This is a genomic window from Streptomyces sp. NPDC050703 (assembly GCF_040654435.1).
Taxonomy (GTDB): domain Bacteria; phylum Actinomycetota; class Actinomycetes; order Streptomycetales; family Streptomycetaceae; genus Streptomyces.
The window spans coordinates 1-115,343 of record NZ_JBFAHX010000023.1; the positions used below are offsets into that span (position 1 = coordinate 1).

General features: G+C 72.7%; 93 protein-coding genes, 1 tRNA gene and 1 other RNA gene (1 of these 95 running past the window's edge). 33 read left to right on the forward strand and 62 right to left on the reverse strand.

Translation table 11 applies throughout. The features are described 5' to 3' along the window. Positions 1 to 96: 96 nt before the first annotated feature. Both rph and AB0I16_RS21505 read right to left on the reverse strand, forming a co-directional pair. Positions 97 to 828 (reverse strand): ribonuclease PH, encoded by a 732-nt coding sequence (gene rph, locus AB0I16_RS21500; protein WP_363251059.1) that lies wholly within the window; start codon positions 826 to 828, stop codon positions 97 to 99. Positions 829 to 1,192: 364 nt separating this feature from the next. Next, complete coding sequence (locus tag AB0I16_RS21505) at positions 1,193 to 1,534, reverse strand: PTS glucose/sucrose transporter subunit IIB (RefSeq protein WP_363251060.1); 342 nt, start codon at positions 1,532 to 1,534, stop codon at positions 1,193 to 1,195. 164 nt (positions 1,535 to 1,698) lie between these two features. On the opposite strand from AB0I16_RS21505, the gene AB0I16_RS21510 reads away from it, so the two are divergent. Next, positions 1,699 to 3,012: a PTS transporter subunit EIIC gene (locus AB0I16_RS21510; RefSeq protein WP_363251061.1), complete on the forward strand. Its 1,314-nt coding sequence runs from the start codon at positions 1,699 to 1,701 to the stop codon at positions 3,010 to 3,012. Positions 3,013 to 3,294: 282 nt separating this feature from the next. Next, complete coding sequence (locus AB0I16_RS21515; protein WP_363251062.1) at positions 3,295 to 4,542, forward strand: PTS transporter subunit EIIC; 1,248 nt, start codon at positions 3,295 to 3,297, stop codon at positions 4,540 to 4,542. Between the two features lie 151 nt (positions 4,543 to 4,693). Here the strand turns inward: AB0I16_RS21515 and AB0I16_RS21520 are convergent, their stop codons facing one another. Beyond that, complete coding sequence (locus AB0I16_RS21520; protein WP_363251063.1) at positions 4,694 to 5,446, reverse strand: MBL fold metallo-hydrolase; 753 nt, start codon at positions 5,444 to 5,446, stop codon at positions 4,694 to 4,696. Positions 5,447 to 5,714: 268 nt separating this feature from the next. On the opposite strand from AB0I16_RS21520, the gene AB0I16_RS21525 reads away from it, so the two are divergent. Continuing rightward, positions 5,715 to 6,176, forward strand: coding sequence for a type II toxin-antitoxin system PemK/MazF family toxin (locus AB0I16_RS21525; protein WP_363251064.1), 462 nt, complete (start codon positions 5,715 to 5,717; stop codon positions 6,174 to 6,176). 357 nt (positions 6,177 to 6,533) lie between these two features. Here AB0I16_RS21525 and AB0I16_RS21530 read toward each other — a convergent pair whose 3' ends face one another. The 7 genes from AB0I16_RS21530 to clpS all read right to left on the reverse strand — a co-directional run bounded on the left by AB0I16_RS21530 (position 6,534) and on the right by clpS (position 11,555). After that, positions 6,534 to 7,496 (reverse strand): cysteine synthase, encoded by a 963-nt coding sequence (locus tag AB0I16_RS21530; protein ID WP_363251065.1) that lies wholly within the window; start codon positions 7,494 to 7,496, stop codon positions 6,534 to 6,536. Between the two features lie 12 nt (positions 7,497 to 7,508). After that, on the reverse strand, positions 7,509 to 7,787 hold the full coding sequence (locus tag AB0I16_RS21535) for a MoaD/ThiS family protein (RefSeq protein WP_363251066.1): 279 nt from the start codon (positions 7,785 to 7,787) through the stop codon (positions 7,509 to 7,511). Between the two features lie 160 nt (positions 7,788 to 7,947). Further along, entirely contained in the window at positions 7,948 to 8,052 is a 105-nt protein-coding gene (locus AB0I16_RS21540) for a putative leader peptide (RefSeq protein WP_363251067.1), read from the reverse strand. A 110-nt stretch (positions 8,053 to 8,162) separates the two neighbouring features. Then, on the reverse strand, positions 8,163 to 8,585 hold the full coding sequence (locus tag AB0I16_RS21545; RefSeq protein ID WP_363251068.1) for a M67 family metallopeptidase: 423 nt from the start codon (positions 8,583 to 8,585) through the stop codon (positions 8,163 to 8,165). 113 nt (positions 8,586 to 8,698) lie between these two features. Next, complete coding sequence (locus AB0I16_RS21550; protein ID WP_363251069.1) at positions 8,699 to 10,195, reverse strand: amino acid permease; 1,497 nt, start codon at positions 10,193 to 10,195, stop codon at positions 8,699 to 8,701. Between the two features lie 369 nt (positions 10,196 to 10,564). Beyond that, on the reverse strand, positions 10,565 to 11,161 hold the full coding sequence (locus AB0I16_RS21555; RefSeq protein ID WP_363251070.1) for a DUF2017 domain-containing protein: 597 nt from the start codon (positions 11,159 to 11,161) through the stop codon (positions 10,565 to 10,567). A gap of 76 nt (positions 11,162 to 11,237) precedes the next feature. Continuing rightward, entirely contained in the window at positions 11,238 to 11,555 is a 318-nt protein-coding gene (clpS, locus tag AB0I16_RS21560) for an ATP-dependent Clp protease adapter ClpS (RefSeq protein ID WP_363251161.1), read from the reverse strand. A 131-nt stretch (positions 11,556 to 11,686) separates the two neighbouring features. On the opposite strand from clpS, the gene AB0I16_RS21565 reads away from it, so the two are divergent. Beyond that, positions 11,687 to 13,015, forward strand: coding sequence for a nicotinate phosphoribosyltransferase (locus AB0I16_RS21565; protein ID WP_363251071.1), 1,329 nt, complete (start codon positions 11,687 to 11,689; stop codon positions 13,013 to 13,015). A gap of 66 nt (positions 13,016 to 13,081) precedes the next feature. Continuing rightward, a complete protein-coding gene (locus tag AB0I16_RS21570; protein WP_363251072.1) occupies positions 13,082 to 13,666 on the forward strand; it encodes an isochorismatase family protein in 585 nt (194 codons plus the stop codon). A gap of 54 nt (positions 13,667 to 13,720) precedes the next feature. Here the strand turns inward: AB0I16_RS21570 and AB0I16_RS21575 are convergent, their stop codons facing one another. Then, positions 13,721 to 14,050 (reverse strand): hypothetical protein, encoded by a 330-nt coding sequence (locus AB0I16_RS21575; protein ID WP_363251073.1) that lies wholly within the window; start codon positions 14,048 to 14,050, stop codon positions 13,721 to 13,723. 111 nt (positions 14,051 to 14,161) lie between these two features. Then, positions 14,162 to 16,582 (reverse strand): immune inhibitor A domain-containing protein, encoded by a 2,421-nt coding sequence (locus AB0I16_RS21580; RefSeq protein ID WP_363251074.1) that lies wholly within the window; start codon positions 16,580 to 16,582, stop codon positions 14,162 to 14,164. 488 nt (positions 16,583 to 17,070) lie between these two features. Between AB0I16_RS21580 and AB0I16_RS21585 the strand changes: the two genes are divergently transcribed. Continuing rightward, the gene (locus AB0I16_RS21585) at positions 17,071 to 17,352 is read left to right on the forward strand and encodes a hypothetical protein (protein WP_363251075.1); all 282 of its coding nucleotides are present in this window, start codon (positions 17,071 to 17,073) and stop codon (positions 17,350 to 17,352) included. 42 nt (positions 17,353 to 17,394) lie between these two features. Here the strand turns inward: AB0I16_RS21585 and AB0I16_RS21590 are convergent, their stop codons facing one another. Beyond that, positions 17,395 to 18,093: an RDD family protein gene (locus tag AB0I16_RS21590; protein ID WP_363251076.1), complete on the reverse strand. Its 699-nt coding sequence runs from the start codon at positions 18,091 to 18,093 to the stop codon at positions 17,395 to 17,397. Positions 18,094 to 18,237: 144 nt separating this feature from the next. Next, positions 18,238 to 19,704, reverse strand: coding sequence for an RDD family protein (locus AB0I16_RS21595; protein ID WP_363251077.1), 1,467 nt, complete (start codon positions 19,702 to 19,704; stop codon positions 18,238 to 18,240). A 268-nt stretch (positions 19,705 to 19,972) separates the two neighbouring features. On the opposite strand from AB0I16_RS21595, the gene AB0I16_RS21600 reads away from it, so the two are divergent. Then, complete coding sequence (locus tag AB0I16_RS21600) at positions 19,973 to 20,449, forward strand: SsgA family sporulation/cell division regulator (RefSeq protein WP_363251078.1); 477 nt, start codon at positions 19,973 to 19,975, stop codon at positions 20,447 to 20,449. A 37-nt stretch (positions 20,450 to 20,486) separates the two neighbouring features. Here AB0I16_RS21600 and AB0I16_RS21605 read toward each other — a convergent pair whose 3' ends face one another. Further along, positions 20,487 to 21,857, reverse strand: coding sequence for an FAD-linked oxidase C-terminal domain-containing protein (locus tag AB0I16_RS21605; RefSeq protein WP_363251079.1), 1,371 nt, complete (start codon positions 21,855 to 21,857; stop codon positions 20,487 to 20,489). A 97-nt stretch (positions 21,858 to 21,954) separates the two neighbouring features. On the opposite strand from AB0I16_RS21605, the gene AB0I16_RS21610 reads away from it, so the two are divergent. Beyond that, positions 21,955 to 23,406: a tetratricopeptide repeat protein gene (locus AB0I16_RS21610; RefSeq protein WP_363251080.1), complete on the forward strand. Its 1,452-nt coding sequence runs from the start codon at positions 21,955 to 21,957 to the stop codon at positions 23,404 to 23,406. Between the two features lie 202 nt (positions 23,407 to 23,608). Here the strand turns inward: AB0I16_RS21610 and hppD are convergent, their stop codons facing one another. Next, positions 23,609 to 24,757 (reverse strand): 4-hydroxyphenylpyruvate dioxygenase, encoded by a 1,149-nt coding sequence (gene hppD, locus AB0I16_RS21615; RefSeq protein ID WP_363251081.1) that lies wholly within the window; start codon positions 24,755 to 24,757, stop codon positions 23,609 to 23,611. Between the two features lie 121 nt (positions 24,758 to 24,878). Between hppD and AB0I16_RS21620 the strand changes: the two genes are divergently transcribed. Continuing rightward, entirely contained in the window at positions 24,879 to 25,352 is a 474-nt protein-coding gene (locus tag AB0I16_RS21620; protein ID WP_363251082.1) for an Lrp/AsnC family transcriptional regulator, read from the forward strand. Positions 25,353 to 25,403: 51 nt separating this feature from the next. After that, positions 25,404 to 25,994, forward strand: coding sequence for a winged helix-turn-helix domain-containing protein (locus AB0I16_RS21625; RefSeq protein ID WP_363251083.1), 591 nt, complete (start codon positions 25,404 to 25,406; stop codon positions 25,992 to 25,994). A 148-nt stretch (positions 25,995 to 26,142) separates the two neighbouring features. Here the strand turns inward: AB0I16_RS21625 and AB0I16_RS21630 are convergent, their stop codons facing one another. The 6 genes from AB0I16_RS21630 to AB0I16_RS21655 form a co-directional block, all read right to left on the reverse strand. Further along, positions 26,143 to 26,952: a S16 family serine protease gene (locus AB0I16_RS21630; protein ID WP_363251084.1), complete on the reverse strand. Its 810-nt coding sequence runs from the start codon at positions 26,950 to 26,952 to the stop codon at positions 26,143 to 26,145. Positions 26,953 to 27,284: 332 nt separating this feature from the next. After that, the gene (locus AB0I16_RS21635; RefSeq protein WP_363251085.1) at positions 27,285 to 27,926 is read right to left on the reverse strand and encodes a helix-turn-helix domain-containing protein; all 642 of its coding nucleotides are present in this window, start codon (positions 27,924 to 27,926) and stop codon (positions 27,285 to 27,287) included. A 280-nt stretch (positions 27,927 to 28,206) separates the two neighbouring features. Further along, positions 28,207 to 30,006, reverse strand: coding sequence for a DEAD/DEAH box helicase (locus AB0I16_RS21640; RefSeq protein WP_363251086.1), 1,800 nt, complete (start codon positions 30,004 to 30,006; stop codon positions 28,207 to 28,209). Positions 30,007 to 30,165: 159 nt separating this feature from the next. After that, positions 30,166 to 31,650 (reverse strand): MFS transporter, encoded by a 1,485-nt coding sequence (locus AB0I16_RS21645; protein ID WP_363251087.1) that lies wholly within the window; start codon positions 31,648 to 31,650, stop codon positions 30,166 to 30,168. Between the two features lie 91 nt (positions 31,651 to 31,741). After that, positions 31,742 to 32,014: a DUF397 domain-containing protein gene (locus AB0I16_RS21650; protein ID WP_363251088.1), complete on the reverse strand. Its 273-nt coding sequence runs from the start codon at positions 32,012 to 32,014 to the stop codon at positions 31,742 to 31,744. Then, complete coding sequence (locus tag AB0I16_RS21655; protein ID WP_363251089.1) at positions 32,011 to 32,862, reverse strand: helix-turn-helix transcriptional regulator; 852 nt, start codon at positions 32,860 to 32,862, stop codon at positions 32,011 to 32,013. The genes AB0I16_RS21650 and AB0I16_RS21655 overlap by 4 nt, the downstream gene beginning before the upstream one ends. A 155-nt stretch (positions 32,863 to 33,017) precedes the next feature. Between AB0I16_RS21655 and AB0I16_RS21660 the strand changes: the two genes are divergently transcribed. After that, positions 33,018 to 33,464, forward strand: a complete 447-nt coding sequence (locus tag AB0I16_RS21660) for an ATP-binding protein (protein ID WP_363251090.1) — start codon at positions 33,018 to 33,020, stop codon at positions 33,462 to 33,464. Between the two features lies 1 nt (position 33,465). Here AB0I16_RS21660 and AB0I16_RS21665 read toward each other — a convergent pair whose 3' ends face one another. Then, entirely contained in the window at positions 33,466 to 34,008 is a 543-nt protein-coding gene (locus AB0I16_RS21665) for a DinB family protein (RefSeq protein ID WP_363251091.1), read from the reverse strand. 218 nt (positions 34,009 to 34,226) lie between these two features. On the opposite strand from AB0I16_RS21665, the gene AB0I16_RS21670 reads away from it, so the two are divergent. After that, positions 34,227 to 34,298, forward strand: a tRNA-Cys gene (locus AB0I16_RS21670). 41 nt (positions 34,299 to 34,339) lie between these two features. Here AB0I16_RS21670 and AB0I16_RS21675 read toward each other — a convergent pair. The 7 genes from AB0I16_RS21675 to AB0I16_RS21705 all read right to left on the reverse strand — a co-directional run bounded on the left by AB0I16_RS21675 (position 34,340) and on the right by AB0I16_RS21705 (position 43,447). Continuing rightward, positions 34,340 to 34,915, reverse strand: coding sequence for an AAA family ATPase (locus tag AB0I16_RS21675; RefSeq protein WP_363251092.1), 576 nt, complete (start codon positions 34,913 to 34,915; stop codon positions 34,340 to 34,342). A gap of 41 nt (positions 34,916 to 34,956) precedes the next feature. Then, on the reverse strand, positions 34,957 to 37,251 hold the full coding sequence (locus tag AB0I16_RS21680; RefSeq protein ID WP_363251093.1) for a molybdopterin cofactor-binding domain-containing protein: 2,295 nt from the start codon (positions 37,249 to 37,251) through the stop codon (positions 34,957 to 34,959). Then, entirely contained in the window at positions 37,248 to 39,452 is a 2,205-nt protein-coding gene (locus tag AB0I16_RS21685) for a (2Fe-2S)-binding protein (protein ID WP_363251094.1), read from the reverse strand. Before AB0I16_RS21685 ends, AB0I16_RS21680 begins: the two co-directional genes overlap by 4 nt. Next, positions 39,449 to 40,354, reverse strand: a complete 906-nt coding sequence (locus AB0I16_RS21690) for an FAD binding domain-containing protein (protein ID WP_363251095.1) — start codon at positions 40,352 to 40,354, stop codon at positions 39,449 to 39,451. Before AB0I16_RS21690 ends, AB0I16_RS21685 begins: the two co-directional genes overlap by 4 nt. Before the next feature lie 346 nt (positions 40,355 to 40,700). Beyond that, a complete protein-coding gene (locus AB0I16_RS21695; protein ID WP_363251097.1) occupies positions 40,701 to 42,350 on the reverse strand; it encodes a beta-N-acetylhexosaminidase in 1,650 nt (549 codons plus the stop codon). Between the two features lie 109 nt (positions 42,351 to 42,459). Then, complete coding sequence (locus AB0I16_RS21700; RefSeq protein WP_076685902.1) at positions 42,460 to 42,756, reverse strand: DUF3039 domain-containing protein; 297 nt, start codon at positions 42,754 to 42,756, stop codon at positions 42,460 to 42,462. An 88-nt stretch (positions 42,757 to 42,844) separates the two neighbouring features. Further along, positions 42,845 to 43,447 (reverse strand): YqgE/AlgH family protein, encoded by a 603-nt coding sequence (locus AB0I16_RS21705; RefSeq protein WP_363251098.1) that lies wholly within the window; start codon positions 43,445 to 43,447, stop codon positions 42,845 to 42,847. Positions 43,448 to 43,691: 244 nt separating this feature from the next. Here AB0I16_RS21705 and murA point away from each other — a divergent pair, with 244 nt between their 5' ends. Further along, positions 43,692 to 45,038, forward strand: coding sequence for a UDP-N-acetylglucosamine 1-carboxyvinyltransferase (gene murA, locus AB0I16_RS21710; RefSeq protein WP_363251099.1), 1,347 nt, complete (start codon positions 43,692 to 43,694; stop codon positions 45,036 to 45,038). Between the two features lie 81 nt (positions 45,039 to 45,119). On the opposite strand, the gene AB0I16_RS21715 is transcribed toward murA, so the two are convergent. The 9 genes from AB0I16_RS21715 to AB0I16_RS21755 all read right to left on the reverse strand — a co-directional run bounded on the left by AB0I16_RS21715 (position 45,120) and on the right by AB0I16_RS21755 (position 55,457). Then, complete coding sequence (locus AB0I16_RS21715) at positions 45,120 to 45,401, reverse strand: HU family DNA-binding protein (RefSeq protein WP_016645140.1); 282 nt, start codon at positions 45,399 to 45,401, stop codon at positions 45,120 to 45,122. Positions 45,402 to 45,701: 300 nt separating this feature from the next. After that, positions 45,702 to 47,132 (reverse strand): NAD-dependent malic enzyme, encoded by a 1,431-nt coding sequence (locus AB0I16_RS21720; protein WP_363251100.1) that lies wholly within the window; start codon positions 47,130 to 47,132, stop codon positions 45,702 to 45,704. A 371-nt stretch (positions 47,133 to 47,503) separates the two neighbouring features. After that, entirely contained in the window at positions 47,504 to 49,867 is a 2,364-nt protein-coding gene (locus AB0I16_RS21725; protein WP_363251162.1) for a UvrD-helicase domain-containing protein, read from the reverse strand. A gap of 109 nt (positions 49,868 to 49,976) precedes the next feature. After that, complete coding sequence (locus tag AB0I16_RS21730) at positions 49,977 to 50,774, reverse strand: zf-HC2 domain-containing protein (RefSeq protein WP_363251101.1); 798 nt, start codon at positions 50,772 to 50,774, stop codon at positions 49,977 to 49,979. Next, entirely contained in the window at positions 50,771 to 51,346 is a 576-nt protein-coding gene (locus AB0I16_RS21735) for a sigma-70 family RNA polymerase sigma factor (protein WP_363251102.1), read from the reverse strand. Before AB0I16_RS21735 ends, AB0I16_RS21730 begins: the two co-directional genes overlap by 4 nt. Positions 51,347 to 51,439: 93 nt before the next feature. Continuing rightward, the gene (locus tag AB0I16_RS21740) at positions 51,440 to 52,027 is read right to left on the reverse strand and encodes a CGNR zinc finger domain-containing protein (protein ID WP_363251103.1); all 588 of its coding nucleotides are present in this window, start codon (positions 52,025 to 52,027) and stop codon (positions 51,440 to 51,442) included. 125 nt (positions 52,028 to 52,152) lie between these two features. Beyond that, entirely contained in the window at positions 52,153 to 53,322 is a 1,170-nt protein-coding gene (locus AB0I16_RS21745) for a uroporphyrinogen-III synthase (protein ID WP_363251104.1), read from the reverse strand. 112 nt (positions 53,323 to 53,434) lie between these two features. After that, positions 53,435 to 54,781, reverse strand: a complete 1,347-nt coding sequence (locus AB0I16_RS21750; protein ID WP_363251163.1) for a nitrate/nitrite transporter — start codon at positions 54,779 to 54,781, stop codon at positions 53,435 to 53,437. Positions 54,782 to 54,920: 139 nt separating this feature from the next. After that, positions 54,921 to 55,457, reverse strand: a complete 537-nt coding sequence (locus tag AB0I16_RS21755; RefSeq protein WP_363251105.1) for a MarR family transcriptional regulator — start codon at positions 55,455 to 55,457, stop codon at positions 54,921 to 54,923. A 134-nt stretch (positions 55,458 to 55,591) separates the two neighbouring features. Here AB0I16_RS21755 and AB0I16_RS21760 point away from each other — a divergent pair, with 134 nt between their 5' ends. Continuing rightward, entirely contained in the window at positions 55,592 to 56,557 is a 966-nt protein-coding gene (locus tag AB0I16_RS21760) for an EamA family transporter (protein WP_363251106.1), read from the forward strand. Here AB0I16_RS21760 and AB0I16_RS21765 read toward each other — a convergent pair. The 6 genes from AB0I16_RS21765 to AB0I16_RS21790 form a co-directional block, all read right to left on the reverse strand. Further along, a complete protein-coding gene (locus AB0I16_RS21765; RefSeq protein ID WP_363251107.1) occupies positions 56,544 to 57,230 on the reverse strand; it encodes a hypothetical protein in 687 nt (228 codons plus the stop codon). The two genes, AB0I16_RS21760 and AB0I16_RS21765, sit on opposite strands and share 14 nt — an antisense overlap. A 511-nt stretch (positions 57,231 to 57,741) precedes the next feature. After that, entirely contained in the window at positions 57,742 to 58,386 is a 645-nt protein-coding gene (locus AB0I16_RS21770; protein WP_363251108.1) for a hypothetical protein, read from the reverse strand. 397 nt (positions 58,387 to 58,783) lie between these two features. Continuing rightward, a complete protein-coding gene (locus AB0I16_RS21775; protein WP_363251109.1) occupies positions 58,784 to 60,049 on the reverse strand; it encodes an acyltransferase in 1,266 nt (421 codons plus the stop codon). Then, positions 60,046 to 62,121 carry a glycosyltransferase gene (locus tag AB0I16_RS21780; protein ID WP_363251164.1) on the reverse strand — a complete coding sequence of 692 codons (2,076 nt, stop codon included), beginning with the start codon at positions 62,119 to 62,121 and terminating at the stop codon, positions 60,046 to 60,048. Before AB0I16_RS21780 ends, AB0I16_RS21775 begins: the two co-directional genes overlap by 4 nt. A gap of 284 nt (positions 62,122 to 62,405) precedes the next feature. Continuing rightward, complete coding sequence (locus AB0I16_RS21785) at positions 62,406 to 63,170, reverse strand: hypothetical protein (RefSeq protein WP_363251110.1); 765 nt, start codon at positions 63,168 to 63,170, stop codon at positions 62,406 to 62,408. A 156-nt stretch (positions 63,171 to 63,326) separates the two neighbouring features. Then, positions 63,327 to 64,322: a LysR family transcriptional regulator gene (locus tag AB0I16_RS21790; protein ID WP_363251111.1), complete on the reverse strand. Its 996-nt coding sequence runs from the start codon at positions 64,320 to 64,322 to the stop codon at positions 63,327 to 63,329. A gap of 84 nt (positions 64,323 to 64,406) precedes the next feature. Between AB0I16_RS21790 and AB0I16_RS21795 the strand changes: the two genes are divergently transcribed. Then, the gene (locus AB0I16_RS21795; RefSeq protein WP_363251112.1) at positions 64,407 to 65,699 is read left to right on the forward strand and encodes an MFS transporter; all 1,293 of its coding nucleotides are present in this window, start codon (positions 64,407 to 64,409) and stop codon (positions 65,697 to 65,699) included. Here AB0I16_RS21795 and dacB read toward each other — a convergent pair. The 6 genes from dacB to ftsE form a co-directional block, all read right to left on the reverse strand. Further along, on the reverse strand, positions 65,623 to 67,215 hold the full coding sequence (gene dacB, locus AB0I16_RS21800; protein WP_363251113.1) for a D-alanyl-D-alanine carboxypeptidase/D-alanyl-D-alanine-endopeptidase: 1,593 nt from the start codon (positions 67,213 to 67,215) through the stop codon (positions 65,623 to 65,625). The genes AB0I16_RS21795 and dacB overlap by 77 nt on opposite strands. A 152-nt stretch (positions 67,216 to 67,367) precedes the next feature. Further along, positions 67,368 to 67,737: a transfer-messenger RNA gene (gene ssrA, locus AB0I16_RS21805) on the reverse strand. A 174-nt stretch (positions 67,738 to 67,911) separates the two neighbouring features. Next, on the reverse strand, positions 67,912 to 68,433 hold the full coding sequence (gene smpB, locus AB0I16_RS21810; RefSeq protein WP_363251114.1) for an SsrA-binding protein SmpB: 522 nt from the start codon (positions 68,431 to 68,433) through the stop codon (positions 67,912 to 67,914). An 18-nt stretch (positions 68,434 to 68,451) separates the two neighbouring features. Next, positions 68,452 to 69,639, reverse strand: coding sequence for a S41 family peptidase (locus tag AB0I16_RS21815; RefSeq protein ID WP_363251115.1), 1,188 nt, complete (start codon positions 69,637 to 69,639; stop codon positions 68,452 to 68,454). A 78-nt stretch (positions 69,640 to 69,717) separates the two neighbouring features. Next, positions 69,718 to 70,635: a permease-like cell division protein FtsX gene (gene ftsX, locus AB0I16_RS21820; protein ID WP_062781429.1), complete on the reverse strand. Its 918-nt coding sequence runs from the start codon at positions 70,633 to 70,635 to the stop codon at positions 69,718 to 69,720. A gap of 88 nt (positions 70,636 to 70,723) precedes the next feature. Beyond that, entirely contained in the window at positions 70,724 to 71,413 is a 690-nt protein-coding gene (gene ftsE, locus AB0I16_RS21825) for a cell division ATP-binding protein FtsE (protein ID WP_358584549.1), read from the reverse strand. Positions 71,414 to 71,688: 275 nt separating this feature from the next. Here ftsE and AB0I16_RS21830 point away from each other — a divergent pair, with 275 nt between their 5' ends. Further along, the gene (locus tag AB0I16_RS21830; RefSeq protein WP_363251116.1) at positions 71,689 to 71,880 is read left to right on the forward strand and encodes a hypothetical protein; all 192 of its coding nucleotides are present in this window, start codon (positions 71,689 to 71,691) and stop codon (positions 71,878 to 71,880) included. Positions 71,881 to 72,034: 154 nt separating this feature from the next. Here AB0I16_RS21830 and AB0I16_RS21835 read toward each other — a convergent pair whose 3' ends face one another. The 4 genes from AB0I16_RS21835 to AB0I16_RS21850 form a co-directional block, all read right to left on the reverse strand. Continuing rightward, positions 72,035 to 72,787, reverse strand: coding sequence for a hypothetical protein (locus AB0I16_RS21835; protein WP_363251117.1), 753 nt, complete (start codon positions 72,785 to 72,787; stop codon positions 72,035 to 72,037). 280 nt (positions 72,788 to 73,067) lie between these two features. Then, complete coding sequence (gene prfB, locus AB0I16_RS21840) at positions 73,068 to 74,174, reverse strand: peptide chain release factor 2 (RefSeq protein ID WP_363251118.1); 1,107 nt, start codon at positions 74,172 to 74,174, stop codon at positions 73,068 to 73,070. Positions 74,175 to 74,307: 133 nt separating this feature from the next. Then, positions 74,308 to 75,543 carry a serine/threonine-protein kinase gene (locus AB0I16_RS21845; RefSeq protein ID WP_363251119.1) on the reverse strand — a complete coding sequence of 412 codons (1,236 nt, stop codon included), beginning with the start codon at positions 75,541 to 75,543 and terminating at the stop codon, positions 74,308 to 74,310. Positions 75,544 to 75,680: 137 nt separating this feature from the next. Further along, a complete protein-coding gene (locus AB0I16_RS21850; RefSeq protein ID WP_363251121.1) occupies positions 75,681 to 77,384 on the reverse strand; it encodes a protein kinase in 1,704 nt (567 codons plus the stop codon). A 380-nt stretch (positions 77,385 to 77,764) separates the two neighbouring features. On the opposite strand from AB0I16_RS21850, the gene AB0I16_RS21855 reads away from it, so the two are divergent. The 6 genes from AB0I16_RS21855 (at position 77,765) to AB0I16_RS21880 (ending at position 89,092) form a co-directional block, all read left to right on the forward strand. Further along, on the forward strand, positions 77,765 to 81,208 hold the full coding sequence (locus AB0I16_RS21855) for an FHA domain-containing protein (protein WP_363251122.1): 3,444 nt from the start codon (positions 77,765 to 77,767) through the stop codon (positions 81,206 to 81,208). Positions 81,209 to 81,453: 245 nt separating this feature from the next. Next, positions 81,454 to 82,842: an ABC transporter substrate-binding protein gene (locus AB0I16_RS21860; RefSeq protein ID WP_363251123.1), complete on the forward strand. Its 1,389-nt coding sequence runs from the start codon at positions 81,454 to 81,456 to the stop codon at positions 82,840 to 82,842. Positions 82,843 to 82,911: 69 nt separating this feature from the next. Beyond that, positions 82,912 to 84,192: a sugar ABC transporter permease gene (locus tag AB0I16_RS21865; RefSeq protein ID WP_363251165.1), complete on the forward strand. Its 1,281-nt coding sequence runs from the start codon at positions 82,912 to 82,914 to the stop codon at positions 84,190 to 84,192. Next, the gene (locus AB0I16_RS21870; protein ID WP_363251124.1) at positions 84,189 to 85,070 is read left to right on the forward strand and encodes a carbohydrate ABC transporter permease; all 882 of its coding nucleotides are present in this window, start codon (positions 84,189 to 84,191) and stop codon (positions 85,068 to 85,070) included. Before AB0I16_RS21865 ends, AB0I16_RS21870 begins: the two co-directional genes overlap by 4 nt. Positions 85,071 to 85,196: 126 nt before the next feature. After that, entirely contained in the window at positions 85,197 to 86,237 is a 1,041-nt protein-coding gene (locus AB0I16_RS21875) for a hypothetical protein (protein WP_363251125.1), read from the forward strand. Further along, complete coding sequence (locus AB0I16_RS21880) at positions 86,234 to 89,092, forward strand: stealth conserved region 3 domain-containing protein (protein ID WP_363251126.1); 2,859 nt, start codon at positions 86,234 to 86,236, stop codon at positions 89,090 to 89,092. The genes AB0I16_RS21875 and AB0I16_RS21880 overlap by 4 nt, the downstream gene beginning before the upstream one ends. On the opposite strand, the gene AB0I16_RS21885 is transcribed toward AB0I16_RS21880, so the two are convergent. Further along, on the reverse strand, positions 89,076 to 91,172 hold the full coding sequence (locus AB0I16_RS21885; protein WP_363251127.1) for a CDP-glycerol:glycerophosphate glycerophosphotransferase: 2,097 nt from the start codon (positions 91,170 to 91,172) through the stop codon (positions 89,076 to 89,078). The genes AB0I16_RS21880 and AB0I16_RS21885 overlap by 17 nt on opposite strands. Positions 91,173 to 91,320: 148 nt before the next feature. On the opposite strand from AB0I16_RS21885, the gene AB0I16_RS21890 reads away from it, so the two are divergent. From AB0I16_RS21890 to AB0I16_RS21915, 6 genes are all read left to right on the forward strand, one after another. Further along, a complete protein-coding gene (locus AB0I16_RS21890) occupies positions 91,321 to 94,932 on the forward strand; it encodes a CDP-glycerol glycerophosphotransferase family protein (protein WP_363251128.1) in 3,612 nt (1,203 codons plus the stop codon). Then, positions 94,929 to 96,452: a hypothetical protein gene (locus AB0I16_RS21895; RefSeq protein WP_363251129.1), complete on the forward strand. Its 1,524-nt coding sequence runs from the start codon at positions 94,929 to 94,931 to the stop codon at positions 96,450 to 96,452. Before AB0I16_RS21890 ends, AB0I16_RS21895 begins: the two co-directional genes overlap by 4 nt. Before the next feature lie 121 nt (positions 96,453 to 96,573). Further along, entirely contained in the window at positions 96,574 to 98,235 is a 1,662-nt protein-coding gene (locus AB0I16_RS21900; protein ID WP_363251130.1) for a glycosyltransferase, read from the forward strand. Positions 98,236 to 98,350: 115 nt separating this feature from the next. Beyond that, a complete protein-coding gene (galE, locus tag AB0I16_RS21905) occupies positions 98,351 to 99,346 on the forward strand; it encodes a UDP-glucose 4-epimerase GalE (protein ID WP_363251131.1) in 996 nt (331 codons plus the stop codon). Between the two features lie 1,493 nt (positions 99,347 to 100,839). Beyond that, positions 100,840 to 101,604: an ABC transporter ATP-binding protein gene (locus AB0I16_RS21910; protein ID WP_363251132.1), complete on the forward strand. Its 765-nt coding sequence runs from the start codon at positions 100,840 to 100,842 to the stop codon at positions 101,602 to 101,604. After that, positions 101,601 to 104,171 carry an FtsX-like permease family protein gene (locus AB0I16_RS21915; protein WP_363251133.1) on the forward strand — a complete coding sequence of 857 codons (2,571 nt, stop codon included), beginning with the start codon at positions 101,601 to 101,603 and terminating at the stop codon, positions 104,169 to 104,171. Before AB0I16_RS21910 ends, AB0I16_RS21915 begins: the two co-directional genes overlap by 4 nt. A gap of 17 nt (positions 104,172 to 104,188) precedes the next feature. Here the strand turns inward: AB0I16_RS21915 and AB0I16_RS21920 are convergent, their stop codons facing one another. Together AB0I16_RS21920 and AB0I16_RS21925 are read right to left on the reverse strand one after the other, a co-directional pair. Next, positions 104,189 to 104,833 carry a response regulator transcription factor gene (locus AB0I16_RS21920; RefSeq protein ID WP_363251134.1) on the reverse strand — a complete coding sequence of 215 codons (645 nt, stop codon included), beginning with the start codon at positions 104,831 to 104,833 and terminating at the stop codon, positions 104,189 to 104,191. Beyond that, positions 104,821 to 106,023: a sensor domain-containing protein gene (locus AB0I16_RS21925; RefSeq protein ID WP_363251135.1), complete on the reverse strand. Its 1,203-nt coding sequence runs from the start codon at positions 106,021 to 106,023 to the stop codon at positions 104,821 to 104,823. Before AB0I16_RS21925 ends, AB0I16_RS21920 begins: the two co-directional genes overlap by 13 nt. Positions 106,024 to 106,206: 183 nt before the next feature. Here AB0I16_RS21925 and AB0I16_RS21930 point away from each other — a divergent pair, with 183 nt between their 5' ends. After that, complete coding sequence (locus AB0I16_RS21930; RefSeq protein WP_363251136.1) at positions 106,207 to 106,374, forward strand: hypothetical protein; 168 nt, start codon at positions 106,207 to 106,209, stop codon at positions 106,372 to 106,374. A gap of 29 nt (positions 106,375 to 106,403) precedes the next feature. On the opposite strand, the gene AB0I16_RS21935 is transcribed toward AB0I16_RS21930, so the two are convergent. Continuing rightward, positions 106,404 to 107,024: a TetR/AcrR family transcriptional regulator gene (locus tag AB0I16_RS21935; RefSeq protein WP_363251137.1), complete on the reverse strand. Its 621-nt coding sequence runs from the start codon at positions 107,022 to 107,024 to the stop codon at positions 106,404 to 106,406. 133 nt (positions 107,025 to 107,157) lie between these two features. On the opposite strand from AB0I16_RS21935, the gene AB0I16_RS21940 reads away from it, so the two are divergent. From AB0I16_RS21940 to AB0I16_RS21955, 4 genes are all read left to right on the forward strand, one after another. Next, on the forward strand, positions 107,158 to 108,075 hold the full coding sequence (locus AB0I16_RS21940; protein ID WP_363251138.1) for an ABC transporter permease: 918 nt from the start codon (positions 107,158 to 107,160) through the stop codon (positions 108,073 to 108,075). Then, positions 108,068 to 108,862, forward strand: coding sequence for an ABC transporter ATP-binding protein (locus AB0I16_RS21945; RefSeq protein WP_363251139.1), 795 nt, complete (start codon positions 108,068 to 108,070; stop codon positions 108,860 to 108,862). Before AB0I16_RS21940 ends, AB0I16_RS21945 begins: the two co-directional genes overlap by 8 nt. 71 nt (positions 108,863 to 108,933) lie before the next feature. Next, complete coding sequence (locus tag AB0I16_RS21950; protein WP_363251140.1) at positions 108,934 to 111,135, forward strand: CDP-glycerol glycerophosphotransferase family protein; 2,202 nt, start codon at positions 108,934 to 108,936, stop codon at positions 111,133 to 111,135. Continuing rightward, positions 111,132 to 112,808 carry a glycosyltransferase family 2 protein gene (locus AB0I16_RS21955; protein WP_363251141.1) on the forward strand — a complete coding sequence of 559 codons (1,677 nt, stop codon included), beginning with the start codon at positions 111,132 to 111,134 and terminating at the stop codon, positions 112,806 to 112,808. The genes AB0I16_RS21950 and AB0I16_RS21955 overlap by 4 nt, the downstream gene beginning before the upstream one ends. A gap of 15 nt (positions 112,809 to 112,823) precedes the next feature. On the opposite strand, the gene AB0I16_RS21960 is transcribed toward AB0I16_RS21955, so the two are convergent. From AB0I16_RS21960 to AB0I16_RS21970, 3 genes are all read right to left on the reverse strand, one after another. Then, positions 112,824 to 113,351, reverse strand: a complete 528-nt coding sequence (locus AB0I16_RS21960; protein WP_363251142.1) for a GtrA family protein — start codon at positions 113,349 to 113,351, stop codon at positions 112,824 to 112,826. Further along, positions 113,348 to 114,214 carry a polyprenol monophosphomannose synthase gene (locus AB0I16_RS21965; protein ID WP_363251143.1) on the reverse strand — a complete coding sequence of 289 codons (867 nt, stop codon included), beginning with the start codon at positions 114,212 to 114,214 and terminating at the stop codon, positions 113,348 to 113,350. The genes AB0I16_RS21960 and AB0I16_RS21965 overlap by 4 nt, the downstream gene beginning before the upstream one ends. 352 nt (positions 114,215 to 114,566) lie before the next feature. Beyond that, on the reverse strand, positions 114,567 to 115,343 hold the 3' portion of the coding sequence (locus tag AB0I16_RS21970; RefSeq protein ID WP_363251144.1) for an NAD-glutamate dehydrogenase. 4,170 nt of this gene lie beyond the right edge of the window; 777 of the gene's 4,947 nt are visible here — the last part of the coding sequence; its start codon lies beyond the right edge, outside the window; its stop codon occupies positions 114,567 to 114,569.

Below are 115,343 nucleotides of genomic sequence, written 5' to 3' on the forward strand. Positions count from 1 at the left end.
CCGTGTGTGGTGTGGAGCCTAGACACCTCCACCACACCGGAGGTCTTCGCCATGATCAAGACCCAGCCCTGTTAACAACGCTCGTGATCAATACAGCTAGAGCGTGCCTTCGAGGGCCGCGCGCTGGTGGGCGGCGAGGTCGTCGCAGCCGGCGACGGCGAGGTCGAGGAGGGCGTTCAGTTCCTTGCGGTCGAAGGGCTCGGCCTCTGCGGTGCCCTGGACCTCGACGAAGCGGCCGTCGCCGGTGCAGACGACGTTCATGTCGGTGTCGGCGCGGACGTCTTCCTCGTAGCAGAGGTCGAGGAGCGGTTCGCCGCCGACGATGCCGACGGAGACGGCGCTGACGGTGCCGGTGAGGGGCTTGCGGCCGGGCTTGACGAGCTTCTTGCCCTGGGCCCAGGTGACGGCGTCGGCGAGGGCGACGTAGGCGCCGGTGATGGCGGCGGTGCGGGTGCCGCCGTCGGCCTGGAGGACGTCGCAGTCGAGGACGACGGTGTTCTCGCCGAGGGCCTTGTAGTCGATGACGGCGCGCAGGGACCTGCCGATGAGGCGGCTGATCTCGTGGGTGCGGCCGCCGATCTTGCCGCGGACGGCTTCGCGGTCGCCGCGGGTGTTGGTGGAGCGGGGCAGCATCGAGTACTCGGCGGTGACCCAGCCCTCGCCGCTGCCCTTGCGCCAGCGGGGGACGCCCTCGGTGACGGAGGCGGTGCAGAAGACCTTCGTGTCGCCGAAGGAGACGAGGACGGAGCCCTCGGCGTGCTTGCTCCAGCCGCGTTCGATGGTGATCGGGCGGAGTTGTTCGGGGGTGCGGCCGTCGATTCGAGACATGCGTTGAGCCTAGCCTTTCAGCGGTTCACGGGGTGCCGTCCGCCGTGGCTTCGCCCCTGGGCCCCGGGGTGCCCCGGCCGCTCTCCGTCTCCTCTTGCCGCCGTCCCTCGTTGCTGTCCCCGCTCGCGCTGCGCGCTCGTCCTCAATCGCCGGACCGGCTCCGTCTTCGCGCCACGCGCTCGTCCTCGCTCACGGACGGGCTCCATCCTCGCGCCGCGTCACACGTCCTCGCTCACCGGGACGGCTCCGGCTTCGCGCCCCGCGGTCGTGCTCGATCGTGGGAACCGCTTCGTTCTCGCGGGGTGCGAGAGGCCCCCGCCGCGGGGTGCGGTGGGGGCCTGTCGGGGGATGTGGGGTCAGGCCCTCACATCATGTCCTCGATGTCGGCGGCGATCGGGTCCGCGTCCGTGCCGATGACGACCTGGATCGCGGTGCCCATCTTGACGACGCCGTGGGCGCCGGCGGCCTTCAGGGCGGCGTCGTCGACCAGGTCGGCGTCCTTGACCTCGGTGCGGAGGCGGGTGATGCAGCCCTCGACCTCTTCGATGTTGTCGATGCCGCCGAGCCCGGCAACGATCTTCTCAGCCTTGGTGGCCATGGTGTTTCTCCCTGAGTTGCTTGTGGCGTGGTCCGGGGTTCGCCCGGGAGCGCAGCCAGAGGACGCGGCCTCGACGCACCGTAGGTCCGCCTCGTCACGGTAACGCACGGTTGGACCATCTTCGCGGGCGGTTGTGGCAGTCGTGCCCAATGATGACGGTCATGGTGTCGGCCCACTCCGGGGTCGGCACACCCACCGTTCCGTGACTGGTCTACACCAGTTTTCCACGGCCGCCAACGACCGCCAAACCTGGCCCGTCCGGGAGGACGCCGATGAGTTCCGACGCCGCCGCGGCGCCACGGAAGAAGTGGTGGAACGGCCTGTTCCAGGGCCTGCAGAAGATGGGCCGGAGTCTGCAGCTGCCCATCGCGGTCCTGCCGGCCGCCGGCATCCTCAACCGGCTCGGCCAGCCGGACGTCTTCGGCGACGACGGCCTGGGCTGGACGAACGTCGCCAAGGTCTTCGCGGCGGCGGGCGGTTCGCTCCTCGACTCCTCGCTCGGGCTGCCGCTGCTGTTCTGCATCGGCGTCGCGATCGGCATGGCGAAGAAGGCGGACGGCTCGACGGCGCTCGCGGCCGTCACCGGTTTCCTCGTCTACTTCGCGGTGCTCCGCGCCTTCCCCGACGACTGCCCCAAGGACACGACGTTCGGCGGCGCCGGAATGTGGGGCGGGGTCTGCGTCGCGGAGGACGGCACGGTCGCGCAGGCCGCGTACCAGAATCCGGGGGTGTTCGGCGGCATCGTGATGGGGCTGCTCGCCGCGTGGTTCTGGCAGCGCTTCCACCGCGTGAAGCTGGTGGACTGGCTCGGCTTCTTCAACGGCCGCCGCCTCGTGCCGATCATCATGGCCTTCGTCGGCCTGGTCTTCGCCGGGCTCTGCGTCTGGGTCTGGCCGCCGATCGGTGACGCGCTGACCAGCTTCTCCAAGTGGCTGGTGGACCTGGGGTGGCTGGGTTCGGGCATCTTCGGTGTCGCCAACCGCGCGCTGCTGACGGTCGGGCTGCACCAGTTCCTCAATACGTTCGTGTGGTTCCAGTTCGGGGACTACACGAAGCCGGACGGCACGGTCGTGCACGGTGACATCAACCGCTTCCTCGCGGGCGACCCGACGGCGGGGCAGTTCACCTCGGGCTTCTTCCCGATCATGATGTTCGCGCTGCCCGCCGCGGCCCTCGCGATCACGCACTGCGCGCGCCCTGAGCGGCGCAAGGTGGTCGGCGGCCTGATGCTCTCGGTGGGCCTGACGTCGTTCGTCACGGGGATCACCGAGCCGATCGAGTACTCGTTCCTCTTCATCGCCCCCCTCTTGTACGCGATCCACGCGGTGCTGACGGGCGTCTCGATGGCGGTGACGTGGGCGCTGGGCGTGAAGGACGGCTTCAGCTTCTCGGCGGGGCTGATCGACTACGTCATCAACTGGAGCCTGGCGACCAAACCCTGGTTGATCATCCCGATCGGGCTCTGCTTCGCGGTCGTCTACTACTTCCTCTTCCGGCTGGTCATCATCAAGTTCGACCTGCACACCCCGGGCCGGGAACCGGAAGAGGAGTCGGAGGCGGAGGACCGGGCGCAGACCAAGGCCTGAGCAGGCCCTCGGCCCCGTCCCTGCCCTGGCCATTCGGCCCGGCGTCCGACGGGGCGTGACAGCATGGGGCGGAGGCTCCCCGTCGTAAGCGGAAGGCCCTCGGACTTTAAGTCCGAGGGCCTTTGGCCTGGCATGTCGGGATATGGCCGACCCCACAGGAATCGCGGGTTCCTTACGTCACCTTCACCGTGCTACAACAGGTCTACACCAGTGAGTGGTGTAGACCACGGCGTGCTGTCCACCCCCAACTGTCCCCGACAGCGCCCGCACATGGAGGAAGTCATGAGTACGGCCACCGCCACGGCGGCGCCCGCGAAGAAGCGGGGCTCCGGCCTGTTCCAGGGCCTGCAGAAGGTGGGCCGCAGCCTGCAGCTGCCCATCGCCGTTTTGCCCGCCGCCGGCATCATGGTCAGGCTCGGGCAGGACGATGTCTTCGGCAAGGACGGCCTCGGCTGGGACAAGGTCGCCGCGGTCTTCAACAACGCCGGCGGCGCGATCACCGGCTCCCTGCCGATCCTCTTCTGCATCGGCGTCGCCATCGGCTTCGCCAAGAAGGCCGACGGCTCCACGGCGCTCGCCGCCGTCGTCGGCTTCCTCGTCTACAGCAAGGTGCTTGAGGCCTTCCCGGTCACCGAAGCGGTGGTCAAGAAGGGCGCGGACGATCCGGCGGTCTACAACAACCCCGGTGTCCTCGGCGGCATCATCATGGGTCTGCTCGCCGCGGTGCTGTGGCAGAAGTACCACCGCACCAAGCTGGTGGACTGGCTCGGCTTCTTCAACGGCCGCCGCCTCGTCCCGATCATCATGGCCTTCGTCGGCATCATCGTCGGCGTCTTCTTCGGCCTCGTCTGGGAGCCGATCGGCCACGGCATCGAGAACTTCGCCGAGTGGATGACCGGCCTCGGCGCCGGCGGCTCCGCGCTCTTCGGCGGCATCAACCGCGCGCTGATCCCGATCGGCATGCACCAGTTCGTCAACACCATCGCCTGGTTCCAGCTCGGTTCGTTCAACGACGGCGGCGAGATCGTCCACGGTGACATCGCCCGCTTCCTCGCCGGTGACCCGTCCGCCGGTATGTACATGTCGGGCTTCTTCCCGATCATGATGTTCGGCCTCCCGGCCGCCGCGATAGCCATCGCGCACTGCGCCCGCCCCGAGCGCCGCAAGGTCGTGATGGGCATGATGGTCTCGCTGGCGCTGACCTCGTTCGTCACCGGTGTGACGGAGCCGATCGAGTTCACCTTCATGTTCATCGCCCCGGTCCTGTACGTGCTGCACATCGTGCTCACGGCCGTCTCCATGGCGGTGACCTGGGCGCTCGGAGTGCACGCCGGCTTCAACTTCTCGGCCGGCTTCATCGACTACGCGCTCAACTGGAGTCTGGCGACCAAGCCCTGGCTGATCATCCCGATCGGCCTGGTCTTCGCGGCGCTGTACTACTTCGTCTTCCGGTTCGCGATCCTCAAGTTCAACCTCACCACCCCGGGCCGCGAGCCCGAGGAGGAGATCGAGGACCTCACGAAGGCGTAGCCCGCGCCGCGTCACGTCGCACCGCATGGGGAAGGCCCCGGAACCGGCTCGGTTCCGGGGCCTTCCCCATGCGTCGCATTACGTCGTATTGCGTCGTGATGCGTCGTGATGCGTCGTGTCGGGCGCCGTACCACTCCCGTACGGGAACGGATCAAACCTCGTACGTCGCGCCCGGCGCCGCGAGGGCCACCGGCCCCCCGTACGCCGCTCGGGCGTCGGCCAGGTTGACCTGGGGGTCCGTCCACGGGGGGATGTGGGTGAGTACGAGGCGGCCCGCGCCGGCGCGCCGCGCGCATTCGCCCGCTTCGCGGCCGTTCAGGTGGAGGTCGGGGATGTTCTCCTTGCCGTCGGTGAACGCCGCCTCGCACAGGAACAGATCCGTGCCGGTGGCCAGGTCGTCCAGGACGCCGCAGGTGCCGGTGTCCCCGGAGTACGTGAGGGACCTGCCGTCGTGCTCGACGCGGATGGCGTACGCCTCCACGGGGTGCCGCACCTTCTCGGTGCGGACCGAGAACGGGCCGATGTCGAACGAGGCGGGCTTGACCGTGTGGAAGTCGAAGACCTCGCTCATCGAGGAGGCGGAGGGCGTGTCGGCGTACGCGGTGGTGAGCCTCTGCTCGGTGCCCTCGGGGCCGTAGACCGGGATGGGGGCGCAGCGGCCGCCCTCGTGCCGGTAGTAGCGGGCCACGAAGTACGCGCACATGTCGATGCAGTGATCGGCGTGCAGATGGCTCAGGAAGATCGCGTCGAGGTCGTAGAGACCGATGTGGCGTTGCAGCTCGCCGAGGGCGCCGTTGCCCATGTCGAGCAGCAACCGGAAGCCGTCGGCCTCGACGAGGTAGCTCGAACAGGCCGAGTCCGCGGACGGAAACGACCCCGAGCAGCCGACGACGGTGAGCTTCATGAAGCTGGGACCTCCGCGCTGGCGTGGACTGACAAGGGGAGCTGGGGGGTGTGCGGTCCGTCGAGCGTAAGGCGCAAAAGCCCTGGTCGCTCCTCCGCCGTGGGCCGTTGTGGGCGAACTCACCTGCGGTGTCACCGGTTCGGGGGGCGTGTGGACGCAGTGGGGCGGCGTGAAGCGTGTGGTTCGGGGTGATGCCGCTCGTACGGGTGTCCCCGCAGGTGACCGGGGGGGCGGGCGGTACGTGGGGAGCGCCGGTACCGTCGGTGCCATGGACACGTCTTGGTGGCTCGCGCTGGCGGCCGTGGTGGTGCTCGCCGTGATCGCCACGGTGGTGGACGGCTGGGGGCGCGGCGCGCGGAAGCGGAGTGCCGGGCCGTCGGGTCCTTCCCGGCCGCCGCGGGGTCCGCGGGGACGGCTGCCCGCGCCGCGGCCCGCGGAGATCTGGTGGGCGCTGGTGCCCTACGAGGACGGTCCCGGCGCGAAGGACCGCCCTTGTCTGGTGCTCTCGGTCCGCGGCAAGCGGGCCCGCGTCGCGAAGATCACCAGCCGGTACCACGAGGAGCGGGCCGGGGTGATCCCGCTGCCGCCGGGTTCGGTGGGCGACGCGCAGGGCCGCGAGAGCTTCCTGGAGACCGACGAACTGCGGGACGTACCGCTGTGGGACTTCCGCCGCAGGGCCGGAACGGTGGACCCGGCACTGTGGGACCAGGTCAAGTACCTGGCCAGATAACACAGCACCGACCGACCCCGAGCCCCTCGGCCCGCCCGACGCCCACGCCGACACCGGACGGAGCCGCAAGTCTCAGCCCGCCCGGCATGCACGACAACACCGGACGGAGCCGCGAGTTTCAGCCCGTCCGGCGTTTGAGGACGAACCGGCGGAGCCGGTGATGCGACCGCCGGTCAGCACCGGCACCGGAAGCGCCGGACGAGACCGAGACGCCTCCCCCCGCCCGACGCTCACGACAACGCCGGACCGAGCCGAAGATTTCAGCCCGTCCGGCGTTTGAGGACGAACCGGCGGAGCCGGTGATGCGACCGCCGGTCAGCACCGGCGCCGGAAGCGCACCACCGTCCCCCCGGGCGGTCAAGCCCAGAGCTGGCCCTGCAGCGTCTCGATGGCCGCCTCGGTCGTCGGCGCGGTGTAGACGCCGGTCGAGAGGTACTTCCAGCCGCCGTCGGCGACGACGAAGACGATGTCCGCCGTCTCCCCCGCCTTGACCGCCTTCCGCCCGACGCCGATCGCGGCGTGCAGCGCCGCGCCCGTGGAGACGCCCGCGAAGATGCCCTCCTCCTGGAGGAGTTCACGGGTGCGGGTGACCGCGTCGGCCGAGCCGACGGAGAACCGGGTGGTGAGGACGGAGGCGTCGTACAGCTCGGGGACGAAGCCCTCGTCGAGGTTGCGCAGGCCGTAGACGAGGTCGTCGTAGCGCGGCTCGGCTGCGACGATCTTGATGTCGGGGTTCTGCTCGCGGAGGTACCTGCCGACGCCCATGAGGGTGCCGGTGGTGCCGAGGCCCGCGACGAAGTGCGTGACGGAGGGGAGGTCGGCGAAGATCTCCGGGCCCGTCGTCGTGTAGTGGGCGCCCGCGTTGTCCGGGTTGCCGTACTGGTAGAGCATCACCCAGTCCGGGTGCTCGGCCGACAGCTCCTTGGCCACGCGGACCGCGGTGTTGGAGCCGCCCGCCGCGGGGGACGAGATGATCTCGGCGCCCCACATGGCGAGCAGGTCGCGCCGCTCCTGGGAGGTGTTCTCCGGCATGACGCACACGATGCGGTAGCCCTTGAGCTTGGCCGCCATGGCGAGCGAGATGCCGGTGTTGCCGGAGGTCGGCTCCAGGATCGTGCAGCCGGGCGTCAACCGGCCGTCCTTCTCGGCCTGTTCGACCATGTGCAGGGCCGGCCGGTCCTTGATGGAGCCGGTCGGGTTGCGGTCCTCCAGCTTGGCCCAGATGCGGACGTCGTCGGACAGGTGGAGCTCCGCGAGCCGCGGCAGGCGTACGAGCGGCGTGTTGCCGACCGCGGCGAGCGGGGAGTCGTATCGAGGCATCCCTGATCGGGCCTAGACCATGCCGCCGGCGACGGCCGGCAGGATCGTGACGCTGTCGCCGTCGGAGAGCTTCGTGGAGATGCCGTCGAGGAAGCGGACGTCCTCGTCGTTGAGGTACACGTTCACGAAGCGCCGGAGCGCGCCGTCGTCGACGATGCGCGCGGCGATGCCCTCGTGCCGCGAGTCGAGGTCGGTGAGGAGCTCGGCGAGGGTGTCACCGCTGCCCTGCACGGCCTTCTGGCCGTCGGTGTAGGTGCGGAGGATGGTCGGGATGCGGACCTCGATGGCCATGCTGAGGGCTCCTGTCGGGAGTCGAGAAGCGGGAAGTCGAAAAGCGTGAAGCCGTGAAGCGTGAAGTTCGGGTGGCGGGCGTGCGCGTGCGGCGCTTGGCGCGGTGGCACGCGGGGTGCGGGCGCGCGGGGCGCGGCCCTCGGCCGTGCGGCGGAACGGTTCAGCGGGAACAGATCGCGCTGGCGAGGCGGCACAGGTCGACGTGCAGCCGCGCCACGAGCAGCAGGGCGCTCGGCGTCTCTTCGCTCACGTCATGGGGAACCATGCGGTCATCGTATCGATTCCCGGTCCGGGTACTGGAATGTGATCTCGCATCGCGGACGGTCCGTGTTCAGCATGCGGGCGCGCGCCGCCCGGAGGGGCCGTACGGCGGGCTCAGTACGCCTCGACCACCCGCACCTCTTCCTCGGTGACCTCGCCGTCCACGATGCGGTACGAGCGGAACTGGAAGGGGCCGGCGTCGTCGGTGTCCGCGGTGGAGACGAGGACGTAGTGGGCGCCCGGCTCGTTGGCGTACGTGATGTCGGTGCGGGAGGGGTACGCCTCGGTCGCGGTGTGCGAGTGGTAGACGATCACCGGCTCCTCGTCCCGGTCGTCCATCTCGCGGTACAGCTTGAGCAGGTCGCCCGAGTCGAACTCGTAGAACGTGGGCGAGCGTGCCGCGTTCAGCATCGGGATGAACCGTTCGGGTCGGCCGGTGCCCGCGGGACCCGCGACCACGCCGCACGCCTCGTCGGGGTGGTCCTGGCGCGCGTGCGCGACGATCTGGTCGTGGAGGGCCTGGGTGATGGTCAGCATGGGAGCCAGGATAAGCAGAGGGCCCGAACCGTACCGGAGTGTGGTACGGCCGGGCCCACATGCTGGACATCAGCCTCTGTGACCAGGTCAGTCACGACCATGCCGGCCGGGGGTCAGTCCTTGCTGACGGGACCGTCGGCGGAGGAGGCGGCCACGCCGGTCTTGCGCTTGTTGAACGCGGCGGCCTGCGGGTTGCGCTTCTTGAGGACCAGGTAGGAGACACCGAGGATCGCGCCCCAGAACGGGGCGGCGTACAGCGAGATCCGCGCGTCCTTGTCGACGCCCATCATCACGATGACCATGCCGATGAACAGCAGCGCGAACCAGCTGGTGTACGGGGCTCCGGGCGCCTTGAAGGTGGACTGCGGCAGCTCGCCGCGGTCGGCCTTGCGGCGGTAGCGGATCTGGCAGGCCAGGATCATGATCCAGGCCCACATGCCGGAGATGGTCGCGAAGGAGACGACGTAGTTGAACGCCTCACCCGGCCACTGGTAGTTGATCCAGACGCCGACCATCATGAACGCGGCGGACGCCGTGGTGCCGACGAGCGGCAGCCCGTTCTTCGTGAGCTTGGTGAAGAACTTCGGGCCCTGGCCGTTGAGCGCCAGGTCGCGCAGCATGCGGCCGGTGGAGTACATGCCGGAGTTGCAGGAGGAGAGCGCGGCGGTGAGGACCACGAAGTTCACGATCGCGGCGCCGACGCCGAGGCCCATCTTCTCGAAGGCGGCGACGAACGGCGAGACGCCGGGCTGGAAGTGCGTCCACGGGACGACCGACAGGATCATGATCAGCGCGCCGACGTAGAAGACGGCGATGCGCCACGGCACGGTGTTGATGGCCTTGGGCAGGACGGTCTTCGGGTCCTTGGACTCGCCCGCGGTGACGCCGACCAGCTCGACGGCGAGGAAGGCGAACATCACGATCTGGAGCGTCATCAGCGTGGAGCCGATGCCGTTCGGGAAGAAGCCGCCCTGGTTCCACAGGTGGGCCACGGTCGCGGTGTCACCGGCGTCGGAGAAGCCGATGGTGAGGATGCCGATGCAGATCAGGATCATGCCGATGATGGCGGTGACCTTGACCATCGAGAACCAGAACTCCAGCTCGCCGAAGAGCTTCACGGAGATGAGGTTCGCGCCGTACAGGATGACGGTGAAGATGAGCGCGTACGCCCATTGCGGAACGGAGCCGTGGGTCCAGTACTGCATGTACTGGGCCGCGGCGGTGACTTCCGTGATGCCGGTGACGACCCAGAAGAGCCAGTACGTCCAGCCGGTCACGAATCCGAAGAACGGGCCCATGAACTCGCGCGCGTACTCCGAGAAGGAGCCCGAGACGGGGCGGTACATGAGGAGCTCGCCGAGCGCCCGCATGATGAAGAAGATGACGAGGCCCGCGATGGCGTACGCCAGGATGAGGCTGGGGCCGGCCTTGTGGATGGCCTTGCCCGCGCCGAGGAAGAGGCCGGTGCCGATGGCACCGCCGATGGCGATCATCTGGATCTGCCGGGCCCCCAGACCGCGCTGGTAACCCTCGCCCTCGCCGGAAGCTCCCTGCACGACACCATTGCCGCCGTGCTCGTCGTGGTGCTCTTCGACCTGCACTGAGGTCATGGTGACGCCTTTCTCCATGCTGATCCGCGCCGCTTCCTGCGGTGTGCCGCGGATCAGGTCCTGATCCCCCCGGATATGGATGGAGTGCTACCGACGGTCTGCCGGCCCGAGCGCCCTCGACGACATGGGTGGCGTCGCCGAGCGGTCGTGAAGATTTATCACGGTGGCAACAGTGAGGGAATGAGCCACCTGTGGCACAGCCCACAAGGAAAAGCGGACAAACGCCACATAAGCCCGCGAAAGCGGGCAATGACGTGACGCGATCGTTATGCGGATTTGAGCATCCGCTGAGCGAACGGTCCGCCGCGTGAACGGAAGCTGTCCACTACAACAACTTTTGCTGCATTCTGCACCGAACTCGCGTCGGGACTAGTTCATCAACGTCCCGACCAGCGTCTCCTGCAATCCGCCCAGCCAGAGGTACGCCATCACCATCGGCTTGCGGGGGTCGGAGTCCGGCAGCCGGTACAGCAGCTCGGCGTCGTCCTCGTCGGCGACTTCCAGCCGCGTACCGATCGCGAGCCGGAGGTCATTGAGCGCGCCAAGCCAGTGCCGGGACTCCTCGACCGTCAGTTTCAGGACAGTTTCGCCCTCGCCCTCCGACATCGCCGCGTCGAGCGAACGGATCACCACGAGGGCGTCGTCGCGCTTCTTCGCCCGCAGGTCGTTCTCCGTGAAACGGCGGAACTCGGACGAATAGGCGCGCAGCTCATCCTCGTCCGCGGCCTCGCTGCCGGGCCCCCCGTACGCGTCGGGCAGCAGGCGCCGCATCACCGGATCGGCGGGCGGCTCGCTCGGACCCTCCGCGAACAGCTCGGCGAGGGGGTCGTCCGACGGCTCGCCGCCGGGCCCGGGGCCGATCAGCTCCAGGAGCTGCACGGCGAGGGAGCGGATGATCGAGATCTCGACCTCGTCAAGCGCGACGGCCGCGCCGCCCCCGGGGATCGGTTCGAAGTGTCCTGGCATCAGATGCGTCGCTGCTTCCGGTCCGTCCGCCGCCGACGGGTCCGCCCGTCCGCGGTCCTCCCCGCCCTCGCGGCCCTCACTTGCGGTCCTGCTGGAGCGTGGCCCACAGGCCGTATCCGTGCATGGCCTGCACGTCGCGCTCCATCTCCTCGCGCGTGCCGCTGGAGACCACCGCCCGGCCCTTGTGGTGCACGTCCATCATCAACTTGTCGGCCTTGTCCTTCGAGTACCCGAAGTACGTCTGGAAGACGTACGACACGTAGCTCATCAGGTTGACCGGGTCGTTGTGGACGAGCGTGATCCAGGGAACGTCCGGCTCGGGGACGATCCGCGCCTCTTCGTCCGATTCCGGACGGGTGATCTCCGCGGGCATGGCGCTGCTGGCGAAGCCCATCGTCGGAGGGGCGGTGGCGGGAGACGGGCAGGGCGTACTCACCTGCCCCATGCTGCCACCCCCGGGGGCCCCTCGCACAAACGGGCCCGGGAAATCGTCAAAGTGACGAGATGCGGGGTAGCATCGCTCGTATGAACACAGCGGACCTAGGGCTGCCGGTGGATGTTCCGTCGACCGCGCTCTTCACGGACCAGTACGAGCTGACGATGCTGCAGGCCGCGCTGAAGGCCGGCACGGGCGACCGGCGCTCGGTCTTCGAGGTCTTCACCCGCAGACTCCCGGAGGGACGGCGCTACGGCGTGGTGGCCGGAACCGGACGGGTGCTCGACGCCGTCGAGAACTTCCGCTTCGACGCCGGTGTGCTCGGCTTCCTGCGCGAGCGGGACATCGTCGACGAGACGACGCTGGCCTGGCTCGCCGGCTACCGCTTCACCGGCGACATCTGGGGCTACCCCGAGGGCGAGGTCTACTTCCCCGGCTCGCCGATCCTGCGGGTCGAGGGGTCCTTCGCGGAGTGCGTGCTCCTGGAGACCGTGATCCTCTCCATCCTCAACCACGACTCGGCGATCGCGGCCGCCGCCTCGCGGATGTCCTCGGCCGCCGGCGACCGCCCGCTGATCGAGATGGGCGCCCGCCGCACCCACGAGCTGGCCGCCGTCGCCGCCTCCCGCGCCGCCTACGTCGGCGGCTTCGCGACCACCTCCGACCTGGCCGCCGGGTTCCGCTACGGCATCCCGACCGTCGGCACGAGCGCCCACGCCTTCACCCTGCTGCACGACAACGAACGCGACGCCTTCCGCGCCCAGGTCGACTCGCTCGGCCGCGGCACCACCCTGCTCGTGGACACCTACGACGTGACCGAGGCCGTCCGGATGGCCGTCGAGGTCGCGGGGCCCGAGCTGGGCGCCGTGCGCATCGACTCCGGGGACCTGCTCCTCGTCGCCCACCGGGTGCGCCAGCAGCTCGACGACCTCGGGGCGACGGAGACGAAGATCGTCGTGACGTCCGACCTCGACGAGTACGCCATCGCCTCGCTCGCGGCGGCGCCCGTGGACGCGTACGGCGTCGGCACGCAGCTCGTCACGGGCTCCGGGCACCCCACGGCCTCGATGGTCTACAAGCTGGTGGCCCGCGCCCACTCGGCGGAGCCCGGCGCCCCGCTCGAACCCGTGGCGAAGAAGTCGCTGGGCGCCAAGAGCTCCATGGGTGGCCGGAAGTGGGCCGCGCGGCGCGAGGACGCGTACGGAGTGGCCGAGGCCGAGGTGATCGGCACCGGAGCCGTGCCGGCCGCGCTCGCCGGGCACCAGCTCCAGGTCGAGCTGGTCAAGGGCGGCGAGGTGCTCGCCCGTGAGCCGCTGGACGCGGTCCGCGACCGGCACACCGCCGCGCGCGCCCGGCTGCCCCTCTCGGCGACGCAGCTCTCGCGGGGCGAGGCGGTCATTCCCACCGAGTACGTCTGAGCCCCCCTTCCCGCGGGGCACACGCACTCTCTACGCTCGTAGTCACTCCAGCAGAAGGAATCCGCCATGCGCCGCGCACTGATCGTCGTAGACGTACAGAACGACTTCTGTGAGGGCGGCAGCCTCGCGGTCGCCGGTGGCGCCGACGTGGCCGCCGCCATCACCGAGCTGATCGGGCAGGCCCCGGCCTGCTACCGGCACGTGGTGGCCACCCGGGACCACCACATCGACCCGGGTGCGCACTTCTCCGACCACCCGGACTACGTCGACTCCTGGCCGCCGCACTGCGTGGCCGGTACGGAGGGGGTCGGCTTCCACCCGAACTTCGCCCCCGCCGTCGCCTCCGGCGCCATCGACGCCGTCTTCGACAAGGGGGCGCACTCCGCCGCCTACAGCGGCTTCGAGGGCGTCGACGAGAACGGCGTCTCCCTCGCGGAGTGGCTGCGGGCCCGGGAGATCACCGAGGTGGACGTGGTGGGCGTGGCCACGGACCACTGCGTGCGCGCCACGGCTGTGGACGCGGCCCGGGAGGGGTTCACGACGACCGTCCTCCTTGACCTGACCGCGGGGGTCACCCCGGCGACCACGGAAGCGGCCCTTGCCGAGCTGCGCGCCGCCGGGGTCGAGCTGACCGGGAAGCCGGTCGTCTGACCGCCTCGGGGCTCCGCCCCGGACCCCGCTCCTCAAACGCCGGAGGGGCTGATTTCATACCCCCGTCGGGCTGCCCAGGCCCTGCTGTCTCTTCAGCGCCCGCACCGGGTGCCACAGCTCCCGAACGTCGTCCGGGGCCGTGCGCCATATGAGGCCGTCCGGGTGGTGCAGGACCGCCGTGACCTCGTCGGGGGTCGGGGGCGCCGCGTTGCCCCGGAGGTAGACCGCCCGCAGGCCGAGGTTGCGGACCCGGGTCAGGGCCCTCGCGCGGTTGGCGGCGTGGACGATCACCCGGACCGTGCCGCCGCGCGGGGCCGGGCCCGGCAGGGTCAGCGCCACCACCACGCTGCCGTTCGGCAGCTTGCAGAAACCTCCTGCGGACATCCTCGGTCACACCCCTGTCAATAAGAGAACCACACGACGCACCTAAACACGATCGGCCGCCGCCCGCTAGAGGGCGACGGCCGATCATGGCTTGACCTGCGGAAACTCTAATTACTTCGTGGAGGGGCCCACCTGGACCGTGATCGTCGAGCCGTCCTTCGGCTGCTCAAGGATCTTGATCTGCGTGTTGGTGTCAGTGACCTTGACACTTCCGGTGGGGTTCTCCTTGTACCAGTAGGTGCCCTTGTGGTCGTCGAAGACCGAGACGCCCTTGCGCTTCAGGAGCTTCAGCGGCACGTCCGCGTTGTGGAGCGTGAACGAGTCGGTGCTGTACTTGCTGAACGGCGCGTCGTACGGCTGGATCTTGTTGCGGAGGAGCGTGCCGTCCTTCCACTTCATCGGCTTGGCGTGGGCGTCCACCGGAAGGATCAGACCCTGGCCCGGGTGGGCGCTGGTGTTGTTGTCCTTCTGCGAGGTGTCCCACTGCCAGATCATCAGGCCGGTCTGGTACGGGTAGTGCTCGACCCAGTCCGGACGGGTCTGCGAGAAGCCGAAGTTGTACGGGCCGACCTCAAGGGTCTTGTCGTACGACACGTACTGGCGGTTCTCGGCCAGGTAGTACTGGTCGTACTTCTTGGTGAAGGACTCGCCGATGCGCGAGAAGCCCTTCGCCGTCCAGCCGTTGTCGTCGCCCTCGGCGCCGTCCTCGAAGAGCTTCGTGCCGTCCGCGGTGACCGCGAGGGCGTCGGCCGCGAAGCCCTTGCCGCCCGCGCCGCCGTCCGTGGAGTAGCGGAAGCGGATGTCGATCTTCTTGCCCGCGTAGGCGTCGAGCGGGAAGACCAGCTTCTTGTACGCGCCGGAGACACCGGTCAGCGCGGGCTTGTCGCCGGCGTCGCGGGTGATCGGCTTGCCGTCGGCGGTGCCGTCCACCGGCGTCCAGTTGGCGCCGTTGTCCGTCGAGACCTCGGTGTAGAGGTAGTCGTAGTTGGCCTCGATGTCCCACCAGCCGCTCAGCGACAGCTCGGCCTTGGCCTTGCCGGTGAGGTCGACGGAGCGGGTCAGGGTGTTCTTGAGGTCGTCGCCCTGGTCGCTCCACCACTGCTTCGAGCCCTCGGCGGGCTTCACGACGGTGGTCTTGACGGACTTCTTCGGCAGGTCGACGACGAGCGCCTGGCGGTGCCGGGTGTTGTACTCGGAGACGCCCAGCTTGTGCTCGGACTCCGTCGCGGCCTTCGCCTTGGCGTAGTCGAGCCAGCCCAGCTGGAACTTGTCCCAGGCGGTCATGTCGCCCGGCATGTCACCGATGGCGTTCTTGCCGGTGCCGAGCCAGGAGCCGGCCGACATCAGCGACCAGAAGCCGACCGAGTTCTCGCCCTTGCCCGAGGTGTCGTACAGGTCGGGCAGGCCGAGGTCGTGGCCGTACTCGTGGGCGAAGACGCCGAGGCCGCCGTTCTCCGGCTGCATCGTGTAGTCGCCGACCCAGATGCCGGTGTCGGCGATCTGCGTGCCGCCGGCCTTGTTGTTGCCGGGGCCGGTCTTGCCCGCGTCGTTGCCGTAGGCGTACCAGCGGTGCGCCCACAGGGCGTTCTCGCCCTCGGCGCCGCCGCCGGCCGACTCGTCCTCGCCCGCGTGGACGATCTGGAAGTGGTCGATGTAGCCGTCGGGCTCGTTGAAGTCGCCGTCGTTGTCGAAGTCGTAGCGGTCCCAGAGGTCGTACTTGGCCAGGTCCGCCTTGATCTGCGCGTCCGTACGGCCCCGGGCCTTCTGGTCCTTGGCCCAGGCGGTCACGCCGTCCTTGACCGCGTCCCAGACGTTCGCGCAGTTGGTGTCGCCGCAGTAGTTCGAGCCGTAGCGGGCCTCGTTGTAGTCGACCTTGACCCAGTCGGAGACCTCGCCGTCGACCGAGTAGCGGCCGGAGGAGGTCTTCTCGTAGTAGGTCTTCAGCGAGTGCTTCTGCTTGCCCTTGCTGTCCTTGCCCTCACCGAAGTACAGGTCCTGGAAGTGCTTCCGGTTGTAGTCCTTCTGCCAGGCCGTGCTGTTGTCCTTCTTCGGGTCCGGCTTGGCTATCGTGTTGTGCAGCGGACCGGGCTTGCCGCCGTACTTCTTGACCGGCGCCTGCGGGCCCTCGGGGCCGTCCGGGTCATACATGGTCGTGTCGTCGACCTTGTCCCCGAACTCGACGAGGATCGTGAAGATCTTGTCGGTCTTCTCGCGGCCCAGCTCGACGTACTTCTTGTCGTCGAGCTTGACGACCTTCGAGGCGCCCTTCTTCTGCACCTTGGCGTCGCCCGCGACGACCTGCTGGAGGGCCGCCTTGCGCTGCTGGGCCTGCTGCTTGCTGAACGGGCCGTCGAGGTCGTGGTCGACGTGCGCCTTCGCGTCCGCCGGATCGCGGCGGTCGACGGCGGGCGCGCCGGAGGGGCTCCCGTCCCCCGGCGCAGCGGTGGCCGTGCTCGCCGAGTAGGTGGCGGCGGCAGCGGCCACCGCCACAGCCACCGCCGTGGCTCTGAACGTCCGTGTTCTCGTTGTCACTTGATCTGGTTCCTCCCCACGCGCCCGCGCGATTGGCGGACCGAAATCCCGGTCGGAGGAGGTCCGCGCGCGATGTACGCGTCACAAGTGACGACATTCGACCGGAAGTACGGGAGAAAAGACAGACCTTGACTTGAACAGGCCAAGTGCACTATGCAGGCCCGCGCATCCGGTATCCGGACAGGACACGCCCCTTACGCGCGAGGTCGACGGGCGCGTCGGCCCGTCCACCTGGTGGACGCCATGAACCCGTGCGCCCCCCATGCTCCGGCACCGTGGGTTAGGTCACGCTTACCGCCCGTTCCCGTCGGGCATGGAGCGTCATAGAGTCAATCGACGGTGCGTTACCGCGCGCGGCGGCACATCCCAAGTCGCCACCGTTGAGCCCCCTTTGATTCATACACAGCCGTACCCACACCCACCTTCCCCCCATGGTCACAAACCTGGGGGGAACCCTGCCGAGGACGGATCACGTCATGCCTCGTCCCATGCCACGTCCGACCACCGCACAGATCGCCTACGGTTCGCTGACCGTCGTCTTCTCCACCCTCGCCATGCTGCTGCTCTCCCGGACCGAATCGGGCCCCGGTGTCGCGGTGATAGCCGTGGCCGCGCTCGGCCTCGGCCTGCTGGTGGCGATGACGGTCCCGCAGCCCCGGCCCGCGGTGCCCGCCGTGCGCGCCGTGCCCGCGGCGTCGCCCGCCGAGCGGCGCACGCCCGCGCAGCGTGCCGTGCTCGCCGAGTCCGTGCGCGAACCGGCGGGCCCGTAGTCCACGAGCCCGCCGACGAAGGGCGCCACCGCATGAGCGGAGCTACGTACTGACCACCACCGTCTTCGCCGCCTTGTCGTGCAGGCCCTGCTTGTAGGGCTTGTCGAAGAAGCTCCAGCCGCCGCAGATCGCCGTCCAGACGCAGGCGCAGCAGAAGGCGAACGGCAGCCAGAGCACCGCTGACCTGGCCAGCGTCGTCTGCATGCTCGGCGTGGCGCCGTCGTTGAGGTTCGCGACGCGCATCCCGAGCCACTTCTTGCCGAGCGTCTGCCCGGTCCTGGAGATCATGTAGGTGTCGTAGGCGATGTAGAGCACGGCGGCCAGCAGCGACTGGCCGAACGAGCGGCCCGTGTTCACCTCGTCCGGGTCGATGTCGTACTCGGACGTGCCGAACGCCCAGGACAGCAGGCCCACGACGATGCCCACCAGGATCATGTCGATGATGCGGGCGAGCACACGCTTTCCGCTGTCGGCCAGGGGCGGCATCCCGGCGAGGGGGTCCTGGCCGCCGTAGCCTCCCGGCCCTCCACCGTAGGGCCCACCGTCCCCCGGCCCCGGAGGCGTACCCCCGTAAGGCGCGCCGCCGCCCGGTGGCGGCGTGTCGTACGGGGAGCCGCCGCCGGAGGGTGGCGGGGTGTCGTACGGGGAGCCGCCGCCGGGCGGGGGTTGGCGCGGCGGCTGTTTCCTGAACGGGTCGCTGTCGTCGCCCGGTGGCGGGTAGCGCGGCGGTTCGGTGCTCATGGCCCGAGTCGACCGCTTCGGCTCCCGCTCCGCATCCGGCGAGCGGCTGACCGGGTTACCCGACGTTCCGCGTACGGCCCGGCCGCGATCGGCGTACCCCGTCCACGCACGGACGGCGCGGGGCCGTGGCCGCCGCCTCCCGGGTCAGCCCGCCACGAACGTTCCTGCCGCCTTGTCGTGCCAGCACTGCCGCCACGGGCGGTCGAACAGGCACCACAGGACACCCACGACGCCGATGACCAGGACGCCCGGCACGCTGTACACCAGCCAGCGCCGCAGCGCCGCCCGGAAGGCCGGCGCCTCGTGCTCCTCGATGTCCCGCACCTCGATCCCGCACACCTTCTTGCCCAGGGTGCGGCCCCACTTGGCGGTGGGCAGCGCCTCGTACACGACGCCGAAGAGCAGCAGTACGGCGAGGACGATGCCGAGGTGGCCCGCGGTGGTGCCGTCGAGCAGCCAGACCGTGGTCTTCTCCCCCGACAGCTTCGCCGCGTCGATCTTGCCGTCGATGTGGTCCGCCGCGTCGGCGCCGAGCGGCAGCGCCGCCGCTCCGGTGACCGCGGCGAGGACGGCGGTGTCGATGAGCCGCGCCGCGAAGCGCCTGCCGAGCCCGGCGGGCCTGGCCGCGGCCTGGGCCCGCGCCGCCGCGAGGAACGGGTCCTCGGTCACCGGCTTCCACGGCAGGACCGGCTGTGCCTCGCCCGGCGCGGCAGCTCCCGAACCGGCGAGCTGGTGCACCTGCTGCGCCCAGGAGGCCGAGCCGCCGCCGGGCCCGGAGGTGACGGGCGCCGGGGCGCCGCCCTGCTGGGGTACGTGCGGCTGCGGGGCGACGGGGGCCGGCTGCGGGGCCGCCGCCTGGGGCGGTACGGAGGTCTGCGGGGCGACGGGAGCCGGTTGCGCGGCCTGCTGCTGCGGCGGCGCCGGCCGTGGCGGCGACGGCTGCGCGCCCCGCTGTCCCGAGCCGTCGCGGACGGCGCGGATCGCCATGGTGCCCTCGGCGCCCGGCGCGGGGGCGGGCGTGGCCCCGGCGGCCGGCCGTGCCGTTCCCGACGGGCGGCGGAACGTCACTGTGCCCTCGCCGGTGGGCGGCTTCGCGGCCTCGCCCGGCTCGGCGCCGGCCCCCGGAGCGCTCTCGTCCTCGCGGGGCCCCGGCTGCCCGGCGGGCTCCGGGATCTTCGGCGTCTCGGCGCGCGGCGCGGTCCCGCTCGGCACGCGCGGGTCGGGCTGCCCCTGCGCGCCCCACGCGACGCGGCGCTCCTGCTCGGTGCCGAGGCCGTCCTGCCGGGTGGCGTCGGCCTGCCAGGCGGACGCGGGCTCGGGCCGCGCGCCGTGCCGGACGGCCTCGGGGTCCTGTCCCGCGGGCCGTTCGGCGGGGGCCGCCGCGGGCTCCTCGTCGAAGAAGTGCGGGCCCGTCTCCTCGACGGGGGGCGCCACCGTGGCCGTCGCGCCGGGCGGGACCGGCAGGGGTTCGCCGTCGGACGGCGCGGGACGGCTCGTACCGGGCACCCAGGCGGCACCGTTCCAGTACCGGACATAGCCGGGAATGGACGGGTCGGGGTAGTAGCCTTCGCGGGGCCTGTCGTCGCCTGGGGCCGGAGTAGGGGCGCTCATGTCCGTCGTCCCGTATCTGCTCGGGGGTCTGTTGAGAGGTCCACATCTATCAGACCTCCGTATCCCCACGGGCGGCTCCGGTCCTACGGACCACTTTCCGGGCACGCTCCCCACACGGCCCCCACGGGCCCCGCACCCCCGCGCCGCCACCTCTCCACGCCCGTCCGGAGAAAAATCCGCGTACTCGCGTAACGCTTCGGCGATCCGGCGCTCTCCACTCGTACGGGTCCGCTCCAGGACCCCGTACCAGGAAAGGAAGCGCACCGACATGCACTCCGTGGTGGAACGCGAACTCGAACTCAAACTGGTCGTCTCGCCGGAGCGGGCCGTGCCCGTACCCGCCCGGCTGACCTACCGCACCGACGACCCCTGCGCCGTCCACATCGCCTTCCACATCGGCTCCGAGCGCCCGGTGCACTGGACGTTCGCCCGTGAACTGCTCGTGGAGGGCGTGTTCAGGGCGAGCGGCCAGGGTGACGTGCGGGTCTGGCCGGCGAAGGCGGACGGGCGCGGTGTCGTCATGATGGCGCTGACCTCGCCGGACGGCGACGCCCTCCTGGAGGCCCCGGCGGCCGCCGTCTCCGCCTGGCTGGAGCGCACCCTGCGGGTGGTCCCCCCGGGCTCTGAGGGCGAGCGGCTCGGCATCGACGGCGGCCTCGCCGAGCTGCTCGCTCCCACTTCGGGCCGCGCGGAGGAGCTGTGGCCGCGGGAGCAGTGGCCCTGGGACGGGTCCACGGACGGGTGAGCGGGCCCCGCCGCCACGGGGGCGGCGGGCGCCTTCCTCAGAAGAGCTTGCCGGGGTTGAGGAGCGAGTGGGGGTCGAAGGCCGCCTTGACGGCGCGCTGCATCTCCACTCCCACCGGGCCGATCTCGCGCGCCAGCCACTCCTTCTTCAGCACTCCGACGCCGTGCTCACCGGTGATCGTGCCGCCGAGTTCCAGGCCGAGGGCCATGATCTCGTCGAAGGACTCGCGGGCGCGCCTGCCCTCGTCGGGGTCGGCGGCGTCGAAGCAGACGGTGGGGTGGGTGTTTCCGTCGCCCGCGTGTGCGCAGACGCCGATGGTCAGGCCGTACTTCTCGCCGATGCGTTCGACCCCGTCGAGCATCTCGGCGAGCTTCGAGCGCGGCACGCACACGTCGTCGATCATCGTGGTGCCCTTGACGGCTTCGAGCGCCGTGAGCGACAGCCGCCGCGCCTGGAGAAGCAGTTCCGACTCGGCGGCGTCCTCCGCGGGGACCACCTGGGTGGCGCCCGCGGCCTCGCAGAGCGCGCCGACGGCGGCGAGGTCGGCCGCGGGGTCGGGGGTGTCGAAGGCGGCGAGCAGGAGCGCCTCGGTGGTCTCGGGCAGGCCCATGTGGGCCAGGGCGTTCACGGCCTTGACGGTCGTACGGTCCATCAGTTCGAGCAGGGAGGGCACGTGGCCGCCCTCCATGATCTTGCAGATGGCGTCGCAGGCCGCCTTGGTCGAGCCGAACTCGGCGGCGAGGACCAGCTGTTGCGGCGGCTGCGGCTTCAGGGCGAGGACGGCGCGGACGACGATGCCGAGGCTGCCCTCGGAGCCGACGAAGAGGCGCGTGAGGTCGTAGCCGGCGACGCCCTTGGCGGTGCGCCGTCCGGTGCTCATGAGGCGTCCGTCGGCGAGGACGACGTCGAGCCCGAGGACGTACTCGGCCGTGACCCCGTACTTGACGCAGCACAGGCCGCCGGACGCGGTGCCGATGTTCCCGCCGATGGTGCACGTCTCCCAGCTGGAGGGGTCCGGCGGGTAGTACAGGCCGTGCTCGGCGACGGCGCGGGAGAGCGTGGCGTTGACGACGCCCGGCTCGACCACCGCGGTCCGGTCGACGGGGCTGATCTCCAGGATGCGGTCCATCTTGACGAGGGACAGCACGATGCACCCGTCCGAGGCGTTGGCGGCGCCGGACAGGCCCGTGCGGGCGCCCTGGGGCACGACGGGGACGCGCAGCTCGGTGGCGGTGCGCATGACGTGCTGCACCTGTTCGACGGTGCGCGGCAGGACCACGGCGGCGGGGACGCCCGCCTCGCAGAAGCTCGCCATGTCGTGGGAGTACGCGGACGTGACGTCCGGGTCCGTGAGGACGGCCTCGGCGGGCAGGCCCTCCTGGAGGAGTGCGACGAGGTTGCGGCTCATGATCACAGCCTCGCACCCGGGGCCATCGGTGTGAACCCGTGTGCGACGCCGATCCGCGTGCCGGGATGTGCTCTTCGTATTGACGCACAGTGACGTCATGAAGCTCTCGATGAAGCATGTGCTCGCGGCCTCCGTCGCGGGGAGCCTCGTGCTCGGCGGCGTCCTGGTGCTCTCCTCGTCCGGCGACGACGATCCGGTCCGGCCCGCGCTCGGCCCCTCGGGGCGCGCGATGGCGGCCGTCGGGGCGGGCAGGCCCGCCGCGCTGCCGGATCTGACGGCGCTGATCCGGGAGCGCGAGGCGCATCTGCGGGCGCATCCCGGTGACGGGCACTCCTGGGCGGTGCTCGGCTCGGCCTATGTGGCACGGGGTGAGCGGACCGCCGACTTCCGGTACTACCCGCGGGCCGAGAAGGCGCTGCGGACCTCGCTTCAGGCCATGCCCGAGCGCAATCCGGAGGCGCTGACGGGCCTCGCCGCGCTCGCCAACGTCCGGCACGACTTCCGTGCCGCGCGCACCTTCGCCGAGCGGGCGGCGCGGCAGGCGCCGAAGCGGTGGACGGTGTATCCGGCGCTGATCGACGCCCACAGCGGCCTCGGGGACGTCAAGGCCGCCGACAAGGCCCTGGAGAAGCTGAAGGCCCTGGGTCCGCGCTCCGCCGTCAAGGCACGCGCCGGATGGTTCTACCGCGACCGCGGCTGGCGCGAGGACGCGAACTCCGCCCTCTCCACGGCCATGGCGCTCGCCGCCACCCCGGCGGAGCGGGCGGCGGCCTCGTACCGCCTCGGGCAGACGGCGTGGGAGCGGGGCGAGCCGCGGGTGGCCCTGCGGTACTACAAGGCCGCGCTCGCCGCCGACGCCGACCACCATCCCTCGCTCGCGGGCGAGGGGCGCGCGCTCGCGGCGCTCGGCCGTACCTCGCAGGCGCTGCGCGCCTACCGCTCGGCGCTCGCCAGGCAGCCGCTGCCGGAGTACGCCCTGGAGCTGGGTGAGCTGTACCAGTCGCTGAAGCTGCGGCCCGCGGCGCGGGCGCAGTACGCCGACCTGCGGGAGCGGGTGCGGCAGACGAGCAAGGGCGGCGTCAACGACCAGCGCGTCCTCGGCCTCTACGAGGCGGACCACGGGGACGCGGAGATCGCGGTGCAGCGGCTCACGGCGGAGTACGCGGTGCACCCCAACCCGGAGACGGCGGACGCGCTCGGCTGGGCGCTGCACCGCTCCGGGGACAGCGAGGCGGGCCTGAAGTACGTCACCAAGGCGATCAAGAAGGGCCCGCGCAGCGCTCTCTTCGCCTACCACCGGGGCGAGATCGAGCGGGAGCTCGGCGAGGACGGGGCGGCCCGCCGCCATCTCCGCGAGGCGCTGCTGATCAACCCCTACTTCTCGCCGCTGGCCGCGCCCGCCGCGAGGAGCGCCCTGAAGAGCCTCGGCGAGCCGGCGGAGGGCGGGCCCGAGCAGGTCTACGCCCCGCCCGGTGAGAAGCCCGCCCCGCTGCCGAAGCCGAAGCCCGAGCCGTCGAAGCGCCGGGCGGCCTCGGACGACTCCGCCTGACGCGGGGCCTCGCCGCCGGGCCGGTGTCAGGTGGCGGGCGGACCCCACGGGGCTTGGAGTGCGGCGCGCCGGCTCGGAGACCGTGGTGCCCTCGTCGTCGAGCACGGCGAAGAGCTGTTCCTGCCCGACCACCGGTGGCGCACCCGGTGACCCGGCGGACGGGCGGGGAATCCGCGCCTGTCCGCCGGACGTGCGGCGGTGCCTACAGGTTGCCCCGCCGCTCCTGCTCCCGCTCGATCGCCTCGAACAGGGCCTTGAAGTTGCCCTTGCCGAAGCCCATGGAGCCGTGCCGCTCGATCATCTCGAAGAAGACGGTCGGCCGGTCCTGGACGGGCTTGGTGAAGATCTGCAGCAGGTAGCCGTCCTCGTCGCGGTCGACGAGGATCTTCAGCTCGCGCAGGGTCTCGACGGGCACGCGGGTCTCACCGGCCCACTCGCCGAGCGTGTCGTAGTACGAGTCGGGGGTGTCGAGGAACTGGACGCCGGCCGCGCGCATCGTGCGCACGGACTCCACGATGTCGTTCGTGGCGAGCGCGATGTGCTGGACGCCGGCACCGCCGTAGAACTCCAGGTACTCGTCGATCTGCGACTTCTTCTTGGCGATGGCGGGCTCGTTGATCGGGAACTTCACCTTCAGCGTCCCGTCGGCCACCACCTTCGACATCAGCGCGCTGTACTCGGTCGCGATGTCGTCGCCCACGAACTCCTTCATGTTCGTGAAGCCCATGACCTTGTTGTAGAAGCCGACCCACTCGTTCATCTTGCCGAGCTCGACGTTGCCGACGCAGTGGTCGATCGCCTGGAAGGTCCGCTTGGCCGGGGGCTCGACGATCGGCTTGGCGGAGACGAAGCCGGGCAGGTACGGGCCGTCGTAGTCGGTGCGCTGCACCAGCGTGTGGCGGGTCTTGCCGTACGTGGCGATGGCGGCGAGGACGACCGTGCCGTTGTCGTCCTTCACCTCGTAGGGCTCGGTGATGCCGCGCGCGCCGTGCCCGACGGCGTAGTCGTACGCGGCACGCGCGTCCGGCACCTCGATCGCCAGGTCGACGACGCCGTCGCCGTGCTCGGCCACGTGCGAGGCGAGGAAGTGGCCCCAGTCGCTGGAGGGCTTGATGACGGAGGTGAGGACGAAGCGGGCGGCGCCGTTCGTGAGCACGTAGCTGGCGGTCTCGCGGCTGCCGTTCTCCGGTCCGGAGTAGGCCACGAGCTTCATGCCGAAGGCGGTGGAGTAGTAGTGCGCGGCCTGCTTGGCGTTGCCCACGGCGAAGACGACCGCGTCCATTCCCTTGACCGGGAAGGGATCGGCCTCGCGCGCGGTCATGGGGGTGGTGTGGGTGGTGGTCTCAGTCATGGCCCGAGGCTCCCGCCGATCCACAAGGTGCGCAATAGTTCGCGTTTTCAGTGGTCAGATTGCCCAGTGGGGGGCCAGGATGGCCGGGCTATCTGTACATGATGACCACCACGGAGGCCCCATGGCGATCGATCATCTGGACGGCAGGCTCATCGTGCTCCTCGCGCGTGAGCCCCGGATCGGGGTCCTTGAGGCCTCGCGCAGGCTCGGCGTCGCACGCGGCACGGTGCAGGCGCGCATGGACCGCCTCCAGTCCAACGGCGTCATCCGGGGCTTCGGCCCCGAGGTCGACCCCGCGGCCCTCGGCTACCCGGTCACGGCCTTCGCGACGCTGGAGATCAAGCAGGGCCAGGGGGCGGACGTGCGCGCCCATCTGGCCGGGGTCGCCGAGGTCCTCGAACTGCACACCATCACCGGCCACGGCGACATGCTCTGCCGCCTCGTGGCCCGGTCCAACGCCGACCTCCAGCGCGTGATCGACCGGGTCGTGGGCTTCGAGGGCATCGTCCGCGCCTCCACGGCCATCGTCATGGAGAACCCCGTCCCGCTGCGGATCATCCCGCTGGTGGAGCAGGCGTCCGAGGATCATCCATGAGTTACAAAGAAACCGTTGCAACGGAGTCTTTGCATCTCTAGGCTCACGGTCATGACGGAACAGCCCGCGCCCCGGAAGATCCACACGCTCAACCCCCGTTCCCTGCGCGGGCTCGCCCATCCCCTGCGGGTGCGGCTGCTCGCCTCCCTGCGGCTGGACGGGCCCGCCACCGCTTCCCAACTGGCCGACCGCCTGGGCGAGTCCAGCGGCGCCACCAGCTACCACCTGCGTCAGCTCGCCGCGCACGGCTTCGTCGAGGACGACCCCGAGCGCGGCAAAGGGCGGGAACGCTGGTGGCGCGCCAGCCACCAGGGCACCTACTTCGACGAGGCCCTGCACCACGACCCCGACCCCGCCGTCCGCGGCGCCGCCGACCTCTACCTCCACGAGCACGCGACACTGCACGCGCAGGAGCTGTCCACCTGGCTCGGCACGATGCGGGACTGGCCGAGGGAATGGACCGAGAGCGCCGACATGAGCGACTACACCCTGCAGCTGACGCCCGAGCTGACCGCCGAGCTGAACCAGAGGATGGAAGCCCTCATCGAGAGCTACCGCCCGCTGGCGGTGGACCCGGACACGCCGGACTCCGCCAAGGTCCGGCTGCACACGCACGTCTTCCCGACCCGCTCCACCGAGTGAGAGGACCCCGCCATGCACTCCGACATACACCTGCTGCTGCACCACGCCCGCTCCGCCGAGCTGCGGCGAGCGGCGCCGTTACGGACACGGCGCCCCCGGTTCCGTACGCGGCTGGGCTGGGCCATGGTCGAGACGGGCCTGCGGCTGGTCAGCAGCTCGGGACGTCGCCGCCCTGCTTCAGGGCTCGCAGTGCGTCGACCGTCCCCTTCAGCGTGGTGACGGGGACGAGCCGCAGGCCCTTCGGCTTCTCGGCCTCCGCGTCCGCGCACTCGTCCTTCGGGACCAGGAAGACCGTGGCCCCGTCGCGGCGGGCCGCCTGGGTCTTCAGGGCCACGCCGCCGACCGGGCCGACCTTGCCGGAGGCGGTGATCGTGCCGGTGCCCGCGATGTCGCGGCCGCCCGTCAGGTCGCCGCCGCTGCCGTCGCCGTCCAGCTTGTCGATGATGCCGAGCGACAGGAACAGGCCCGCGCTGGGCCCGCCGATCTTGCCGAGGTCGGCCTCGACCTCCGCCTTGCCGGTGTTCTCCACACCGTCCGCCCTGAGGTGGGCGAGGGCCGCCTTCGTGGCGTCGTCCTGCGACTTCCGCATGTCGCCGAGGTTGTGCTCCTCGACTTCCTTCACGTTGTCCCCGGTCGGGTAGACCGAGTCCTTCGGCATCACCGCGCGGTCCGTGCGGAACCATCCGTCGATCACGTCACCGAGCCGCACGTCCATCTGCGGGCCCGTGGCCACGATCGTCGTCATCCGCAGCGACCCCTCGGTCTTCCGGGTGGGCACCCCGGAGATGGTGAGCACCGGCTTCCCCTCGTGCTTGCCCAGGACGTTCGCCGTCCCGCCCGGCTGGGCCACGGCGAACGGCAGCGGCGCGAGCCCCGCCACAGCGAGCAGGGCCACCACGGGCAACGCGCAGACGGCGAGAGCCTGGGGACGCGTGAGACGAGAGAGGGAGAACAGCACGGAATCAATCTAACGCGTCACCCCCACCCCCCACGGAGCCCGCCCACCACCCATGAGAGCCCGCCCGCCGAAGTCCAAGCCCGCCCGCCGAAGTCCAAGCCCGCCCGCCGAGGTCCAAGCCCGCCCGCCGAAGATCAAGCCCGTCCGGCGAAGATCAAGCCTGTCCGGCGCTTGAGGACGAGCCAGGCGCAGCCGGCGACAACCAAGCCCGTCCGGCGCTTGAGGACGAGCCAGGCGCAGCCGGCGACAACCAAGCCCGTCCGGCGCTTGAGGACGAGCACGGCGCAGCCGGCGATGGGACCGAGCCAAGAGGAACCGCTCAGACCGCGCGGTCAGCGCAACGCGTCGGCGACCTCCCGCGCCGCGTCCACCACCCGCGGCCCCACCCGCTCCGGCACGGAGTCCGCCAGCATCACCACGCCCACGCTGCCCTCTATGCCCGTCACCCCGACCAGCGGCGCCGCGGCCCCGCTCGCGCCCGCTTCGAGCTCGCCGTGGGTGAGCGCGTACCCGGGGTCGGTGACCAGGTTCTGCCGGGCGGCGAGGATGGCGCGTCCGGCGGCGCCCCGGTCGAGGGGGTGCCGGAACCCCGTGCGGTAGGCGACGTGGTAGTCCGTCCACGTCGGCTCGACCACGGCGACCGCGAGGGCCTCCGTGCCGTCGACGAGGGTCAGGTGGGCCGTCGCCCCTATGTCCTCCGCGAGCGAGCGCAACGCGGGCAGCGCGGCCTCGCGCACCAGCGGGTGCACCTGGCGGCCGAGCCGCAGCACGCCGAGCCCGACGCGGGCCCGCCCGCCGAGGTCACGCCGGACGAGGGCATGCTGTTCGAGCGTGGCGAGCAGGCGGTACACCACGGTGCGGTTCACCCCGAGCTTGTTGGAGAGCTCGGTGACCGTGAGGCCATGGTCGGTGTCGGCCAGCAGCTTGAGGACGCGCAGTCCTCTGTCGAGCGTCTGGGAAGTCTCCGCGGTCACGACGCCCACTCCTTAAGTGAGGGACGGCGACCTCTTTACGCGGCGGTTGCGCCGCCGGTCCCGTGGGCGACGCGCGTCAGAGGCCGCCGGTCGGAACTCCGGCTGCGCTCCGCGGCGGCGCTGCCACGGGGCGTGTGCGTAGCCGGGACATTAGCGAGGCCGTCCCGCTCAGCGGAAGACTCCGTCCAGAATCCGGGCACGCGTACGCCCCTAGCGCCCACCATTGCCCCGTTACGCGGGGGGCACAGGAAAAACACCCCCGCCCCGTCCGGCACGCGCGTCACCGCATCCGCGTGGCCCACTCCTGCACCTTCTCGATGCGCTGCCGGAGCTGCCCCGCCGTGGCCTCCGCGCTCGGCGGCCCGCCGCAGGTGCGCCGCAGCTCGGTGTGGATCACGCCGTGCGGCTTCCCGCTCTGGTGGACGTACGCGCCGACCATCGTGTTCAGCTGCTTCCGCAGCCCGAGCAGCTCCTTGTGCGAGACCACGGGCCGCCGCTCGGCGGGCAGTTCCAGCAGGTCGGCCTCTTCGTCCGGCTTCTTCCTGCTGTGCGCGATCTGCCGGGCCTGCCGCTTCTGGAGCAGCATCTGCACCTGGTCGGGTTCGAGGAGCCCGGGGATGCCCAGGTAGTCCTGCTCCTCCTCGCTGCCGGGGTGCGCCTGCATGCCGAACTCGGCGCCGTCGAAGAGGACCCGGTCGAAGACGGCCTCGGACTCAAGGGCCTCGAAGGAGAACTGCTCCTGCTCGCCGGTGTCCTCGTCCTCCTGCTTGTTCGCCTCGTCCATCTCCTTCTCGGACTCGGCGTAGGGGTCCTCCTCCCCCTCCTTCTTCGGCTTGTCGAGCGCGTGGTCGCGCTCGACCTCCATCTCGTTGGCGAAGGTGAGCAGGTCGGGGACGGTCGGCAGGAAGACGGAGGCGGTCTCGCCGCGCCGCCTGGACCGCACGAAACGGCCGACGGCCTGCGCGAAGAAGAGCGGCGTGGAGATGGTGGTGGCGTACACACCGACGGCGAGGCGCGGCACGTCGACGCCCTCGGACACCATGCGGACGGCGACCATCCACCGGTCGGTGCCCTCGCTGAAGTCGTCGATGCGCTTCGAGGCGCCCGCGTCGTCGGACAGGACGACGGTCGCCTTCGTCCCCGTGATCTCCCGGATCAGCTTGGCGTAGGCGCGCGCGGAGTCCTGGTCGGAGGCGATGACGAGGCCGCCCGCGTCGGGGATGGCCTTCCTGACCTCGGTGAGCCGCTTGTCGGCGGCCTTGAGGACGTTCGGCATCCAGTCGCCGCGCGGGTCGAGCGCCGTGCGCCATGCCTGGCTGACGGCGTCCTTGGTCATGGGCTCGCCGAGCCGCGCGGCGATCTCGTCACCGGCCTTGGTGCGCCACCGCATGTTGCCGGAGTAGGAGAGGAAGATGACGGGCCGCACGACGCCGTCGCCGAGGGCGCTTCCGTAGCCGTAGGTGTAGTCGGCCGACGAGCGCCGGATGCCGTCGTTCCCCTCCTCGTACGTGACGAAGGGGATCGGGTTGGTGTCAGACCGGAACGGCGTACCGGTCAGCGCCAGGCGCCGCGTCGCCGGCTCGAACGCCTCCAGGCACGCCTCGCCCCAGGACTTCGAGTCACCGGCGTGGTGAATCTCATCGAGAATGACCAGCGTCTTGCGCTGCTCGGAGCGGTTGCGGTGCAGCATCGGCCGCACGCCGACACCGGCGTACGTGACGGCGACGCCGTGGTACTCCTTGCTGAGCGGGCCCGCGCTGTACTCCGGGTCCAGTTTGATGCCGATGCGGGCGGCGGCCTCCGCCCACTGCTTCTTCAGGTGCTCGGTGGGCGCGACCACGGTGACCTGCTGCACGACGTGGTGGTGCAGCAGCCAGGACGCGAGGGTGAGCGCGAACGTCGTCTTGCCGGCGCCGGGGGTGGCGACGGCGAGGAAGTCTCGCGGCTGCTCCTGGAGGTACCGCTCCATCGCCCCCTGCTGCCAGGCGCGCAGCTTGTTGGCGGTGCCCCAGGGGGCGCGGCCGGGGAAGGCGGGCGAGAGGTGGTGGGAGGAGTTGGCGGCGGCGCTGGTGGTAGTCACGGTCTCCGGGTTTTGACTTCTCGGGTACGTACGACAACCGGGCCACCCTACCGGTGCGGAGTCGGCGCCCCGCCGCCCCGGCGACGCCCTTCGGCCAGGGTGCGACAGGGGTCACACCGCGCCTCGGGGCCGCCGTGCCGGAGCGTCACACGAGGTCTCTCAGGGTGTCCGCGGCCCCTGCCCCGTACCCCCCGGTGTCCGCTCGCGCAGCCGTGTGCCGACCCAGGCTCCGACCAGGGCGACCGCCGCCATGGGCAGGAACACCGCCACGAACGCGGCCGGGTGCGAGCCCGTGACCCCGTCCGCCCCGTGGCCCGCGCCGACCGTGCCGCCGCCGAGGGCGGCGAAGGCCGCGCCGCCGACGGCGAGCAGCAGCACGTTCGAGAGGCCGTCGGAGATCTGGAGGGCCGCCGAGTTCGCGCCCGCGTCCTTCGGGGGCGAGAGCTTGAGCAGCAGCACGCTGGTGGAGGCGATGACCATGCCCATGCCGAAGCAGCCGAAGGCCCAGGCGACGGCGACCACCCACACCGGCACACCGTCGATGAGGACGGTGGGCGCGGCGAGGATGGACGCGGCCACCAGGAGCATCCCGGCGACCATGAGCCGCGCGCGGTAGGGCTCGACGCGGGGCCGCGACTGTACGTAGGAACCGAGCGCCCAGGTCGCCCCGCCCACGGCGAGCGAGAGCCCGGCCAGGGTCGGGCTCAGACCGCGCTGCGTGACGAGCATCAGCGGGACGAAGGACTCGGCGGCGATGAACGACCCTGCGGCGACGCCGCGCAGCAGCACCACGGAGGGCAGCCCGCGGGCCGCCCGGTACGTGCCGCGCGGCAGCAGTCCGAGCACGGCGGGCACGAGGACGACCGCCCCCGCCACGGCGGGCAGCACCGAGACCCATCGCAGGTCCTGGGCCGCGTACTGGAGGAGTGCCGCCCCCAGCGAGATGCCGAGCGCGAGGCGGATGCGGCGCCGGTCGAAGGGGACCACGGGCGCCTCGGGATCGAGGGGTCCGGCGGCCGTCCGCCGGATCGCGGGCAGCGCGAGGGCGAGCGGCGCGACGACGAGGACGGGGATGCCGACGAAGACCCACCGCCACCCGAGGTGTTCCGTGACGGTCCCCGCGATGAGCGGGCCGACGACGGACGGCACGACCCAGCTCGCCGCGAAGGCCGCCATGATCGACGGCCGCAGCCGCTCGGGGTAGGCGCGGCTGACGACCACGTACAGCGCGACGATGACGAGGCCGCCGCCGAGCCCCTGCACGGCGCGTCCCGCGATGAACAGCCACATCGTCCCCGCGGTCCCGCTCAGCAGCAGCCCCGCCGCGAACATCGAGATCCCGGCGGCGAGCGGCCCCAGCGGCCCGCTCCGGTCGGCCCACTGCCCGCTGAACACCATGCCGAAGAGGCTGGTGGTGAAGTACCCGGAGAACGCGAAGGCGTACAGCGAGACCCCGTCCAGCTCCCGCGCCGCCACCGGCATCGCCGTCCCCACGGCGGTCGCCTCGAAGGCGATGAGGAGGGCGACGGAGACGATGCCGATGCTCAGCGCGCGGTAGGGCTTGCGCAGGACACCGGTGTCTTCCGGGCTCGGCGGGGCCTCGGGTTCGGCGGTGACGGGGGTGCCGGGGGCGGTGTCGGTCATGGACGCCAGCGTAAGTGGCGTCCATGCCGTTCACCCCTGTCCGGGGCGGGGACCTCGGGGGTCCTTTGGTCCTAGGTCGGCCCCAGGCTCCTCAGCCGCGAGAGGCGTACGTGAGGAAGTCGGACCAGGCGGTGGGTGTGAGGGTGACGCAGGGCCCATCGGCGGCCTTGGAGTCCCGGACGTGGATGGTCCGGGGGGTGGCGGCTATCTCTACGCAGTCCCCGGACTCGTTGCTGTCACTGTGGCTACTCTTTTGCCAGCCGTGGGCGACCTCTAGGCAGTCCTCGCCGTTACTGCTGTCGCTGTAGCTGCTTTTGAACCAGTTCAGCCCAGTGTTGTTACCGGCCGAGGCATTCCGGATCATGTCTCTCCCAGCAGTTGCTCAATGAAAGCCCGCGACTCTCGTGGCGCAAGGGCCTGGGCCCGGATGATGCCATAGCGCAGTTCGAGGATACGGAGCTGCCTCGGGTCGGAGACAGGGCGGCCACCGAACTCGTCGTCAGTTCGTCCCATCGCTGTGCCGTCCCCGAACTTCAGCACCTGGATTCGACCGCCCGTACCGGGGTGTTCACCGCTTGACGTCGGCATCACTTGCACCTCGACGTTACGTAATTCGGTCACCTCCAACAGCCGTTCGAGTTGGCGGCGCAGGACCATTGTCCCTCCGATCGGCCGCCGCAGTGTCACCTCTTCCTGGACAAAGCTGAACTCCGGGACGGGCGAGCACTCGAAGACCGACCGTCGCGCCATACGAGCTGCAACCAGGCGCTCCAAGGCTTGGTCCGAATAGGCGGGGCGCCTCGTCCTGAACAGCGCTCGCGCGTACTCCTCGGTCTGCAACAAGCCGTGGATGTTGTGGTTGCTGTACATCCCCAGCTCCACCGCCCGCTCCTCCAGCTTCGCCAGTTCCCGCACCCGCTTCGGGTACCGCGCCTCCCGCATAGGTTTCTTCAGCGCCGAGACGAAACCCCCCGCCCCCACCACCTCATCCACCTTGTCCAGATACTCCGGCCGGGGAATCCGCGCCCCCCGCTCGATCTTCCGGACCAGGTCCTCCCCGTAGCCGATCAGTTCCGCGAACTCCGCGACGCGGAGGCCCGCCACTTCCCTCCGCAGTCTGAGCTGCTGGCCGACCATCTCCACGGCCGAGCTGATCTCGTCCTCGGGGTCGACGTCCCACCCGGGCTCGTCCACGCCGTCGTTGCCCTCCACGCGCCACCTCCACCGTCCCGTCCCGGTCCAACGCGCTCACGTACCCGAACCGCTACCGGTACAGCGCGGACAGGTCGGGACAAGCGGCGGACAAACGCGGTACGCGCACCACGCACCGCTGTCCACCGTACGCACGGAAGGCCACTCTGAGTGACGTGAACCAAGAAACCACCCGGGCTCAAACCCTGGCCCCCGCCCGCCAGTTCACGGTCCTCCTCTCCGCGACGCGAAGAGGCGCGAGGCTGGCCCGGCTCCTCGCGAGGGAACAACTGCGCAGTTGGGAACGGACGAGCGAGGACGCCGAGCTCGTCGTCGCCGAGCTGGCGAACAACGCCGTCCAGCACGGCCACGTACCCGACAGAAGCTTCCGGCTGGTGCTCGCGGTCGACGCGAAGAACACGCTCCGTATCGAGGTGACGGACGCCCGCGCCGACCGGAGCCCCCCGCTGCACCCCCGGCGGCCCACCCCCGACGCGGAGTCCGGCAGGGGCCTGCTGCTCGTCGAGGCGCTCGCCGACCGCTGGGGCGCGGACCTCGGCCCGCTCCCCCTCACCCCCTGCAAGACGATCTGGGCGGAGCTCGACGCGCCCCGAGGGGCATAGCTCAGCCCATGGTGCGGGCCCCGTCCATGGCCTCGCGGATGATGTCGGCGTGCCCCGCGTGCTGCGCGGTCTCGCCGATGATGTGCAGCAGGGTCCGGCGCGCCGTCCACGAGCCGCCGGGCTCCCACCAGGGGGCCTCCGGGAGGGGGTGGGACACGTCCAGGTGGGGCAGGCCGCTCACCACCTCCTCCGTGCGGGCGGCGACCGCCTCGTACGCGTCGAGGACGCCCGCGAGCGTCTCGCCGGGCTGCATGCGGAACTCCTCGGCCCGCTGGGCCCAGTCCTCGTCGGTCATGTCGGTGAACGAGGGCAGAGCCGACAGACCGTCCCGGATGAAAGCGGTCCACGCCCGCTCGACCGAGGTGACGTGCTTGATGATGCCGCCCACGCACAGTTCGCTCGCGGTGGTGCGCAGACCGGCCTGCTCGTCGGTGAGGTCGCGGGCCGTGCGGCGCAGCATGGTCCGGTGATGAGCCAGTGCTTCCAGCAGGTCGGCACGCTCGCCGGTGGTCGTCGGCTGGTCGAGGTTCGCGGTGTCGGACATGGTGGGCCGCCTTCCGTTGGTGCTGCTCCTTCGGACAAGCAGCACGTTAGGAGCCAAGTAGGTCAATCTCTGGCCTACTTGGTGGCGCGCGGGGCGACCGTTCTTCGTGAACGGCGTATGGCAGTCCCGTTGCGGCGCGCGGTGATTCCTTGAGCGCCCCGTCCGGACGCCGCTACGTTCATGGAGTCAGGTCGACGGAGGGTGGATGTCGACGACATGGCCGTGTGCCCGAGTGGCTGAGGGGCTGGACTGCAAATCCAGTAACGCGGGTTCGATTCCCGCCACGGCCTCCGAAAGGGGCGGGATCAGCTCACCCGGGCTGCTCACCCGGTCAGCTCACCCGGGCTGCTTCCCGCCCCGCGAGGACCGCGTCGACCGTCTCCTCCACCGACATCTCCGAGCTGTCCAGCCACAGGCCGATCCGGGGCGTGGTGTCGCGCATGCCGGTGTCGAGGTCCTCGACCGTCCACGCGCCGTAGCCCGTCTTGCCGCGGCCCGCCTCGCGGGCGGCGACCACGTCGGGGCGCGGGGCGAGCACGACGACGTACAGGGGGCGGGTGCGGACCAGGTCCGTGTACGTCTTCAGCTCCTCGCCGAGGATGACGTCCTGGACGACGGCCGTGAAACCGGCGTCCGCGTACGCGTCGGCCGTCGACGCCGAGAGGCGGTAGCGGAGGCGGAGTTGAGCCTCGGCCTCGGCTCCCGCGCCCGGCTCGTACTCCAGGCCGCCGGAGACGATCATCCGCCGGTAGACGTCGCCCCGCACGTGCGCGGCCTTCGGGAGCCGCTCGGCGAGCGCCTGCGCCACCGTGGACTTGCCGGAAGCCATGATGCCGGTGATGACGACGACACCGCCGAGGTCCGGTGCGGGCGCCGAGGTGGGGTCGGAGGGGGTCATGGGAGCCATGGGGCCCATGGTGCCACCGGCCGGCGCCCGCGGGCCCGCGGTTATTGGGCGACGGCCGCCTGCGGCCGGATCGGGAGGCGGTTGACCGGGCGGCCCGTCGCGGCGCGGACCGCCGAGGCGATGGCCGCGGGGGACGTCACCACCGGGACCGCGCTGGCCGCCTTCGCGCCGAAGGGGGCGACGACGTCCCGCTCCTCCACCAGCTTCACGATGCGGATGTCGGGGGTGTCCAGGGCGGTGGGCAGGGCGTAACCGGTCAGGTCGGGGTGGCGGACGATGCCGCGCGGAGTGCGGAGGTTCTCCGTGAGCGCCGCGCCGACGCCCTGCGTGACGCCCGCCTCGATCCGGGTCCTGAGCTGGGCGGGGTTGAGGATGCGGCCGACGTCCTGGGCGACGGCGAGCTCCACGACCCGTACCGACCCCATCTCGATGTCGACGTCGACGACCGCGCGGATCGCGCAGAACGCCATGCCGACGAAGGCGTCGCCCTGCCCCGACTCGTCGAGCGGCTCGGTCGGATGCGGGCGGCACTGGGCCGTGGCCCAGAGCTCCTTGCCCTCAAGGGCCTCCGTGACCGTCGTGGACAGCACGCCGTCGTACGAGGTGATCTTGCCGTCGTTGATCTGGAGCAGCTCGGTGGACATCCCGAACTTGTGGGCGAGCGGCTGGAGGAGCTGGGTGCGGACCATCTTCGCCGCGCGCTCCACGGCGCCGCCCGACACCCATGTGTGACGGCCGCGGCAGCTCGGGCCCGCGGGCGGCTGGTCGGTGTCCACGGGGGCGACGCGGACGTCGTCGATGCCCAGCGTCTCCTGGACGATCTGCCGGGCGAGCGTGGTGAACCCCTGGCCGGTCTCGACGGCCGCGCAGATCACGGTCGCCACACCGTCGTGGACCTTCACCGTGGCGGTGGAGACCTCGTCGGTGCCCTCGGCGCCGAGGAGCTGGACCATGCCGAGGCCGTAGCCGACGCCCCGCCGGACGGCGGCCGGTTCGCCCGCGCCCTCGGGGCCGCCGGGCAGCAGCCACTCGTCCTCGGGGGTGTCCTTGGGCAGGTCGGGCAGGGGGGCGTCCCTGACCGCGGCGAGGAGTTCGGCGACGGGGGCGGGGCAGGTCACCGTCTGGCCGGTGGGCAGGATGTCGCCGGTGGCCATGGCGTTGCGCAGCCGCAGCTCGGCCGGGTCGATCCCCAGCTTCTTGGCGATCTTGTCCATCTGGGCCTCGTACGCGGCGCACACCTGCATGGCGCCCTCGCCGCGCACGTGTCCCGACGGCGGGTTGTTCGTCCGCACCGCCCAGCCCTCGATGAAGGCGTTCGGCACGACGTAGGGGCCGCAGGCGAAGGAGACGGCCGCGGCCAGGGCCTCCGACGAGGTGTCCGCGTAGGCGCCCGCGTCGAGCAGGATCTGCGCCTCGACCTTGACGAGGCGGCCCTCGGCGTCCGCGTGGTGGCGGTAGCGCAGGAGCGTGGGGTGGCGGTGGGCGTGGCCGAGGAAGGACTCCTCGCGGGTCGCCGTCACCTTGACCGGGCATCCGGTGCGCAGGGCGAGCAGCCCCAGGGGCAGTTGGAAACTGGCGTCCTCGCGGTCGGCGGTGGCGCCGGGCACACCGGTGACGACGACCTTCACGCGCTCGGGCGGGATGCCGTAGCAGGCGGCGGCGCGGTCGCGGTCGGCGTGCGGGTCGGTGGAGGCGATGTACAGCTCCACTCCCCCGTCCGGGCGCGGCACCGCGAGGCCCGCCTCCGCGCCGATCGGCGCCGGGTCCTGGCGGCCGATGCGGTACAGGCCCTCGACGACGAGTTCGCCCGCGGCGGCGGGGTCGCCGTGGCGCAGCGGGATGTGCCGGATCAGGTTGCCGTCGGGGTGCAACGGCTCGGCCTCGAAGGCCTTCTCGGGGTCCGTGACCGGTTCGAGCACCTCGTACTCGACGATGACGGCGGCGGCGGCCATCCGCGCGGTGTCGGGGTGGTCCGCGGCGACGGCGGCGATGGCCTCGCCGTGGTGGCGCACCACGTCGGAGGCGAAGACCGGCCGGTCCGGCGTCCTGCGACCGTGCAGCGCCTCGCCCGGCACGTCCTCGTGCGTGATGACGGCGCGCACGCCCGGCATGTCGAGGGCGTGGCTCGTGTCGATGGAGACGATGCGCGCGTGCGCGTGCGGGGAGCGCAGGACCGCCGCCCACAGCAGGCCCTCGGCCCACAGGTCGGCGGCGTAGGGAAACGTGCCCTCCGTCTTGGCGCGGCTCTCCGCCGACGCCAGGGACGCGCCGATGCCCTGCGAGGGCTCGGAGTCCCGTCCGGCGGCATCGGCCGTGGTGATGGTCTCGCTGCTCAACGCCGGCCTCCGTCCTGGCCGTACGGCCCCTGCGGTCCTTCGGGTCCCTCGTGGCCGTGGGGCCCTTCGTACGGGTGGGGGCCCTCGTACGGGGGAGGCGTCTCGTAGGGGTGAGGCGTCTCGTACGGGCCGTCGGGGGCGCCGCCGTACGGCGCGTCGTACCCGCTCTCGTAGGGGCCCTCGTGCTGGTGGACGCCGCCCGCGCCGGGTCCGGCCTGGTGCGGGATGCGGGCACCCTCGGTGTGGCCGCCGGCATGCCCGTCGGTGTGCCCCTCGGCGTGGGCGCCGGGGTGCGCGCCGTCGGAGTGCGCGTCGCCGTGCTCGTCGGCCGCCGCCTGTTCGGCGGCGGCGGACGCCTCGCGCTCGGCGACCACTTCCCGCACGGCGTCGAGCACGCCGCGGTAGCCCGAGCAGCGGCAGAGGTTGCCGCAGAGCGCGCGGCGGGTCTCCAGGTCGGTGGGGGCGGGGTTGCCCTCAAGGAGGTCGTGCACGGTCATGGCCATGCCCGGCACACAGAAGCCGCACTGGACCGCGCCGCAGGCCCCGAGGGCGCGCTGCACGTCGGAGGGCTGCCCGTCGACGGCGAGGCCCTCGACGGTACGGACCTCACTGCCCTCGGTGGTCGCGGCGGGCACCAGGCAGGAGGCGACGAGCCGCCCGTCGACCTGGACGTTGCACGCGCCGCACTCGCCCTGCGAACAGCCGTCCTTGGCGCCCGCGAGGCCGAGCCGCTCCCGCAGGACGTAGAGCAGGGACTCGCCGATCCAGGCGTCGGTGACGGGGCGGTCGCTGCCGTTCACGCGCAGGACGTAGGAGACGAGGGGGTGGTCGTCGTGGAGGGGGGCGGCCGGGGGCTCGGCGGGTTCGTCCGCGACGCTCGCCCCGGCCGCGTCCGCCGCCTCTTCGGCACCGGCCGCGGCTTCCGTCTCCTGGCCGTCGGTCTCGCGTCCGTCGGCCTCCCGGCCCTCGCTCTCCCGGTCCTCGCTCTCCTGGTCCTCGCTCTCCCGGTCCTCGGTCGCTTCGGCCGGCTCCGCTTCCGGCGCGGCGGACGCGGGCTCGGGCTCGGGCGCGGTGGGCTCCGTGGCTGCGGCGGGCCCGCCGGCCTCCGCGGGCGCGGCGGCGGGCTCACCGGCTTCGGCGGGCCCGGCCGGCGCGAAGTGCCCCGCGGGTTCCGCCGCGTCGGTGGGCGCGGCGGGCCGCCCGGTCCCGTGGCCCTCGCCGGACCCGGCGTACTCGGCCGGCTCGGCGGCGTCCGCCGGAGCGTCCTGCTCCGGAGGTACGCCGACGGGCGCCGCGGCGTCGGCGGCCGGTTCGGCCGCCTCCGGGTGCCCGGGAGCCCGCGGGGCCTCGGCGGCCGTGCCCGCGTGCCGGTCCGAGGCCGGCCTGTCGACCTCGGGCACGCTGATCGCCCGCAGCAGCGTCGTGCGCTCGAACGGGTTCTCCCCGTCCTGCCCGCCGCCGTCGGCGGGCGCCTGCTGCTCCGGGGCCCGGTGGAGCTGCTGCCCGGCGTCCTGCGCCTGCGCGCCCCACGGCGCGCCCGCTCCCGCGCCCGTCGCCCACGGCGCGGGCGCGCCGCCCGGCAGGGTCGCGGGAGGCGTGCCACCGCCCGCCCAGGCGCTGAGGCGCGCCGCGGCGGGGGGGATGCCGTCCGCCGCGAGGGAGGAGGCGGAGTACTCGCCCGACTCGTCCGGCAGCTCGCCGCCGGCGACCGGGATCGACCACTGCCCGGTGACGTCGTGCCCGGTGGCGTCATGTGCCGTGCCGTCCTGGCCGTACTGCTGTTCGTACCCCTGGGCGTAGCCCTGGTGCTGCCCGTAGTCCTGGCCGTACGGCTGCTGTTCGGGCGTGCCGGCCTCGGTGAAGGTCCACTGCCCGGTGGCCCCGGGGTCGTAGCCGTGCTGCTCGGGGTGGCGCGGCTCGGACTCCTGGACCGTGCCCGCGGCGGGCCACCGCACGGCACCGCCGGCCGCCCCCGTCACCTCGGGCGGCATGACCCAGGTGCCCGTGGCCGCCGGGTCGGTGGCGTCCGCGGTGGTGGGGGTGACCGTTATCGGCGGCGGTACGTAGCCGTGGCCGGGCGCGGCGAGCGGGGCGTCCAGCATGCCCTCGGGGAGCTGCACGAACGCCGTGGCGTCCGAGTCGTACTCACCCTGCGGATGCGGCTGCCAGCCGCCGCCGTCGGTGCTCCGTTCATCGCTCACGACAGCGCCCTCCCCAGTGCTCGTCGGGCCAGCGCGGCGACGGTGCGCCGCAGGTGCAGTACCGCCGGCGACAGCGGCTGTTCGGTGCCGTCGGCCGCCGGGGGCTGGTCCGGGATGCAGGCGGATGCCACGTACTCGCCGAAGGCGGTGACCGCCTCCGGTACGAGGCTGCCGCGCCCGCCGTCCCAGTCGATCAGGGAGGCCACCCACTCCTCGGCCTCCAGGGGGCGCAGCGGCATCGGCGCGATGGCGCCCACCGCGCACCGCACGCCGCGCCGCGCGGGGTCGAGCACCAGCGCCACGGACGCGGTCGCCCTGCCGGGCCCGGTGCGTCCGGTCGCCTTGAGGAAGACCTGGGGGGCGTGCAGCAGCGGCACGCGCACGAAGCCGATCAGCTCGCCGGGGCGGAGCATCTCCATGCCCGCGAGCAGGTGCGACACGGGGATCTCGCGGCGGACGCCGCCGGGCCCCGCGACGATCAGGACGGCTTCGAGCGCGGCGAGCACGGGCAGCGCGTCGCCCGTGGGCGCGGCCGACGCGATGTTGCCGCCGAGGGTGCCCGCGTTGCGGATCTGGGGCGGCCCCGCGGCGCGCGCGGCGGCGGCGAGGGCGGGGATCAGGGCGGCGAAGTCGGGGCGGCCCATGCGGGCGTGGGTGAGTCCCGCGCCGAGGAGCGCGTGGCCGTCCTGGTACTGCCAGCCGCGGATCTCGCTGATGCGGCCGAGGCCGACGAGGGCGGCGGGGCGGAGCTGCCCGGAGTTGACGGCGGCCATCAGGTCCGTGCCGCCGGCGACGGGCACGGCGGCGGGCATGGCGGTGAGCGCCGCCACTGCCTCGTCGAGCGTGGCGGGCAGCTTCACCGACTGCGGTGCCTGTGCCGCCCGCGGTGCGTGCGTGGTCAAAACCGGCTGCCCCTTCCCGATGCCCGGCCGCGTCCTTCACGTACGACGCGTACATGAAGTGCTCGCCGTTCGCGACGTGTCACCGTTACGCCTGTTCCGCCGTACGGTACGTGCTCACGACCCGGACGTGGCAACTCTGGCACATCTTCGCCGGGCCACGACGCGGGGGTCCGCTAGGGGGCATTCGTCCGCAGACCAGAGGGATACGCCGCTTTCGCACCGCCTTGACGGCCGGGGCGATGTCCCCCTCCGCCCGTGCCACTTGGGCGCCGGCCGCCGTCGCCGGGACCCGCCGGCGCTCCCGGGGCCACGCTCGCGCGCGGGCCGCCGGGAGCGCCTGGGCGCCTCACACGTTCGGGGGCGGCCCGTCGATCGGGCGTCCGAGCACGCCGGGGCGCTGCTGGTGCGGCAGGGGCCCGCCGGGCGGGCGGTAGTCGACGCCGAGGGCGTCAAGTCGCGCGTAGTGGGCGGTCATCCGCCGCTCGAAGCCGGCGAAGTCGCGCTGGGCGGGCGCGGGCAGCCTGCCCCAGGCGACCTCGCTGAAGGCGGCGAGGCGCGGGAACACCTGGTAGTCGACGCGTCCCTGGTGCTCCATCACCTCGGTCCAGACGTTGGCCTGGGTGCCGATGACGTGCGCGGCCTCCTCCTCCGTCAGCTCGGCGGGAACGGGTTCGAAGCGGTAGACGTCCTCCAGGGTGCGGACGAAGCCGATGGGCATGGGCTCGTCGGGGCCGCCGTGCTGCCGGTGGTCCAAGTACACGTGCTGCTCGGGGCACATGATGACGTCGTGGCCCGACCTGGCCGCGGCGATGCCGCCCCGGTAGCCGCGCCAGGAGGAGACGGTGGCGCCCTCGGCGAGGCCGCCCTCCAGGATCTCGTCCCAGCCGACGAGCCGCCGCCCGCGTGCCGTGAGCCACTGGTCGAAGTGGCGGATGAACCAGCTCTGCAGGCCGTCCTCGCCCTCGACGCCCAGCTCCTTGATGCGGGCCTGGGCGGTGGGCGAGGCCTTCCACTGGTCCTTGGGGCACTCGTCGCCGCCGACGTGGATGTAGGTGGAGGGGAAGAGGTCGAGGACCTCCTCGAACACGCCCTCGTAGAAGCGGATCACTTCTTCTGTGGGGGCCAGCACGTTGGGGTTGACGCCCCAGGTGTCCCAGACGGTCAGCGCCGCGGTGTCGACGACGTCCGTGTTGCCGAGGTGCGGGTAGGCGCTGATGGCCGCCTGCGAGTGGCCGGGGATCTCGATCTCGGGGACGACGGCGATGTGCAGCGAGTCGGCGTAGGCGACGATCTCGCGGATGTCGTCCTGCGTGTAGTACCCGCCGTGCGGGCGCTCCTCCCAGAGCGGCGACATGCGGTGCCCCCACTTGGAGCGGGCGCGCCAGGAGCCGGCCTCGGTGAGCTTCGGGTGGCGCTTGATCTCCACGCGCCAGCCCTGGTCGTCGGTGAGGTGGAAGTGGAAGACGTTGAGCTTGTGGGCGGCGAGCAGGTCGAGGTAGCGCAGGACGCCGTCCTTCGGCATGAAGTGCCGGGAGACGTCGAGCATCATGCCGCGCCAGCGGAACCGCGGGGCGTCCTCGATGGCCACCTCGGGGACCGACCACGCGCGCGCGGGGTCGAGCGGCGCGCGCCGGAAGGCGTCGGGCCCCAGGAGCTGGCGGAAGGTCTGGGCGCCCCAGAAGACGCCCGCGGCGGCGCCGCCCTCGATGCGGAGCGTGCCGTCCGCGACGGTGAGGCGGTACGCCTCGGCCGCGAGGTCCGCGTCGATCCGCAGCTCGACGCCGCCGCGGCCGTCGCCACCCCGCGCCTCCCCCGCGGGTGCGTCGGGGAAGCGGAGTCCTGTCGCGGCGCCGACCGTGGCGCGCAGCCACCGCGCGACGCCCTCGGTGCCGGGCCCCGCGCGGAGGACGGTGTCGTCGTCGAGCGGAAGGGAGCCTGGGGTGGGAGCCACCCAGCGGGCGCTGTTCGGCGCCGGGATCAGCTGCTCAAAGGTCATGCCACGGAAGGCTGTCACGCGATTGCACAACGCAAAAGAGGCGTTGCGGCACGCGCAACGCCCCCTTCGGTCAGGGCAGGGAACAAGCCTCCGAGGACTGCTTCTCGGACTACTTCTTGCCGTCCTTGCCGCCCTTGTCCTTGTCGCCGCCGGCGCCCATGGACTCGTAGATCTCCTTGCACATGGGACAGACGGGGTACTTCTTGGGGTCGCGGCCGGGGACCCACACCTTGCCGCAGAGCGCGACGACGGGGGTGCCGTCGAGCGCGCTCGCCATGATCTTGTCCTTCTGGACGTAGTGCGCATAGCGCTCGTGGTCGCCGTCACCGTTCGACACCTGGGGTGTCGGCTCTACGAGGGTCCCCGTACCTGCCCCGCGCTCGGGCTCGGGCTCAAGAGTGCTCATGGTTGCCAAGGGTACTCACGCGCGCCGGGTACCGGCAGCGCTCGGCCCGGGGCGGCGTCCGGGGTACGTCCGCCCCGCCGGCCGGTCGTCAGTTCAGCGAGGCGTCGTCCGGATAGGTCGCCACCATCGCCAGCTCGCTGCGCTGGCGTCTGAGGACCGCGCGCCACAGCCGCTCCGGGTCCGGGGACGAGACGTCGCCGGGCTCGGACTCGACCACGTACCAGGCGCCGTCCGCCAGTTCGGCCTCCAGCTGGCCGGGGCCCCACCCCGAGTACCCGGCGAAGATCCGCAGGCTGCCCAGGGCCGGGGAGAGCAGCTCGGGCGGGGCCTCCAGGTCGACCAGGCCGATCGCGCCGTGCACCCTGCGGAAGCCCACCGGGTCGCCGCCGCGGGACCGGGAGCCCGCGGCGGGCGCCTCGTCGCCGGGGACCACGGCGATGCCGAGCGCCGAGTCCAGCGAGACGGGACCGCCCTGGAAGACGACGCCCGGGGCACCGGCCAGGTCTCCCCAGCCCTCCAGGATGTCGGCGACGTCGACCGGCGTCGGGCGGTTCAGGACCACGCCGAGCGACCCCTCCTCGTCGTGGTCGAGGAGCAGCACCACCGCGCGGTCGAAGTTGGGGTCCGCCAGGGCCGGTGTGGCCACGAGCAGCCGCCCTGTGAGGGAGGACACCTCGGTCATGAACGACATGATCCCGCATCTTCCCCCCGGACGGGGAGGCCATGGGCATACGGGAGTGAACGCAGCTCAGGGCGCAAGGAGGCGGACGGAGCGCACACGGAGCCCGGTGACCCAGAGCGTCCGCATACGTACGGTTCGTGTTGTCACGAACTCCTGACCCGTTCCGGACGCCCTCACCCTTACGGAAGGGGGGTACGCGGCCATTACGCTTGCCCTTTGGTCCCCCCGTCCATTCAATCGGAACGCGAGATTCATGACCGTCACCGGCATTGACGATGTACTGCTTGTCCACGGCGGAACCCCGCTTGAGGGCGAGATCCGTGTCCGCGGCGCGAAGAACCTCGTGCCGAAGGCCATGGTCGCCGCGCTGCTCGGCAGCGCCCCGAGCCGGCTGCGCAACGTCCCCGACATCCGCGACGTCCGTGTCGTGCGCGGCCTGCTGCAGCTGCACGGCGTGACGGTCCGCCCCGGCGAGGAACCGGGCGAGCTCGTCATGGACCCGTCGCACGTGGAGAGCGCGAATGTCGCCGACATCGACGCCCACGCGGGCTCGTCGCGCATTCCGATCCTCTTCTGCGGCCCGCTCCTGCACCGCCTCGGGCACGCCTTCATCCCCGGCCTCGGCGGCTGCGACATCGGCGGCCGGCCGATCGACTTCCACTTCGAGGTGCTCCGCCAGTTCGGCGCGACCATCGAGAAGCGCGCCGACGGCCAGTACCTGGAGGCCCCGCAGCGCCTGCGCGGCACCAAGATCCGCCTGCCGTACCCGTCCGTGGGCGCCACCGAGCAGGTCCTGCTCACCGCCGTCCTCGCGGAGGGCGTGACCGAGCTGTCGAACGCCGCGGTCGAGCCGGAGATCGAGGACCTCATCTGCGTCCTGCAGAAGATGGGCGCGATCATCGCGATGGACACCGACCGGACCATCCGGATCACCGGTGTCGACAGCCTCGGCGGCTACAACCACCACGCCCTCTCGGACCGCCTGGAGGCCGCCTCCTGGGCTTCCGCCGCCCTGGCGACCGAAGGCAACATCTACGTCCGCGGCGCCCAGCAGCGCTCGATGATGACGTTCCTCAACACCTACCGGAAGGTGGGCGGTGCCTTCGAGATCGACGACGAGGGCATCCGCTTCTGGCACCCGGGCGGCTCGCTCAACGCGATCGCCCTGGAGACGGACGTGCACCCCGGCTTCCAGACCGACTGGCAGCAGCCGCTCGTCGTCGCCCTGACGCAGGCCGCGGGCCTGTCCATCGTCCACGAGACGGTCTACGAGTCGCGGCTCGGCTTCACGTCGGCGCTCAACCAGATGGGCGCGCACATCCAGCTCTACCGCGAGTGCCTCGGCGGCTCCGACTGCCGCTTCGGCCAGCGGAACTTCCTCCACTCGGCGGTCGTCAGCGGCCCCACGAAGCTCCAGGGCGCCGATCTGGTCATCCCCGACCTGCGCGGCGGCTTCTCGTACCTCATCGCGGCCCTCGCGGCGCAGGGCACGTCCCGCGTCCACGGCATCGACCTGATCAACCGGGGCTACGAGAACTTCATGGACAAGCTCGTCGAGCTGGGCGCGAAGGTCGAGCTCCCCGGCAAGGCCGCGCTGTAGTACCGCCGGGCCCCTGAACGGGCACACAGAAGGGGCGGCCACCCGCAACGGGTGGCCGCCCCTTCGTACAGCTGCTCGGGGCTACTTGCCCTTGGCGGCTTCCTTCAGCTTGGAACCGGCCGAGACCTTGACGCTGTAGCCGGCCGGGATGTTGATCGGCTCGCCGGTCTGCGGGTTCCGGGCGGTGCGAGCGGCACGGTGGGTGCGCTCGAAGGTCAGGAAGCCGGGGATGGTGACCTTCTCGTCGCCCTTGGCAACGATCTCGCCGACGGTCTCGGCGAACGCGGCCAGCACGGCGTCGGCGTCCTTGCGGGTCACCTCTGCGCGGTCGGCCAGCGCGGCCACCAGCTCACTGCGGTTCATGTTTGTACTCCCGTGTTCTTTTGCCGTTGAGGCGTGCCACGCGGCAGGGCCGCATGATGGGCACAGCGAAGACGATGCTGCCAGGGTCCTCGGACAGTCCCCGGACCCGGGTCTGACGTCAGACCCTCGCGCCCGATTACGCATCCTGCCCCCACCTGCGGCGGTAAAGCCAATCCGGTGCCCTCAGGAGTCACACGGAAAGCGTCCGCCGTCCCCGAAAGTGGGGTGCGGAGGGAGGCCTGCTGCCAAGCCACCCTAGAGCGGCCTTGAGGGGCCAGGGTCCCGCGACGCGCCGTTGGCCTAGACCGTGGGACCTGTCACAGTGGCCCCCACGGCCTTGGCGGCGCTGCGCACCGCTCCGGCCACCGCGCCCGCGACCTTGTCGTTGAAGACGCTGGGGATGATGTAGTTCCGGTTCAGCTCGTCCTCGGCGACGACGTCGGCGAGGGCACCCGCCGCGGCCAGCATCATCTCCGTGTTGACCGTACGCGACTGGGCGTCGAGCAGGCCGCGGAAGACGCCGGGGAAGACCAGGACGTTGTTGATCTGGTTCGGGAAGTCCGAGCGTCCGGTGGCCACGACCGCCGCCGTCTGGCGGGCGATGGCGGGGTCGACCTCGGGGTCCGGGTTCGCGAGCGCGAACACGATGGCGCCCTCGGCCATGGCGGCGACGTCGTCGCCGCTCAGGACGTTCGGGGCCGAGACGCCGATGAAGACGTCGGAGCCGACGACGGCCTCCTTGAGGGTGCCCGTGAGGCCCTCGGGGTTGGTGTTGTCGGCGATCCAGCGCAGCGGCGAGTCGCTGTCGGCGTCCTTGAGGTCCTCGCGGTCCGCGTGCACGACGCCGTGGATGTCGGCCACGACGGCGTTCTTGACGCCCGCGGCGAGGAGCAGCTTGAGGATGGCCGTGCCCGCCGCGCCGGCGCCCGACATGACCACGCGCACGTCGCCGATGCTCTTGCCGACCACGCGCAGGGCGTTGGTGAGGGCCGCGAGGACGACGATGGCCGTGCCGTGCTGGTCGTCGTGGAAGACGGGGATGTCGAGGGCCTCGCGCAGCCTGGCCTCGATCTCGAAGCAGCGGGGCGCGGAGATGTCCTCCAGGTTGATGCCCGCGAAACCGGGGGCGATGGCCTTGACGATCTCGACGATGGCGTCGGTGTCCTGGGTGTCCAGGCAGAGCGGCCAGGCGTCGATGCCCGCGAAGCGCTTGAAGAGGGCCGCCTTGCCCTCCATGACCGGCAGGGCGGCCTTCGGGCCGATGTTGCCGAGGCCGAGCACGGCCGAGCCGTCCGTTACGACCGCAACGGAGTTCCGCTTGATGGTGAGGCGGCGGGCGTCCTCGGGGTTCTCCGCGATGGCCATGCAGACCCGGGCGACGCCCGGGGTGTAGACCATGGAGAGGTCGTCACGGTTCCGGATGGGGTGCTTCGACGCCATCTCGATCTTGCCGCCGAGGTGCATCAGGAACGTACGGTCGGAGACCTTGCCGAGGGTGACGCCCTCGATGGTGCGGAGCTGCTCGACGATCTCGTCGGCGTGCGTCGTGGAGGACGCCGCGATCGTCACGTCGATCCGCAGCATCTCGTGGCCGGAGGCCGTGACGTCGAGGCCGGTGACCGAGCCCCCGGATGACTCGACGGCCGTGGTGAGCTGGGAGACCGCGGTTCCGCTCGCGGGCACCTCCAGCCGGACCGTCATCGAGTAGGAGACGCTGGGCGCCGTTGCCATGGCCGACTTCCTCTGCTTTCACCTTGTAGCTCTTGCCGTCCGATGGTCGCACCTACCGCTGAGTACGTGGTAGCCGCCCCGGATTGAGAACGTTTTGTTCACCGGCCGCTGCAGTTCATTTTCGGAAACTAGTTTCCACCATACGAGAAGTTGCCGGAAACAGAAAGAGGCGGGCAACAGAAAGAGGTCCACGCCACCGAGTGGCGTGGACCTCTCCACGTTCATGACACCGACCCGCCATGCTCGCCTCGCGGCAAGTGGTCGCTCGTAGCGACGATGGTTGGGCCCGGGGGCTTGGATCGAGCCGGTGCCACATCCAAGGTAACACCGCTCCCCCGGAGAGGAGGACCCCTCAGCCTCCCTTGTCCTTCCTAGTCCCGCAGCAGATCCGGCACGCCTTCCGCATCGGGGTCGTCGCGCTCCCCCGAGACCACCGTGAGCTGCTGCGTCGCGCGCGTCAGCGCCACGTACAGGACGCGCAGACCCGCCGGGGACTCGTCGGCGATCTCCGCGGGCGAGACGACGAGCGTCGCGTCGTACTCCAGACCCTTGGCCTCCAGGCTGCCGAGCGCCACCACGCGGTCGCCGAGCCCGTCGAGCCAGCGGGCGGCCTGCTCGCGACGGTTCATCGCCACGACCACGCCGACCGTGCCGTCGACCCGGTCGAGGAGCCGCGCGGCCTCCTCGCGCACCGAGCCGGCGAGGTCCCCGTCCCGTACGACGCCGAAGCGGGGCCGCACCCCGGTGGAGCGCACCGCCGACGGCGACTCGGCGCCCGGCATCGCCAGGGCGAGGACCTTGGCGGCCAGCTCCGCGATCTCGGCGGGGTTGCGGTAGTTGACCGTGAGGGTGAAGCGGCGGCGCGGGCGGGTGCCGAGCGCCTCGTCGCGGGCCTCGGCGGCCTCGTCCGGGTCGGACCAGGAGGACTGCGCCGGGTCGCCCACCACCGTCCAGGTGGCGTGCCGCCCGCGGCGGCCCACCATGCGCCACTGCATGGGCGTGAGGTCCTGCGCCTCGTCGACGATGACGTGGGCGTACTCGGTGCGCTCGGCCGCCAGGCGCTCGGCGCGCTCGCGCTGGGTCTCCTCGCGCTGCGGCATCAGCTCTTCGAGCCCGGTGAGCTGGTCGAGCGGGTCCAGGTCCCGCTTCCTCCTCGGCCGGTGCGGCGTGCCGAGGATCGCCTGGAGCTCGTCGAGCATCGCCACGTCGTGCACGGACAGGCCGTCGCGCCGCAGCGAACGGGCGACCTTGCGGACCTCGCCCGGGTTGAACACGCGGCGCGCCCAGCGGCCGAGGCGCCGCTCGTCGCCCATCGCGGCCAGGACGGAGCGGGGCGTCAGCTCCGGCCACCAGGCGTCGAGGAACCGGATGAAGTCGTCCTCGGAGGTGATGTCGTCGTCGAAGGACGAGCGCAGCTCGGCGGCAAGCTCGGGGTCGCTGTGGCGCCCCGCGGCCCCCGACTGCGACCACAGGGCGTCGAGGAGCAGCTTGCGGGCGCGCGGGCGCAGCAGGTTGACCGGGGCGGTGCCGCCCAGGGCGGTGCGGCGGATGCGGTCGAGCTGGTCGGCCTCCAGCTCCAGGCGGCGGCCGAAGGCGACGACACGGAGACGGGCGGGGACACCGTGGGCGGCGTCCTTCTCCGCCTCGCCCTCGGCATCGTGCTCGTCCTCGCCGAGGGCGAGCTGCCGGTCGACCGCCGCGGCTCGCGGCGCCGGCCCCTGTTCCAGCGCGCCCCGCGCCGCCTTGCGCAGCACCTTCAGCATGCGGGACGAGCCCTTGACGCGGGCCACCGCGGGCGAGTCGTACACCGTGGCCTCGACGCCGTCGACCAGCGAGCCGACCGCGCGGATCGCCACCTGGCCCTCCTCGCCCAGGGAGGGCAGCACGCCCTCGGTGTAGGCGACGAGGAGCGGGGTCGGCGAGACGATGAGGATGCCGCCCGCGTAACGGCGGCGGTCCTGGTAGAGCAGGAAGGCCGCGCGGTGCAGCGCCACGGCCGTCTTGCCGGTGCCGGGGCCGCCCTCCACGTACGTCACCGAGGCGGCGGGCGCCCGGATCACCTTGTCCTGCTCGGCCTGGATCGACGCCACGATGTCCCGCATCGAGTGGCTGCGGGCCTGGCCGAGCGCCGCCATCAGGGCACCGTCGCCGATCACCGGCAGCTTCTCGCCGTCGAGGCGGGCGGTGATCTCCGGGCGCATCAGGTCGTCCTCGACGCCGAGGACCCTGCGGCCCTTGGAGCGGATGACGCGGCGGCGCACGACCCGGCCGGGGTCGACCGGGGTCGAGCGGTAGAACGGCGCGGCGGCGGGCGCGCGCCAGTCGATGACCAGCGGCGAGTAGTCGGAGTCCAGGACGCCGATGCGGCCGATGTGCAGGGTCTCGGCGATGTCGGCGTGCTTGCCGGTCTCGTCCTCCCTGATCGCGCCCTCCGCCGGCTCGACCGCCGTGTAGGCGCCGTCGGGGCCCTTCTTGCCGTCCTTGCCCTGGAGCAGGTCGATGCGGCCGAAGAGGAAGTCCTCGAACTCGTTGTTCAGCCGGTTCAGGTGCACCCCGGCCCTGAAGACCTGCGCGTCGCGCTCGGCGAGCGCGCCCGGCGTGCCGACCTGCCCGCGCTTGGCCGCGTCGTCCATCAGGAACTCGGCCTCGTGGATCTTCTCCTCGAGACGCCGGTAGACCTGGTCGAGATGGTCCTGCTCGACCCCGATCTCGCGGTCGCGTGTGCCTGACGGCATTACTGCGTTGACGTCGGCCACCGGGGCCCCTTTCAAGACGTGCTGCTCACCGAACCGAGCAGCCGTCCACCGTACGCGAAAGGGGCCCTCCTTGTGCACCTGCGTGCGGCTACAGATCGACCTTGACCAGGCGTTCGCCGTCCAGCGTGGTCACCTCGAAGTGGTCGATGTCGTTGCGGTCCATGGCGGCGCCCCCGTGCACGTACAGCGGTCCGCGCGCCCACTTGTCCGGGCTGTCCTTGATGCCGTAGCCCCACTTCGGCACCGACCACGTGGTGACCGTCTCCTTGCCGCCGTCCTTGCCGACCGCGACCAGGGAGCACTTCAGCGGGCCCTTGACGTTCCTCAGCTCCAGGACGGCGTGGGTGCCCCAGGCCTTCTCCTCCGTGCCGACCGTGGCGCTGACCCGGGTCTTCGGGTCCGTGCCCCGCGACTTCTCCGTCATGTGGTGGAAGAAGGCGTCCTCCGCGGGGCTCGTGGGGTGCGGCCCGGCCACGGCGTCCGTCGAGCCGCCGCCGTCGCCGCCCACCGCGAGGACCGCGAGGGGCCCGCCGACGATCAGCACGGCCGTCGCCGCGACGAGCAGCAGGGTCCGCCGGCGTCCGCGCGCCCGCTCGGCGGACACCTCGCCCGCCAGGCGCTCGGCCAGGCGCGGTCCGGGACGCGCGGCGAGCCGCTCGCCGATCTCCGGCGCGCCGCGGCCCGCGGGGAGGTCCGCGAGCGCCGCCAGCATGGGCGCCATGCCGGAGAACTCCTCCAGCCGGCGTGCGCAGTACTCGCAGCCGGCGAGGTGCGCCTCGAACCGGGTCGCCTCCGCCGCGTCGAGGACCCCGAGCGCGTAGGCGCCGACGGTCTCGTGGACGTTCGCCTCCTGCCACCCGCCGTAGTGGCCGTGGGACCCGGTCATACCGTCACCCCCCGCTCCTCAAGTGCCAGCTTCATCGAGCGAAGCGCGTAGAAGACCCGCGAGCGGACCGTCCCGCTGGGGATGCCCAGTGTCTGTGCGGCCTCATTGACCGTACGCCCCTTGAAGTAGGTCTCGACGAGTACCTCACGGTGCGCCGGAGTCAGGTCCTCCAGCGCGTCGGACAGTGTCATCAGCCACAGCGCCTTGTCGATCTCGTCCTCCGCGGGGATGACCTCCAGCGGCGACGGATCGACCTCCTGCGGCCGGGCCTGCCGGCTGCGGTGGCCGTCGATGACGATGCGCCGTGCGACCGTCACCAGCCAGGGGCGTACCGAACCGGTGGCCCGGTTGAGCCGACCGGCGTTCTTCCAGGCACGGATGAGCGTCTCCTGCACGACATCCTCGGCGCGCTGCCGGTCGCCCGCCACGAGGCGGAGCACATAGGCGAGGAGCGCTCCCGCGTGCTCGTGGTAGAGCGCGCGCATCAACTCCTCGTCGGGCCCCGGTGGCTGGCGCGAGCGGTGCCGCGGCGACGGCGGTCGTTCATCGGCCACGGCGGAATCCTTGCGCACGGCTGCCTCCGGTGTCCGCGGTTCGGGCGGTCTCACGACGGAGGTACGTAGATGGGGCGGGAGGTGTTCACCGCGGCGCGGGCCCGGTCCCGTTCACGGGCGGGCGAGGGCGGCCCTGCGGCGGTGGCGTGCGACGCGTTCGCGGTTGCCGCAGACCTCGCTTGAGCACCAGCGGCGGCGGTGGCCCCGCGAGGTGTCCAGGTAGACGAGCGGGCAGTTGTCGCCCTCGCAGCGGCGGAGGAGGGCGCGCGCCGCGGGGTCGGTGAGCAGGTCGACGGCGTCCCTGGCCACGGCGGCGACGAGCGCGGCGCAGCCCGGCTCGTCGCGCAGGGCGCGCACGAGGGTGCCGTCGGCGGCGCGTACGGCGTACGGGGCGGGGGGCGCGGCGGCGGCCAGCGCGTTCACCCGCTCCAGCGCGCCGGACACGGGCAGCCGGTCGAGCTCCCCGCCGACCAGCTCCGCCGTGCGCCCGCGCAACTCCCGGAAGGCGGCGGGCCATTGGGGGTCCGCGCCGGCCAGCCGGGCGTCCCGCGGCACGAGGCCCGCGCCCGTGAGCCAGGCACGCAGTGCCGCCACGGAGTCGAGCCGTTCCACGGGGTGGTTCGTCGCCATGAGGTCGAGGCAGCTGCGCCCGGAGTCGAATCGCAGCTCGTACGGAGCCGGGGCCATGCCCAACGCCATGCGTCTGTCACCGCCTTGGGGGTCACCGGTGAGGAATGCCGTTGCGTACCCCTACAGTGCCCGTCCCCCGCCGGGTCCGGAACCCCTGCCACCGGGCGGGACGCCACGGAGCTCCGGAGCGCCGCTCACTCCGCGTACTTGGAGTCCGCCGTGGGGTCGACGGCGAGGCGGTAGCCGCGTTTGACGACCGTCTGGATCAGCTTCGGGGCGCCAAGGGCCGTCCGCAGGCGGGCCATCGCCGTCTCCACGGCGTGCTCGTCGCGGCCCGCGCCCGGCAGCGCCCGCAGCAGTTCGGCGCGGGCCACCACCCAGCCGGGCCTGCGGGCGAGGGCCCGCAGCAGCGCCATGCCGGCGGGCGGCACGGCCCGCAGCTCACCGTCGACCACGGCCGCGTGCCCGCGGATCTGCACGCGGTGCCCCGCGACGGGCAGCACGCGCGCGCGGGAGGGCAGTTCCTGGCAGAGGAGCTGTACGAGGGGGCCGAGCCGGAAGCGCTCGGGCTGCGCGGTGTCCACGCCGCGCGACTGGAGCGGCAGCGCGGTCACCGGCCCCACGCACGCCGCGAGCACGTCGTGCCCGAGGGCGGTGAGGAAGTCCTCGGCCATGCCCCGCTCCTCCGCCCGCGAGAGCAGGGAAGCGGCGGCCGGGGCGCTGGTGAACGTCAGGGCGTCGACGCCCCGCCCCACCGTCGCGTCGAGCAGCCGGTCCACGGGCCCGAGGTCCTCCGGCGGGAGCCAGCGGTAGACGGGGACGCCGACCACCTCGGCGCCCGCGGCCCGCAGCGACTCGACGAAGCCGGGCAGCGGCTCCCCGTGCAGCTGGAGCGCGATGCGCCGCCCGGCGACGCCCTCGTCGAGCAGCCGGTCGAGCACCTCCGCCATGGACTCCGACGAGGGCGACCACTCCTCGGTGAGCCCGGCGGCCCGTACCGCGCCCTTCACCTTCGGCCCGCGGGCCAGCAGTTCGACGCCCCGCAGGCAGCGGAGCAGCGCCTCTCCGTACCCCCAGCCCTCGGCGGCCTCGATCCAGCCGCGGAAGCCGATGGCGGTGGTGGCGATCACGACGTCAGGGGCGTGGCCGATCAGCCCCTTCGTCGCCGAGAGGAGTTCGCTGTCGTCGGCCAGCGGCACGATGCGCAGCGCGGGCGCGTGGAGCACGGTGGCGCCCCGCCGCTGGAGCAGCGCGCCCAGTTCGTCGGCGCGCCGGGCCGCGGTCACGCCGACGGTGAAACCGGCGAGGGGGCCGTGCTCCGCCTTCGCGGCCGTGCCCGGTTCGTTCGATTCAGTGGCGTGCATAGGTCCGTCTCGTCTGGTCCCGCGGGGCCGGTCCCGGCGGGGGAGGGTCGGGGCCCGAGCGTGCCAACGGCGCGTGACGGGCCCGGTTCGCGGTGATGTCCGCCGTGTTACGTCACACCTCGGCGTAGCTGAGCTGCGGCTTCGCGTCCGTGTCCGTACCGGGAAGCGTACGGCCGCGCGTGGGCCGCCGGCGAAGGTATACGGCCCACGTGACGAGCGCGCACACGCCGTAGAAGGCGAGGAAGGCGATGTACGCCCCCGTGCCCGACCCCACCGCCTTGAAGGACTGCCGCAGGGCGAGGTTGATGCCGAGCCCGCCGACGGCGCCGATCGCGCCGATCAGCCCCATGGCGGCCCCGGAGAGCCGCCGGCCGTAGGCCGCGGCCTCCTCCCCCGTGAGACCGAGCCTTTCGCCCTTGGCCTGGAAGATGCCCGGGATCATCTTGTACGTGGACCCGTTGCCGAGCCCGGTCAGCACGAACAGCGCGATGAAGGCGCAGGTGAACAGCGGCAGCGACTCCCGGACGGAGGCGGTGACGACGGCTCCGGTCGCGGCCCCCATGGCGAGGAAGTTGCCGAGGGTGATGCGGGCCCCGCCGAACCGGTCGGCGAGCCGTCCGCCCACGGGCCGGATCAGCGAGCCGAGCAGCGGCCCGATGAAGGTGAGCTGGGCGGCCTCAAGCGGCGTACGCCCGAACTGCGTCTGGAGGACGAGCCCGAAGGCGAAGCTGTACCCGATGAACGACCCGAACGTCCCCACGTACAGGAGCGCCATCACCCACGTGTGCCCCTCCCGCACGGCGGCCTTGGCGGCACCGGTGTCGTTGCGGACGGAGGAGATGCTGTCCATGTACCGCGCGGCGCACAGCACGGAGAGCAGGATGAACGGGATGTAGATCCCCAGCACCACCCGCGGCCCACCGCTCGCCCCGATGACGGCGAGCCCGACGAGCTGTACCACGGGCACCCCGATGTTGCCGCCCCCGGCGTTGAGCCCGAGCGCCCACCCCTTCTCCCGCAGCGGGAAGAAGGCGTTGATGTTGGTCATGCTGGACGCGAAGTTGCCGCCGCCGACGCCGGTGAGCAGCGCGCACACCATGAAGGTGGAGTAGGAGGTGCCGGGCTCCATGACCACGAAGGCGGCGACCGTCGGCACGAGCAGCAGCGAGGCCGCGACGACGGTCCAGGCGCGTCCCCCGAAGCGGGCCACGGCGAAGGTGTAGGGGACGCGTACGACGCCCCCGACCAGCGTCGCCATCGACACCAGGAAGAACTTCCCCGCGGCGTCGATCCCGTACTCCGGTCCCATGAAGAGCACCATCACGGACCAGAGGCTCCACACGGAGAACCCGATGTGCTCGGAGAGGACGGAGAACGCCAGGTTCCGCCGGGCGACCCGCTCACCGCCCTCCTCCTTCCAGAACCTCTCGTCCTCGGGCTCCCACCGCTCGATCCACATCCCGGCCTCCACACCCTCGACCAACACCGTGCCCCGAAGGTAGGAACCGCCGATTTCAGCCCTGTGGCCCCCGGTGACCACTGGGGAACGTTGCTCTCACTCGGCGGACGGCGGGGTGGTGAGGGGGTGGCGGCACTTCTCAGCCCAGGTGCGTGTCGCCCAGGGACACCAGCAGCCGGCGCAGGGCGGCGTCCATGGCCGCGCGGTCCTGGGGGGTGAGGGCCGCCAGCATGCGTTCCTCGTTGGCGATGTGGGCGACGATCGCGCGGTCGGCCACGTCGAGGCCCGCTTCCGTGAGGCGGACGCGGATGGCCCTGCGGTCCGCGGGGTCGGGGCGGCGTTCGATGAGTCCCTTGCGCTCCAGCCTGTCGAGGCGGTTGGTGATGGCGCCGGAGGTCACCATCGCGGTCTTCAGGAGTCCGCCCGCGGTCAGTTCGTACGGGGCGCCGACCCTGCGCAGCGTGGCGATGACGTCGAACTCCGCGAATTCGAGGCCGTGTTCGGCGAACACCTTCTTCATGCCCTTGCTCAGCAGGTGGTCGGCGCGTTTGACGCGGCCCACCAGCGCCATCGCGTCCAGGTGCGCGAGGTCGAGGTCAGGGCGCTCCCTGCGCCACTGGCCGCGCAGCTCGTCGATGGCGTCCGTCGCCTCGGCGTCTCGTCCGCTCTTGCTCACCGGAAGCCTCATCTCTCCGACCTCTGAACGGCCGATCTCTCAACGTTCAGATACTTGACGTTCGCAGACTCACGTCCCATATTTATCTCAACGTTGAGAATACCAGCGTTGAGGGGATCTCCGAGGGGGAAGTCATGCCCATCCGCACCAGCAAGGCGCAGCCGGCCACCGACCGGAACCGCCCGGCGGCCACCGGGCCCGGGACAGCGCCCGGCACCCCCGCGAGGGCCGCCGCGGGCGCGGCCGCGCTCGCCGCCATCGGGCCCGCGACCTGGGGCACCACCTACGTCACGACCACCGAACTACTGCCCCCCGACCGCCCGTTGCTCGCCGCCGCCCTGCGCGCGCTGCCCGCCGGGCTGATCCTGCTCGCCCTCACCCGGCGGCTGCCGAGCGGCGACTGGTGGTGGAAGGCGGGCGTGCTCGGACTGCTCAACTTCGGGGCGTTCTTCCCGCTCCTCTTCTTCGGCGCCTACCACCTGCCCGGCGGCGTCGCCTCGACCGTCAGCGCGGTCATGCCGCTGCTCGTCGCGGGCTTCGGGATCGGCGTCCTGAAGGTGCGGCCCTCCCGCCGGACGCTGCTCGCCGGCCTCGTCGGCGTCGCGGGAGTCGCCCTCCTCGTCCTGCGCGGCAGCGCCACGGTGGACCTCGCCGGCCTCGCCGCGATGCTGACGGCCACGACCCTGATGGCCCTCGCCGTGGTCCTCAGCAAGCGCTGGGGCCGCCCCGAAGGCGTCTCCCTGCTCGCCCTCACGGGCTGGCAGCTGACCGCGGGCGGCCTGGTGCTCGCCCCCATCGCCCTCACCGCCGAGGGCCTGCCGGACCACTTCACCGGCGCCAACATCGCCGGGTACGCCTACCTCGGCGTCATCGGCACAGCCCTCGCGTACGCCCTCTGGTTCCGCGGCATCGAACGCCTGCCCGCCTCATCGGTCTCCTTCCTCGGCCTGACCAACCCGGTCGTCGCCACGCTGGCGGGCCTGCTGCTCCTGGGCCAGACCCTCACCGTCTGGCAGCTCGGCGGCCTGGCCCTCGTGATCGGCAGCGTCGTCCTCGGCCAGGGCCGCCGGCGGGCCCGCGGCCGGTTCAGGGCGTGGTGACGAGCGGGTTCTCGAAGCTGACCAGGCGGGCCAGGCGGTCGAGGAGCCCCCGGTACTGCGCGCGCCGGGCGACGGCGGCGGTCGTCAGCGTGAGGACCGCCACCCGCTTCCCTTCGGGGTGCGGAAGATGGGCGTGGACCTGCAACAGCGGCCTCGGCGGCAGCCCGGCCCCCTCGGCGGGAAGGCTCAGGACCTCGCTGACCGAAGCCGGGCCGCACGGCATGTCGAGGTACTCCACGCGCGTGTGCCGCTCGGCGCCCGTCCCCGCGAGGACCCCCGCGCGCGTCGCGGCACCCGCGGCCACGCCGCCCCTCAACGGCCGTCCGACGCCCTGCCAGGACACGGTGAAGAGGCAGAGCAGCGGCCTCGACCGGCCCCGGGAGCCGTCCCGGTGCAGTCCGAGCGAGCAGTGCACGGCGCCGGGCACGGGCCGGGCGAGCAGCAGCCGCTGGGCGGTGGCCAGCTCCCCGATGAACAGCTCCCTGTACTCCCCCTCCGGCATCGCCCCGACCACCGGCGCGAGCGCGTCCCCGAGCCGCCGCGCGTCGGGCGAACCGTGGGCCGCCGTCAGCACGTCGAGGGGCAGCTCCGTGAAACCGGAGGGGAGGGCGAACCAGATGTCGGTGCGGGGGTCGCGGGCGGAGTCTTCGACGATGTAGCGGGGTGCGGGCATGTCCCGTCCCTCTTTCCGGATCTCTCGGCCGACGACCGGAGCCGTCGGCCAGGGCGTGTACGTACGCGGGAACTCCCCCGGCGTGCGCCCCGGCTCGGGACGCGTCGCGGACCGGCGGAGCTCGCCGCTCTCGGAAGTGAGGAGGGAAGCTATCGGCGTCGCGCCGGGAGGTGCCAGTGGCAAGTTCGGGCGACGGACCGGCATACCGCCCATAACAGCCCATCCCGCGGGGGTCCGGCACCACCTCGCCACCGGGTCAGCGCCGCCCACGGCCCGCCGACGCCCCGCTCCGACCACGCCTTCACCCGGTCCGGGCGGCCCCGCGACGCCGCGTCGGCGCACAACCGGATGCGTTCGCACCCGCGGGGGCGCGAGCCGTCACCCGCACGCCGCCTCGCGATACTCCCCGCCGGCGCACGCGCCTCCACACCACGCCACGTGCCGCCGTGCGCCCCCGGGCGGAAAAGGACCGGCCGCACATCACGAGCCCCGGAGGGGACTGCTTCGCGGCCTACTCCGCCGCGAACTTCCAGATCACCGGCTCGCCCTCGCTGTCCTCCGGCGCCCAGTGGACCTCCAGCGCCTTGGCGCCCGCGGGGACCAGGTAGGTCTGGCAGAGCACGTGGCTCTCGCCCTTCTTCCAGCCTTCGAGCTCCAGTTCGTCCTCGCAGCCCGCGGCGTCCTCGGAGGCGCCGATCAGGAGGCCGCCGCGGGTGCCGTCGGCGTAGATCTCCGCGCCGTCACCGACGTCGGGGACCTCCGCGAGCGGGGCGCCCGCCTTGTGCGTGTACTTCACGTGGGCGACGGCGGCGACCAGGCCCTTGGCCTTCTTCGGGTCGGAGACGAGCTTCGCGGTCTCCGCCTCGGTGCTGAGGTCGACCTTCTGGGCGGCGATGTCGTACGTGACCGTCGCGTCGCCCTCCTTCGTCCTGCCCGTGGTGCTCTCCCCCGGCTTCAGCGCGGACGGCTGCCCGGCGCCGGAGTCGGCGGAGTCGGCCGAGCCGGAGCCCTGACCCGAGCCCGCGCTGTCGGACTTGGACGTGTCCGCCTTCTTGTCCTCGGACTTCTTGTCGTCACCGCCGCCGCAGGCGGTCAGGGCGAGGGCGAGTACGGCGACGGGCGCGGCGAGACGCAGCGCGGTCTTCTTGCGAAGCAAAACAAACTCCCGGCAGGTGTGGGGCCCCGCCGCCAGGCGCGCGATCCGTCCGCATCTGCAATGCGCGTGATCGGCACGCGTGTTGCGGCCGGCTGAGACGACCACCCTAGGAGGCGGCCACGTACCGCGTCGAGGCGGTTGCCGCGCGCTTCACCCGTACCGTTCGCAAGCGCCAACCGCCGTCTCCATGGCTGCCCTTACGCCCGGCCGGACGCGGGATCGTCACCCTTCACCGGTGCGAAATCACACTCCTCTCACGGCGGGCCGGGCGGGCAGGGCGGCCTCGGCGGGCACCCGAACTACCCGTTCATGCGGGGATATTTCCACGCCCCCGGCAGGCCCGCCCCCACCGTTCGCGACGATAACGGTTGCACAACTCGTCGGTGCCACGGGCGAGTCACCCGGCCGCCGCGCGCCTCCTCCGCGCCGACGCCTTCGCCCCGTCCGGCCAGAGGCGGGGACGGCGCTTCGCCGCCAGGTCCTCCACCCAGCCGACGGCCACCACCATCAGGCCGATCAGCGGCCAGACCAGCAGGGTCATCCACAGCATGTACGTGGTGTCGAGCGCCGAGCTCCAGCGCTCGTCCTCCATGAACGGCAGGTCGTAGGCGAGGTCGATGACCGGGACCGTCGCCATGATCAGGAAGTTGTGCCAGAGGTAGATCGTGACGGCCCTGTTGTTGGAGAGGGTCACCAGCCTGTCCCACCTCGCCAGCCTGCCCGGCAGCTCCCGCCAGGACGGCGCGTACTGGAGCAGGATCACGACGAAGCCGAAGGACCACGCGGCCTGGGCCAGCGGGATGTCGTTCAGGTCCCAGCCGTCGGGGCCCAGGTGCCCCGAGGCCCACCACAGGCCGAAGGCCATGACCAGGGCCGCGGCCGACACCGCCAGATAGCGCGGGACGCGGGCCAGCGTGCCGTCCTGGTGCGCGAAGCCGAGCACCCAGCAGCTGCCGTACTGCGCGAAGTCCGTGACCGCGTTGCCCGTCTCGCCCGGGATGGTGACGAGGCCCGTGCCGATGACCGCCGTCAGGGCGAGCGGGGCGGCGAGCGTCACCCGGGGCGCCCTGCGGAACACCCACAGCAGGAGCGGGGACGCGATGACGAACCACAGGTAGGCGCGGATGTACCAGAGCGGGCCCGCCGCCTGCGCGGGCCAGGTGTCCTCAAGGAGGCCCGCCTTGTCGCCCAGATGCCAGGGGAAGGGCGGGGCGCCCACCGGGAACACGTAGTTGGCCAGGCTCACCAGGCCCCAGGTGTCCCCGTGGTCCGGGTCCTCGCCCACGCTCCAGCCGCCGGCGAGGAGGAGGAAGAGGACAGCGGCGCTGAACACCCACATGGGGGGCAGGAGCCTGCGTATGCGGCCCTTGACCACGCCCCACGCGGGACGCTTCAGGGAGCGCGCCATCAGGGAGCCCGCGAGCGCGAACATCACGCCCATGGAGGGGAAGAGGAGCGTCAGCCAGGCCCAGCCGAACAGGTGGTAGACGACGACGCGGACGAGCGCGAGCGAACGCAGCAGGTCCAGATAGCGGTCCCTGCCCGGCTTCCCGGGAGCGGCCGGGGCCTCGGGGGCGGCTGACCCGGGGGCGGCTGCCTCGGGGGCGGCGGGCGGCGTGGCCGGCGGCGTCGGCGGGTGGCCGGGTGCGTAGGCGTGGCTCATGCGACGGGCCTCCGGTCGTGGTCGCCCGTCCGCTGGCGCGGGATGGCACCGGGCGCGTCGAGAACTCCCGTGCGGCGGAGCTTCTGCCAGCGCAGGCGGCCCCCGGTGAGAGCGGTTATCCAGGACTGCAGCAGCACCACGTACATGAGCTGCCGGTAGAGGATCTGCTGGAGCGGCAGCGAGATCAGATGGGTCATGCGTTCACGGTCGAGGCGGAAGGCGTACGCGGCGCAGACCGCCTGCACGGCGAGGACGCCGAGCCAGGCGACGACGGTCTTCTGGGTCGGGCCGAAGAGCAGGCCGTACAGGAGGAACACGTCGATGAGCGGGGCAAGGAGCGGCGCGAGGACCATGAAGAGCGACACCAGGGGGAGTCCGACGCGGCCGAAGCGGCCCGAGGGGCCGGACTCGACGACCGCGCGGCGGTGCTTCCAGATCGCCTGCATCGTGCCGTACGACCAGCGGTAGCGCTGGGACCAGAGCTGCTGGACGGACTCCGGCGCCTCGGTCCAGGCGCGGGCCCTCTCCGCGTAGACGACGCGCCAGCCGTCGCGGTGCAGGGCCATGGTGATGTCGGTGTCCTCGGCGAGCGTGTCGTCGCTCATGCCGCCGACCCGTTCGAGGGCCGAGCGCCGGAACGCGCCGACCGCGCCGGGGATGGTCGGCATGCAGCGCAGGACGTCGTACATCCTGCGGTCGAGGTTGAAGCCCATCACGTACTCGATGTGCTGCCAGGCGCCGATCAGCGAGTCCCTGTTGCCGACCTTCGCGTTGCCCGCGACGGCGCCCACGCGCGGGTCGCCGAAGGGCTGCACCAGCTCGCGGACGGTGGACTCCTCGAAGACGGTGTCGCCGTCCATCATCACGATGATGTCGAAGCGCGCGTTGGCCATGCCCCGGTTGAGAGCGGCGGGCTTGCCCGCGTTCTGCTGCCGCACCACGCGTACGTTCGGCAGGCGCAGGCCCTCCACGATGCGGGCCGTGCCGTCCGACGAGCCGTCGTCGATGACGACGACCTCGATGGGGTGGTCGCTCGCCATCAGGGAGCGGACCGTCGCCTCGATGCACTTGGCCTCGTTGTACGCGGGGACGAGGACCGACACCGGCTCGGTGACCGGCGGTCCCCAGCGGAAGTCGCGCCGCCGCACCCGGCGGGCGTGCGCCCCGGAGAGCAGCAGCATGAGGCCGAAGCGGGCGAAGACGAGGACGCCGATGACGGCGAGGGCGACGACGAGGCCGTCGGTGAGGTACTCGGATGCGCCGACCAGGAAGACCCAGGACTTGCCCTTCCACAGCTCGACGCCGGTGACCTCCGTGTGCGCGCTGGGCGCGTCGAGCGCCTCGGTGAGGTTCCCGAACTCGTAGCCCTGCTTCTGCAGGCTCGGCAGGAAGCGGTCGAGGGCGGCGACGGTCTGCGAGCGGTCGCCGCCGGAGTCGTGCATGAGGACGATGGCGCCCTTGCCGCCCTCGGGCGTGGCGCGGCGGATGATCTCGTCGACACCGGGGCGCTTCCAGTCCTCGCTGTCGGTGTTGTTGACGACGGTGAGGTAGCCCCGGCCGCCTATGTACTTCGTGACCGGGTACGACTTGTCGTCCATCGCGTCGGCGAACGACGAGTACGGCGGCCGGAAGAGGGACGTGCGGATGCCCGCGGCCCCGGCGAGCGCGAGCTGGTTCTGCGAGAGCTCCCGGTCGATGCGGCTCTCGGACTGGTACGACAGGTCGGGGTGGTTGAAGGTGTGCAGGCCCACCTCGTGGCCCTCGTCGACCATGCGCCGCACGAGGCCGGGGTAGCGCGAGGCCATGGTGCCGGTGACGAAGAAGACGCCGTGCGCGCGGTGTTCCTTCAGGACGTCGAGGACCTTGGGGGTCCACTCCGGGTCGGGGCCGTCGTCGAAGGTCAGCACGAGCCGGTGGTCGGGCACGCTCATCGTCGTCTCGCGGCCGCCGCGGGTGTCGATGACCGGGCCGCCCCGAAGGATCTTCTCCGGTACGTGGTCCGTGGGCGCCGGGGGCCTGACGCGGTGGTCGGCGGCGATCTCGCTGTGCACGTATCCGCGCAGCATCAGCATGGCGAGCAGCGCCACGAGAAGCAGTGAGGGCAGCAGGTAGCGCAGGGGCAGGCGGCGGCGCCTGGCGGGGGCCGCCTTGCCGCGCCTGCCCTTGCCGCGCCGCCCCTTGGGCCGGTCGTCACGGGGGGTGTGGCCGGCGGGGGCGCGGTGGCTGGTGGGGACGGTGCTGTTCAGGACGGGGCCGTTCTGGGTGGGGCTTCGGTGGGGGTGGTCTTGCTGAGCGGGGCTCTGGCGGGGGTGGCTGTGCCGGGGGCGCGGGGAGGTGCCCCGGCCGGTGCGGAGGTTCATCGCCGTGCGGCCTCCGGGGACGGCGGCGATCCCGCGGGACGCTGCCTGCCGGGTGTGGTGTAGGCGACGGGGACCTCACCGCCGGCGTCCGCGCCCGCCGCGTCGCCGCCCGGGCCGGGTGACGGCATGGGCGGGTCGGGGGGCTGCTCGGCGGGGTCCGCGGGGTCGCTCGCGCCGCCGTCGCCGCCGCCCGACGGGTCCGGTCCCGGGGCGCCGCCGCCGGAGGCGCCGGGGCCGGGGTCCGGCTCGCTTCCGCTGTCCGCGGGGTCGGGGCCGGGGTCGGGCACGGTGCCCGGCGTGCCCGCGCCCTCGCCGCCGCGGGTGGGTGCGGGGGCGACCGGGTCGGCCGTCCCCGGCGTGGTGCCGGCGCCGTCCGCGGCCCCGGGCGAGGGCGACGCGCCCGGCGACGCGGACGGGTCCGGGGCGTCGGCGGGGCGGCCCGGGGTGTCCACCTTGCTCGCGGGTCTGCTGTCCTCGGGGTCCTGTATCGGCACCCAGGGCGCGCTCGAATTGCCCGAGAGCAGCGTGGCGACGATGGCCACGGCGTACACCGCGCAGAGGAGGCCGACGAACACGCCTATGCGGCGGTACCTCCGGCCGCGGCGGCCCGTCTCGTCGACGAAGACCGGCCCGTCCGCGGCCCCTTCGGCAGGGCCGGGGGCCAGGTCCGCCAGGTGGCGCCCCACACCGTCGATCTGAACGGTGACCTCGTTCGGATCATGGGTGTGTTCCGGCCGGGCGTCTTCTCGCCACATGTCCATGCGTACGCACAACCCCCCACTCAATGGATCGGGTGCGCGTACGACTCCGGGTACCCGCCGTTCGGACCGGGCCCCCACCCGTCCCGAGCGCTCCCCCTATCACATCGCACCCGAGCGATGAATGTAGCGCACCGGAGTGACATGCGCGGTTCTCGGTCAGATCTGTTCCGTCATGACCCGTGCGTCCATGGCCGGAATCCAGCTGTTCGCCGGTCTCCGCAGCCACCCCTCCGCGGCCGACAGCTCCGCCGCGGCGGCCCGCAGGGCGGTCACACCGGGATGAAGCAGGCCCTTTCGCCACACCAGTGACACCGGTGACAGCGGAACCGGGTCGACCAGCGGCCGCAGCTCGGCCCCCGGCATGGCCGGAAAGTCCACGACGGCCAGGACTGGATTTCGCTTCTTCGCCATGATCCGCCCGAATTCTTCCGGTCCCACGGCAAGTGGTGCCGGTTCGGCGACAGCGATGCCGCGCCCCTCGAAGAGCCGCTGCGCGAGATCGGTCCACTCGGGCGTCCGGGGGTTTCCGGCCCCCGCGTACACGGTCTCGCCCGCGAGCGCCGCGAGCGGCACCGCGGCGAGCCCGGTCAGCGGATGGTCCTCGGGCAGCAGCACCGCCATCGGCTCGTACCGCACGGGCTGGTGGGCGAGCGCCGGGCGCAGAGCGGGGTCCAGTCCCGCGTACCGCCCGAAGGAGACGTCGAGGCGCCCGGCGGCGATGTCGGCGGCGGCGCCCGTGAGGCCGCTCTCGTAGCGGACCATCAGTTCGCACTCCGGGGCGAGTTCGCGGGCCCGCTCCAGGATTCTCGCCGAGACGAGGCCGGGGCTGTTCAGATCGACGAGCAGCGGGCGCTCGGCCGCCATGAACGCGGCGACCAGCTCGTCCTGCGCCGCGAGGACCCGCCGCGCGTGCGGCAGGAGCCGCTCCCCGTCGGCGGTGAGCGTGACCTGCCGGGTCGTGCGCGAGAACAGGCCGGCGCCCAGCTCTCGTTCGAGACGGCGCACGTCACGGCTCAGCGCCTGCTGCGCCACGTACAGTCGGGCGGCGGCCCGTGTGAAGTGCAGCTCCTCCGCCACGGCGAGGAAGGCGCGCAGCAGCCGCGGGTCGATGTCGCGCCGCGGGGGGACCGGAGGCCGTGTCACCGGAGTCATCGCAGGAACTTACAACATACGTGCGTGAATCGGCCCGGAGAAGGTGTTGGACCCCGCCGCGGCCCTCCGGCGAGGGTGAGGCCCATGCCGAAACTCCTCACCCGCCGAAGAGGCGTGTCCGCAGACGGCCCGCCCCGCCGCCCGCGCAACCCCTACACCGCCCTCTTCGCGATACCCGGGGCCACCGCCTTCACCGCGGGCAACCTCGTCGCCCGGCTGCCCATGGGCATGTTCAGCGTGAGCGCCGTCATCATGATCTCCGGGGCCCGCGGTTCCTACGCCCTCGCCGGCGCCGTCACCGCGGCCGGCCTCGCGGCGACCGCCGTCGTCGCGCCCTGGACGGCGCGGCTCGTCGACCGGTACGGACAGGCGCGCGTCGCCGTGCCCGCCACCCTGATCGCCGCGCTCGGCTCGCTCTCCCTGCTGCTCTGCGTGCGCTACGGGGCGCCCGACTGGACGCTCTTCGCCTCGTACGCGGCCACGGCCACCACCCCCAACACGGGCGGCATGTCACGGGCGCGCTGGGCCCACCTCCTCGCGGACGACGCCGAGGCCGTCCACACCGCCAACTCCTTCGAACAGGCCGTCGACGAGCTCTGCTTCATGCTCGGCCCCGTCCTCGCCGCGTTCCTCTGCGGTGCGCTCTTCCCGCAGGCGGGCACCTTGATCGGCGTGATCCTCCTGGTGACAGGGGTGCTGCTCTTCGCCGCGCAGCGCGCCACGGAACCCCCGCCGCGGGGGCGCGTGGACGCCGCCGGGGCGCGCTCGCCTCTCCGCTCGCCCGGGTTTCCCGCCCTCCTCGTCGTGTTCCTCGCCACCGGCGCCGTGTTCGGCTCCCTGGAGGTCGTCACCATCGCCTTCGCCGACGACCGGGGGAACAAGGCCGCCGCGGGCGCCGTCCTCGCCCTCCAGGCCGCGGGCTCCTGCGCGGCGGGGCTCGTCTACGGGGCCGCGAGACCCCGCGGCCCGCTCGTGCGCCGGCACCTGCTGTGCGGCGCCGCGATGGCGGTCCTGATGACACTGCCGCTGCTCGCGGTGACCGCCACCGGCTCGCTGGCCGTCCTCGCCCTCGCCCTGCTCGTGGCGGGCATGGCGACGGCCCCCACCATGGTCACCGGCATGACGCTGGTCCAGCGCCGCACCCCCGAGGGGCGGCTCAACGAAGGCATGACCCTCGCCGTGACCGGCCTCCTCGGGGGCATCGCGTGCGGTGCCGCGGGCGGCGGCTGGGCCGTGGAGCGCTTCGGCGCGGCGGCGGGCTACTGGGTGCCGCTCGCCGCCGCCTGCACCGCGCTGCTGCTCAGCAGCGCGCAGGCTTGCGCCACGAGCACTCCACGTCGCCGTCGGGACCGCTCGCGCGTGCCGAGCGGGGCGTGACCGGCTCGGCCTTGTCGGCGGTCGAGGAGGCGAGGGTCACGACGATCGCGTCCTCCAGGGCCTTCACCGAGGAGGGCAGGTAGTTGTTGAGGATGATGCTGAAGACCAGTTCACGCCCGTCCTTGTCCTCGACGTAGCCCGACAGCGCGGACGCCCCCGTCAGCGAGCCGGTCTTGGCGTGGACGTTGAGGGCCGCCGGGGTCCCGCACATCCGCGAGCGCAGCGTGCCGCCGGCGGACTTTCCCGGCGCGCACGCCACCGGCAGGGACGCGTACCAGTCGGCGAACCACGGCTCGCCCTTCACCGACCGCAGCAGCTCGATGTACTGGTCCGCCGCGACGTTGTCCTTGCGCGAGAGCCCGGAGCCGTCCACCTGGCGGATCTTGCCGGGGTCCACACCCGCGGTCTTCAGATAGCCGCCGATCGCGGCGATCCCGTCGCCCCAACTGCCCGGCCGCCCCGTCGCCTTGTGCCCCATGGCCTTGGTCAGGGACTCCGCGTGCATGTTGTTCGAGAGCTTCATGAAGGGGACCATGAGGTCCTTGACCGGCATGGAGTCGTGCGAGGCGAGCCGCTCCGCGCCCTTGGGCGTGGCCTTTCCCGTCCGGGTCGGGCCGCTCACCCTCACCCCGTGCGCGGCGAGCGCGTCGCGGAAGACGGCGGCGGCGTACCCGGTCGGCTCCCAGACGGTCACCCACTCCTTGGTGGTGTCCCCGCCGGCCGGCACCGTGCCGCTGACGGTGATGGTGTTCTCGCCGTGCCGCCGCTCGACGGCGATGGTGTCGGCGCCGCCCGCCGCGACGGTGGTGGCGCGCAGGTCGATGTCCACGTAGTCCGTCTTCGGCGTCACGCCGACGCGTGGCCGGGCCCCGGCCTTCGCGCCCGGCGCGACCTCGACGATGACGGTCCCGGTGTCGTAGTCCGTGTCGGGGGCGACGCTGAGGGCGCTGATCTGCGCCGCGTAGTACGCGGACTCGTCGTCGCCGCTCCACGTGTCGCCGACGCGGTGGGCGTCGAAGCGGGTGTCGTCGGCGACGAGACGCCCCGAGACCCGCCGGACCCCCGAGTCCGCGATCTTCGCGGCGAGGCCGTCGTAGTCCTCGGCCAGCGTCGTCGGATCGCCTGTGCCGCGCAGGTACAGGTCGCCGTGGAGCACGTTCCCGCGCCGCGAACCGTCGAGGAGGACGTCGGTGGTGAACCGGTGGCCGGGTCCGAGCAGCTCCATGGCGGCGGCCGAGGTGAGGAGCTTGGTGTTGGAGGCGGGCATGAGGCGCCCGCTGGGCCGGTGCTGGTAGAGGATGTCGCCGGACGCCGCGTCGGCGACGACGACACTGGCCGTGCCGCCCTCCATGCGGGGGTCGCCGAGGATGGTGTCGATGGCTTCGGGGAGCCCGGACCGGTCGGAGTCCGCCCCGGCCGGCGGGCCGAAGGAGAGACCGGCCGCCGCGACGGCGAGCACGGCGGGCCAGATCCAGTGGCGCATGCGGTGGTTGACGCGTCTGACGGGTCTGCTCATGACCCTGGAGCATCCCCGACCCGGCCGCGTCGCGACAGACCCCGCTCCGCGGGAAACAAAGATCGGTACGGCGGCAGGGCGGCACGGCGGCACGGCAGCACGGAAAAAGCCCCCTGGTCCGGGGACCGGGGGGCTTTGACCTCACATGGGAATTGTGGAGATGGCGGGAATCGAACCCGCGTCCAACGGTGCAGAATCAGGGCTTCTCCGTGTGCAGTTCGCTGCGATTTTCTCGGCCCCGGCGATCACGCGAACAAGTCGCCGACGGGCCCAGTCACTGTTTGATTTCCTCCTGGGTCCCGTGACCGGGCCCAGAAGTTTAGTTCCCTAGCTGATGCCAGGATCCGGGTCGGGAACAGCCCCGGGCTGACACTTCGCAAGTCGCTACTTAGGCAGCGAGGGCGAAGGAATCGCGCTTGGTGTTGGCGATTATTTGTTGCGACATATGGTTAACGAGATCATTGCCGCTTCCTCGACACGCTTCCCCTGCTTCGACATCCGCTGTCGAAACCGATCATCCCCATGTTGATTTTTCAAGGTGGACACTCCGACCCGCCTCGCGGCGGCCCTTCGCATCCGGGTGCCCCGTCACCAGCGGAGCAAGACCCATCGTACGTGACCAACACACGACGGTGCCAGCCTATTCCTACGGACGGGCCGAGGGCGGACGGCCGGACGGGCGGACGGGCGGACGGGCTAGCCGATGCCCTGGCGCCGCCGCACCGCCGAGATCGCGCGGTTCGTCTCGCGCGTGTCCTGCTTCTCGCGCAGCGTCTGCCGCTTGTCGTACTCCTTCTTGCCCTTGGCCAGGGCGATCTCCACCTTGACCCGGCTGTCCTTGAAGTACAGGGAGAGCGGCACGATCGTGTGCCCCGTCTCCTTCGACTTCGACTCCAGCTTGTCGATCTCCGCGCGGTGCAGCAGGAGCTTGCGCTTCCGGGTGGCGGAGTGGTTGGTCCAGGTGCCCTGCACGTACTCCGGGACGTGGATGTTGTGCAGCCACGCCTCGCCGCGGTCGATGTGGACGAAGCCGTCCACCAGGGAGGCCCTGCCGAGCCGCAGCGACTTGACCTCGGTGCCCATCAGCACCAGGCCGCACTCGTAGGTGTCCAGGATGTGATAGTCGTGCCGCGCCTTCTTGTTCTGCGCGACGATCTTGCGGGAGGGTGCCTTCTCGGCGGCCTTCGCGGCCTTGCGCTTTACCTTTTCCTTCGCCATAGTGCGGCCATTTTCGCACTACGAGGGGGGTCCGAGGCCAGTCAATACTGTCTCGGCCCGTGCCTCGGCACCGTCCTCGGCCTCCAGGTCCGGCGTGATGCCCCGGCCGTCCACCACACGTCCCGAAGGAGTGCGGTAGTGCCCGACGGTCAGCTCGGCGACGGAGCCGTCCGGCAGACGGCTCGGCATCTGGACCGACCCCTTGCCGAAGGTCCGCGTCCCCACCACGACCGCGCGCCCGCGGTCCTGCAGGGCGCCCGTGAGCAGCTCGGCCGCGCTCATCGTGCCGCCGTCGACGAGCACGACCACCGGTCTGTCCGCGTCACCGCCGCGCTCGGCGTGCAGGGCCTTCTCCTCGCCCCGTACGTCGTACGTGGCCACGAGGCCGCCGTCGACCAGGGCGGACGCGGCGGTCACCGCCTCCGCCACCAGGCCCCCCTGGTTCCCGCGCAGGTCCAGCAGGATGCCGCCGCCGTCGGGCGCCTCGCGCACCGCGTCCCGCACGGCCTCGCCCGAGCCCTTGGTGAACGCGTCGACCTTGATCAGCGTCGCCCCGCCGGACAGGCCGGTCACCGTGACGGAGTCCGTGGAGAGCCGCGCCCTGCGCAGCGTCTCGCGCCACGCGCGCGTGCCGCGCTCCAGGCCGAGCTCCACCGGCGTGCCCGCGCGGTCGCCGCGCAGCAGGGAGACGACCTCCGTGACCGGGCGTCCCGTGACGCGCCTGCCGTCGACGGAGCGCAGCCGGTCGCCCGCGCGGATGCCGGCCAGGGCCGCGGGCCCGCCCTCGCGCACCCGGGAGACCTCGATGCCCCCGTCGGCGGCGCGGCGCGCCCACAGGCCGACACCGGTGTAGGCGCCGTCGAGCGCCTGCTCGAACTTCTGGAACTCCCCCCGCGAGTACACCGAGCCCCAGCGGTCCCCGCTGCGGCTGACGGCCTCCTCGGCGGCCGCCTCCGCGGACGTGCCGTCGGCCATGGCCTCGGCCGCCGCGTCGGCCGCGTCGCCGGAGGCGCCGCTCAGCGGGGCCGCGGCGTCCGAACGCACCGAGGAGGAGGGCGTTTTCCGGCCTTCGTCCGCCTCGTCGCTCCAGGAGCCCGTGGCGGCCCCGGTGACGAGGACGCTCGCGAAGACCAATGTCAGGGCGGCCCCGCGGCGGACGCGGCGGGGCGGTGAGAACCGGTCCGCGAACCGGTCGAGGCCTGACATGCCGGTGAGTCTAGGACAACGAGGGGCGCCGTACGGTTCGTTGAACCGTACGGCGCCCTGATCCGCTGAGAGTACTTGTCACACCTTGAGGTACTTGCGCAACGCGAAGAACGCGGCGAGCGCGGGCATCAGCAGGCCGATCGCGAGCACCAGCGGCAGCTTCGCGAGGACCGCGTCCCAGCCGATGAAGTTGATGAGGTTGATCTTCTCGGAGAGCGCGAGACCGTGGTCGATCATGAAGTAGCGGCCCACGACCAGCATTCCGCAGGCGAGACCGCCGCCGATGAGGCCGGCGACCGCGGCCTCCATGATGAACGGCATCTGGATGTAGAAGCTGGACGCGCCGACGAGGCGCATGATGCCCGTCTCACGCCGACGGCTGAACGCGGAGACGCGCACCGTGTTGACGATCAGCATCAGCGCCACCACGAGCATCAGCGCCATGACCGCGACCGCCGCCCAGTTCATGCCGTTGAGCAGTTCGAAGAGGTTGTCCAGATAGTCCTTCTGGTCCTGCACGGACTGCACGCCGTCACGGCCCGAGAAGGCGGTGGCGACCACCTGGTACTTCTCCGGGTCCTTCAGCTTCACGCGGAAGGACTCCTGCATCTGGTCCGGCGTCAGGGAGCTGGCCAACGGGGAGTCGCCGAACTGCTCCTTGTAGTGCTTGTACGCCTCGTCCGCCGACTCGTGCTGGACGGTGTCCACGACCGGCATCTTCTTCAGATCCGTGAGGATCTGGTCCTTCTGCTCGTTCGTGACGGCGCCCTTGGCGCACTTGGGGTCCTGCTCGGCGTCGGCCTTGTTGCAGAGGTAGATCGAGACGTTGACCTTGTCGTACCAGTAGCCCTTCATCGTGCTCACCTGGTCACGCATGAGCAGCGAACCGCCGAACAGGGCGAGCGAGAGCGCTACGGAGACGATGACCGCGAAGGTCATCGTGAGATTCCGGCGGAGACCGACGCCGATCTCCGACAGGACGAACTGGGCGCGCATGGCGGCCTTTCAGTGGATCAGGTGGATCGAGTGGATCAGAGACACGGGCGGACACGGGTGCCGGGCGCCCGCGTCCGCGAGCCCGCGGCTAGTGCTGGTACCCGTACACGCCGCGCGACTGGTCGCGGACGAGACGGCCCTTCTCCAGCTCGATGACCCGCTTGCGCATCTGGTCCACGATCTGCTGGTCGTGGGTGGCCATCACGACGGTGGTGCCGGTCCGGTTGATCCGGTCGAGCAGCTTCATGATGCCGACGGAGGTCTGCGGGTCGAGGTTGCCGGTCGGCTCGTCGGCGATCAGCAGCTTCGGACGGTTGACGAACGCGCGCGCGATCGCCACCCGCTGCTGCTCACCGCCGGAGAGCTCGCCGGGCATCCGGTCCTCCTTGCCGCCGAGGCCCACGAGATCGAGCACCTGGGGGACGGACTTGCGGATCTCGCCGCGGGACTTGCCGATCACCTCCTGCGCGAAGGCGACGTTCTCGGCGACGGTCTTGTTCGGCAGGAGGCGGAAGTCCTGGAAGACGGTGCCCAGCTGGCGACGCATGTGCGGCACCTTGAAGTTGGACAGGCGCGCCAGGTCCTTGCCGAGGACGTGCACCTGGCCGTGGCTGGTGCGCTCCTCGCGCAGGACGAGCCGCAGGAAGGTGGACTTTCCGGAGCCGGAGGACCCGACCAGGAAGACGAACTCGCCCTTCTCGATCTCCAGGGAGACGTCCCTGAGCGCGGGGCGGGTCTGCTTCGGATAGGCCTTGGAGACGTTGTCGAATCGGATCACGGATGCACCACGGGTTGCCGGGGGTAGGTGAGCGTGACCATACGCGAACCCGGTGGGCGAGCGCAGTCGGCGTCCTGAGTTGCGCGATTTGTCGTGGTCCGCCCGGGGAACAAAACGGGTGGGCTCCCTGACGCGCGCCGGCACGGCGACCGGTCGGAATCCGTCGGAACGGGGCGGGCCGCGCCTAAATCCGAGGAAGCTGGCACAGTGGTAGGGGGAACGATCGGGTTCCCCGTAGCGTTGGGCAGGCTGAGACTGTGCGGGAGGAGAAGCGCATGACCCTGGATCGGTTGGTATGCGCGAACTGCGCAGCGCCCGTGAGTGAAGGCCGCTGCCCCGTGTGCCGGGCCAATCGCGAGCGCCTGCAGCAGGACGGGCCCTTCGCGGGCCTCAATCCCGCGGCTCTGATAGCACTGCTCGTGGTGCTCATCGCGGCGGTCGCGCTGCTGGCGCACCAGTCCGCGTAGGGACGACGCAGGGACGTCGTAGGGACGACACGCACGGAGCGTCCCGAGCAGGACGCGTGCGAAAGGGCCCGGAGCCTCCCATGGAGGTCCGGGCCCTTCGTCATGTCCGTACGCCGCGTACGTCGCCGTACGTGGCTACGCCGTCACCGTGCGATCAGGCAGCGGCGCCGCGGCTGCCGACGAGGCGCGGCAGGATGCGGAAGCCGATGCCGCCGGCGATCATCGTCGCGGCACCGATCACCAGGAAGGTGGTCTCGGCGGCGCCGGTCTCGGCCAGCTCGCCCTTCTCGCCGCCGTCCTTGCTGCTGCCGCCCTGCTCGACGGGCTTGGAGCCGGTGTCGGTCAGGCTGTCCTTGCCCTGGCCCTGCTCGACGGGGTGGGAGCCGCCGTCGGGGCCGGGGCCCGTGCCGCCACCGCCGGTGCCACCGCCGCCGTTGCCACCGCCGCCGGTGCCGCCACCGGTGCTGCCGCCGTTGCCGCCGCCGCCATTGCCGCCGTTGCCGCCGTTGCCGCCGCCGGTGCCGTTCCCGTCACCCGGGTCGGTCGGGTCGGAGGTGGGCGGGTTGGTGGGGTTCGTGGGCTCCGGGTCCGGGTTGGTGGGCTCCGGGTCCGGGAGCGTCGGGTCCGGGCCCGGGTTCGTGGGCTCGGGGTTCGTCGGCTCCGGGTCCTCGGGACCGGGGATCGTCGGGTTCGGTTCGGTCGGCTCCGGGTCCTCGTCGCCCGCGGCCGGAAGGTCCACGTCCACACCGACGCCGCTCTCGTCCGCGTGGGCGCCCGCGCCCACACCGCCGAGGTCGACGCCGACGTCGAGGGCCGAAGCGGCACCCGCGGCGGTCAGCGAGGCGCCGGCGGCGATCACGGCACCGGCGGCTATCCGCGCGACACGGATCCGCGTCTTCTTGGTCATCTGGCTGCTACCCCCAGTAGCTGAATCGTCAGTGAGGCAGCGTCGGGGGCGGCGCTCGCGCGGGGCGCTCGATCGGCCCCCACAGATCCCACGCGCCCCACGAATACGCATGCCGCGCGCCAGCCTTTCCACTTTTGGAAGCAGCGTCAAGGTCGTTGCGGGCGCGATGTCCGTTATCGAGGGGGTTGACCGTCCTACGGAGATGTGACTGTGACGCAAAAGGCAACTGCCGCCTTTACAGCGACAGTTGCCTTGTCGATAAAGCCGCTCGGGGCGGGATTTACTTCTCCTGCTGCTTGCGCCAGCGAATTCCGGCTTCGAGGAAACCGTCGATCTCGCCGTTGAAGACGGACTCGGGGTTGCCCACCTCGCACTCCGTACGGAGGTCCTTGACCATCTGGTACGGGTGCAGGACGTACGAACGCATCTGGTTGCCCCAGGAGTTGCCGCCGTCGCCCTTGAGGGCGTTCATCTTCGCCTGCTCCTCCTGGCGGCGGCGCTCCAGGAGCTTCGCCTGGAGGACGTTCATCGCGGTCGCCTTGTTCTGGATCTGCGAGCGCTCGTTCTGGCAGGAGACGACGATGCCGGTGGGGATGTGCGTCAGACGGACCGCGGAGTCGGTCGTGTTGACGCCCTGGCCGCCGGGGCCCGAGGAGCGGTACACGTCGACGCGCAGCTCGCTCTCGTCGATCTCGATGTGGTCGGTCTGCTCGACCACCGGGAGGACCTCGACGCCGGCGAAGGAGGTCTGGCGGCGGCCCTGGTTGTCGAAGGGCGAGATGCGCACGAGGCGGTGGGTGCCCTGCTCGACGGAGAGCGTGCCGTAGGCGTACGGGACGTTCACGGCGAAGGTGGTCGACTTGATGCCGGCCTCCTCCGCGTACGAGGTCTCGTAGAGCTCCGTCTTGTAGCCGTGGCGCTCGGCCCAGCGCAGGTACATGCGCTGGAGCTTCTCGGCGAAGTCGGAGGCGTCGACGCCGCCGGCCTCCGCGCGGATGGTGACGACGGCCTCACGGGAGTCGTACTCCCCCGAGAGGAGGGTCCTGACCTCCATCTCGTCCAGCGCCTTCTTGACGGCCGTGAGCTCGGACTCGGCCTCGGCACGGGTGTCCGGGTCGTCCTCCTCCTCGGCCATCTCGAACAGCACGCCGAGGTCGTCGATGCGACCGCGCAGTGCCTCGGCCTTGCGGACCTCCGCCTGGAGGTGGCTCAGCTTGCTGGTGATCTTCTGCGCCGCCTCGGGGTCGTCCCAGAGGGACGGGGCGGCCGCCTGCTCCTCGAGCACGGCGATATCGGCCCTCATCTTGTCGAGGTCCAGGACGGCCTCGATCGACTCCATGGTCGAGGAGAGGGACTTGAGCTCTTCGGATACATCGACGACTGCCACGACTCCAGCGTAACGGCTGCGGCAACCGTTTCCCTCCGGGGTGGGTCCGGCCCCGGGACCCGCGCCCGGGGCGTCTTCCGAAAGCCCCGCCTGCCCGGCCTCCGGGCGGACGACGCTACTTTCGGAGCGCGGCCTAGGGCGCCGGAGGGGCGGAGGTGCTGGTGTCCGGGGGTGCGGACTCGTCGTCGGACGAGGCCACCCAGGTGCCCGCGGCCACCGCCGCGACCAGCACCGCCCCCGCCACGCCGAGCGTGATCCGGCGGCGCCGCGCCGAGGCCCGGTGCTTCGCGGAGCCCGGCCGCGCCGCCCCCGAGGCCCGCGGGGCGCGTGCCGTGCCGCGGGCGCCGCCGGCCAGCTCGTCGGGGCCCGGCACCCGCATGGAGGTGTGCGTGTCGCGGTTGGAGTCGGCGGACGCCGCCCCCGGCACCAGCGGCACCGCGCCGCGCCGGGGAGCGGCCTCGCGCGGCTCGGGGTCGGACTCCTCGTGCGCCTCCTCGGCCGGCGAGGACTCCGTGTCCGGCTCGTCGACGTCCAGCGGCGGCATCCCCGCGACCAGCGGAAGCAGCTCCCGCAGGCGCGCGGCCAGCTCGGAGGCGCGCAGCCGGGACGCGGGGGCCTTGGCGAGGCACTGGACGATGAGCTGCCACAGCTCCTCGGGGATGCCCGGCAGGGGGACCACGGTCTCGGTGACGTGGCGCCGCAGGATCGCCCCCGGGTGGCCGCCTCCGAAGGGGGTGAAGCCGGCGAGGAGTTCGTAGAGGACCGTGGCGAGGGCGTAGATGTCGACGGCGGCGCGCGGCGGCAGGCCCTCGATGATCTCGGGGGCCAGGTAGTCCGGAGTGCCGATGATCTTCGTGGCGCGGGTCCTGCGCGGGGAGTCGATCAGCTTGGCGACGCCGAAGTCGGTGAGCAGGGCGGGGTGCGCGCCGCCGGGGCCGAGGGGGCCCTGCATGTCCAGGAGGACGTTCTCGGGCTTGACGTCCCGGTGCACGATGCCCGCGGCGTGCGCGGCGGCGAGGCCGTCGGCGACGTCCGCGACGATGGCGACGGCCGCCTCGGGGGCCATGCGCCGCTCGCGGTCGAGGCGGGTGCGCAGGTCGGTGCCGCGGACGAGGTCCATGACGAGGGCCAGGTCGTTGCCGTCGACCACCAGGTCGTGGACGCCCACCACGCGCGCGTGGTCGAGGCTGAGCAGGGCCGTGCGCTCCTGCACGAAGCGGCCGACGAGTTCCTGGTCCGAGGCCAGGTCCTCGCGCAGCAGCTTGATGGCGACGGGGCCTTCGGGCCCCTCGCCGAGCCACACCGTGCCGGCGCTGCCACGGCCCAGGATCTGGTGGGCGGTGTACCGGCTGCCGATCTTGCGCGTCAAGACTGCTCCTACGGATGCGTGTTGGCGACAAAACTACGCGGCCTTGCCGCCAACCTTCACTCCGGGAGCGGAAATCACTCGCAGATGTCGACAAATCCCCGAAGTCGGCGGTGATCGCCGCCCGGGAACGCGTCCCGCTACTTGGCGCCGAGGTCCCCGACCCAGCCGCTGACGGTGCCGTACCAGTCCGTGAGCTGCTCCCAGTAGCCCTTCGTCGTGCCGATCCACTCCTGCAGCGGGCTGAACTCCCAGACCAGCCAGCTGACGACGAAGAGGATGACGATCGTGAACAGGCAGCCCTTGAGGCAGCCGAGGCCCGGAATCCTCATCGGGTTGGCGCTGCGCTGCCTCGGCTCGCGCGGCGGACGCGGCTCGCGCGCGGGGCGCGGGGCGGGCCGCTGCGGCGCCGGAGCCTGCGGGGGCGCCGCGTACTGCTGGGGCTGGTGCTGCGGCTGGTGCTGGGGCCGGGGCTGCGGCGCGGGAGCGTACTGCTGCTGCGGGCTCCGGCCGCGGGGCTGCTGCGGCGCGTACTGCTGGGGGCGCTGCTGCGGCTGCTGCGGCTGCTGCTGGGGCCTCGCCACCTGCCGCTGGGGGCGGCGGCGCAGCGGGTCCTGGCTGGGGTCGAGGTAGGACTGGACCTGCGTCTGTTCGTTGCGGTCGCGGGCCGCGCGCATCTGGTTCTGCCAGGGGTGCGGCTCGTTCGGGTCCGCCCCCGGGTCGTTCGGCGGTACGGGCGGCATGACCGCGGTCGGGTCGGCGGCGCCCCGGTTGTTCGGCAGCACGGAGGTCGGGTCGGCGTCGCCGGGGCCCTGGCCGTGGCCGGTGCTCTGCATGACGCTGGTCGCCGCGTTCGGGTCGTACGAGCCCGCGTTGCTCGGCAGCACCTGCGTGGGGTCGGCCGCGCCGGGGGCCTCGGGGACCTGGGCGGGCGCCGGGTCGGGCGTCAGCAGGGCGCCCACGCCCTCCGCGGCGGCGATCTGCGCCGGGGTGGAGTGCACGCCGATGCCGTCGGCGACCGTGCGCAGGCCGCGGGCGAGGTTCTCGGCGCTGGGGCGGCGGTCGGGGTTCTTGTCCAGGCAGCGCTCGATGACCGTCCACAGGGGGTCGGGCACGGTGGAGGGGCGGCGCGGCTCGGCGCTGAGGTGCTGGTGCAGGACTTCGAGCGCCGAATCGCCGCTGAACGGCGGGCGGCCCGTGACCAGCTCGTACAGCAGGATGCCCGCGCCGTAGACGTCGACGGCGCTGGTCTGCGGGCGGCCCTCGGCGGACTCGGGCGCCACGTACGCGGGCGTGCCGACGAACTCGTGCGTCCTGGTCAGGCCGGGCGAGTCCGCGAGGCGCGCGATGCCGAAGTCGGTGAGCATCGGGTGCATGCCCCCGGCGTCCTGCTTCAGCAGGACGTTCGCGGGCTTCAGGTCCCGGTGCACGACGCCGTCGGCGTGGCTCGCGGCGAGCGCGTCGGCGATCTGGGCGGTCAGGAGCGCCGCGGCGACGGGCGTGAACGGTCCGTTCTCGCGCAGGTAGCGGTGCAGGTCCGGGCCGTCGACGAGGTCCATGACCAGGGCGAGGAGGTCGCCCTCGACGACCAGGTCACGCGTCCTGACGATGTTCTCGTGCGTGAGCCTGAGCAGGACGGACCGCTCCCGCAGGAAGCGCATCACGACGTCCGCGTCGTTGGCCAGCTCTTCCTTGAGGACCTTGATCGCGACGGTCTCGCCGGGCTGGCCGGGAACGGCCGCCTCGGCGCCCGCCGTCTCCCGCTGGCGGGCCCGCCAGACGGTGCCCGTGGCGCCGCGCCCGAGCGGCTCCTCGAGCAGGTACTTGCTGCCTACCGGCCGCACGTCATGCGCTCCCTGCTGGTCTGGCTGGTCCCGTCCGGGTGCTGATGCCGCCCGCGGGTCTCTTCCCGAAGATGTTCCGACCCACTGTAGTGCTGCCGGAGGGGGCACCGACCGAACGGATTCCGACGGTCCGTCGCCCGACGGGAAGACGCTCTTCCATGGCCGATGGTTGCCGGAGCGTCGCCCTCAACGGTCCAAGCAGGCACTTTTCCGAGCAGAGCCGACCATTCAAGATCACAAACGTATGGCCGCCGGGCGTGTTGTCAGTGGCAGGTGACAGGATGCCCCCAGTACTGGCCGACGTGCCCGTGTGCGGTGGGGGGAATCACAGCGCGAGTCCCCGCGCCGGGCGCCCAGCGCAGAAGGGACCGCTGACGGCGATGCAGATCCGGCTGACCGTCCTCGGGCCGCGCAGCGGCCAGACCGAGCAGCAAGGCCGCCCCACGGCGGCGACCGGGGCGCGGAGCGCCTGCGACGTCCTGGTCACCGCGCCCGCGGGGACCGCGCTCGCCGCGGTGGCCCCGGGCCTCGCCACGGCCGTCGCGGGCGCCGAGAGCCCCCTCGTGCTGTACGCGGGCCCGGAGCGCCTCGACGCCCAGCGGTGCACGCTCGGCGAGCCTCCCCTGATCGACGGCGCGGTCCTCTCCCTGGGGGCGCCCGGCGAGTCCGGCCCCGAGCCGGCGGAGGCCGCGGCCCAGCTGCACGTGGTGGCGGGGCCGGACGCCGGCGGCGTCCATCTGCTGCACGGCGGCCAGATCCGCGTCGGCCGCTCCGCCGATGCGGACGTCCCGCTGGACGACCCCGACGTCTCCCGGCTGCACTGCGCGGTCACCCTCGCCGCGGACGGCCGTGTCACCGTCGCGGACCTCGGCTCGACGAACGGCACGTCGGTGGACGGCAGGGAGGTCACCGACCGTCCCGTGCCGGTCTCCACCGGCTCCCTGCTCCGGATAGGCGAGTCGGCGCTGCGCCTCGCGGACGGTGCCCTCGGCCCGTCCGCGGGCACGGGCGGCGCCCCGACGACCGCCCCCGACGGCGAGGGTCACGTGCGCGTGCGGCCCGCCGAGCACCCGCAGCCCGCCTTCCGGGCGCCGACGGGCCCCGAGGGCGCCGGCCACCACGCGTACGGCACGGCGGGCTGGGGAGCCGCGGGCGACGCCGGGACGGCCATGGGGACGCACGGCGCGGCGGGCCCCGCCGGCACCCACCGGGCCCGGGGACCGGAGCCGTACGGCGCGGGGGCACACGGGACGGAGCCGTACGGCGCGGCGGCGAACGGAACGGCGGCGTACGGAGCGGTGGGCCAGGACCCGGCGGGTGACGCCGCCGGCACCGAGCGGACGCGCGCGGGCACGCCGCCGCGCGGGACGCCGGTGCCGCGCACCCTGCGCAGGCGCGGCGGCCTCTCCGCCTGGGCCCGGCGCCTGACCGGAGCCAGGGACGCCGAGCAGGGCCGCGGCCCCGGGGCCCCCGACATCTACGAGGACGACGGCTTCGACGACGAGGCGTTCGGCGCCGCCCCCGAGCCGACCCCGGAGGAGCTCGCCGTGGCCGCCGCCGCGCGGACCCCGGAGTCCTGGCCCGACCCCGCGGCCCTCCTGCTCACGGCGCTCGGCCCGGGCCCCCGCCTCTGGGAGCGCGGCCCCGGCCACCCGGAGGCCCTCGCGGTGCGGCTCGGCACGGTCGACCGGACCGGCCCCGGTGACCAGGGGCTGCTGCCCGCCGTGCCCGTCACGGTGAGCCTGCGGGAGGCGGGCGCGCTCGGCCTCGCGGGCCCGCGAGAGCGGCTGAGCGGCCTGGCCAGGGCGGTCGTCGCCCAGCTCGGCGCGCTGCACTCGCCCGACACCCTGGAGATCGTGCTGATCAGCACGGACCGGGCGCGCCCCACCGCGCGGCGCACCGCCGAGTGGGCCTGGCTCGGCTGGCTCCCCCACCTGCGGCCCACGCACGGCCAGGACTGCCGCCTCCTCCTGGCCTACGACCGCGAGCAGGCGGCGGCCCGTACGGACGAGCTCCTGCGGCGGCTCGACGACCGCATCGCCGACGAGGACCGGGGCGACGCGGAGGCCGGGGCGCCCGTGTCGCACACGGTCGTGATCGTCGACGGCGACCCGGGGGCCGCCGGGCTCCGGGAGGCCACCGCCCGCCTCGCGGGAGAGGGCGCCCGCGCGGGGATTCACGTGGTCTGCCTCGCCGAGACCGAGGCCGCGTCGCCCGCCTCCCCGGTCCTCGACACGTACGAGGCGGCCTGCGCGGTCTCGCCCGCCTTCCGCGCGTGCGGGGCCGTGGCGCTCCTCAGCGGGGACGTGGCGACCGCGCTGCGGCTGATGCGGACGGCGGGCGGACGCCCCGCGGGGCACGGCACCGTCGCCGCGGTGGACGCGGTCTCGGCCGCCTGGGCCGAGCGGTTCGCGCGGGCCCTCGCGCCGCTGCGCGCCGACGGCGGCCCCGGCGAGGCGCACACGCGCGTGTCCGCGCCGCTGCCCCAGGCCGCGCGGCTCCTGGACGAGCTGGGGCTCGCGCGGGCGACGCCCGCCTCGCTGATGGCGCGCTGGGCGGCGGCGGCCGACGACCCCGAGGCGCTCGGCGGTCGCGCCCTCGCCGTGCTGGGGGCCGGACCGCGCGGCCCGGTCGTCGCGGACCTCGCCGCCGACGGGCCGCACCTGCTCGCCGAGGGCCCCGCCGGCAGCGGGCGCACCGAGCTGCTGCGCTCCGTGGCCGCGTCCCTCGCCGCCGCCGAGCGGCCCGACCGGCTCGGCATCGTGCTCGTCGACGGACGGGACAGCGGCGGCTCGGCCGGTGCGGCGGGGCGGCAGGGCGCGGGGCTCGGGGTCTGCACCGACCTGCCGCACGTCACGACGCACCTGGTGGCCAACGACCCGGTGCGCATGCGGGAGTTCGCCCAGTCCCTGGCCGCCGAGCTGAAGCGGCGCGCGGAGCTGCTCGGCAGGCTCGGCTTCACCGAGTGGCACACGCAGCGGGAGGTGTCGGGGCGGTTGGTGGCCCAGCGGTCCCCGTCGTCCTCCGGCACCGGGGCCTTCAGGACGTCCGCCGCCAGGACGTCCACGGCGGCCGGCGGCCCGGTGGCCGGCGGGGGCCCGGGCGGGTTCGACGCCTCCGGCGGCGCGGGGGTCTCCGCGGCGCCCGGCCCCGGGGCGCCCGGAGCGGCCGGAGCGGCCGAGCAGGGCGCGGGCGACGCCCCCGGCGTCCCTTCCGTACCGCCCCAGGCGGCCGGGGGCGACATAGACACGCCGCCCAGCGCCACGATGCGGCTGCGGCCCGCCGCGCGGCAGCGGGTGGAGCCGGGGCCGCCGCTGCCCCGGCTCGTGGTGATCGTCGACGACTTCGACGCGCTGCTCTCGCCCGCCCTCGGCTCCCCGGGGCGGCCCGCGGCCGGATCGGTCGTGCGCGCGCTTGAGGCCGTGGCGCGCGACGGCGAGCGGCTCGGGGTGCACCTCGTGGCGTCCACCGGCCGCAGCGAGCGGATGCCCGAGACCGACCTCGGCCGGCGGGCGACGCTGCGCGTGGCCCTGGACGCGGTGACCGCGGGGCCCGAGGAACCGGCTCCCGGGCGGGGCGAGCTGCGCTCCCCCGACGGCCGGGCCACACCCTTCCAGGCGGGCCGGGTCACGGGACGCATTCCCCGTACGGCGACGCTGCGGCCCACGGTCGTGCCGCTGGAGTGGGAGCGGATGGGTGATCCGCCCGCCAGGCGGCCCGTGCGGGAGCTGGGCAACGGCCCGACGGACCTCGCCCTGCTCGCGAGCGCCCTTGAGCGGGCCGCGCGCTCGGTGTCGGCGGAGGAGGTCCCGTCCTTACTGTGAGCGGTCCCGCCGCCGCGCCGCTCCCGGCGGGTCCACGCCCCGCCGGCGCCGCCGGGAGCGCCTTCCCGCCCCCCGTGGCGGCTATTCGTACCCGTGGGGGGAAAAGACCGCTTCTCGGCGCATGACGCCACGTCACAACGCCATTACGATCAACGAGTTGACAGCGCAGGCCATCTTGCCGCCCCTCCCCGCCCGGGCGTAGACCAGACCGAACGGGACTCGCCAGGGAAGAGAACGGGGCAGTGATGCGCAGCACTCTTCGTACACGCAGGGCTTCGCTACATCGGCGTACCACCGCCAGGATCGCCGCGGCCGTCGTCGCGGGCGCCCTCGCGCTGACCGTCACCGCGTGCGGCAGTGACGACAAGGACGGCGACGGAGGCAAGGACGGCGGCAACGACACCGGGACGGCGCTGAAGCTGCCGAAGCTGGACGGGGAGAACGTCTCCGTGGCGGCCGTGTGGGGCGGCACGGAGCGCAAGGTCTTCCTGAAGGTGCTCGACGAGTTCGAGAAGAGGACGGGCGCCAAGGTCTCCTTCGTGCCCGCGCAGGACCCCATCATCAGCTTCCTGGAGTCGAAGGTGGCGGGCGGGCAGCCGCCGGACGTCGCGATGCTGCCGCAGGTCGGCGCGATCGAGCAGGCCGTGGCGAACAAGTGGGCCGAGCCGGTCGGCGCCGAGGCGCAGAAGCAGCTGGAGGAGAACTACGCGAAGGGCTGGCAGGACCTCGGCTCGGTCGACGGCAAGCAGTACGGCGTGTACTTCAAGGCCGCCAACAAGTCGCTGGTCTGGTACAACACGAAGGTTTTCGAGAACGCGGGCGTCAGCGTGCCCAAGACCTGGGACGACTTCACGAAGACGGCCCAGATGATCTACGACTCGGGCGTGCCGCCGGTATCGGTGGCGGGCGCCGACGCGTGGACGCTCACCGACTGGTTCGAGAACATCTACCTCTCCCAGGCGGGCCCGGAGAAGTACGACCGGCTCGCCAAGCACGAGATCAAGTGGACGGACCCCTCGGTCAAGGAGGCGCTGACCACCCTGGCGGAGATCTTCGGCGAGAAGGGCTTCGTCGCGGGCGGCGCGAGCCGCGCCCTGCAGACCGAGTTCCCCGCGTCGGTGAAGCAGACGTTCAAGGGCGGCGACCAGCCCGCCGCGGGCATGGTCTTCGAGGGCGACATGGTCTCGCTCGCGATCTCGGAGACCAAGGCGAAGGTCGGGACGGACGCCAAGGTGTTCCCCTTCCCCGCGGTCGGTGACAAGTCGCCCGCCGTGGTCGGCGGTGACGCGGCCGTCGCGCTGAAGGACAGCAAGGGCGCGCAGGCGCTGCTCACGTTCCTCGCCTCGCCCGACTCGGCGCGGATCTGGGCCGAGGCGGGCGGTTTCATCTCGCCGAACAAGAGCCTGGACCTCTCGGCGTACCCGAACGACGTGCAGCGCAACATCGCCAAGAACCTGATCGCGGCCGGTGACGACATCCGCTTCGACATGTCCGACCAGGCCCCGCAGGCCTTCGGCGGCACGCCGGGCAAGGGCGAGTGGAAGGCGCTCCAGGACTTCCTGAAGAACCCGAAGGACGTCGCGGGCACCCAGAAGGTACTGGAGACGGCCGCCGCCAAGGCGTACAAGGACTAGGCGGTGGCGACCGCGAACGCCGGTGGCACCCCCGAGGTGGTGCCACCGGCCCCGACCCCGCGCAAGAGCGTGACCGGCACCCGCAGGTCGATGGCGGTGCTCTTCCTGCTGCCCGCCCTGGTGCTGCTCGGCGCGCTCGTCCTCTACCCCATCGGGTACTCGCTGTTCCGCAGCTTCTTCGACGACTCGGGCGACTTCACGGCGTTCGGCAACTACGAGACGCTGTTCACGGACGACGGCATCAGGACCGCCATCAAGAACAACGCGGTCTGGGTGGTCGTGGCGCCCACCGTCGCGACCGCGCTCGGCCTGATCTTCGCCGTGCTGACCGAACGGGTGCGCTGGGGCACCGCGTTCAAGCTGGTCATCTTCATGCCGATGGCGATCTCCATGCTCGCCGCGGGCATCATCTTCCGGCTCGTGTACGAGTCGGACCCCGACCGGGGCGTCGCCAACGCGGTGATGGTGGGCGTGCACGACACGTTCGCCGAGTCCTCCGCGTTCCCCCAGGCGCACCCCAGCATGAAGTCGCCCCTGCGGAACGAGAAGGGCGGCGCCTTCATCACCCGCGAGCCGGTGCGGGCGGGCACCCCTGTGGTGCTCCCCCTGGTCGGCGTGGCGCCGGACACCATGCCGGACGGCGCGAAGCCGGCGAAGCCCGCGCAGGCCGACCCCGACCGGGTGACGGGGACGGCCTGGCAGGACTTCACGCGCGGCAAGGGCCGCGGTGAGGTCAACGCCCCCGACACCGCCGAGCTGGGCTACGACGGCATCAGGATCGAGGCGGTCAAGGACGGCGAGGTCGTCGCCTCGACCACGGCGGGCGCCGACGGTACGTTCGCGCTGCCCGAGGAGGCGGACGGGGCGCAACTGCGCTTCCCCGCGTCGAACTTCCGCGAGCCGTACAACGGCGTCGAGTGGCTCGGCCCCACGCTGATCACGCCCGCGATCATCGGCTCGTACCTGTGGATGTGGGCGGGCTTCGCGATGGTCCTGATCGCGGCGGGCCTGGCGAGCGTGCCGCGGGAACTCCTGGAGGCGGCGCGCGTGGACGGCGCCAACGAGTGGCAGGTGTTCCGCCGGGTGACGGTGCCGCTGCTCGCGCCGGTCCTCGCGGTGGTGCTGGTCACGCTCATGATCAACGTACTGAAGATCTTCGACCTGGTCTTCGTGATCGCGCCGGGGTCCTCGAAGGACGAGGCGAACGTGCTGGCGGTACAGCTCTACAACTCGGCGTTCCTCGACAAGCAGCTGGGGGTGGCCAGCGCCATCGCGATGCTGCTCTTCCTCCTGGTCATCCCGGTGATGCTGTTCAACATCCGACGCATGCGGCGGGAGGCCGAGCGATGACCGCCCCTACCGAAACGGTGAAGGCCCGGCAGTCCCTGGGCGGCCGGATCGCGTCCCTGCTCGGCAGCACCGCGCTGCGGGTGTTCCTGGTGCTCGTCGGCCTCTTCTGGCTGGTGCCGACGATCGGCCTGCTGATCGGCTCGTTCCGCACTCCGGCGGACATGAGCGAGAACGGCTGGTGGAAGGTCTTCTCCGCGCCTTCGCAGATGACGCTGGAGAACTACAGCAACCTCCTCAAGGACGAGACGATCACCGACTCGATCCTGTCCAGCGTCATGATCACCGTCCCGGCGACGCTGCTCGTGGTGGTCATCGGCTCGCTCGCGGGCTACGCCTTCGCGTGGATGGAGTTCCCTGGCCGCGACTGGTGGTTCCTCGGCGTCGTCAGTCTGCTCGTGGTGCCGGTGCAGGTCGCGCTGGTGCCGATCGCCGACCTCTTCGGCAAGATCGGCATCTTCGAGTCGACGATCGGCGTGATCACCTTCCATGTGGCGTTCGGGCTGCCGTTCGCGATCTTCCTCCTGCGGAACTTCTTCGCGGAGATCCCGCGCGAACTCCTGGAGGCGGCGCGCCTGGACGGCGCGGGTGAACTGCGGCTGTTCTTCCGGGTCGTGATGCCGCTGGGGGCGCCCGCGATCGCCTCGCTCGGCATCTTCCAGTTCCTGTGGGTCTGGAACGACATGCTGATCGCGCTGATCTTCGCCGACTCCAAGAATCCGCCGATCACGGTCGCGCTCCAGCAGCAGGTGCGGTTCTTCGGCGACAACGTGCAGGTCCTCGCGCCGGGCGCGTTCATCTCGATGGTGATACCGCTGGCCGTGTTCTTCGCCTTCCAGCGGCAGTTCGTCTCGGGGGTGATGGCGGGAGCGGTGAAGTGATCACCGCCCTCCGGCAGGCGTCTCCGTACGCGCCGTTCGGCCGAATGGAGCCTTGTCGGTCCTATTGACGTACAACACGCGCGGTGCGCGAGGAGGTGACGGGCCGGCGCGGGGCAGAGTGGCGCAATGCACCGCATTGGGATCACGCCCCCGCGCCTCCCCGGGCTCCCGCCACCGCTCGTCCGGCGGCTGCGCGCCGCCACGCGAAGCACGCGGTTCCGTCTGGAGCGGGCCGCCGCCGGGCGGGGGCGCCGGGCCGAGTCCCTCCTGGCGCCCGTGCACCTCTCGCTCAGGGACAGCAGGACGCTCAACCTCGCCCTCGACGCCTCGGCCGTCGGGCCCGCGGACCGCGCCCGGCTGCTGATCAGCCGCGGCCCGCGCGGACTCGCCGTCCCCCTCGCCCACGAGGCGCACACCGCGGGCGCCCCGCTGCTCACCGCCACGGTCACCCTGCGGGGCATGCGGGACGGGGTGTGGCGGCTCACCGTCGAGACGCGGGGCGCCGACGGCCGCGTACGGCGCCGGGGCCTCGCACCCGCCGCCGACACCTCGCCGCTCGCCTCACCGCTCGCCACGCCGACCCTGCCGCACGCCCCCGACCGGCGGACCGGCACCCTCGTGCGGATCGTCAGGTGCCGCGGCGGGCGGGCCGCGCTCCAGGCCACGCGGTCCCGGCCACGCGCCGAACTGGTGCGGTTCGAGCCGCGGGGCGACGGGATCACCGTGCACGGCCGCCTGGTGGGCGCGGCGCCCCGGGACAGGTACGCGCGGGCCGTGCGGCGCAGGGACAAGGTGACGGTGCCCGCCGACGTCCAGTGGTCGGGCGCGGCGTTCGCGCTGCGGGTGCCGCTGGCCGCCATGACCGGGGCCGGGCCGGGCCAGTGGGTGTGGGACTTCCGGGTGGGCGGCCTCCCCCTCGGGCGCTGGCTCTCCGACGTGCGGGACCCCGCCGCGGCCTGCCCCACGCCCTTCCGCGTCTTCGCGCTGCCCGACGGTTCGCTGGTACGGGCGCACGCCCACTTCACCGGGACCGGCGCGTTCGCGGTGACGTGCTGGGACATCACGGACCTGGCGTGGGCGCCCGGCCGGGGGCACGCCGGACAGGTACCCGCCCGGGCCGCCGTCCCCGAGCGCGCCCCGCGGGAGTCCACGGAGGAGACCTCATGAAGATCACATACCTGCTCGGCTGGGGCGACGAGATGGGCGGGACCGAACTCGCCACGTACACCCAGGCCAAGCACCTCGCCGAGCGCCCGGACACCGAGGTCGAGGTCGTCTCGGTCTTCCGCACCCGCGACGAGCCGTTCTTCGCCGAGGCGCGCGCCCTGCCCGTCCGCTACCTGGTCGACCGCACGGTCACACCGGAGCGGCCGGTGCGCGCCTCCGACCTCGACGACGCCGCGTGCCGCACCCTGGCCGCGCTCCCCAGCGAGCTGATCAGGCCCGCCTGGGAGGACGCCTTCGACCGGCTCTCGGACATCGAGATGGCCGACGCCTTCGCGCGCCTGGACACCGACGTCCTGGTCACCACCACGCCCGCGCTCCTCGCCGCCGCCGTGACGCTCGCCCCCGCGCGGGTCGTCACCGTCCACCAGGAGCACCGCCCCACCCAGCGGCGCGGCCCCTCCGGCGAGCCGCTGCTCCTGCACGCGCCGCGCCTGGACGCCCTCGTCACGCTCACCGGCCGCACCCGGGACTGGATCGCGGAGTCCCTCGGGCCCACCGCGCCCGAGCTGGCCGTCATCCCGAACGCCGTGCCGGACGGCTTCCGGCCGCGCGCCGACGGGGAGTCCGAGGTCATCGTCATGGCCGCCAGGCTCACCGGCGAGAAGCGCGTCGACCACGCCGTGCGGGCCTTCGCTGAGGTCGCCGACGCGCACCCGGAGTGGACCCTGCGGATCTTCGGCGGCGGCCACCGCGAACGGCACCTGCGCCGCCTCGTCGACGGCTTCGGCCTGCACGACCGCGTCGAACTCCTCGGCCCCTGCCGGGACATGGCCGCCGAGTGGGCGAAGGCCGGGCTCAGCCTGATGACGGCGGGGCACAACGAGGCGTTTCCGCTGGTCCTTCTTGAGGCGCTGGCCGCCGGGGTGCCCGTGGTGGCGTACGACGTGCTGACCGGGCCCGCCGAGATCGTGCGGCACCGCGTCGACGGGCTCCTCGTGCCGCCGGGGCAGACCACCGAGCTGGCCGCGGCCATGGACGAGCTGATGGGCGACGCGGAGAAGCGGCGCGCGTACGCCCGTGCCGCGCGCGAGGGCGTCTACGAGCGCTTCTCCCCGGCCGCGGTCACCGCCCGCTGGGAGGAGCTGTACCGGCGGCTCGTGGCGGGGCGCGACCGCCCCGAGCGGCTGCGGGGGCGCGCGGACCGCGTGGCGCTCGGCGTCGCGTCCGGCGGCTGCGGGTTCCGGCCCACCGCCCCGCACACCTTCGACGCCGCGGCGGCGGAGGGCGAGCACGCGCGCGAGGACGAGATCATCGCCGCGGACACCACGGGCCGCGTCATCCGCTCGGTGGGCCGCCTCGCCGAGCGCCGCGACGACGTCCTCGCGCCCCGCATGGCGGCCTGGAACCTCGAACTCACCGCCGACGCCCTGGAGGCGCGGGACGTCCCCTACGCCGTGGTCCGCACCCACGACGGCACCGCGCACACCCTGGCCGTGGCCGCCGAGCACCGCGAGCACGCGCTCAAGGCCCTCGCCGGGGCGTTCGCGGGGCGGCCCGTCTACGCCGAGCTGGTCAACCCGCGCGACGCGGCGCCGGGAGCGGTCCTCGCCGAACGCCTCGACGCGATCGGCGAGGTGGCGGGCGTCAAGGTCTTCAAGCCGGTGACGACGACCACGCTGTCGCTGCGGCACGGCGCGGCCCAGGCCTGCACGGTGGCGTTCTGGGGACGCACCGAGGGCGGCCCGCTGGGCACGGAGGGCTTCCGCGCGCCCTTCGGCGCGACCCTCGCCGGGGCCGAGCTGCCCTCGCTCACGCCGACGGCGACGCTGCGCGTGGCGGAGCGGGACTACCCGACCCTCGACGTGTTCACCGAGCTGCTCGTCAAGGACGTCGGCTTCCCCGTCGACGCCGTCTACACCTGGGTCGACGACTCCGACCCCGAGTGGCGTGCCCTGCGGGACGCGGCACGGGGCGGGGCGGGGCGCGAGACCGCCGACGACGGGGCGGTGCGCTTCCGCAACCGCGACGAGCTGCGGTACTCGCTGCGCTCCCTCGCGATGTACGCGCCATGGGTCCGGCACGTCTACCTCGTCACGGCCGGTCAGCGCCCCGAGTGGCTCGACGAGGCCCACCCCGGCCTGACGGTCGTGGACCACCGCGACCTCTTCGCCGACCCCGCCGGCTGCCTGCCGACCTTCAACTCGCACTCCATCGAGTCCCAGCTCCACCGCATCGACGGCCTGTCGGAGCACTTCCTCTACTTCAACGACGACATGTTCCTCGGCCGCCCCACCAACCCCGACACGTTCTTCCACAGCAACGGCATCGCCCGCTTCTTCTGGTCGTCCGCGTCCGTGCCCGCCCTGCCGGTCTCACCGGACGACGAGGGCTATCTGGGGGCGGCGAAGAACAACCGCGAGCTGCTGCGCCGCGCGTTCGGCAGGACGACGACGCACAGCTTCTTCCACGTGCCGTACGCGCTGCGCCGCAGCGTCCTGAAGGAGATCGCCGAGCGGTTCCCCGCGGAGTGGGAGGCCACGTCCCGCAGCCGCTTCCGCTCGACGGGCGACCTCTCCGTCGTCTCGTCCCTGCACCACCACTACGCGTACCTCACCGGGCGAGCCGTGCCCGGCGGCATCTCGTACGACTTCGTGGACATCGGTGACCGCAGGGACCACGCGCGGCTCGGGCGGCTGCTGCAGAACCGGGACCGGACGGCGTTCTGCATCGGCGAGTCGCACGACAGCGGCATGGCGGACGAGGAGATGGCGCTGGCCGTCCGGTCCTTCCTGACCGCGTACTTCCCGGTGCGCTCGCCCTACGAGCGGTCGGGGGCCGTCACGGACGCGCCGTGAGGAACAGTTCGCGGACCACCCGCTCGGCGGCGCCCCCGTCGTCGTAGGGGCAGAAGCGGGCGCGGAACGCGGACCGCAGCGCCGCCGCCTCCGGGGAGTCCCAGCCGCCGTCCCTGAACAGCCCGGCCAGGGCGTCCTCGGTGGTGGCCGTCGCGCCCGGCGTCTCGCCGGGGCGCCCGGAGAGCACGTCGAAGTAGGTGCCGCGGGCCAGGCGGTAGGCCTGCCAGTCCGGCGCGTACGTCACGATCGGGCGGTCGAGGCAGGCGTAGTCGAACATCAGCGAGGAGTAGTCCGTGACGAGGGCGTCGGCGGCCAGGCAGAGGTCCTCCACGCGCGCGTGTCCGGTGACGTCGACGAGCTGCGGGTGCCGGTCGAGCCCGGCGGCGGCGCCGTAGAAGTAGTGGGCGCGCACGAGCACGACGTACGAGGGGCCGAGCCGCTCGGCGAAGCGCGCGAGGTCGAGGCGGGGCCGGAAGCCCTTCTGGTAGTCGCGGTGGGTGGGCGCGTAGAGCAGCACGGTGCGTCCGTCGCCGACGCCGAGCCGGGCGCGGACGCGCGCGGTCTCCTCGTCGTCCGCCGTGAAGTACACGTCGTTGCGGGGGTAGCCGGCCTCCAGGGCGCGGTAGGCCGCGGAGGGGTAGACGCGCTCCCAGACCTCCGTGGAGTGCGGGTTGGAGGAGAGGCTGAGGTCCCACTGGTCGGTGTGGTCGAGGACCTTCTGGAAGCTGATGCCGTGGGTGCCGGCGGGGTAGCGGCGCTGGTCGAGGCCCATCGTCTTCAGGGGCGTGCCGTGGTGGGTCTGGAGGTAGACCTGCCCCGGCCGCTTGGTGAAGCCGCCGGGGAAGCTGGAGTTGTTGACGAGGTACGTCGCCCTCGCCATCGTCTCCCAGTACCGGCGCGAGCCCTCGATGACGTACTCCACGCCCGCGGGCACCTTGTGCTTGTTGCGGCCGGAGACCACCCACACGCCCCTGATGTGCGGGGCGAGTTCGCGGGCCTTGGCGTGGATCGCGGCCGGGTTGCAGGAGACCGCGCGGTTCCAGTAGGCGCCGTAGACCGCGAGGTGGGGGTCGAGGGAGCGGTGCAGGTCGGCGCGGTAGACGGCGCGCATGGCGCGGGCCCGCAGCTTCTTCTTGCGCTGCTTGAGTTCCCTGGTGACGCGGGCCCGCCGGGTGCCGGCCTCGCGGAGGCCCGCGTAGGCGGCGTAGGAGGCGGTGGCGAGCGCCTTCTCCCCGGGGCTCCGGGGCTCCCCGGCCCCCCGGGGCGCGTACGCCCGGTACACGCGCGCCGCCTCCCGGAAGAAGTCGCGGCGGTCGGCCGCCCTGACGCGCCCCGGGTCGTCGAGGACGGCCATGAGGTGCGTGGCGGCGTGCGGCAGGAGCCGGTCCCGGTCGGCGGGGGACGCGGCGGCGAGCAGTTCCTCGTACCGCCCGGTGACGGCGAAGTGCTGCCTGCCCGGCGTCTTGGCGAAGCTGCCGGCGCGCCGCTCGCGCCAGCGCACGCAGGCCCGGTCGAGGACGGCGAGGCGGTCCCCGGCCCGCAGGGTCGCGGTGTGGACCGGTACGACGTCCTCGTAGGGGCCGTCGGAGAACGCGAGTTCGCGCTCGTGCCAGAAGGCGCGCCGGAAGACGCGGTTCCAGGCGGCCGGGGTGTGGCCGAGCGGGTCGCCGGTGAGCGGGTCGCCGCCGGGGCGCACGTGCTCCCACCAGTCGACGCGGTCGTGCGCGAACAGCAGGACGTCCGGCTCGCCGTGCTCGGTGAGGGCGGCGTCCAGGGCGTCGAGTGCGCCCGGCAGGAGCAGGTCGTCTCCGTCGAGGAAGAGCAGGTACTCGCCGGTGGCGCGGCCGGCGCCGGTGTCGCGGGCGGGTCCCGTGCCCGACCGTGCCGGGAGCCGCACGAGTTGCACGCGCGGATCGCGCTCCGCATACTCCCCGGCGATCGCCGGGGAGGCGTCCGGCGAGGCGTCGTCGACGACGATCAGCTCGACGTCGGCGAAGGACTGGGCGAGCACGGAGTCCAGGCATTCCCGCAGGTAGCCCTGGACGCGGTGGGCGGGGACGACGACCGAGAAGCGCGACATGGCAACCGACCGTAGCCAGCCGGGCACCGCCTGTCGAAGACCTCGCGTCACTCATCCGGGTGGAAGGCGGCGAAGCGGCTGACCAGCGCGAGCGGACAACGGGCAAAGGGGATAAATATGCCCGTACTCTTACGAAAGGCCGGTCGCCGTGCAGCCCCGTCTCAGCGTCGTCGTGCCCATCTACAACGTCGAGGAGTTCCTTCAGGAGTGCCTTGAGTCGATCGCCCGGCAGACCCTCGACGGTGGTGACCGGCCGGGCGGACCCGGGAGCGAGGGGGCGGGCGGCCTCGGGAGCGGAGGGGCTGGTGATCCCCTGAGCGAAGGGGCGGGCGGCCTCGAATGCATCCTCGTCGACGACGGCTCGACCGACGACAGCCCCCGCATCGCCCGCGAGTTCGCCGCGAGGGACCCGCGCTTCGTCTACGTGCGCCAGCGCAACGCCGGGCTGAGCGCCGCCCGCAACACCGGGGTGCGCAAGGCGTCCCCCACCGCGGAGTTCCTCACCTTCGTCGACAGCGACGACGTCGTGCCGCACGGCGCCTACGCGCGGATGATCGCCAGCCTGGACGCCACCGGTTCGGACTTCGCGAGCGGCAACGTCTGGCGGCTGACCGAGCGCGGCCGCTCCCAGGCCTGGCAGTACAAGTGGCTGACCGAGCCGCGCACCCGTACGCACATCACGCGCGACCTGGACCTCCTCGCCGACCGCGTGGCCTGGAACAAGGTCTTCCGGCGCTCCTTCTGGGACCGCCACCGCTTCGCCTTCCCCGAGGGCAAGCTCTACGAGGACACCCCCGTGATGATCCCGGCGCACTTCCTCGCCGCCTCCGTCGACGTGCTCAGCGACCACGTCTACTACTGGCGGGTGCGCGAGGGCTCCATCACCCGGCGGCGCACCGACGTCAAGGGCGTGCGCGACCGCATCGCCGCGTGCGCGCACGTCAGCGCCTTCCTCGCCACGCACGCCCCGCAGCTCAAGAAGACGTACGACGCGTCCTGCCTGCGCGACGACTTCGTCTACTTCCTCGAAGGGCTGCCGACGGGCGGCCCCGAGTACCGCGCGGCGTTCATGACGGACACGGCCGCCTTCCTGCGCCGCGCCGACCCGTCCGTCATCGGGGAGCTGCCCGTCGGCCTGCGCGTCAAATGGCAGCTCGTACGGGAGACGCGGACCGCCGAACTCATCGGCCTGCTCGCCTTCGAGCGGGCCAACGGCTCCGCCTTCCACGTGCGCGGCACGGTACGGCGGCGTGCCGCCTACCCTGACATCGGCCGCGTCCCCGAGAAGCTGCTGCGGCTCGGCCGGGACGAACTGCCGGTGGTGGCCCGCGTCGGCGAGACGCGGTGGGGCGACGACGGCAAGCTGCGGATCAGCGGCTACGCCTACGTGCGCAACCTGGAGGCGTCGCGGCCCGGGCACTCCGTCAAGACGGGGCTGCTCAAGTCGGCGCGCGACGGGCGGCGCATCCGCCGGGTGCCGACGCGGACCGTCACCGCGCCGAAGGCCACCGAGGAGTCGCGGCAGCGGCTGCACTGCTACGACCTGTCCGGCTTCGAGATGACCGTCGACCCGGAGCGGCTGCGGACCGGCGGCCGGTGGCGGCCCGGCACCTGGCTGCTCGGCGTGGTCGTCGCGGGCCACGGCACCGTGCGGCGCGCGGCCGTCCGCGCCGCCGACGGGCCCTCCGCGCAGACCCTGGTGCGCGAACTGGACGACGGCCTCCGCCTCGCCGTCGGCTACAGCAGGGGCCGGCTCGTGCTGCGCGTCCAGGAGTACGCGGCGCGCGTGGAGGCCCACCGGCTCGACGGGGGCGACGTCGTGCTGGACGGCAGCCTGCCGGGCGGGCCGCGGCCCGAGTCGCTGCGCCTGACCCACAAGCACTCGGGGACCGACTTCACCTACCCGCTGAGCGTCGCCGGGGACCGCTTCGAGGTCCGCGTACGCCTCGCGGACCTGACAGGGGTGCCCCCCGTGCCGCACCTCGCGCCCAAGGAGGTCGAACCGCCGCACGGCGACCGCTTCCAGGCCAACCTCGTCCTGCCCGACGGCACCCTGAAGTCCCTCGCCGCGACGCTCGGCCTGGCGCCGGGACGCTACCCCGCGGGCCCCGGCCGTGAGCTGTGCGCCACCGCCAACGACCAGGGCGCCCTGGTCGTGGAGCTGACCCGGCAGCCGGTCGCCGACCGCGTCGAGTGGGGCGACGACGGCACGCTGACGATCGAGGGCGTGGCCACGGCGGCGTCGTGGCCCGATGCCGAACTCGTCCTGCGGCACAGCGGCCTCGACGAGGAGCTGACGGTCCCCGCCGAGCGCACCGGCGACCGCTTCCGCGCGGTGCTCGCGCCGGGCGGCGGGGCGCTGCGGGAGGGGCGGTGGTACGCGTTCCTGCGGGAGACCGGGGCGACCGGGGCGGCCGGGGCGGCCGGAGTGAGCGGCGGCGGGGTGGCCCGTGGCCATGACGTGAGCGGCGGCGGGGTGGCCCGTGTCCACGACGGCATGCCCGTGCGGCTGCTCGCCTCCGTGTCCACCGGGCTGCCCCTGCACCGGGCCGTCCAGGGGCGGGAGTTCGCCGTCGACCGGCGGTTCGGCGACCGGCTGCTCGTCGAGGCCGGGCCCGTCCTCGCGCGCTCCGAACGCGGGGCGTACCGGCAGCACAGGCTCCGCACCGCCCACTACCCGGCCTGCCGCAGGCGGCCCCTGACCGACGCCGTCCTGTACTTCGACGGCGACTCCCCGCGCGCCGTCCACGAGGAGCTGGTGCGGCGCGGCGCCGACGTCGAACACCTCTGGGTCACGCACGACCAGCAGACCCGCGTGCCCGCGGGCGCCAAGGGCGTGGAGGAGCACAGCGCCGCCTGGTACGAGGCGCTGGCCCGCTGCCGGCGCGTCGTCACCTCGGGACACCTGCCGGACTTCTTCGAACGCCGCGAGGGCCAGACCGTCGTACAGACCTGGAACGGCGCCCCGCTCAAGCGCATCGGCATCGACCTCACCGACACGCTCTACGCCGACCACGGCCACCTCGACGCCCTGCCGAGGTTGTCCCGCCAGTGGGACGTCCTCGTCTCGCCGAACCGCTTCTCCACCCCGCACCTGGGCCGTGCCCTCGCCTACGACGGCGAGGTGCTCGAAGCGGGCTCGCCCCGCAACGACGTGCTGTTCGGCGACGACCGCGGCAAGGTCGCCGACCGCGTCCGCCGCGAGCTGGGCATCCTGCCGGACAAGCGGGTGGTGCTCTATGCGCCGACGTACCGCGACCACCTCGCGTACCGCCCCGGCCGGTTCCGCTACGAGCCCGCGCTCGACTTCGGCGCCGCCGAGTCCGCGCTCGGCGGCGACCACGTCCTGCTCGTCCGCAAGCATCCGCTGACGACGGGCCGGCTGCCGGGCGCCCGCCCGCCCTTCGTGCACGACGTGTCGGCGCACCCGAGGGCGGCTGAACTCCTGCTGATCGCGGACGTCCTGGTCACGGACTACTCCTCCCTGATGTTCGACTTCGCGCACACCGGGCGCCCGATGCTCTTCCACGCGTACGACCTGGAGCACTACCGCGACACCGTGCGCGGCTTCTACCTCGACTTCGAGACGACCGCGCCGGGACCGCTGCTCACCTCCACCGGCGAGGTCGTCGAGGCACTGTGCGACCTGGAGTCGATCGCGGACCGGCACGCGGAGGCGTACGCGGCGTTCCGCGAGGCCTACTGCGACCTCGACGACGGCCGTGCGGCGGCCCGCGTGGCGGAGAGGCTCATGCGGTGACCGGCACGCTCGTCACCCGCGGGACCGCCAACGGCGCCACGGCACTGCACGGCGGCCGGCGGTGGCGCCCGTCCCCGTACGCCGTCTTCGGCGGCCTGTTCTGGCTGGTGATGTCGCTGGCCTTCTGGCGGGTCCCGATGTGCTGCGACTTCGGGCAGCACGCGGCGGTGGTCGAGCGCCTCAAGGACGACCTGCTGCACCCCGCGCACCCGATGGCGGACCTGCCGGGCGACGGCAGCCCGTACTACTCGCCGTACGCGGTCGCCCAGGGCCTGTTCGCCCAGCTGGCCGAGATGGCGGGCCGGGAGGTCGTGAAGCTGAGCGGCCCGGTCAACCTGCTCGTCCTGCTGACCGGCATCGGCCGCTTCGTGCGCGTCCTCACCCCCCGGCCGTGGGCGCCGGTCCTCGCGCTGGCCGCGATGGTGCTGCTCTGGGGCACGCGAATGGCGTGGTGGAGCGGCTATCTGGGCCTGATGTCGATGACGGGCAACCTCGGCTATCCGTCGACGTTCGCGATCGGCCTCGCCTTCTGGGCCTGGGCGTGGGCGGGCGCGCTGGCCCGTGAGCCGCGCGGGGGCCTCTGGCCGTACGCGGGGCTCGGCGCGCTCTGCGGACTGATCCTGCTCGTCCATCCGATCTCGTCGGTGGCGGCGGTGATCGGCGTGGTCGCGTTCGCCGTGCCGTCGGTCGGTGTCCGCTGGGCGGTGACCGCGCTGACGGCGGTGGCGGTCGCCTCGGTCTGGCCGTACTACAGCGTGTTCTCCCTGGTCGGTGACGAGTCCGTCGACTGGATCCACCGCCAGCTCTACACGGACATGCCGCAGCGCTTCTGGCTCGCGCTGCTCGGGCTGCCCGCCCTGTGGCTGCGCTTCCGCAGGGACCGCGGGGACCCGCTGGTGCTGATGTTCGCCCTGGACTGCCTCGTCGTGGCGTACGGCTGGGTCAGCGGGCACTACACCTACGGGCGCATCCTGGGTCTGACGCTGGTGCCGCTCCAGTTCGCCCTCGCCGTCGAGCTGGCGGCGCCGCGGACCTGGGGGTGGCGGCGAGGGGCCCTCGCCGGAGCCGCGGCGCTCGGGGCGGGCGTCGGGTTCTTCCAGCTCCAGGCCGGTGCGGTCGTGCCGCGCGCGCTCGATCCCATCGGCTTCGACCAGCCGCCGCGCTGGCCCGGCTACGACTGGGCGGTCGGCCACATGCGCCGCGGCGACGTCGTCCTGACCGACGGCTACCGGCCCACGCGGTCCGTCCCCGGCCACGGGGCCAACCTCGTCGCGCCCGCGTGGCCCGACGCCTCCCTCGACGAGCGGGTGCGCGAGCGCCGCCTCGACGCCGTGCGCGCCTACCTCGCTCCCGGCTCCACCCGTGCCGAGCGGTCCGCGATCGTCCGCGCGTACGACGTGCGGTGGCTGCTCCTCTCACCGGACCAGAAGGTGCCGCCGGAGGCGGTGGTCGTGGACTGGAGCCGGGGCACGGGCGAGGTTCTCGCACGCGTGAACGGACGGGCCCAGGGTAGGGACTAACCCACGCATACACCCCCACAGCGCGTAGATATACCCATAGCGCGCAGACATACCTATGACGCGTAGATATACCCATGTCCACCTAATCGGATAATCAGGAGAAACCACTACCATTTCCACCGTGGACCGCACCCTGTCTCAGCCGCCTGCCCGGAACCGCCCCTCCCACCACCCCCACGCGCAGGTCTCCGTCGTCGTGATCGGCTACAACGACGCGGCGCACATCGCCGGCGCGGTGCGCTCGGCACTGGCCCAGGGCCCCGTGGTCGGCGAGGTGATCGCCGTGGACGACTGCTCCACGGACGGCAGCGCCCGCCTCCTGGCCGCCCTCGCCGAACGCGACCACCGCGTACGCGTCATCCGCCGCACCGCCAACAGCGGCGGCTGCGGCACCCCCCGCAACGACGGGATCGACGCCGCCGCCTGCCCGTACGTGATGTTCCTCGACAGCGACGACGTACTGCCGCCCGGCGCGGCGGGCGCGCTGCTCGCCGCGGCCTCCGCGCAGGACGCCGAGGTCAGCGCCGGACTGTGCGTGCGCCGCGAGCTGCCGTCGGGGCGCGAGGTGCCCTGGCAGCCCGAGCTCTACGCGGCGCCGCGGCTCGTCCCCCGCCCCGAACTGCGCGCCCGCCTCGTCCACGACACGCTCTGCGTCGACAAGCTGTACCGCACGGACTTCCTCCGCGAGCACGGCGTCCGCTTCCCCGAGGGCCGCTTCATCTACGAGGACTTCGTCTTCGCCGCGCGCGTGCTCGCCGCGGCCCCGCGCATCGCGCTGATCCCCGACACGGTGTACGTGTGGCACGTGCGGCGCGCCGCCACCCGGCTCTCCATCTCCCTCGACCGCTCCGGGATCGCCAACTGGCGGGCCCGCATGGCGGCCCACCGGCACTCCGTGGAGATCCTGCGCGACGCGCCCGGCGGCGAGCGGCTCGCACGGGCGGCCCGCGCGAAGTTCATCGACCACGAGCTGCGGATGTACGTCCGCGAACTGCCGACGCGGAGTCCGGGCTACCGGCGCGAGTGGTGGTCCCTCACCCGCTCCTACCTCACGGCGTTCGACGCCGCCGACCTCGACGCGGCGCCCGCCCCCGGCCGCGTCATCGCGCGCGTCGTCCTCGCCTCGGAGGAACCGCGCGACCTCAGGCGCCTCAAGGAGGTGGCGGCGCGCCCGGCCCGGCTCACACCGCCCTACCCGAGGGGCGCCGACGCGATGCCCGTCTGGGCGGACGACCTCCCCCAGGTCACCCTGGAGCACCTGCTCGTACGCCCGGTCCGCCTGCTGCCCCTCACGGTCGAGGGCGAGCTGCGCCCCCGCGGCGGCAAGGCCCGGCTGACGCTGCGGCTGCGCGAACTGTACGGGCGGGTCGCGGACGCGGGCCCCGCCACGGTCGACGTCGAACTGCTCCACCGCCACAGCGGTCGCCCCGGGCAGCGCCGCACGGGCGCGTTCGGCACCGCCCGGCCGGACGGTACGTGGACCTCCACCGTCCTGCTCGACCTCGGGGCACTGGAAGGCGGTGTCTGGGACGTCAGGCTGCGGCTCCACTTCGCGGACGGAACGACACGCGAGACGACCGCGCGCGCCGCCGCGGGCCCCGGCCTGCTGCGCCGCACGGTGGTACCGGACGGCCGGCACGGAGTGCTCCTGGTCCAGCCCTACGCCACCCAGGCGGGCAACCTCGCGCTCCGGCTCGCGCCGGGGGTGCGGGGGGTCGTGGGGGTCGCGAGGCGGCGCCTGGGCCGGCTGGCCCGCGGGGCCGCGGAGGCCGTGGGCCGCTGACCGGCTCCCGACACCGCCTCTGCGAGACTGCACGCGACTCGACGGCTCACGACGAAGCACAACGACGCACGACGATGCAGGACGACGCAGGACGACACGACGGGACGAGGCGACCATGACCTGGCTGATCACCGGCGGTGCCGGCTACATCGGAGCGCATGTCGTCCGTGCCATGACGGAGGCCGGCGAGCGGACCGTGGTCTACGACGACCTGTCCACCGGCATCGCGGGGCGCGTCCCCGAGGGAGTACCGCTGGTGGTCGGCTCGGTCCTCGACGGCGACACGCTGCGCCGGGCGCTCGCGGACCACGCGGTGACCGGCGTGGTCCACCTGGCGGGGAAGAAGCGGGTCGCGGAGTCGGTGGAGCGGCCGCTGCACTACTACCACGAGAACGTGGAGGGCCTACGGGCCCTGCTGGACGCCGCGTGCGCATCGCGGCCGGCACGGTCATCGACGCCGTCGTCGGGCGTGCGCAACTTCGTGTTCTCCTCCTCCGCCTCGGTGTACGGCATGCCGGACGTCGACCTCGTGACCGAGGAGACGCCGTGCCTGCCGATGAGCCCGTACGGGGAGACGAAGCTGGCCGGTGAGTGGCTGGTACGTGCCGCGGGCCGCGCGCACGGCCTGACCACGGCTTCCCTGCGGTACTTCAACGTGGCGGGGGCGGCGTCGCCGGAACTGGCGGACACGGGTGTCTTCAATCTGGTCCCGATGGTCTTCGAGAGGCTCACCGCCGGTGAGGCCCCCCGCATCTTCGGCGCGGACTACGCCACGCCGGACGGCACATGCGTACGTGACTACATCCACGTCGCCGACGTCGCCGAGGCCCACGTGGCGACGGCCCGCGCCCTCACCTCCGCCGCGCCCGGCACCGACCTGACGCTCAACATCGGGCGGGGCGAGGGCGTGTCCGTCCGCGAGATGACGGACCTGATCAACGAGGTCACGGGCTACGACACCCCCGCCACCATCACACCCCGCCGCCCCGGCGACCCGGCAAGGGTGGTGGCCTCGGCGGAGCGCATCGCGGTGGAACTGGGGTGGACGGCGAAGCGGGACGTACGGGAGATGGTCACGTCGGCGTGGGAGGGATGGGTCAAGCCAACGTAACCGGCCGGGGCCGGCTCCGGCGGGCCGGGGGCGTTGCCCGGTTGCCGGGGCCGCCCGGTCCCCCGGCAGTGTGGGCTGGGGGGCGGGAGGTGGGGTGGGCCTGAGGCGTTGCCTGATTACCGGGGCCGCCCGGTTCCCCGGAAGTGTGGCGCCTCCGCCCCGCCAGTAAAGGGCGCTCCCTATCGGTCGCGTCGGCTGCGCCGATTCCGCTTTCGCTCCACCCTTGACTGGCGGGGCTCCACCGCGAAGCTGCCATTGACCGGGCGGCCACGAATGGGGGCGACGGGGTCCGGGGGTGGGGGGTGCCGGCTTTCCTGCCGGGTGCGGACCAGTCCGTCGCAGCCTCGCCGAGGCCGATGGCTGCCTCGGCCGGGCGGACCGGCTTCCCTCCGGTGGCAGTGTCGGGTGCCCTCGCCGACTGCCGACCGGCCCATACGGGGTACGGGACAGGGCCAGCGCTCACCCCGGCCGGACCGGACTCCCTCCGGTGGAGGGAGCAGGTATCGCTGCCGAGTGGCGGCCCGGTCCATACGGGGCGCGGGACAGGGGCAGGGCTCGGGCGGGCGGTCCGGACTTCCTCCGGGGCCGGGCATCAACTTCGCGTAGGTTGTGTTTCGCCGAACGGGGGGCGCGCGCGGTGCCGAATGCGCCTTTTCCAAATTAGGTCCCGGCCCCCACCCCCCTCCCCACCCATCACCCATCACCCATCACCGTCCACAGGACTGTCCGGGGCTCCGGCCCACAGGGCTGTCCGGGGTCCGGGGCCTGGACCACAGGACTGTCCAGGGTGCTGTCCCAGGACTGTCCGGGGCGCCGTGCTGCGGGGGCGGGACCCCGAGGCCGGGCCGGGCCGGGCCGTGTCTGTCCGACAGCCACATCGCCCCCTGACGCCCGCCCCAGAAGAACCAGTCCGCACCCGGCACCGACACCCGATGACCCAACCCACCGAAGCCATCTGCCCGGCGACCACCCCCACCGCGTCACGCCCACGCCAGAAGGACTAGTCCGCACCCGGCACCGACACCCGATGACCCAACCCACCGAAACCGTCTGCCCGGCGACCACCCCGCCCCCTTGCGCCCACGCCAGAAGGACTAGTCCGCACCCGGCAGGAAAACCGGCACCCCCCACTAAGCCGTTCCGTCGCCCCCATCCGTGGCCGCCCGGCCAATGGCAGCTTCGCGGTGGAGCCCCGCCAGTCAAGGGTGGAGCGAAAGCGGAATCGGCGCAGCCGACGCGACCGACAGGGAGCGCCCTTTACTGGCGGGGCGGAGGCGCCACACTCCCGGAGAACCGGGCGGCCCCGGCAACCAGACAACGCCCCCGGCCCACCGAAGCCGGCGGCCCCGGCAGAAGCAACGCCCCAGGCCAGGTGTAGCCACCTACACCCCCACCACGGGACCAGACTCTCTCGCCCCCCACCCCCCGAATTCCTAGCGTTCTCCGTGGCGGCGCAAGCCGGCAGCAGCGGCACCCCGGAGAGGACGTACGACATGTTCAGGCGGCAAGGCCGAGGCCCGCGGCCCGTGGTGAGTGAGGCCGGGGCGCTCGTGCTCGACGGGGTCGGCAAGCGCTACCGGCGCGGCGTGACCGCCCTCGCCCCCGTCGACCTCGCCGTGCCCCGCGGGCACTTCCTCGCCGTCATGGGCCCCTCGGGCTCCGGGAAGTCGACCCTGCTGCAGTGCGCCGCCGGGCTCGACCGGCCCACCACCGGCACCGTCCGCATCGGCGGCGTCGACGTCGGCTCGCTGAGCGAGGCCGCGCTGACCCGGCTCCGCCGCGAGCGCGTCGGGTTCGTCTTCCAGGCCCACAACCTCGTACCGTCCCTGAGCGTCCTGGAGAACGTCTCGCTGCCGCTCCTGCTCGCCGGCGTCGACGACGCCGATGCGGCGCGGCGCGCCCTCGCCGACGTCGGGCTCGGCGGGCGCGCCGACGACCGGCCCACCGAACTCTCCGGCGGTCAGCAGCAGCGCGTGGCCATCGCCCGCGCCCTGGTGACCTCGCCCGAGGTCGTCTTCGCCGACGAACCCACCGGTGCCCTCGACCCCGTGACCGCCCAGGACGTCCTCGCACTGCTGCGGCAGGCGGTCGACAGGGACGGGCACACCGTCGTGATGGTGACGCACGACCCGTCCGCCGCGGCCTGGACGGACGAGGCGCTGTTCCTCACCGGCGGCACCGTCGTCGAGCGTCTCCTCCACCCCGGCGCGGCCCAGGTGCACGCGGTCATGCGCTCCCTGGGGAGGGCCGCCGCGTGAGCGACAGCACGCACGCGCGGGGCAGCGCCCGTACCCGTCCCGTCTCCCTTCTCGCCCGCCGCGCCTCCCGCCACCACCGCAGGGCCTGGGCCGCCGTCTTCGCCGCGCTCGCCCTCACGTCGCTGCTGCTCGGCTCCTTCGGGCTCACGCTCGCCTCCGCCGGGCTGGGGCACGCGCGCGTGGAGCGGTACTCCGCCGCCGACCTCGTCGTCACCGGGGACCAGAACACCCGCTACACCGCCAAGCCCTGGGGCAGCAAGCCCGAGACCGTGACGGCGGGCCTCACCGAGCGCGTGCGGGTTCCGCGGGCCGCCCTGGAGACGGTGCACCGCGTGCCCGGAGTGCGTGACGTCGTCGCCGATGAGGTGTTCCCGGTCGGCGTAGGGGGCTCCGAAGCCACCGGGCGGCCCTGGGACGCCGCCCGGCTCGGTTCGTACGGGCTGCGGGACGGGGGCCCGCCGCGGCGCGCCTCCGAGGTCGTCGTCGGCGAGGGCACGGCGCCGACCGGCCGGCGCGTGGCCGTGCGCGTCGACGGAGTCGTCGCCACGTACACCGTGACCGGCGTGGCCGCGGGACCGCGCGACGCCGTCTACTTCACCTCCGCCGAGGCGCGGCGGCTCGCCGGGCACCCCGGTTCCGTGGCCGCCGTCGGCGTGACCGCGGAGGAGGGGACGCGTACCGCCACGCTGTACGAGCGCGTACGGCACGCCGTGGACGCCGCCGAGTTGCGGAGCGTCGGGCATCGGGCCGAGGGTGACCGTGCCAAGCTCCGGGTACTGGCCGGGGACGGGCGCGGCGGGGCCGAGTTCCTCGCCGCGGCCCCCGCGCGGGCCGGGATGCTCGCGCTGCTCGGTTCCGTGGCGGCGACCGTCGTGCTGATCGCGCTGCTCGTCGTGGCGTCCACGGTGGTGCAGGCGCTGGCCCAGCGCTCCCGGGAGCTCGGCCTGTTGCGGGCGGTCGGTGCGACGCCTCGGCAGTTGCGGGGCGCGGTGGGCCGCGAGGTCGGCCGGGTCGCCGCGTGGGCGGCGTTGGCAGGGGCGGCCGGGGCGGTGCCCGCCCATCTCGGGCTGCGTGCCCTGCTCCGGGCCCGTGGCGCGCTGCCGCCCGGCCTTGAACTGCCCCTGCCTGCCTGGCTGCTGGCCGCGCCCCTCGTGACGGCCGGCCTCACGCTGCTCATCGCCCGCGTGGCGGCCCTCATCGCCTGCGCGCGGGCGGCGAGGCTACGGCCCGCGGAGGCGTTGCGCGAGCCGGGGTCCGGCACGGCGCGCCGGGTCACCGGTCTCGTGCTGCTGTTCCTCGGGGTGAGCGCGGCCGGCACCGCCACGCTGCAGGACGGGGAGGCCGCGGCTGCCGCGGCCGGTGCGGCGACCGTGGTCCTGGTCATCGCCTGTGCGCTGCTCGGCCCCTGGATCGCGGAAGGGGCGATGCGGGTGCTCGGCACCCCGCTGCGCAGGTTCGGCGGGGCGGCGGGGCACCTCGCGGCGGCCAACTGCGCCGCGTTCGCGCGGCGTTCGGGGGCGGCGCTCACGCCGATCATCCTGGTCACGGCGTTCGTCACGGTGCAGCTCTCGGCGGGCGCGACGGTGACGCACGCTGCGGGCGGCCAGGCGGAGGAGGCGGCGCGGGCGGACCACGCGGTGACGGCGGCGGGGGGCCTGCCCGCGGGCACCCTGGGGCGGATCAGGGACGTCCCCGGGGTGGTGGCGGCGACCCGCGTCACGCACGGCACCGTCGTCCTCGCCCGCCGGGAGACGGGCGAGCCCCGCCTCGACCGCCTGCCGGTGCTCGGCGTCACCCCCCGCGGTCTGGCGCGGACGCTGGACCCCGGCGTCCGCGAGGGCGACATCGGCCGACTGCGTCCCGGCACGGTGGCGGTCGGCCACGACCAGGCGCGGGCCCTCGGCGTACGCCCCGGTTCGACCGTGGCGCTGCGCTTCGGGGACGGCGTCGAGGCACGGCTGAAGGTCGTGGCGACGTACGAGCGCGAACTGGCCCTCAGCGGCTTCCTCTTCGCCCGCGAGCAGCTCGCCCGGCACACGTCCCCGGCCGGGGCGGCGGCGGACCGCGTCCTGGTGGCCGGGCCCGGTGCCGACGCGAGGGCCCTGCGGAAGGCCGCCCCGGGGGCGGAGGTGACGAAGGACCCCGCGCCCGAGCGGCTGGAACCGGAGGACCAGGCGTTGGGCGAGGTCGTGACCGTCGCCGCGGTCGCCGCGATCGGCGGCTTCGCGGTGATCGCCGTCCTGAGCACCCTGTCGCTGATCACGATCGGGCGGCGCCCGGAACTTTCCCTGCTGCGCCTCGCCGGGGCGGGGCGGCGCCAGCTGCGGCGGATGCTGCGCCTGGAGGCGGCGGCCACGGCCCTGACCGGTCTCGTGGTCGGCGCGGCGGTGGCCTCGGTGCCGCTGCTCGCCTTCAGCGTGGCCTTCGCGCACAGCCTGCCGCACCTCCCGCCGGTGCAGGCGGTGCTGATCGCCCTGGTGGTGGCCGCCACGGCCGCCGCGGGCACGCTGGTGCCGTCCTGGGCGTCGCTGCGGGGCCGCTACCCGGCACCCGCCAGGCGGGGCTGAGGCTCAGGAAGCGCGGCCTACCCCTTGTTCAGATACGCCAGGACAGCGAGCACCCGCCGGTGCCCGCTGTCGCTCGGCGGCAGCCCCAACTTCGCGAAGACATTGCCGATGTGCTTGCTGACGGCACGGTCCGAGACGACGAGGAGCGACGCGATCGTGGTGTTGTCCCGGCCCTCGGCCATGAGCTGGAGCACCTCGCGCTCGCGCGGCGTGAGGGAGTCGAGGGGGTCGTCGCGGCGCCGCGTGAGCAGTTCCGTCACGACCTCCGGGTCGAGCGCGGTGCCACCGTCGGCCACCCGTTCGAGCGCGTCGAGGAACTCGTCGACCCGGCCCACGCGGTCCTTCAGCAGATAGCCGACGCCGCTCGCGCCGCCGCCGAGCAGTTCGGCCGCGTACGTCTCCTCGACGTACTGGGAGAGGACGAGGACCGGAAGGCCGGGCAGTTCGGCGCGGGCCGCGAGCGCCGCCCGCAGTCCCTCGTCCCGGAAGCCTGGCGGCATGCGCACGTCGAGGACCGCGACGTCCGGCCGGTGGTCGAGGAGGGCGGGCAGCACCTCGGGGCCGCTGGAGGCGACGGCCACCACCTCGTGCCCCGCGGAGGTGAGCAGGAGCACCATGCCCTCCCTCAGCAAGGCGTTGTCCTCGGCGATCACCACGCGCACGGCAGCTCCACTTCGATCACGGTCGGCCCCCCGGCGGGGCTCGTCACGGTCAGGGTCCCGTCGAGGGCGGCGACCCTGCGCCGCATGCCGAGCAGCCCGGTGCCACCGTTGCCGCCGGCCGCGCCGCCGGCCCCGTCCTCGGCCCCGCCCCGCCCCTCGTCACGTACCGCAATGCCCAACACCCCGCCCGCCCGGAAAAGTTCCACGGTGGCCCGCTCGGAGCCGCTGTGCTTGGCGGCGTTGGTCAACGCCTCGGCGACGACGAAGTACGCGGCGGCCTCCACCGCCGCCGGGGCCCGTACCGCCTGGCCCGCGGCGTCCTCGACGCCCCGCGCGGTGACCGTCACGTCGAGTCCGCTGCCCGCGGCCAGTGCCCGGACGGCACCGAGGAGACCGCGGTCGGTGAGGATCGGCGGATGGATGCCGCGCACGACGTGCCGCAGCTCGGTCAGCGCCTCCTCGGCCTGCTCCTGGGCGTCGTCGAGGAGTCTCCGCGCGGCTTCGGGGTCCTTGTCGTAGGCGCGGCGGGCGAGCCCGACCCGCATCGACAGGGCGACGAGCCGCGCCTGCGTACCGTCGTGCAGGTCGCGTTCGATGCGGCGCAGCTCGGCGCCGTGCGCGGCGACGGCCCCGGCGCGCGTGACGGTCAGCTCCTCGACGCGCTCGGCGAGGTCGGCGTTGCGCTGCGCCTCCGGGGAGGGCAGCAGGAGGGCCCGCGACCAGGCGGCGTCCAGGTCGGCGAGGCGGTCGAGCAGCGGCAGGGCCACGGCGCGCTGCCGCAGGAGCCCGCACCAGAAGCCGTCGATGAGCAGGCCGAGGATGCACAGGGGGATGGCCACGTACATCAGGGCGCAGCCGTACACGAAGTGGGCGGTGAGCCAGCGCAGGTCGCGCCAGGTGCCGGGGTCCTTGAGGGCGGTCCGCACGCGCTCGCGGACGCCGCCGGTGAGCGGGGCGTAGGCCTCGGGGACGGGGGTGCCGCTCCAGTCGCCCACCAGGCGCCGCTTCAGTCCCGCGGTCCTGCGCAGCAGCAGCACGGTCTCGGGCAGCACGGCGGCGCCGACCACGAGCAGCGTGACGACGGCGGTGAAGAGGACCAGCGCCATGAAGAGGTACGACGCGACGGCGAGCCCGGCCGCCTTGCCCAGCTGTGCCAGGGCGCGGCCCGCCGCCCCCACCGTCTCTCTCATCCGGTCAGGCTAAGTCACCGCGCGGGCGGGGTCCGGCGGGCGGACCCCCCACCCGGGGGTGTAGCGCGCTACACCATGGCTTCGGGAGAGGGCACCCTCGTGGCGGGACCTCGGAGACGGGAGAGTTGGTGCCGGGCCGCCGCACGGGGCGGCGGCCGCAACTCTCCGGAAGGACCGACTCCCATGAGGCCTCTGCTCTGGCTGGTCTTCTCGCTCGCGATCGTCGCCAACGCGATGCTCAGCCTCACCTCCTGGGACGGCGCCACCCGCGTGATGGCGAGCGTCGGTACGGGCGTCGTGGTGCTGGCGACGGGCACGGCTCTGTGGATGACGCGGCGGCGCGACGCCTGAGCCCTCGCGCGGCCGGACGGAGACGCTCCTCAGAGCGCGCGCAGCCCGGCAGCCGTAGCCGTCGCGAGGCGCTCCAGGTATCCCTTGGGCACCTTCGCGCGGACCACCACCGAACGCCAGTAGAGCGGCCCCGAGACCAGGTCGAGGGCCAGCTCCTGGTCGAGGTCCGCACGGAGGTCGCCCCGCTCGACGGCGGCCCTCACGATGCCGCTCGCCACCCCGTACTGCCCCTCGCGCAGCGCCTTCTGCAGGGCTTCGGCGATCTCGGGGTTCCGGGCCGCCTCGGCCTGGAGGTCGGGGATGACCTGCGAGGCCACGGGGTGCCGCAGGGCTCGGGACGTGACCTCGTACAGCAGGCGCAGGTCGCCCTCCAGGGAGCCGGTGTCCGGCGCGGGCAGCCCCTGGACCGCCAGGGCCGACACCAGGTCGAGCACGAGGTGCAGCTTGGAGCGCCAGCGGCGGTAGACGGCGGTCTTTCCGACGCCCGCGCGGCGCGCGATGCCCTCGATGGACATGCGGGCGTACCCCACGGAGGCCAGTTCCTCGAAGACGGCGGCCCTGATCGCCTCGGTCTTGTCCTCGCGGAGCACGGCGGCTCCGGCGGGGGGCCTGCGGCGCGGCTGTTCATCCTGTGGCCTGCTCGTCGTCATACGGACAGCATAGGACGAGGCGACGATACGGTTGCGTTCCGACGCGGAGAGGCCCTACTGTCGGCGTGACGACGAAACGGTACCGTCCCGTCGTGCGTGACATGTACCGCCTCCCCGAGCGAAAGCAGCGGATGTGAGTCAGGCCCTCGACACGCCGCCCCACCCGACACCGCCGGCCGCCGAGCCCTCCCCCGCCGAACTCGCCGCCCGGCACGGCCTCACCGTCAGCGGCGCCCGCCCCTCCCTGCCCGCGTACGTCGGGCAGCTCTGGCGGCGCCGCCACTTCATCACCGCCTTCGCCACCGCCAGGCTCACCGCCCAGTACAGCCAGGCGAAGCTCGGCCAGGTGTGGCAGGTGATGACGCCGCTGCTCAACGCGGCGGTCTACTACTTCATCTTCGGCGTCCTGATGGACACCAGGCGCGACGTCGAGGACTACGTCCCGTTCCTGGTCACCGGCGTCTTCGTCTTCACCTTCACGCAGGCCTCGGTGATGGCGGGCACGCGCGCCATCTCCGGCAGCCTGGGCCTAGTGCGCGCCCTGCACTTCCCCCGGGCCTCACTGCCGGTCTCGTACTGCCTGCAACAGCTCCAGCAGCTGCTGTTCTCGATGTGCGCGCTGGCCGTGATCCTGCTCTGCTTCGGCGTCCCGCCGACGGTGTACTGGCTGCTCGCCCCGCCCGCGCTCGCGCTGCAGTTCACGTTCAACACCGGTCTGGCGCTCGTCATGGCCAGGCTCGGCAGCAGGACGCCGGACATCGCGCAGCTGATGCCGTTCGTGCTGCGCACCTGGATGTACGCGTCCGGAGTGATGTGGAGCATCGACGCGGTCCTCGCGGACCGGAACCTGCCGCACGCCCTGAAGGTGCTCCTTGAGTGCAATCCGGCCGCCGTCTACATCGACCTGATGCGGTTCGCGCTGATCGACAGCTACTCCTACGACCGGCTGCCGCACCTGGCCTGGGCGTGGGCGGCCGGCTGGGCGCTGCTCGCGGGGGCCGGCGGGTTCCTCTACTTCTGGAAGGCGGAGGAGACGTACGGCCGTGGCTGAGAAAGCAGACCAGGGGCCCGCCCCCACCGTCGTCGTCGACGAGGTCGACATCGTCTACCGCGTGCACGGCGCGGGCGCCACCGCGGGCAGGGGCGCCGCCACCGCCGCGCTCGGCCGCATCCTGCGGCGCGGTCAGGAGCGCGGCGTACGCACGGTGCACGCCGTCAGGAACGTGTCGTTCACCGCCCGCAGGGGCGAGGCCATCGGCCTGATCGGCACCAACGGCTCGGGAAAGTCGACGCTGCTCAAGGCGGTCGCGGGACTGCTGCCCGTGGAGCGCGGCCGCATCTTCACCGACGGGCAGCCGTCCCTGCTCGGGGTGAACGCGGCCCTGATGAACGACCTGACCGGCGAGCGCAACGTCCACCTCGGCGGCCTCGCGATGGGCATGTCCCGCGAGCAGATCAAGCAGCGCTACGACGACATCGTCGACTTCTCCGGCATCAACGAGAAGGGCGACTTCATCACCCTGCCGATGCGCACGTACTCCTCCGGCATGGCGGCCCGCCTGCGCTTCTCCATCGGCTCCGCCAAGGACCACGACGTCCTGCTCATCGACGAGGCGCTGGCCACGGGCGACCGCTCCTTCCAGAAGCGCTCCGAGGCCCGCATCCGCGAGCTGCGGGAGCGCGCGGGCACGGTCTTCCTGGTCAGCCACAACAACAAGTCGATCCGCGACACCTGCGACCGGGTGCTCTGGCTGGAGCGCGGCGAACTGCGGATGGACGGCCCGACGGGCGAGGTCCTGAGGGAGTACGAACGGTTCACGGGCGGCGGCAAGGGCTGAGACACCCCTTTTGTCACAAGAACGCTCGCATCCTTACACTGTGGGAGCGTTTCGCAACGGAAGGAGTCCACGTGCAGCCACGGCTGAGCGTCATCGTCCACGGGCGGAACGTCCAGGGTCGCATCGGCGCCTGCCTGGACGCCCTGACCGCGCAGGCGTCGGATGCCTTCGAGGTGGTCGTCGCCGCGGTGGGCGCCTCCGCGCAGGAGGTGGCGGCGGACAGGCCCGGCGTCACGGTCGTCCCGCTGCCGGAGGGCACGGACGACGGGACGGCGCGCGGCGCGGGCGCCGAGCGCGCGGCCGGCCGGTGGCTGCACTTCGTCCACAGCAAGGACACCGTGCCGACGGGCGCGCCGCGCACCGTCGCCGACAGAGTGGCCGAGCTGCCGGACGGCGTGGACGTCCTCGTCGTCGACCACGTCCGCTCGACGTGGCGGCACCAGGGGATGCCGAGCCCCGACGGCGGGATTCTGGCGCGGCAGGGCCGCCGCGACCTGCCGCTCGCCGACTCCCCCGACCTGCTCAAGGTCACCCCGCTGCTCGGCAACCGGGTGCTGCGGGCCGGCTTCTGGCACGCGCACCGCACGGACCTCGCCGTGTCCGACGAGCGGTTCGCGGCATACGCGGCCCTGCTCGACGCCGAGCGTGTCGCGACGCTCGACCACATCGCCCTGAACGTGACGGAGCTGCGCGCACAGAGCCTCCCCGCGGGGCCGCCCGAGCGGCGCTACGAGGTCATCGACCGCTACGAGGCGCTGCTCGCCCTGGCCATGGACCGCGGCGCGGGTCCGGCACCGCTCGCCGCGCTCTACGACATCATGCTCGGCGCCTGCCTGCGCGTCGTGTCCCGGGAGCAGTTGCCGGACCCGGTGCGCAGGGAGTTCTTCCACCGCGCGGCGCGCGCGGCCGTGGCCTGGCGCCCCGAGGGGCACGAGCACCCCGGTGGTCTCGACGGTGTGCGGCGCCGCATCCTCGAAGAAGACGCGTACACGAAGTACCGCACCTTCCAGACCGTCAACCGGCGGCGCCGCGAGCTGCGGGCGGCGCTGGCCTCGCGCAAGCACAAGGTGGGCCTGAAGGTCCGCGACCTGCGCTACCGCAGGGAGCTGGAACGCCCCGTCGACCCGGACCTCGCGGTCTTCTCGGCGTACTGGGACCGCGGCGTGGCCTGCAACCCGGCGGCCATCGCCGCGAAGGCCGCCGAACTCGCCCCGCACATCCGCCCGGTGTGGGTGGTCTCGGCGGCGAACGTGCCGCTGCTGCCGCCCGGCACCGACCACGTCGTGCCCGGCACGCGCCGCTACTGGGAGGTCATGGCCCGCGCCAAGTACCTGGTGAACAACGTGAACTTCCCCAACTCGGTCGTGAAGCGCCCCGACGCCGTCCACGTCCAGACCCACCACGGCACACCGCTCAAGCGCATGGGCCTCGACCAGCTCGACCACCCGGCGGCCGCCAAGGGCCTGAACTTCCACAGCCTGCTCGAACGCGTCGACAAATGGGACTACAGCGTCTCCGCCAACGGCCACTCCACCCGGATGTGGGAGCGCGCCTACCCCTCGCGCTACACGTCCCTGGACTACGGCTATCCGCGCAACGACGTCTTCTACACCGCGACGGCCGCCGACATCCGCGCGGTCCGCGAGAAGCTCGGCATCGCGCCGGGCAGGCGGGCCGTCCTCTACGCGCCCACCCACCGCGACTACGAGGCGGCCTGGACCCCGCGCCTCGACCTCGCCACGCTCGCGGACCGCCTGGGCGAGGGCACCGTCCTGCTGGTCCGCGGCCACTACTTCTACGGCGGTGCGGCCTCGCCCCTCGCGGGCCTGCGCCGAAGCGGCCGGGTCATCGACGTCTCCTCGTACGACCCGGTGGAGGACCTGTGCCTGGCCGCGGACGCGCTGGTCACGGACTACTCCTCGATCATGTTCGACTACGCCGGCCTCGACCGCCCGATCGTCGTCTACGCCGACGACTGGGAGACGTACGCCACGACGCGCGGCGTCTACTTCGACCTGTTGGCCGAGGCACCGGGCCCGGTGGCGCGCACGCAGGACGAGTTGACGGACCTCCTGCTCTCGGACGCCTGGCGCGACGAGGCGTCCGCGAAGGCGCGCGCGGCGTTCCGCAGGCGCTTCTGCGAGTACGACGACGGGCGCGCGGCCGAACGGGTCGTGCGCCGTGTCCTGCTCGGCGAGAGCGAGGCGTCCCTGCCGCCCGTGGTCCCCCTCGACCGGCGCACACCGGCACCGACGCCCGAGGAGGCCCTGTGAGCGGTGCGCCCGACGTGACGGTGACGGTGATCGTCTACAACGACGCGGAGCGCCTGCCCCGCGCGGTGGCGTCGCTGCGCCGCCAGACGCACGCCGGCATCGAGATCATCATCAGCGACGACCACTCGACGGACGCCACGCCGGACGTGGCGAGGCGGCTGGCCGCGGAGGACGACCGCGTGACGTACCTGCGCCTGCCCGAGAACAGCGGCGGGTGCAGCGCGCCGCGCAACCGCGCCCTGGACATCGCGCGCGCCCCGTACCTGATGTTCCTCGACAGTGACGACGAACTCCCCGAACGGGCGGTCGAACTGCTGCTCGCCGCGCACGCCGAGGCGGACGTGGACTTCACGATGGGCGCGGTGGAGCGCGTACGGGTGGACACGGGCCGCACCTCCACCTGGATGCCGCACCTGGTGGCGGAGCGCCGCACGGTGCACGGCATCGAGGCGGAGCCGTCCCTGTTCTTCGAGCACCTGTCGACGAGCAAGATGTACCGCAGGGACTTCCTCGACCGGCACGGCCTGCGCTTCCCCGAGGGCATCCACTACGAGGACCAGCTCTTCTCGGCCCAGGCGTACTGCCTGGCGCGGGCCTTCACGGTGATCCCGGAGCCCGTCTACCGCTGGTACATAGCCCCCTTCGAGGCGGCGGAGTCGGCGTCGATCTCCAACCAGCGCCACAAACTGTCGAACGTCGCGGACCGCGTCCACGTCCAGCGCCTGATCGACGGCTTCCTCGCGTCGAGCGGCCACGCGGACGCCGTGCGGGAGGCCAAGGACCACAAGTTCCTCAAGCACGACTTCCGGATGTACGCGGGTGACCTGCCGTTCCGTGACGAGGAGTGGCTGAAGGGCTTCGCGGACATCGTGAACCCGTATCTGGCGGAGCTGTCCCCCGGCGCGTACGCGCGGCTGCCGCGCGCCGAGCGGGTCGTCGTCCGGCTGGTGCGGGACGGCCGCCTCGGGGACGCGCGGATCGCGGCGCGGGGCCTCGGCCACGGGGTCGCGCCGCGCGAGACGGTGCTGGGCGGGGACGGCCGCGTGTACTGGGGCGCCGAGGTCCCGCCCGCCGCTTCCCGCGAGGACCTGGACGTGACGGACCTCGGTCTGGGCACCCGCCCCTTCCCGAGCGCGCGGTTCCGCCACGAGATCACCCGGGTGGAGCGCGGCCCGGGAGCCTCGGTGGACCTCGCGATCCGCACCTACGACCCGGGCCTGCGCCTTCCGGTGGGCCCGCAGGTGGCGAAGCTCCTGCTGGCGCCGGGCCGGCGCCGCATGGTGGTGCCGTTCCGCCTGGACCCGGTCCGCCCCGGCGTCTTCGAGGGCTCGGCGCGCCTGGACCTGACACAGGCCCGGCTCCCGGTCAACGGCTTCGAGGGCACGCGGCACCCGGTCCTGCTCCTCACCTCGGGACGCCTGCGCAACACGTCGCTGCTCCTGGCGCCCCTGTCGTTCCCGCCCTTCAGGGCCCGTATCGGCTACCGGGGCGGGGCGACCCCGCACGAGGTGACGGTGGAACCGGAGGGCCGCGGCCCTGGCCGCCTCCAGCTCCGCTGGACCCCGGTGGGCGTCACGGCCCGGGTGATACGCCCCCTGGCCCACCGCACGGCCACGAGGCTGGGCTCCCGCGTCCGCAGGGCGGCCGGCCTGGTGGCGAGCGCGGCACGCTGACGCCCAGCGCCCGTGTCAGCGCCGGCGGGCACCGTGCCCGTGCTGGAACACCCACGTCCGGTACACCAGGAAGCGGAACGCCGACGCCAGGAGGATCGACAGGGCCTTGGCGATGTTCGAGGTGAGGGGGCCGCTCAGGCCCACCCCGTGGTACGCCGCGTAGAACAGGACGCTCTCCATCGCCACGCCGATGCCGCTGAAGGCGAAGAAGAGGGCGATCTGGGCCTTGGTGCGTGAGGCGCGGACCCGGTAGGCGAAGAAGCGGAACCCGAGGTAGTTGGTGCCCATCGCCACGCAGCTGGCGGCGACGGTGGCGGTCATCGCGCCCGAGCCGAAGCCGTGCAGGACGAGGTTGAAGACGGCCAGGTTGACCGCGACTCCGCTGCCGCCCACCAGGCCGAACTTCACCAGCTCCAGGACCAGCAGGCGCAGCCGTACGACGAGCGGGCGGCGCGGGGCCGGTGCCGGTGCCGCGGAGGGCGGCGGGGCGGCCGGGCGCGCGGCGGGCGGGCCCTGCCGGAGCGTGGCGGGCGGCGGCGTCACCCGCGAGCCCCCGGCGTCCCGCCGCCGGAGCCGCCCCGGTCACCGGAGCCGCCCCGCCCGCCCATGGCCCCCGGGCCCGACATCCGCAGCTTCCACGGCATGACGATCGACTCCAGCTGCACCATGAGGTTCATCTTGGACTCGCCGGCCACGCGGTCCTCGAAGTGGATCGGCACCTCCATGACGCCGAAGCCGCGCCGCAGCGCCCGGTACTTCATCTCGACCTGGAAGCTGTAGCCCGCGCTGTCCACGGAGGCCAGGTCGATGGCGCGCAGGGTGTCCGCGCGCCAGAGGTTGAAGCCGCCGGTGATGTCGCGGACGCGGGTGCCGAGGATGGTGCCGGCGTAGGCGTTGGCCCAGCGGGAGAGCAGTCTGCGGTGGACGCCCCAGGCGTCGGCGAGCGTGCCGCCCTCGACGTACCGGCTGCCGACGACGACGCCCGCGTCCGTGGCGAGCGCGACGCCGAGCAGTTCGGCGGCCTTGGCGGTGGGGTGGCTGCCGTCGGCGTCCATTTGGAGGACGTACTCGGCGCCCTCGGCGACGGCCCGCGTCATCCCGGCGGCGTAGGCCCGGCCGAGGCCGTCCTTCTCGGTGCGGTGCAGCACGCTCATGCGGGCGCTGCCGTACCGCTCGGCGAAGCGTTCGGCGATGGCGCCCGTACCGTCGGGGCTGGAGTCGTCCACGACGAGGAGCCGCAGGCCCGGCAGCGGCAGCGCCATCAGGGCCTCGGCCATGCCGGGCAGGCTGTCCGCCTCGTTGTACGTGGGCATGACCACGGTCAGCGGTGTGGCGGCCCAGGTCTCGGGCAGCCGCGCCGCGATGCCTTCGGAGAAGTCCTGGTTCTCTGGGGTGTTCACGGTCATGGCTCAAGCCCTTCGGTGGTCCGCGGCCGGGCGGCGCGCCCGGCCCCCTGCCTGCGTTGCGTCGCCGCGACCTTCCCGCGCCGTGGATCGCGTGATCTCGTACCTCCGTCAGACAATCTCACCCACCTTAGCCCGAATGCCCGAATTGATACGGTATGGCGGGTCCCGTCACCCGTTCCGCGCCCCCTGGCCGCTCCCTCGGCCCCGCGCACCTGATGCCCTACCGAAGACGCCGTCGGCCACGCCCGCGTTGCCCGGCGGCGCTCCCCGGACGGGCGCAAGCCCGTACGTACGCGGAAGGGCGCCCCGAGCCGCAAGGCCCGGGGCGCCCTTCACGTACCGCTGGTGAGCGCTACGAATGCGTGCGCAGCAGCGTCCGCATCGTCCGCATCGCGACCGACAGGTTGGCCAGGTCGAAGGAGTCCGAGCTCTGGATCTCCTCCAGGGTCGTCCGCGCCCGGCTCAGGATCGGCGCGTTCTTCTCCTCCCAGGCCTTGAAGCGCTCCTCCGGCGTGGACTCGCCGTTGCCCGCGGCGAGCACGTCGGCGGTGAGCGCGGCGTGCGCCGCGTACAGGTCCTCGCGGATGGAGGCGCGCGCCATGGACTGCCAGCGGTCGGCCCGCGGCAGCTCGATGATGCGGTCCATGAGCTGGGTGATCCGCAGCCGGTCGGCGATGTCGTAGTAGACCTCGGCGACGGCCATCGGGTCCTTGCCCGTCCGGTCGGCGACGGCCACGATGTCCAGCGCCGGGAAGGCCGAGGAGAACCCGGCGACACGCTGGGCGAGGTCCTCGGGGACGCCCGCGCCGGTCAGCTCGTCGCGGATGCCCTGGTACCACTCCGCGTCCGAGCCGCGCAGGAGCCGCGGCAGCTCGTCCCAGACCCTGGCGACGCCCTCACCGAAGAAGTCGATGGTCTCGGCGAGCTGGAGCGGCTGCGGCCGGTTGTTGAGCAGCCAGCGCGCGCCGCGCTCGACCAGGCGGCGCGAGTGCAGCCGGACGCGGGTCTGGACGTCGGCGGCGACGACATTGTCGAGCGCCTCCACCGCGTCCCACACCTTGCTCAGGCCGAAGATCTCACGGGCGGCGAGCTGCGCCCGCACGATCTCCTCCAGGGAGGCTCCCGTCTC

Coding starts and splice junctions, on each gene's coding strand:
- clpS (WP_363251161.1), bottom strand. CDS start 11,555: ATGGGCTTCGCCAGCAGCGCCATGCCCGCGGAGATCACCCGTCCGGAA.
- AB0I16_RS21540 (WP_363251067.1), bottom strand. CDS start 8,052: ATGGTTCCCCATGACGTGAGCGAAGAGACGCCGAGCGCCCTGCTGCTC.
- AB0I16_RS21555 (WP_363251070.1), bottom strand. CDS start 11,161: ATGCCAGGACACTTCGAACCGATCCCCGGGGGCGGCGCGGCCGTCGCG.
- AB0I16_RS21740 (WP_363251103.1), bottom strand. CDS start 52,027: ATGGCGTTGGGCATGGCCCCGGCTCCGTACGAGCTGCGATTCGACTCC.
- AB0I16_RS21605 (WP_363251079.1), bottom strand. CDS start 21,857: ATGAGCCGCAACCTCGTCGCACTCCTCCAGGAGGGCCTGCCCGCCGAG.
- hppD (WP_363251081.1), bottom strand. CDS start 24,757: ATGACTGAGACCACCACCCACACCACCCCCATGACCGCGCGCGAGGCC.
- AB0I16_RS21610 (WP_363251080.1), top strand. CDS start 21,955: ATGAAGCTCTCGATGAAGCATGTGCTCGCGGCCTCCGTCGCGGGGAGC.
- ftsX (WP_062781429.1), bottom strand. CDS start 70,635: ATGCGCGCCCAGTTCGTCCTGTCGGAGATCGGCGTCGGTCTCCGCCGG.
- AB0I16_RS21650 (WP_363251088.1), bottom strand. CDS start 32,014: ATGATCCGGAATGCCTCGGCCGGTAACAACACTGGGCTGAACTGGTTC.
- AB0I16_RS21795 (WP_363251112.1), top strand. CDS start 64,407: ATGCCGAAACTCCTCACCCGCCGAAGAGGCGTGTCCGCAGACGGCCCG.
- AB0I16_RS21870 (WP_363251124.1), top strand. CDS start 84,189: ATGACCGCCCCTACCGAAACGGTGAAGGCCCGGCAGTCCCTGGGCGGC.
- AB0I16_RS21625 (WP_363251083.1), top strand. CDS start 25,404: ATGACGGAACAGCCCGCGCCCCGGAAGATCCACACGCTCAACCCCCGT.
- AB0I16_RS21725 (WP_363251162.1), bottom strand. CDS start 49,867: ATGCCGTCAGGCACACGCGACCGCGAGATCGGGGTCGAGCAGGACCAT.
- AB0I16_RS21575 (WP_363251073.1), bottom strand. CDS start 14,050: ATGTCCGCAGGAGGTTTCTGCAAGCTGCCGAACGGCAGCGTGGTGGTG.
- AB0I16_RS21720 (WP_363251100.1), bottom strand. CDS start 47,132: ATGGCAACGGCGCCCAGCGTCTCCTACTCGATGACGGTCCGGCTGGAG.
- galE (WP_363251131.1), top strand. CDS start 98,351: ATGACCTGGCTGATCACCGGCGGTGCCGGCTACATCGGAGCGCATGTC.
- AB0I16_RS21830 (WP_363251116.1), top strand. CDS start 71,689: ATGACCCTGGATCGGTTGGTATGCGCGAACTGCGCAGCGCCCGTGAGT.
- AB0I16_RS21785 (WP_363251110.1), bottom strand. CDS start 63,170: ATGGACATGTGGCGAGAAGACGCCCGGCCGGAACACACCCATGATCCG.
- AB0I16_RS21565 (WP_363251071.1), top strand. CDS start 11,687: ATGAACACAGCGGACCTAGGGCTGCCGGTGGATGTTCCGTCGACCGCG.
- dacB (WP_363251113.1), bottom strand. CDS start 67,215: ATGAGCAGACCCGTCAGACGCGTCAACCACCGCATGCGCCACTGGATC.
- AB0I16_RS21585 (WP_363251075.1), top strand. CDS start 17,071: ATGCCACGTCCGACCACCGCACAGATCGCCTACGGTTCGCTGACCGTC.
- AB0I16_RS21790 (WP_363251111.1), bottom strand. CDS start 64,322: ATGACTCCGGTGACACGGCCTCCGGTCCCCCCGCGGCGCGACATCGAC.
- AB0I16_RS21815 (WP_363251115.1), bottom strand. CDS start 69,639: ATGTCAGGCCTCGACCGGTTCGCGGACCGGTTCTCACCGCCCCGCCGC.
- AB0I16_RS21885 (WP_363251127.1), bottom strand. CDS start 91,172: ATGTCGCGCTTCTCGGTCGTCGTCCCCGCCCACCGCGTCCAGGGCTAC.
- AB0I16_RS21675 (WP_363251092.1), bottom strand. CDS start 34,915: ATGGCTCCCATGACCCCCTCCGACCCCACCTCGGCGCCCGCACCGGAC.
- AB0I16_RS21545 (WP_363251068.1), bottom strand. CDS start 8,585: ATGCTGACCATCACCCAGGCCCTCCACGACCAGATCGTCGCGCACGCG.
- AB0I16_RS21620 (WP_363251082.1), top strand. CDS start 24,879: ATGGCGATCGATCATCTGGACGGCAGGCTCATCGTGCTCCTCGCGCGT.
- AB0I16_RS21645 (WP_363251087.1), bottom strand. CDS start 31,650: ATGACCGACACCGCCCCCGGCACCCCCGTCACCGCCGAACCCGAGGCC.
- AB0I16_RS21860 (WP_363251123.1), top strand. CDS start 81,454: ATGCGCAGCACTCTTCGTACACGCAGGGCTTCGCTACATCGGCGTACC.
- smpB (WP_363251114.1), bottom strand. CDS start 68,433: ATGGCGAAGGAAAAGGTAAAGCGCAAGGCCGCGAAGGCCGCCGAGAAG.
- AB0I16_RS21925 (WP_363251135.1), bottom strand. CDS start 106,023: ATGAGAGAGACGGTGGGGGCGGCGGGCCGCGCCCTGGCACAGCTGGGC.
- AB0I16_RS21530 (WP_363251065.1), bottom strand. CDS start 7,496: ATGCCTCGATACGACTCCCCGCTCGCCGCGGTCGGCAACACGCCGCTC.
- AB0I16_RS21600 (WP_363251078.1), top strand. CDS start 19,973: ATGCACTCCGTGGTGGAACGCGAACTCGAACTCAAACTGGTCGTCTCG.
- AB0I16_RS21700 (WP_076685902.1), bottom strand. CDS start 42,756: ATGAGCACTCTTGAGCCCGAGCCCGAGCGCGGGGCAGGTACGGGGACC.
- AB0I16_RS21715 (WP_016645140.1), bottom strand. CDS start 45,401: ATGAACCGCAGTGAGCTGGTGGCCGCGCTGGCCGACCGCGCAGAGGTG.
- AB0I16_RS21665 (WP_363251091.1), bottom strand. CDS start 34,008: ATGTCCGACACCGCGAACCTCGACCAGCCGACGACCACCGGCGAGCGT.
- AB0I16_RS21525 (WP_363251064.1), top strand. CDS start 5,715: ATGGACACGTCTTGGTGGCTCGCGCTGGCGGCCGTGGTGGTGCTCGCC.
- AB0I16_RS21765 (WP_363251107.1), bottom strand. CDS start 57,230: ATGCCCGCACCCCGCTACATCGTCGAAGACTCCGCCCGCGACCCCCGC.
- AB0I16_RS21570 (WP_363251072.1), top strand. CDS start 13,082: ATGCGCCGCGCACTGATCGTCGTAGACGTACAGAACGACTTCTGTGAG.
- AB0I16_RS21910 (WP_363251132.1), top strand. CDS start 100,840: ATGTTCAGGCGGCAAGGCCGAGGCCCGCGGCCCGTGGTGAGTGAGGCC.
- AB0I16_RS21780 (WP_363251164.1), bottom strand. CDS start 62,121: ATGCTGATGCTGCGCGGATACGTGCACAGCGAGATCGCCGCCGACCAC.
- AB0I16_RS21550 (WP_363251069.1), bottom strand. CDS start 10,195: ATGACCTCAGTGCAGGTCGAAGAGCACCACGACGAGCACGGCGGCAAT.
- AB0I16_RS21965 (WP_363251143.1), bottom strand. CDS start 114,214: ATGACCGTGAACACCCCAGAGAACCAGGACTTCTCCGAAGGCATCGCG.
- AB0I16_RS21520 (WP_363251063.1), bottom strand. CDS start 5,446: ATGAAGCTCACCGTCGTCGGCTGCTCGGGGTCGTTTCCGTCCGCGGAC.
- AB0I16_RS21760 (WP_363251106.1), top strand. CDS start 55,592: ATGCCCATCCGCACCAGCAAGGCGCAGCCGGCCACCGACCGGAACCGC.
- AB0I16_RS21750 (WP_363251163.1), bottom strand. CDS start 54,781: ATGTGGATCGAGCGGTGGGAGCCCGAGGACGAGAGGTTCTGGAAGGAG.
- AB0I16_RS21515 (WP_363251062.1), top strand. CDS start 3,295: ATGAGTACGGCCACCGCCACGGCGGCGCCCGCGAAGAAGCGGGGCTCC.
- AB0I16_RS21835 (WP_363251117.1), bottom strand. CDS start 72,787: ATGACCAAGAAGACGCGGATCCGTGTCGCGCGGATAGCCGCCGGTGCC.
- AB0I16_RS21535 (WP_363251066.1), bottom strand. CDS start 7,787: ATGGCCATCGAGGTCCGCATCCCGACCATCCTCCGCACCTACACCGAC.
- AB0I16_RS21775 (WP_363251109.1), bottom strand. CDS start 60,049: ATGAGCCACGCCTACGCACCCGGCCACCCGCCGACGCCGCCGGCCACG.
- rph (WP_363251059.1), bottom strand. CDS start 828: ATGTCTCGAATCGACGGCCGCACCCCCGAACAACTCCGCCCGATCACC.
- AB0I16_RS21730 (WP_363251101.1), bottom strand. CDS start 50,774: ATGACCGGGTCCCACGGCCACTACGGCGGGTGGCAGGAGGCGAACGTC.
- AB0I16_RS21880 (WP_363251126.1), top strand. CDS start 86,234: ATGAAGATCACATACCTGCTCGGCTGGGGCGACGAGATGGGCGGGACC.
- murA (WP_363251099.1), top strand. CDS start 43,692: ATGACCGTCACCGGCATTGACGATGTACTGCTTGTCCACGGCGGAACC.
- AB0I16_RS21875 (WP_363251125.1), top strand. CDS start 85,197: ATGCACCGCATTGGGATCACGCCCCCGCGCCTCCCCGGGCTCCCGCCA.
- AB0I16_RS21705 (WP_363251098.1), bottom strand. CDS start 43,447: ATGTCGTTCATGACCGAGGTGTCCTCCCTCACAGGGCGGCTGCTCGTG.
- AB0I16_RS21595 (WP_363251077.1), bottom strand. CDS start 19,704: ATGAGCGCCCCTACTCCGGCCCCAGGCGACGACAGGCCCCGCGAAGGC.
- AB0I16_RS21935 (WP_363251137.1), bottom strand. CDS start 107,024: ATGACGACGAGCAGGCCACAGGATGAACAGCCGCGCCGCAGGCCCCCC.
- AB0I16_RS21510 (WP_363251061.1), top strand. CDS start 1,699: ATGAGTTCCGACGCCGCCGCGGCGCCACGGAAGAAGTGGTGGAACGGC.
- AB0I16_RS21695 (WP_363251097.1), bottom strand. CDS start 42,350: ATGACCTTTGAGCAGCTGATCCCGGCGCCGAACAGCGCCCGCTGGGTG.
- AB0I16_RS21745 (WP_363251104.1), bottom strand. CDS start 53,322: ATGCACGCCACTGAATCGAACGAACCGGGCACGGCCGCGAAGGCGGAG.
- AB0I16_RS21855 (WP_363251122.1), top strand. CDS start 77,765: ATGCAGATCCGGCTGACCGTCCTCGGGCCGCGCAGCGGCCAGACCGAG.
- AB0I16_RS21930 (WP_363251136.1), top strand. CDS start 106,207: ATGAGGCCTCTGCTCTGGCTGGTCTTCTCGCTCGCGATCGTCGCCAAC.
- AB0I16_RS21590 (WP_363251076.1), bottom strand. CDS start 18,093: ATGAGCACCGAACCGCCGCGCTACCCGCCACCGGGCGACGACAGCGAC.